Raw genomic sequence first — 115,343 nt, 5'->3', positions numbered from 1 at the left:
CACGATTAGGACAAGCTCCCGCCGTGTTCGCGCAGTTCGGAGAGTGAAACTTTAGCACTAACCCCTTTTGTTTTTATTAATTAAGGAATCCGATGGAAATCCAAATGAAACACGTAACCGCATGCTATATCGATGCCGCAGATGGTCGGCCAGCAACAGAAGCACCTTTGCGCCACGGGCCTAAATTACCCCATGAGCAACTCGTGGTAGATGCCGTGGACCATCGCCAAACGCCACCACTTATCATAGGTCGCATGCCGATTGATGTGCCCATCAACAGTGCGATGAAGCTTATCTCCGACGAGTATCACTTGTCGTTGCTTGATGATTACAACTCATGGCGTGAGCAATTAGCAATAGCGCATCTTGAAGCAGATCAAGTGAGAACGGAGCAAGCCCGCCGCGAAGCCTACCGCGTGCGAGTAGATCCGCTAGTCAATGAATCTATCCTGAAGCGTGCGATGGGCGAAACTCAAGCAGCTGACGACATGCTCACATTGGCGCTAACGGAACGCGAAGCAATCCAGACTGAAAACCCTTGGCCAGCGGGATAACCCTGCGCCATTAAAGAGCTGGCGCTAACCAACCCCGCCAGCTCTTTATTGTGTACCACCCAGCGGTACACGCCCACCCGCTCGCGCCCTGCGCGCCCGCTCGGCAAACTATCCCAGATATTAATCCGTTCGAACTGGAGATAAGCAATGGAGTACCACCACGGCGTCCGCGTCATCGAAATAAACGAGGGCACGCGCACTATTCGCACCGTTGCCACCTCAATCATCGGCATGGTATGCACCGCAGACGATGCCGACCCACTCGCCTTTCCTCTTGATCAAGCTGTGTTACTCACCAACCCACAAAAAGCGATTGGCAAGGCGGGTGTAGCCGGCACATTATCAAAAGCACTTAAAGCCATTTCAGATCAGGTGAATACCATGGTAGTAGTGGTGCGAGTGCAACCGGGAATAGACGATGCAGCCACCACGGCCGCCATCATTGGCACTGTGACTGCCGCAGGTAAATACACCGGTTTACAGGCGTTGCTAGCAGCACAAGCGCAGTTAGGCGTAAAACCTCGAATCTTGGGCGTACCGGGACTCGACTCACTACCTGTTGCAACCGCGCTTGGCGTGCTTGCCAAAAAACTGCGTGCCTTTGCGTACATCTCAGCCTTTGAAGCCCAAACCAAAGAAGAAGTGACCACCTACCGCGAAAACTTTGGCGACCGTGAAATTATGGTTATTTGGCCCGACTTCACTAGCTTCAACGTGGGTACAGCTGCCACCGAAACCACTTGGGCAACCGCCCGCGCCCTTGGTCTTCGCGCCCGCATAGACAAAGAAGTGGGCTGGCACAAAACCCTTTCTAACATTGCTGTTAGCGGCGTTGAAGGTATTACCCAAGACGTATACTGGGACCTACAAGACCCGAGCACCGATGCGGGATACCTAAACGGAAAAGACATCACCACGCTAATCCGATCCAGTGGCTTTCGTTTTTGGGGCTCGCGCACTTGCTCAGCTGATCCCCTGTTTCAGTTTGAAAACTACACCCGCACCGCGCAAGTGTTAGCAGACACCATTGCCGATGCGCACATGTGGGCAGTAGACAAACCCATCACCCCCACCTTAGTCAAAGATATCATTGAAGGCATTAATGCCAAATTCCGTGAGTTAACCTCATTAGGTTACATCGTCGGCGCGAGTGCGTGGTTTGATGCCGAAATCAACGACAAAGACGTACTCAAAGCGGGCAAGCTTTACATTGATTACGACTACACCCCAGTGCCACCACTGGAAGACCTAACCTTCCGTCAGCGCATTACCGACCGTTACCTCGTCGACTTTGCCGCTGCAGTAGCCGACGCATAAAAGGGAACCACCATGGCACTACCAAGAAAACTAAAACACCTAAATGTATTTATCGACGGTGACAACTGGGTCGGCGTTGCCGAGTCTTACACCCCTGCCAAGCTCACTCGCAAGTTTGAAAAATATCGCGGCGCGGGCATGCCAGGCGCAGCCGATATCGACATGGGCCTCGACGATGAAGCCCTCGCAACCTCGTTTGTGTTCGGCGGATATGAAGCCGCATTGCTACGTAAAATGTCAGAAGAAAAAGTAGACGGCGTCATGCTGCGCTTTGCTGGCTCATACCAGCGCGACGACACCGGCGAAGTCATCGCAGTTGAAATTGTCCAGCGCGGCCGCTTTACCGAGCGCGACGCTGGCGAACAAAAAACGGCAGAAAGTACTCAAGTCACCATGAACATGACCAACGTCTACTACAAGGAAACCGTAGACGGCGAAAACCTCGTCGAAGTTGACGTAGTTAACATGGTCGAAATCGTCAACGGTAAAGACATGATGGCCGCCCATCGTCGTGCTATCGGCCTGTAATCCAATTTAACCAAATGCCCCGCAACCGCGGGGTTTAATTAACCCATAAGGTAATCACAATGACTCAAACAACCCCACTGATTAACCCAATATTCACAGCCACCATAACGCTAGACACCCCAGTGATCCGCAAAGGGGGTGACGTAACAACCATCACCCTACGCAAACCCAAAGCGGGTGAGCTTCGTGGCCTAAACCTAACCGACATTTTGCAGATGGACGTTAACGCCCTAGGTAAATTATTACCGCGCATCAGTAACCCAACCCTGACAGAACAAGAAGTACAAAACTTAGACCCTGCGGATCTCGTACAGCTTGGCGGTGAAGTCGCAGGTTTTTTAGTACCCAAGCGCATGAAGGACAGCCAGCCCAACGAGGCCTCCCTGCCTGCGTAGATGACCAAATTGCAGAAATAGCCGCCGTATTTCACTGGCCGCTGTCAGAAATGGCGGCCATGGAATTGGACGAGCTAAGCGACTGGCATGCCCGTGCCATTGACTGCTTTAAACGAATCAACAAAAGAGAATAACAATGGCCAGTCAGCTCAAACTGCAAGTGTTGCTTGCCGCGGTAGACAAAATTACCGCCCCGTTAAAATCCATTCAAAAAGCGGCGGGGCGCGCTGCCACAGATGTTAGCAACACCCAAAAACACATCAAAGAGCTGAATAAATCCGCTGGTAAAATAGACGGTTATCGCAAGGTAACCCGCAGTTTAGGGATTACCTCGAACGAACTAAGCAGCGCACAAACCAAAGCGCAACAACTCGGCCGTGAGCTAGCCCAAACCCAAAACCCCACCAAAGCCATGGTGCGTGAATTTGAGCGCGCCCAAGGCCAAGTGAAAAAGCTCAAGCAGCAACAAGAACAACTCATAATAACCCAGCGCAATCACCGCCACATGCTGCGTGATAGTGGAATAGACACCCGAAATCTAAGCTCGCATCAGCGTGATTTAACGCGACAGCTTGGCGAAGCAAACCGCGCATTAGATCAACAACGGTCTAGGTTAGAGCGCATCAATGCCCAGCAACGGCGAATGGCACAAGCTAGGCAGAGGTTCGATAATACAAGGCTGCTACAAGGGCAAATGGCAGGGCAAGGGGCCACATTTGCCGCCGGTGGTGCCGCTGCAGCCTATGGCGCGGCCCGAGTAATCGCGCCCGGCATTGCCTATGGCGAACAAATGAGCGAGCTACAAGCTGTATCCCGCCTAACCAAAGATGATGATAGATACAAAAAGCTAGCCTCCCAATCCCGAGAGTTAGGGGCAAGCACCTCATTTAGTGCCACCGATGTAGGCGCAGGGCAAACCTTTCTTGCTCGAGCAGGTTTTACGCCAGAAGCGATACACGCATCGATGAAAGACGTGCTAAACATGGCCCTAGCCAACGGCACCGACCTCGCCCAAACTGCCGACATTGCCTCTAATATCGGCGGTGCATTCAAAATTGATCCTGAAGTAGAAGGCAATATGGGCCGCATTGCCGACGTGCTATCTGGCGTATCTGCTCGCGCCAACGTCGATTTGACCATGTTAGGCGAGACCATGAAATACATGGGCTCCGCATCAGGCCTGAATCTGTCACTAGAAGAAGCTGCCGCGATGGCGGGGATGCTCGGCAACATTGGTATTCAAGGGTCGCAAGCCGGTACAACATTAAGAGCTATGATGAACCGATTTGCTTCGCCCGCCAAAGCCGGTTCAAAAGCCATGCAGGCTATTGGCCTGCAAGCCGCCGACGCTCAGGGCAACATGAAAAACATGCCCGATCTCATTAAAGAGGTGGCTGAGGCAACTAAAGGCATGGGTAACGTACAACGCGCCGCCTTGCTAAAGGATATCTTTGGCACCGAGGCTGGCTCAGGCATGGCAGAACTGGTACATCAACAAGGGTTAGACGGGCTCTACAAATTAGCCGACGATTTAAAAAATAATACAAAAGGCGAAGCTGCAGGCATGGCCGCCACCCGTGGTGACAACCTCGGTGGCGACCTAAAAAGTCTGTCATCGGCGTGGGAAGAAGTCGGCATTAGCATGTCGATGGTAAATGATGGCGCGTTGCGCGACCTAATCAGCAGTGTGACTGAAATGATCCGCGGCTTAGGCATTTGGATAAATAACAACCCCGAGCTAGTCGCCACTTTATCAAAAGTATTTGCAGTGATCGCTGGCCTTGCCGTTGCGGGTGGAACACTTGCTATGACCATTGCCGGCTTGCTTGGCCCATTCGCCATGCTGCAATATGCAACCAGCATCCTCGGCATTAGAGCCATGCCTGCACTATTACCTATGCTAAAAGCGGTAGGCGCAGCATTTATCAAGCTAGGTCTGGCCATTCTCACTACCCCCGTCGGCTGGATCCTGTTAGCCATCGCCGCTATCGCTGGCGCCGCTTATCTCATCTATAAAAACTGGGACGTGGTTAAAGGTTGGGTAGCTGACTTTTGGGCGTTCATCCAAAGCGAGTGTTCGGGCGCCTTAGCAATAATAAAGTTCCTATTTGACTGGTCCCCCCTTGGTTTAATCATTAATAACTGGGACACCGTTTCAAGCTGGCTAACAGGATTTTGGGACATACTTAAAAGCCTTTGTGTCGGCGCGTGGGAAGGTATTAAAACCCTATTTAATTGGTCACCCCTTGGTTTAATCATCAACAACTGGGACACGATCGGCGACTACTTTAAAACACTCCCAGCTCAATTTTCTCAGTTTGGCAGTGATATTTTTAGCGGCTTAGTCGGCGGTATCACCGGCAAACTAAAGGACGTGAAAGAAACCATCACCAGTGCAGGTTCATCGGTAGCCAGCTGGTTTAAAGAAACACTCGGCATTCGTTCGCCCTCCAAAGTGTTCACTCAGTTTGGTGATGACACCATGGCCGGACTGGCAATTGGCCTTGCTAAGAACCATGACCCCGAGCAGCAAATAACCAACATGGCCAAGAAGCTAAAAACTGCAGGAGCAGGCTTAACCCTTGGGCTAGCCACATTACCTGTTGCGGCCGAAATACCCGACACATCAGCCGCCGTGGCACAAATTAAAGGCCAAGAGCAAGCACAGCAGGCACAAGGCCTTAGCCAAGCACACACCACATCAAGCACTGGCGTTAGCCAAGATTACAGCATCAGCATAGCCGCTGGCGCCATTGTGATAAACGCTGCGCCGGGCATGGACGAACGCGCTATTGCACAAGCCGTGCAGCGCGCCATAGAAAACCACCAACAGCAGCAGGCCCAACGTAATCGCGGCCGGTTAACCGACTTGGAATAATAACCATGATGATGACCTTAGGCTTTTTTGTATTTAGCCGCCAAACCTTGCCTTACCAAACCGAGCAAGACGACAAGCAATACCGCCACGCAGCTAATAGCCGCATTGGCACCCGTCCGTCTTATCAGTTTTTAGGCGTGGGCGAGCAAACCAAACAGCTCGCAGGCGTACTCTTACCCGAAATAACAGGAGGAGAGCCAAGCTTAAAACAACTAGAAGAAATGGCCGAAACAGGCAAAGCCTATCCGTTGCTAGATGGCCCGGGTCGTCTTCACGGTATGTTTGTAATCAACGGTATTAGCACCACCAAAGCCGAATTATTTAGTGACGGGGCCGCACGTCGCATTGAATTTAGCGTGCAACTTACCCGCATCGATGACCGTGAACGCGCCTTATTAGGCTGGCAAGGTTCAAAAAATCTAATTAATGGCATGCAGTTATGAGCTTCACAACCGTAAACAATAACCGCAAACCAGAGCTCACCGCGCCTGCGTATCGTATTACTATCGACGGTAAAGACATCAGTGCCCGCATTAAGCCAAGATTGATGAGCTTAGACATAGAAGACAATCGCGGCTTTGAAGCCGACACCGTGAGCATCAAACTAGATGATGCCGACGGTCAACTGGCCATGCCACGTAAAGGCGCAACTATGCAGGTATGGCTGGGCTGGCAAGGTGAGCCATTAGTAAACAAAGGCACCTACACCATTGACGAACTAGAACACAGCGGCGCACCCGACGTGCTAAGTATACGCGGTAAAGCCGCCGACCTGCGCGGCAGCCTCAATAAACAACGTGAGCAGAGTTATCACGAGCAAACCCTAAGCGATATTCTCGCCATTTTGGCTGAGCGCAATCAGCTAACGCTGGCCGTAGAACCAAACTGGGGACATGAGCAACTGCCCCACCTTGACCAACAAAACGAAAGTGACGCAGCCTTTTTAAGTCGCCTCGCCAAAGACTATGACGCCATTGCCACCGTTAAGCAGGGAAAACTGCTCTTTATCAAAGCAGGTAAAAGCGAAACCGCCAGCGGTGCCCCCCTGCCCAATTGCACCATAGTGCGCCAAATTGGTGACAGCCATCGCTTTAGCATAGCCGACCGCAACGCATACAGCGGCGTAGTAGCCATGTGGCAAGACCCCAAAAAAGCAAAAAAACAAGCCGCGACCGTGAAACGCAAAAATAAACCCAAAGAGCCCACCCCCAGCGACGTTACCATCGACAGCAACGAGCTACGCATAGGCGATGATGAAAATGTAAAAACCCTGCGCCATGTTTACGCCAGCAAGCGCAACGCCGAACGAGCCGCCCGCGCAGCATGGGACAAATTACAAAGAGGCGTGGCACAATTTAGTATCAATCTGGCCAAAGGCCGCCCCGAACTATTCCCTGAAATACCCGTTACCGTAACAGGTTTTAAACCACAAATAGACCAAGCTCAGTGGGTCCTCACCCGCGTAACCCATAACATCACGGACAGCGGCTACACCAACAGCCTAGAACTAGAAGTGAAAAACGACGAAGTGCCGGAGTAAGGTAAATATAAATAATCTCTATTTGAAAATAATAACAAGAGCGAGATCAAAGCTAGTGCTATGCGTTATTTACAAGGAAAAAAAGAGGTGAGAAAATTATGATGTATTTTAGATTTTAGATTGATCTAACATACAAAAACTTAATCACAATACAAGGAAACACAACATGAAGGCTTTAGCTATTGTTGCATTAGTTTTTGCAGCATTATCAATATTTATACCTATCGGCGGAGTATTTATCGCCATGCTTTGTAGCGTAATGGCAATGATATCATTTCGCTCACAGCCAACCCTTTCTGGCATTACATTCGGCATTAACATCCTAAATACTGCTTTTCTAAGCCCTAGCATCCTGCTAACTGATGCAGCATCTTCAGGCGCGTTAAATCCAGATCAAACAATGGCAAATGCGCCAACTGAAGCGGGAACAATATACTGGTTTTATATTGGTTTTCACGTCACTTTATTCATTATCGCCATCACTTGGCGTCTTGTTCGCGGCGCTCCAAGTCAAAACATTCAACAGCTAGCGCCACAAGTTTAACCAATAAAAATGGAGAACGATGAAAGCATTAGCAATCACTGCCTAGTCGCTTCTACCTCGCCCACTTTGCTCTACAACCCCTGAAATATCAGAGAGATAATAAACATGGAAAAGACATTATTTACGACTGAAAACTTACCAGAAAACTGTGTTGTAAAAGAAACGTTTCGAATGATACAAGTAACAGGCACGGTAGAGGTATCAAGTAAAAACATCATTCGCGGGATATTAGAGCGGAAGAAAAACGAATACCAAGAAGTAATAGACTCGTTTATTGCTTGCGCCCCTAGTGAAACAAACGCAATTCTAGGTGTTCAGATTTCAACAACGGCCCAACAATTTAGTAACGGTACTTTTTTATACATTACCTATATCGGCACTCCTGCAATAATTGAGTACAAATAATTCGAATTTTGTTGCTATCTAGGTCTAATAAAAAGCTCTGTTGATGGGGCTTTTTGCAATATTTAACATACAAATAGGCAATAATTTTTATAGGCAACTAGGCTAACTTGGAATGTTATCGTCAATATTTTTAGTTCTGCCTTCTATTTTTGTACTCATCACATTTGCTGAAAGTTCTTGTAATTTTTTCACGAAGACATCCCAGTTATAACCACTAATACCACCAATAGCTAAGTAACCTAACGTAGATGACATATCGGAAACGCTTGGCTCAGTCACTACGGTTATCGCTTTCGCATTACAGCCAGATACCGAAAGAGCTATAAATACTGTGAACAAAAAACCGAAGCATATTTAATGTTGTCATCTTGTTGCGCTCCATATCTGTCGTTGATTCATAATTATTAAAATAGTAATTATCGTCATGCTCTCGCTTCAGCTTTATCTATTTGTTCCAGTTCGGCGGCAAGGTTGTTAATCATTGTATCGAATTCACTGGTATCCATAATGGTGATACCTCGCGCATTAGCCTCTTCAATTTTTTTGGGACCAGCATTAACCCCGCAGCAAAGATAAGCGACATTTTTAGTCATCGACTTAACGACTTTGAACCCGAATATTTGAGCCATATCCTCATAATATTCACGGTCCTCCCTCCATAGGCCACTAAAGAATATTTCCGGTTTTTTATTTTTCGTAACGGAATCTACACGGCTTTGCTTTGGTCTGGCAAGTTTCGGTTTTGATTCCGGAATCGTAGCACTCACGAAATAAGCCTCATGGTCATCAATCAGCTCCCCAGTTTCCGGTAAAAATAGTGTATTAATTCTGTCTATGCGAAAGGTGCGCGGTGCTCTGCGATCAGTGCAAATCGATTTTAAGTACGTCTGGCCCTTGTTCTTGCTCACGCTTCTAAATTCAACTATTCGGTCGCTCAAATTGCCAGAAGAGTCCTCATAAGAGAAACCAAGCAAAACACCGGGGCTAAGTGGCGGCTGAGAAGTTTTAGCTGGTTGAGACTTTGGAACAACTGATTTAGGTACAAGTATTGGAGCTGAGTGGCTAGTGTTTGGCTTTGGAGCAACAGGTTGTGCTTTAGGCTTGGTGGCAGCATTGACAGATTTTGGTGTTGGCCGATCACATAGCTCGCTAAGCAGCGACTTGATATCAGCCGCTTCGGTTTGGTCCAAATGACCGTCATCCAAACTAAACGTCAGCGCTTGATATAACTCTCGAACAACAGGCCCTAGAGAAACCAGTGACTGGCTTTCCAAATAGGCAAGTAACAGCTCGGCTTCGTTCTGATGAACAACGTCATCAGCTAAAACCTGTTCAGCCATTTCTTTTAAGGTAGATAATATTGAATTTGTATTAACACTTTCAGCGTGGCTATTTTTTTGGTTGTCTAGTGCTTCGGTTTGCACTGTATTAGTTGCAGGATAAATCCATAAGCCCAACCTGAAACTGGCGTAGGCGATCCCGACACATAAAGCAGCGATGATCAGCCCCGTGATGGTTTCAGTTTTTCCGGAAAAAGAAAACCAAATAACAAAGGGGGTCGCCAGTGCAAAAAAAGCTGTATTCATCCAGACAAAAATGGCCAGTATTATGCGTAAAGCGTTCACTACAGATCCTTACCTAAAACAACCTCATTGAGGAAATCACCACACCGACGATGGTGCAGTTGCCGTTAATGGGTTGGATGGGGGTTGGCCAATTGGGGTTGGCGGCTTGTAAAAATTTGTGGCCATCTTCAATAATGAGTTGTTTAAAGGTGGCTTGGTTTTCGTCTTCTAATCGTGCGACTACGTATTTACCGTCAACGGCCTGCACTTCTGGATCGACAAATATTAATTCACCTTCGTTAAAAACAGGGCTCATGCTTCTACCCATCACTTTGAGCAAAAAGGTATTTTTACTGCATTTGACAGGACAGGGATAATGGTCGGCCTCATGGACCGCGGTGAGTGAAATATCTGACCAGTCACCGGCTTGTACCCATGAAATAAGCGGAAATGCTCCATGCAGTAGTTGATGCACTGGCGCAACGTTCTTATCAAAACCCTCGGGCAAAGGAGAGCCTTGGCCATTTAACAGCCAACCAGGATCACATTTTAAGACTTTAGCTAACGAGTGCAGATTCTCGCCTTTAGGGGAGGTTTCGCCTTTCTCCCATTGTCCAATTGAAACCCTACTTACGCCAACAGCGCGTGCAGTTTCAGCTTGTGTAAGCCCTAATTCTTTTCTTCTTTCAGCGAATTTATTTTTATTCATGTAAAGCAATCTTAACACCTTAAAATGAAAGTTTTGTTTACAAATGTAAATTTATAGCGAAAGAATACTTTACATGAGCTTTGCTTTTACCTATGCTCTAATGAAAGTTTTCTTTACATAAAATTATAAGGATAAGAAAATGCAAAAAACAGATGCAATAAAGCATTTCGGTTCAGCTAACAAGTTAGCAAATGCACTAGGCATAACTCGTATGTCAATAACTCAATGGGGAGACGAAATTCCACCACGTCGTGCCTTTGAAATTGAACGCATTACCCACGGCGCACTAAAAGCCGACTTCAACCCACCACAACCTAATCCACATTAAGCACAAACAAAAACAACCACACGCACTATTTTTTGCAAGGAGATGCCCATGACCACAACAAAACTTGAAAAAGTCGACGGGCGCGTAGAGCAGTTGCTGCGCAAGTCGCTCACCAGTAGCCAACGCCACGCCGTTAAAGGCGCCACGGGTTGGGATGATTCAAACATCAGCAGATTTTTGTCCGGCCAGCAAGGCGTGACCATTGACCGAATTGATGAGCTGTTTAATAGCGTAGGTATCACGCTGGTTACCCGTAAGTATTTAGACGCCATGGCGACCATGTGCCAAGTGGGTGCCAACTGCGAATGTGCTCGCAATGGCCAAGGCGAATGCGGGAGCCACGCGTGAAAAAGTCTAGTAAGCGCTTTAACCCACCGAACACATCACGTCGGCGCACTTGCTTGCACTGCGGTGAGTTCGCTCGGATCAGAACCAGTGAAGTGATGTCACCTATGAGCCGAATCACTAAGTTTCAATGCACTAACCCAGACTGCAGCTTTGCATGGGCTGAAGGCAGCGAAGTGTTGTACGCCATTAACACCAGTGGCAAACCTAACCCTAATGTAACGATCCCCAACCGAAGAAAAGGACAAGCCAATGATTAATACCGCCGCATTACTCAAACGCGAGGTTGTTACTCCGCCGCCATCGCTGCGCCCGTTTGCCATTACCTTGCAGCGTCGCCCTGGAGTGATTGAACGCCCTGACGGTAGCTTGATGAATTTGCCCAGCCCCAAAATAACCCAAGCAACACCCGTGCGTCGCAGTGTATGGCACCGGTTAGCCCGCTTAATAAAGAAGTAGAGGGAAATTATGACAACTCAATCTATCACTCGTAGCCAAGGCGCTGAGCAGGCTATTGAACACATTCGCGGCTTGTTAGGTAAAAGCCGAGTGGCGTCAGAGTGGGAGCGGTTAACGATGCAGCAGCGTGCCATGTTGTGCTATGGCGCTAAGTTACGCCCCACCACGTTTGCAGCATTAGCCATAGAAGAAATGAGCCCAGCTGAGCGCGAGCAAATTCGCGTGGCATTAGTTGAGATGAAAAAAGGCATGCAAACGGTGACCACCACCGACCCTACTGAATGGAGTAAAGCGGCGCAGTTTAAAGACCAACCGCGTCAATTTGAGCAGCAAGCTCAGGATCAACTACGTGGCCGGATGAAGATGAACCAACAGGCGCGCCAGTTAGACAGCAGATTAAAAGCGCTAAAAGCAAAAAACCCCGACAGCGCCAACTGACAGGGTTTTTCAATACCACTTATACGTTACCCACGCAAAGGAGCACCACAATTATGCAACACATTACTGTTTTACGCCAGATGACAAACTACCATATTGCGCAATTTAACCGCTACGCCGTTAACGGTATGGCGGCCAGTGTTGAATTTCAAACGGAATGCATACTGGAAGTGTTAGCTGAAATGGCCGACCGCTGCGATTACGCCGATGATTATCGAGCCATTTCTGACCGAATCAACCAACTGCACTTGCATTGCGTTATTGATCCTGTTGCTGAAGGCGATAACCAATGAACGTAACTGAGCACGTTGAACTGGCGCACTATGTAGACGAGATGTTTACTGCGCCAGAGCAAGCTGCCGCCCGACAAGTGGCAGGCACTGACGTTGATGAAAGCTTGTTTGTTGAGTATCACCAACGCGAGAGCCTAAGCTGGGCAGGCAAATTGCTGAGCGAAATTGAAGACCACGCCGCCAGTGCGCTGTTTACCCATTATCAGCGCCGACTGAAAAAAGGTGGCCATACGCGCAGTGCTAATATTTGGCTGCGCAAGTCGGTGGAACAGATCCGCCGACACGCGGTGCGCTTTCCGCTACCGATGCGAGCGATAGCCAATGAATTGGGCCGCGCCAACGTGGCCCGCGAGTGGGCGAACCGTTGCCAGCAAATTGTATTAGATCAAACCCAACATTTAACCCAGTACACCTCTGCTGAACAGCTACTGATACTGGCGATGCACCCAGCCCACCAATGGGGTATTAGCCCAGTATTGCCTAATTTTAACAAATCTGATGGCGATGAGTTAACCGATCAGCAGCTCACTATGACGGTGGCCGCCCTTGCCCGTTTGCAGTGTGCCGACTGGTGGCAGCGCCAAATTACCCGAGCATGGCGTCGTTATGCTGAGCATGTGGCTATTTTGGTGGGACGGGTTCGCCGCGGCGTGAGTGCGTATGTGTCGCAAAGTGCATTAAAGGACTACCGCGCCCGCAAAGCAGCCAACGCGGCATGGCTTAAAGAGATGTTTGCGATTAATACTGAGTTAGCACTGGAAATCCCCCTCGCCGAGGCAGTGGCCGCCAGCGTATCAAACCCCGAAGTACGCCGCACTGAGTTGATGGTGCGCATGCGCGGCTTTGAAAACATCGCAAAAGACCAAGACTGGGTGGGTGAGTTTTATACATGGACCGCGCCGAGCCGCTTTCACAGCTGGACGGTGAACCGCCAAAATAAGTCAATGCAAAATCCGCGCTATCAAGGCGCCACGCCAAGAGAAACTCAAACTTACCTTTGCGGACAATGGGCCAAAGCCCGCGCTAAGTTGGCCCGGTTGAATGTAAAGCTATTTGGTTTTCGGGTGGTAGAGCCACACCACGACGCCACCCCGCACTGGCATTTGTTGCTGTTTGTACATCCTAAGCAGCGCTTTTTGTTGCGTTGGGTATTACGCCGCTACGCTTGCCAGCATGACAAAGCTGAATTGGCCAAATCATACAAACCTCGCTTTGACTGGCAAGTGATTGACCCTACCAAGGGCAGCGCCACTGGCTACATCGCTAAGTACATAGCTAAGAATATTGACGGCCACAAAATTGAGATAGATGACGAGTCTGGCGAATGCGCGATTAACTCTGCTGCAGCGGTGGCGGCATGGTCAAGCTTATGGGGCATTCGTCAGTTTCAGCAAATTGGCGGGCCGTCGGTCAGCGTGTGGCGTGAACTGCGCCGCCTGCGCGAAGTAACCCGAAACCCTATTTTAGAAGGTGCCCGTATTGCTGCCGATCATGGCCGTTGGCATGATTTTATATTGGCGATGGGTGGCATTGATATTCAACGCAAAGACCATCTTATTAAGTTGCAGCACTTGGTTGAAGAAGCTTCCAGCAAATATGGCGAAGACGTTAAAAAGCTTTCTGGCCTGAGTACAGGTGAAATTACCTTGAGTGTTAACGGGGTGGTATCGGGGTTGATGCTGGGGCATAGCGAGATAGTCACACGTCATCAAGGGTGGGAGTTGTCGCGCTTTGGTCTTAGTGAGCACAGCGAGCAGCTCTTGAGCGGCGGCAGCCGCGCTCCTTGGAGCCCTGACAATAAGTGTACGCAGGTACCGATTGGGTCAGAAATTAGCCAAATAGACCACGAAATGGCAATGCTTGGTCTTTGCTCCGTTGACCGTCAGCGGTTAGAAGCCGGATCCATCATTACCGTTGACGGCTTGTATATCCGTATTCGGGATAACCAGTTGATCACCACTACTGAATTCCCGAATAAACAGCATACGGCGGTTGACGATTTTGGCTTTGAAGCTCCGCCATCCAGTCACGAAACGTGGCACACGCGCATTCTGAATGAGTTGCTATCAGGTGCAGTGCCCGTTGATACGTTTTTAGACTCGATACCAAGCCCTGAATTGAGCTCGGTCATTCGCCAGGTTGACGATGCGCTGCAGCAAGAGCGGTTTGATAATCCAAAAACATACCAAGAGAACCCGCTAATGCTGATGTTGCAGCAGTTAATCACGGACACGATTAACGATCATGATTTTAGGGAGGTGTTTCTTGGCTAAGCCTTATTACATTTCAAATCACGCAGTGCGGCGTTACTCAGAACGCCGCTGCAAACCGGCTTTTCATATTAAGGCGGATATTAGACATGCGCGTCCGGTCACAAAGAACCGCATGCGCAAGTTAGGCAAAAAAACAAAATCAGGCCGGCATATGCTGGTCACACCGGACAACTTCGCTTTTGTCGCCTGCGGCCAAGTGATTGTTACGTGTTTTCAACTAGGGGATGAGCATGAGTTTAGCGAGCATTAAATTAAAAACATTACACGAACCCGCAGACATTGGCGATGAGTGGCGCACACCTCACGCCCTTGCGCTGGGCATCGAAGCTATGACAGGGGATTTTTCTTATGACTTATTTACCGATGGCACCATTAATGCGCGGTTTAGAAACTTCATAACCAACGACCAAAACGCATTGGCAGTTGATTGGTGTGCCATGGCCAGTGACGATCGCTTACCCGCCAGTGGTTTTGCCAACCCGCCCTATAGCCGTAGTGAAAAAAACCAACACGGCGAATATTTTAAGGGCTTGAAAGAATGCATGGAAAAAGCCTATGAAGAAATGTTGGCGGGATTTAAGTCTGTCTGGTTGGTGCCCAGCGCAACGGGTGCAGGTTGGTTCCCACGCCATACCGCGACCAGTATTTGGTTTTTGGAAGGACGAGTAACATTTGAAGTGCCTGATTGGTACCGCCAAGATCCGTCTAAGCCAAGACCGACATCAGCGCGCGGCGACAGCATGGTAGTTATTTTTGACCCAGCCCACGACACAAAGCAAACCATCCTCTACCCAAAAACCCGCGACTTAATCAAGTTAGGCAAAGAAATTTTAGCAAGAAGGCAGGCTAGGTATGCATAGCGCATCAATGACCGCTGCCGAACGAAAACAAAAAAGCCGTGAAGTAGCAAAAGCCGCAGGCATATCAAGAGTCGAGGTTAGTCTGGGAAAAAATGAAGTAAGCCGGCTAAATGAGTTGTGCAAAATACGGGGCGGCGTGCGCGGCCCCTACTCTGCGGATGAATACCTGACATTACTTATTCACCGTGACTGGCAAAAGTTGCAAGAGCAACTAACCGAGCTGGGTAAATGCAACCACTGCGGTGACCAGCTGCCCGAAGGTTGCCAAGGCTTATTTAAAGGCGCTCAAGTGTGCTGGCACACGAATGACGCGAAGGGGTTGCAGCTGTGACCGGACACAAAAAGAAAGAGGGAATAATCTGATGAATCAACCAGAACAACAGGGTGATACCCTATTAACACCTGAACAAGTTTGTGAGTTGCTGGGCGGCATTACGTGTAAAACATTGCGAGAATGGAACAACGTGCACCGCCATCGCAAAACGCTAGCGCCAATCCGGTTTACTCATAAACTGGTTCGATATGAACGCCGCAATGTGCAGGCATTCATCGACAAATGCCGCAGCACCTACTAAATTTTTCTACGTTGCAGCGCCACTTGAGCCATAATACTTGACTCATGAGCCCCAAAGGCTTGGCGCTTTAAGGCCATTTCTTCCTGTAATATTTCATCAGAAAAATCATAATGCTCAGCCATTGGGTCTATGCTCCGGTCAGAGTGATGCAAGCATATCTGGCTAATTTCACGAGTGTCAGAACGCGAAAATCCCTGCGCCCGCATTTGCACTATCACATTACTTTTGAAAAATTTGCGGCACATGGTGTTAAACGCGCCAGTTCGACCCTTAACGGTTCCATCATGCCGCGCACCTTTTATCGCCCCTTCTGGACTGTAGTCTTTTACCAACTTATCCAGTGAGCGCTTAGAAAATGCTTCGTTAGGGTTGCGCGGCTGCAAAAACACAAAATCACGGTTACAACCCTTGGCCGCATCCCGCCATTCGGCTTGCTCTTGCAATAGGGTTTTAATAGCGGGCGTGATTGGTACCCTGAATTCTTTTTGGGTTTTCATTGCACCGCGCATTCCCGTGATCCCTGCTGGATAAATAATTTCTAATATCTCTTCGTTTACATATTCCCAGCGCAAATTGTTTATGTTGATTGGGCGAACGCCCGTCAAAATCATAAATCGAACCGCATTTTTTTGCTGTATCGATGTGCATGCCGCCACGTTTATCCATAGCTGCGCGATAGATTCTAGGTCGGTATAGAGACGTGTGGGCGTTGGCCGCTGTACCCGTGACGAAATGTAATCATCCGGCACGCTGGCCGCAATGTTTCTACCGTCGCAATATTGGGGCGCGGCAAACTTCCAGATCCGGCGCAACTCAGCAAATAACTCTAATGCATGGTTGTTTGATTTTGTACTTACCCAAGTGTCAAGCACCGCGATAATCTGCTGATAGCTCACATCACTAAAAACAACTCTATCGCCAAATGCTAGACGCACCTGTTTGGTTCGACACAGGTAAGTTTTATAACTGGCCTCGCTGAGCTTATGGCGCCCAACTTTGGCCGCTAAATCTTGCTCATAGCATTCAATAACGGCGTTAACAGACTCCGCCCGTAGACCGCCAGCCTTCATAGAGAGGGCTTTCTCGCGCGCAATGTGTAACGTTAGCTCTGGCCACTCACCTAATTTTTTACCTTTTAGTTCCATAATTTTGGGAAATTCAGCGTAAAATGTTACTTTGCCAGCTTTACTGAAATCGATGCGCAGAAAATGACTCCGTTCGTACTTTGATCGCCTAGGCTTTTTTGTATGTTCAAGAATGATTTTTGCTGCAGTAACACAGATTCGCATGTGCGAGCTTGTGTAAGGTGGTTTGCAAGCATCCCAACCAGCCAAAGCGGTGATATAATCACCATTTAGAGCAATATTTGCATTTTGTGTTGCAGTGTTATTCATAGAATACCCTTAGCAGTCATAAACTTAACAAGCAGGCTCACACATGAAGCTTTTTTCGACTCTAAAAAAGCTCTGTGTTGCTGTTTTGTGTTACTAGCTAGAGTGTATCATTGTTTTCAACACTGTATATATATACATTAAGTGCGTATTAGTGCGGAACAATAGACACGCACAAGCGCATGAATTTAAATGAAAAATAGGATAAGTAACTGATATGGCGTTACTCATTACTGACCAGTGTATTAATTGTGATATGTGCGACCCAGAGTGCCCCAATACTGCAATTACCTTTGGCGCTGAAATATATGAAATAGATCCAAACCTGTGCACCGAGTGTGAGGGCTTTTATGATAAGCCTACTTGTGTGGCGGTTTGTCCGATTGATTGTATTATTCCCGATCCGGCTCATGTTGAGACTAAAAGCGAGCTATTGGATAAGTTTTTACGCTTACACCCTTAGCGCTCGTTTAGCTGTAAAGAATGTCATCGCCTATTTAGGCGGTGACATTCTTTCCCTCCCCTTTTACACTATTGTTTCAATTCGTAATCACTAATGATGGCGTAACATGCCACAAGCAAAATTCTTAACAGGCTCTATCTTTAAACATATTGTGGTAATGTCTTCGACTAATGCCATCGGTTTAACCGCGCTGTTTTTAGTTGACTTAATTGATCTGTTTTTTATCAGTTTACTCGGTGAAGTAGAGCTAGCAGCAGCCGTTGGCTATGCCGGTACACTATCATTTTTTACCACCTCTATCGCGATTGGTATATCCATCTCAATGACGGCCCTTGTTTCCAGAGCCATCGGTCAAAAAGATCGAGCCAAGGCAAAGCGCTTTGCTATTCATGTGGCCGCTCTGGGCTTTATTGTCACTAGCTTGGTGAGCGGGCTGCTTTGGTGGTTTGTACCTGAAATGCTCACTATGATTGGCGCCAAAGGACAAACCTTGGCTTACGCCACCGATTATTTGCGTATTTTAGTGCCTTCCCTGCCATTTCTATGCCTTGCGATGAATATGGGCGCGGCGCTTCGTGCGGTCGGAGACGCAAAGCAAGCCATGTATTCAACCCTGACTGGTGGCGCGGTTAATGCTGTGTTAGATCCTATTTTTATTTTTGCTTTAGGAATGGGGATTCAAGGGGCGGCTATTGCATCTGTTTTAGCACGCTTTGCTGTATTAGCGGTGGGGTTTTATGGCGCAAACTACAAGCACCAGTTAATTGGCCGCTTCCATTGGCCGCACTTTAAACAAGATATAAAACCCATTGTCGCCATTGCTGGCCCAGGCATATTAACCAATGTTGCCACGCCGTTTGGTAATGCTTATGTGACAGCGGTGATAGCACAGTTTGGCGATGGCTACGTGGCGGGATGGGCGGTTGTAGGGCGAATTCTACCGGTCGCATTTGGCATGATCTTCGCATTATCTGGCGCTATCGGCCCGATTATTGGGCAGAACTTCGGCGCTCACTATTATCCTCGCGTGCGCGCAACATTGAATGAATCACTCAAGTTTGTCACCTTATACATATTAGTGGCGGCCATGTTTCTGTCTTTCAGCCAAGAGTTAATCATTCAAACCTTTGGCGTGGGTCCTGAAGGCGCCAGTATTGTACGCTTGTTTTGCCAAGTGATTGCCGTCAGCTTCATTTTCTCCGGCGGACAATTTGTCGCCAATGCTTCATTCAATAACTTAGGCTTTGCCAGCTATTCAACCATGCTAAACGTCGGTAAATCAACACTGGGAACCTTTCCCTTTGTTTATTTTGGTGCCGCTTGGTTTGGCCCTAGTGGGGTATTGTACGGACAAGCATTAGGCACCATGATTTTTGGTATTATTGCCGTTATTGTGGCTTATCGACTCGTCAATAGAATTGAACAAAAGTGGTTGCATCATCAAAAAATACCCGAGCCAGAGCCACAAGCCGAAGGGCAAATACCACTCACTCCATTCAGTTCAAGTCGAGTATATTTATGTGGCGAAATTTCTGAGGATGAGCTCCCTGCGGCAACTAATGAGCAAACAAAGAAAACAACGAAAGATAGCGTTAATTAACCCGAGTTCTAGATAAACAATACAGTATATTTTTCATGCAAAACACGATAAATAGACCCAAACAAGACCTAAAAAATAAAGCTGCACTTTGCTTCTTGATATTGTTTGGGTATATGTCCCTATACGCTTGGCGTTTTCATCCCTGAAAACGAAATTTTGCAGTAAAATAGGTGCCCGCTCGTAATTGGCTTAAGTAAAACTGAGGTTTATTAGCTATTAAAAAGCCAACACTATGGCTGGTGTTGGCTGCAAAAGGTAAATGTTCTTATCTGGGCATTTACTTAATGAGACATCGCTACCGTTTTCATTGGTATTTGTAGCATGTCGCTCGGACGCATAAAGTGAGAAATAGGGCTATTTCCTTCTACCAAGCAGCTCATCAATTTAAAACCGTAATCAACTCGCTCGGCGCTCAAGCCATCAAGGAAGTAATCTTGATGTTTACACTTAACAACTTCATCTGTGGTGGCGACAACGATGTGGTCAAGCACGTAGCATAGGCGGTTAAATACAAAATTACTTAGCCTTAGCTCTTGCGCAGAAAAGGCACCACGACAAGTACTGGCAATTCTAACGACAACACCCGGTAAGGTGCTTAATTCAGAGCGCTCACATAACGCAAAAAAATTCTTTAACGTCACCTCCTCCCACTCTGGGCTAACAATAACCACTGCGTCAGCAGCAGCTAAAAGCTGGTGGGTGTCAAACCAATCATCCATCCAATGATCTAATTCTTTACATAAGTCTTCATCCCACAAGGGGATGCTTAATTTGGCCAAACTCAAAACCTGACAATCTACTACATCGTCCGAGAGTTTAGCCCTAGTGGCAACCGCTTGAGCGACGCCAAAGGCGGATGAATTTTTACGTTGACTACCACTAATAATTACAATATTCACCGAACAGTCCTTAACTCATTGAATGTGCGGCCCAATATCTAACAAAACAACATGAACTAATTAAGATTATTATTGTGGGCTTAGCTCTTACCCTCACTGACATCGAGGTCAGCGGGATTAATTTAGTATAGCTCCCCTTGAAATGCACTCAATTCGATTGAAATAAATCAAATAAAGATAAAAACACCAATGCAATTTTATTATTCAAAAGGAACCGCTGTGAGAAAGAAAAATAACTACACAATATTTTATTACAGAAATGTTACAAGAAAGCATGAAGCAATATAGTCAAAGGGTAACAACAGCTATCTAGCAGCTTTTAACCGACTAAATGGCGAGATAAAAGCCACTTAATGAGAGTGGCAGGATACCCAATCGACTTGAAGGTGCATGCTTTAGCCCCGCCATGTTTCAATACTCGGCACGCTAGTGCAGGCACCTATTAAATCAGTGCAAACACATGAATTTTTTGAACGATAAGTGGTATTTTCTTAATCGAATATCTGCCGCAAGGATGCGGCAGCTAAGCCATCAACAGCTTTTGAGGGATGATTTCACGGCGTTTCGTATAAGAAAAATTCCACTTTGTTCGTGAGATTGCTTATATTTCGTACACTCTTGCGCTCGCCCTGCCTTTTAAATTAGCATCACAACGATCTTGATTTTAAAGCGCACCCAAAAGGCAAGTTTACAGCTGAGATTTAATTACCCTTCCTAAACGCTTAATGCCTTCCTCTATCGTCGCTGGATCAACACTTGAGAAGTTAAGTCGAAGGGTATTGGTCTCAGTTTTACTGACATAAAAAGGTGCGCCGGGAACAAATGCCACTTTTTCTACAATCGCGACATCAAATAAGGCTCTGGCATCCATACCTTCTGGTAACGTTGCCCACAAGAACATCCCTCCTTCTGGTTCGGTGCATCTGACTTCTGCCGGAAAGTACTTCTTAATCGCCCGCTCCATCGCATTTTTTTGCTCACCGTATACCTTGATAATATTGGCAACATGAGCATCAAGATCGTTCTGTGATAAGAATTCAAATAATACACGCTGCGAAAAATAATTAGTGTGTAAATCAGAGGCCTGTTTAGCTATCACTAACTTTTCCATTAAAGCTTTAGGGGCAACAATCCAACCTAAACGAAATGCCGGTACCACCGTCTTAGAAAACGATCCTAATAATACCGTTTGCTCAGGTATCAGTGCTTTAAATGACGTAGCCTGCTTACCCGAGAAGCGCAAATCACCATATGGATTATCTTCGATGATTAAGGTTGAACTTTTTGCTAATGCCGCCGCAACGGCGTGACGATTTTGCTCAGGGTAAGACACGCCCGATGGATTTTGAAAGTTTGGTACAGCGTAAAACAGTTTTGCTTTTACCTTAGTTAACACCTCTTCAAGTGCTACCACATCTAAACCATCACTGCTGACAGGTACGGGATTAAATTTAGATTTATAGACTGAAAAAGCTTGGATCGCACCAAGATAACCGGGCTCTTCGATAATAACGTCATCACCTTCGTTCAATAAGGTTTTGCCAAGTAAATCTAACCCTTGTTGAGAGCCACTTGTGATCAAGATATCCGCGGGATCGATGTCTAAGCCTTCATGTTTTTTATAACGTGCAGCAATGTATTCGCGCAGTGGTAAATAGCCTTCGGTATTACTGTATTGCAGAATATCTTTACCTGCACTATCAAACACGTCATTAGTCGCTTTTTTTAACGCTGCCACCGGAAAAAGGTCGCGATTAGGCAGCCCGCCCGCAAAAGAGATAATATTGGGGTCAATCGCTACTTTTAGAATCTCACGAATAAAGGATTGAGGAACGTCTGATATACGGTCAGAGAAAAGCTTATTCATAATACACAAACCCAGATGAGCATTTTAAACCACCACCAAAGCAACTTAGATTAGTTATTTACTCTAATAAAACAACAAAAACAGCCTTTGGTAATACATTTATTCTTATTTAGTAACTGGTTTTTTATGCTATTTGTTAATAAATAACAAGGTTTTTTTACTTGTAAATCGCGGTATTAACTCCAGATTTTTCGCTCAGCAATAAAGTAATAACGGATGTTGGTAAAAAATACACAGCAGATAATAAAACCGCCAGTGATAGAAGTAAGGTGGGTATATATATTCGCAAGATAACTGACAATTAAGGGCTCTTTAGTTAGCCAATTAACTAAGATCAGCACACCATAACCAATGAGGAATAACCAACGTGAACAACCCCAAAAAAGTAAAAGACCAATAACGGCCAAAGTAACTAACACAAAGCTCAATATCAGTAAGCCATCAAGCACGAGGGCGCTTAACTCAGAGGAAACAGGCAGATAGGTTGAGATAAGATTTTGGCTAATCAACTCAAGTTTCTGCCAAGGCATCATATTCTCAGTCACAAATGTCATGACGACACAAAAGACAAAAAACAATACCAATAAGCGAAAAATACTGCGAGAAATCATTAGCTATCACCATTGCGCCACTTAGTGCCAGACTACGATTTTCGCAACAGGAATACCAACCTAAAGTCTTAAACTGTGTATTAGGACAAATAACACACAGTTAGTGATAAATTGAGGGAACTTTCTCAAACTTAAGCTTCTAATTTTATTAGCTAACTGTATGCCCTATTCACTTAAAAATGCATGCTCCAAAGCCCTGCTGTGTTTTCAATACAAAGCTGGCAGGGCAAACGCATGAATATTTTTTGAGCGTTTAGCGATGTTTTCTTATGACGAATATCTGCCGCAAGGATGCGGCAGTTAAGCCATCAACAGCTTTTGAGGGATGATTTCACGGCGTTTCGTATAAGAAAATTCCACTTTGTTCGCTTGGTTGATTGTATTTTGTACACTCATGCGCTAGCCCTTACAAGGCAGTTTCATGCAGGCTCCTTTTAAATTAGCGTAACCACTTAGGGTGAAACCATTACCGGCAAGCAATGCCTTGCCTAAACGCATATAAACCTTGGCTGAAATCAGGCATCTCTAGGTTGATTGGGTATAAACCTAGTGGCAGAGCCTTGAGCAATAAATTCAGCTAACTTAGCGATCCCATGCAAGGCTGGTTTGGGCAGTAAGGTCATATCAAAACCATCTAGTAAATTCTTCACCTCAAGGCCTAATTCAGTATCACCTTCAATTTGTAAACGACGTTGAAAAAACAAGGTATCGGCATCTTCTTTGCGTCCAGCAATTAAAATCAAATCATTCAGCACGCCCATAAAACTAACATCAGCTACTTGCTGAGGTGCAGCAACTTGGATTTTTTGCCCCTTTAACGTCATACACCAGCTCAAGTCTAAATCGGTGACAGTTACTTTTAGCCATTTATCAGCTAAAAACGTCAGCTCTTCATCTTCAATACTCGTCGCCAGCAATCGGTTAAGGGCATTTTCCAAGCACACACGCTGTAACGGAAAAGGCATTGTTTGTGCAGGCACACGCAGTAACTGCGGCCCAAGTTTAACAAGCTGCTGTTGCAGTTGATCCAACATAAAATATCCCCACAGAGAAAATCCATTATTATTAATAAGTTTCACACACTTGATCCTGGCATAAATCAAACAAACACAAAAAACATCCGCAACCCTGCCCTACATCAAAAAGCCTATACCCAGCGATACTTACAATGCGTTCATCATTACACCTTAGGCTTTAATTATGGAACTGCTTTGCCCTGCGGGAAACTTACCTGCGCTGAAAACAGCAGTCGATAACGGTGCAGACGCCGTTTACATCGGCTTTAAAGATGATACCAATGCCCGCCATTTTGCCGGCTTAAACTTTACCGATAAAAAGCTGCAGCAAGGGGTCGACTATATCAAGGCCCATCACAAATCCCTGCATGTGGCGATTAATACCTTTGCTCACCCAGGCCAGCAACAGCGCTGGTTTAAAGCGATAGATAAATGCGCTGAAATAGGCGCTGATGCGGTGATCGTCGCAGACATTTCAGCCCTTGATTATGCCAGTAAACGCTACCCAGAATTAGACTTACACCTCTCCGTTCAAGCCTCTGCAACCAATGCCCCTGCGATTACTTTTTATCAAGAAAACTTTAATGTCTCACGCGTGGTTTTACCGCGCGTATTATCAATTCATCAGGTAAAACAACTTGCTCGTGCAACCGATATTGAGCTTGAGGTTTTTGCTTTTGGTAGCTTATGTATCATGGCGGAAGGACGTTGCTACCTGTCCTCTTATGTTACCGGTGAATCACCCAATACCGTAGGCGCTTGTTCGCCAGCTAAGTTTGTGCGCTGGCAGCAAACGCCTTCTGGCCTCGAATCGCGTTTAAGTGATGTGTTAATCGATAAATACCAACAACACGAAAAAACCGGTTACCCCACTTTATGCAAAGGCCGATTCCATGTCGAAGAGAGTCTTTACCACGCCCTTGAGGAGCCCACGAGCTTAAATACACTGTCATTATTACCCGAACTATTTAACGCCAACATCGCAGCCGTGAAGATTGAAGGGCGCCAGCGTAGCCCTGCCTACGTTGAACAAATCACCCGAGTATGGCGACAAGCTATTGACCAGTACCAGTTAAGCCCTGAGCACTACCAAGTTAAACCGGCTTGGGATCAAGCTCTAGACAAGGTATCTGAAGGCAGTACGACTACTCTCGGCGCTTACCATAAAGCTTGGCAGTAAGGACAAACATCATGAAAGTATCTCTCGGGCCAATATTATATTTCTGGCCAAAACAAACTGTCGCTGACTTTTATCAACAAGCACAAGATAGCGACGCCGATATTATTTATTTAGGCGAAACGGTGTGCAGCAAACGCCGCGAGTTAAAGAGCAAAGATTGGCTAACCTTAGCCAAGCAACTGGCAGACAACAGCAACAAACAAATAATATTATCGACCATGGCATTATTGGAAGCACCATCAGAAGTTAGAGTGCTAAAAGATCTATGTCAGAATGACCAATTTATGGTTGAAGCTAATGACCTCGGCGCAGTGCAGATTTTAGCTGAGCACGGTGTGCCTTTTGTTTGTGGGCCAGCAATTAATTGCTATAACGCTAATGTTATCCAATTTTTACTTAGCAAAGGAATGACGCGCTGGGTAATGCCCGTAGAGCTCTCAGGTGACTGGCTACGCACTTTATTACAAGATTGCCAGCTGTTAGGCATTCGCGACCAGTTTGAAGTAGAAGTGTTTGCCTGGGGCCATATGCCACTGGCTTACTCAGCGCGCTGCTTTACCGCCCGTAGCGAAAACAAAGCCAAAGATGATTGTGAACTATGCTGTATTAACTACCCACAAGGACGCGTAATGCGCAGCCAAGAAAACCAAGCTCTCTTTGTGCTAAATGGTATTCAGACCCAATCGGGGCTGAGATATAACCTGTTAAATGAAGTGCCGCAACTGGCCACCTTGGCCGATATTGTCAGAGTTAGCCCTGAAAATATGGCAAGCGTATCGGTCCCAACTCAGTTTAAGCAGCAGCTTAACAATTACCAAGCTTATGTATTAGACAACAAAGAGTGTAATGGCTACTGGCACCAAATTGCCGGCTTGGCACAACACGCTTACTCGTAAGTAGGCATATAAAAAAGGGAGCGTTAACGCTCCCTGATATTGATTTTGTAAATCGCGTTTAGTTGCACACCATTAACGATTCGGATTATGTTTTAGGGCTAATAAATCCAGCTCTAATAACGCATATTTATGCTCGATAAATTCATACACATTGTTAGACAACGACAACTTGTAAAAGCTCGCCGCTAGCACGTCTTTTCCTTGCGCCTGATACCATTTACCTAAGTAAAAATACGCTTCACATAAACGCTCTGCCAATGCCTGATTATTTTCAATGCCTTGGGATAGGGAGCCGATATAAGTAGCCTCGTCTATTTTTCCGGTATAAAAATCAGCAATACGCCAACCCCAGTCTGCCGTTTGGTATTTAGCTTGATTCGCCTTTAACCGTGCCATTGCGGCTTCGGGTGAAACATGTTGCTCTGCCAAATATAGCCAAATATTACGATAGGGCTCTGCTGGATCAAACGAAACAAAAGTTGTTAAATCATCAACGGCCAGTTCGTGCGCACCAGCATAAGAAAGCGCAATACCTCGGTTCATATAGGCATACTGATGATCGGGTTGCAACTCAAGCACAGAGTCGAAAGCTTCAAACGACTCATCGAACTCTTGCATTTGCGTTAAATACACGCCGAGATAATTATAAGCTTCAGCAAAGTCTGGCTTCACTTTTATCGCTTGATTAAAATCGAAACGCGCCAATGAAGTCATGCCCAACTGATCATAAGTTGCGCCGCGTTCATAAAACAGCACTGCTAACTTTTCTGAATCAACATCAGGCGAGTTGATCATTTGACCAAGACGGATCAATTTTAATTCGCTTTGATAAGTCACTTGTAGGGGAATGGCTAAAACCAGTGACTGGGAGCCTCGCTCAGACGCATTGTTACTAACACAACCGGTTAACATCGCGCTAGCTGCTAATAGAGCCAGTAAAACTTTCTTCATGAATTTCCTCCAATCGCACTTGTATCTCAATAAGTATCGCTGTGAGTTAAATGAATGATACAAGCATTTACGTATGCAGAGACTGGCTTATCCGCGGGGTAAAGTAAAGAAATTAAAGTAAAAAAAAGGGAGTCAACAGACTCCCTTCGTATCTCATATAGCGAGTGCTAACTACTCAGCAGCAGGTGCTTCTGCAGCCGGCGCAGCATCTGCTTGCGCTTCTTTAATACTTAGACGTACACGGCCTTGGCGGTCTACTTCTAGTACTTTAACTTTCACTTCATCGCCTTCTTTAAGGTGGTCAGATACGTTCTGAACACGCTCTTGGCAGATTTGTGAAATGTGCACTAAGCCATCTTTACCTGGAAGGATGTTTACGAATGCACCGAAGTCAGCTAGACGCACTACTTTACCTTCGTAGATACGACCCACTTCGATTTCAGCTGTTAGAGCTTCAATACGACGAATCGCGTCTTTTGCTTGCTCACCATCAGTCGCAGCAATTTTAACGGTACCGTTATCATCAATCTCGATAGTTGTGCCCGTTTCTTCAGTAAGCTGACGGATTGTTGCGCCACCTTTACCGATAACGTCACGGATTTTCTCTGGATTGATCTTGATAGTGTGGATACGCGGCGCGAATTCAGAAATTTCAGTGCGCGCACCGGAAATAGCTTGGTCCATCACTTGTAGGATGTGTAGACGTGCACCGCGCGCTTGCGTTAGTGCCACTTCCATAATTTCGCGAGTGATACCTTCGATCTTGATATCCATTTGCAGTGCAGTAATACCTTCACTACTACCCGCTACTTTAAAGTCCATGTCACCTAAGTGATCTTCATCACCTAGAATGTCAGAAAGAACCACGAATTTATCGCCTTCTTTCACTAGACCCATCGCGATACCCGCAACAGATGCTTTAAGTGGTACACCCGCATCCATTAGCGCAAGTGAACTACCACAAACAGACGCCATTGAAGACGAACCATTTGATTCAGTAATTTCAGATACGATACGTACTGTGTATGGGAATTCAGCCAGTGTTGGCATTACCGCTTGTACGCCACGCTTAGCTAAACGACCGTGACCAATTTCACGACGCTTAGGTGAGCCGATCATACCTGTTTCACCTACACAGTATGGAGGGAAGTTGTAGTGCAGCATGAAGTAATCTTTCTTCTCACCCATTAGTGAGTCGATGTTTTGCGCATCACGCTCTGTACCAAGTGTACAAACAACTAACGCTTGGGTTTCACCACGAGTGAATAGCGAGCTACCGTGAGTACGTGGCAATACGCCTGTTTTCACATCTAATGCACGAACGGTATCTGGTTCGCGGCCATCAATACGTGGCGCGCCTTCGATGATGCGCGTACGCACAACAGTCTTTTCAACTTCATGTACAATTTCAGCGGCTTCTTTCGCATCCACTGTTTCGTCTTCAGCCACTAGCTGGGCCACAGTATCAGCAGTGATGTCAGAAATAACATCATAGCGCTTGGCTTTCTCACTGATTTGGTAAGCTTCGATCAACTTAGCTTCAGCTAATGCTTTAACTTTGTCTTTTAATGCTGTGTTTTCAACAGGCGCAACCCATTCCCAAGCAGGAGTCGCAACTTCTGCGGCAAACTCATTGATGGCAGAGATTACTTTTTGTTGCTCGTCGTGGCCATATACAACCGCGCCTAACATTACATCTTCAGGTAGTAGCTCAGCTTCAGATTCAACCATTAATACTGCGTCTTTAGTACCCGCAACAACTAGGTCTAGTTGACTTGTTTCAAGCTCAGTTTTAGTTGGGTTTAATAGGTATTCACCGTCTTTGTAACCCACGCGTGCAACACCAATCGGGCCACCGAAAGGCATACCAGAAATAGCAAGTGCAGCGGATGCACCGATCATAGCAACAAGATCAGGGTGAACTTCAGGGTTAACTGAAACGACAGTACATACAATTTGTACTTCGTTTTTAAACCCTTCAGGGAACAATGGACGGATTGGACGATCGATTAAACGTGCCGTTAGAGTTTCGCCTTCACTTGGACGGCCTTCACGTTTGAAGAAACCACCAGGGATTTTACCCGCTGCGTACGTTTTTTCTTGGTAGTTTACTGTTAGAGGGAAGAAGTCACGGCTTGGATCGGCCGCTTTTTTGCCAACAACAGATACAAAAACAGCAGTATCGTCCATGCTAACCATTACAGCAGCAGTAGCCTGACGAGCGATAGCGCCCGTTTCAAGAGTGACAGTATGTTCGCCATACTGGAAGGTTTTAACAATCGGATTCAGCATGAATCATCCTTTAATTTTGGGTCGTTAATTTCGCGACTAAGTATACTGTATAAGTTTTTGAAATCATATTATTCAAAGTAGGCTTACGACAATTGCAACGCTTTTTTTTGTTGCAGAGCAAAAAACGCGAAATTCGGGGAAGAGATAACAAAAATAAGATCAAAAAAAGGAGCCATATGGCTCCTTTTTCCAGATATGAGTCGAAATTAACGACGCAGACCTAATTTAGCGATAAGTGCAGTGTAACGCTCTGCATTTTTACGCTTTAGGTAATCTAGAAGCTTACGACGTTGGCTAACCATACGTAGTAGACCACGACGGCTGTGGTGATCGTGGATATGCGTCTTGAAGTGACCTTGTAAGTGGTTGATCTGTGTGGTTAACAGTGCAACTTGTACTTCTGGTGAACCAGTGTCGCCTTCTTTAGTCGCGTATTCTGCAACGATTGCTGCTTTAGCTTCTGCACTTAGTGACATAACTACTCCAATAATATTGAGATTTAAGTTAATTGCAGCCAATCACTAATTCAGCTGCAAAATGAGTCGCGGATTTTACCTGCCACCCTAAGTAAAAACAAGGATAAAGATAAAATAAATCCCCGATGATTAACCTTTAATAATTAACCATACGTTTCGGCCCAACGAGACCATCATCGTTAATTTCACCTACGCCGATAAACAAACGCTCAGAGCCAACAGTCATGCGCACTAACCCAGACGTGGGAGCGCCTGACACCTGCACTGGCTGGCCATGTTTGACGTATTCAGCAACCACTTTCGGCATGTTCACTTCTGGTAAATCTTCAACCGCGGTATCTAATGGCAATAATAATGGATCAAGTACATCACTTGGCAACGTGTCGCTGTCACGAGCTTGTTCCAAAATACATTCCAATTGCTCTAGAGTAAGCATACGCTCGTAAGGGTACTTACTCACTTGGGTACGGCGTAACTGGATCACGTGCGCCCCACAACCCAGTAGCTCACCTAGGTCATCAACAATAGTACGGATGTAAGTACCTTTACTACTATGCACTTCCAGCTCTAGCTCATCACCTTCAAAACGTAATAACTTAAGATCATAAACAGTGATAGGACGTGCTTCGCGAGGTACTTCAATGCCTTCACGGGCATACTTATACAAAGGCTGACCTTGGTACTTCAACGCAGAGTACATGGAAGGAATTTGCATAATGTCGCCGCGGAAGGTATCAAGGGCATCAATCAATTGTGCATGGGTAAACGTAATCGGTTTTTCACTGACCACTTCACCATCTGAATCGCTGGTAGTGGTACGTACACCTAATTTAGCCGTAACAACATAACGCTTATCGGAATCAAGTAGGTATTGTGAAAACTTGGTTGCTTCACCTAAACAAATAGGCAGCATGCCCGTTGCAAGGGGATCCAAAGCACCGGTGTGCCCTGCTTTCGCTGCATAATAAATACGTTTTACTTTTTGCAGCGCATCATTAGATGAAATACCGGTAGGCTTATCTAGTAATAAAACGCCATTTACATTGCGGCCCTTTGCCTTGCCTCGTCTGCCCATTACTCTTCCTCGTCGCGACCTGAATCTTTCTGTTTTTGTTTATCTTTATTAACCGCTTCACTCACTAAACCTGATAAGCGCAGACCTTCTACCAGTGAGTTGTCATAAACAAACTTAATTTCAGGCACAATACGTAAACGTAGTGCTTTGCCAAGCAGCATTCGAACGTAGCCAGAGGCCTCGCTCAAACCTTTCATCGACTCTTCAATACTGTCATTTTCTAGATTGAAAAGAGTAACGTACACAGAGGCGTAAGCAAGATCTCGACTCACTTCAACACTGGATACGGTTACCATACCGATACGCGGATCTTTTACATCGCGTTGTAAAATACCTGCAATTTCTTTTTGAATTTGCTGCGCCACTCGCTGTGAGCGACTGAATTCTTTTGCCATTATATTTCTCTCTCTAGGCCGATAAAACTAAACGCCCTATGATAAGAAGGGGGCTTATAGCCCCCTTAGTGTTACCTGTCAATTCAGGCTATGTTATAGGCTACGTTTAACTTCAACAGTTTCAAATACTTCGATTTGGTCACCTACGCGAACATCGTTGTAGTTCTTAACGCCGATACCACATTCCATGCCGTTACGTACTTCTTGTACGTCATCTTTAAAGCGACGTAGTGATTCTAGCTCACCTTCGTAGATAACCACGTTTTCACGTAGAACACGAATTGGCGCGCTGCGTTTCACGATACCTTCAGTCACCATACAACCAGCAATTGCGCCAATCTTAGGTGATTTAAATACATCACGTACCTGAGCAAGACCAATAATCTCTTGCTTGAATTCTGGCGATAGTAAGCCAGACATCGCAGCTTTTACTTCATCGATCAAGTCATAGATAACGCTGTAGTAATGCAAGTCAACACTTTCAGCCTGGATTAAGCGACGCGCTGTTGCATCCGCACGTACGTTAAAGCCAAGAATGATACCGTTTGATGCCGCAGCAAGTGATGCATCAGTCTCAGTAATACCACCCACACCACGGCCGATAATATTCACTTTAACTTCTTCAGTTGAAAGTTTACTCAATGAATCTGAAATAGCTTCCAAAGAGCCTTGTACGTCCGCTTTCAATACTACGTTAAGCTCAGAAATCTCACCTGCTTCCATGTTCGTAAACATGTTTTCAAGTTTCGCTTTCTGTTGACGAGCCAATTTCACGTCACGGAATTTACCTTGACGGTAAAGCGCTACTTCACGTGCTTTCTTCTCATCTTTAACTACAGTCGCTTCGTCGCCGGCACTTGGTACACCAGAAAGACCTAAAATTTCCACTGGAATAGAAGGGCCTGCAACTTCAATTTCAACACCGTTTTCATCACGCATTGCACGAACACGGCCGTATTCTAGACCACAAAGTACGATATCACCGCGTTTTAGTTCGCCTTGTTGTACCAGTACAGAAGCCACTGGACCACGACCTTTATCTAGACGTGATTCAATAACCACACCTGACGCAGGACCAACTGGAGAAGCTTGTAAGTCAAGTACTTCAGCTTGTAGCAAAATAGTTTCTAGTAACTGATCGATACCAGTACCGGCTTTCGCTGATACGTGTACAAACATGTTTTCGCCACCCCATTCTTCTGAGATAACTTCATGTTGTGAAAGTTCAGTTTTAACGCGATCTGGGTCTGCCGCTTCTTTATCCATTTTGTTCACAGCAACAATTAAAGGTACGCCAGCTGCTTTAGCATGCTGAATAGCTTCAATCGTTTGTGGCATTACGCCATCGTCTGCTGCAACAACCAAGATAACAATATCCGTTGCTTTCGCACCACGAGAACGCATCGCAGTAAACGCGGCGTGACCAGGTGTGTCTAAGAAAGTGATCATGCCACCTTCGGTATCCACATGGTATGCACCAATATGCTGAGTAATACCGCCCGCCTCGCCTTCGGCAACTGTGGCACGACGAATGTAATCAAGTAGCGATGTTTTACCGTGGTCAACGTGACCCATGATAGTGACAACCGGCGCACGAGGAGCTAACTCAAGGTTGCCTTGTGCTTCTGCCATTACTTGTTCTTCAAGCTCGTTTTCTTTAGTCAGAATAACTTTATGACCCATTTCTTCAGCCACTAGTGCCGCTGTTTCTTGGTCAATCACTTGGTTGATAGTCGCCATGGCGCCCATCTTCATCATCGCTTTGATAACTTCCACGCCTTTTACGGCCATTTTGTTAGCAAGCTCTGCCACGCTAATGGTTTCACCAATTTTTACATCGCGCTCAACTGGCGCGGCTGGTTTTTGGAAACCATGTTGCATTGATGATGGTGCTTGCGGTTGGCGTTTACCACGCTTACCTTTAGCATTACGATGAGGTACTGGCTCATCTTTACGTGGTTTCTTCTTACGACGACGGCCTTGGCCTTCGGCTTGAGAATCCACTTTATCTTCTGCTGCTCGTGCTGCTAGAGAGGTCGTCACATGGTGATCCGCTTGCTCTTCATCACGTTTGCGTTTTGCTTCTTCTTCTTCCCAACGCTTCGCATTTTCTTCAGCGAGTTTCTTCGCTTCTTGGGCTAACGCTTCAGCTTCTTTTTCTGCTTTCAATAAAGCCGCTTGTTCTGCTTTTTTCAACAGCTCCGCTTCTTCTTTCGCTTTTGCTTGTTGCTCTGGGGTCATAGATTCCGCTTTTGATTTTACTTTTGGCGCTTCGGCTTTCTTCACCGGTGCTTTTTCTGCCGGTTTAGCTTTTGCTTCAGCCTCTGCTTTCGCTTTTGCCTTGGCTTTTGCTTCAGCTTCTGCCTTGGCTTTAGCCTCTGCTTCGGCTTTAGCTGCAGCTTCCGCTTGTGCTTTATCTTCTTCGGCTAAGCGAGCTTCTTCAGCTAAACGCGCCTCTTCATCTGCAGTACTACGCTTAACGTAGGTACGTTTTTTACGTACTTCTACTTGTACCGCTTTTTGCTTACCACCCGTGCTAGGCACGTTTAAAGTAGTTTTAGTTTTACGTTGCAGCGTCATGCGGCTTGGCTCAGCTTTGCCACCATGCTGCTTTGATAAATGATTAAGTAACGTTTGTTTTTCATCTTCTGTTACTTTATCACTGGTTGTTTTTTTGATGCCCGCATCAGCAAACTGTTGAACTAAACGATCAACCGGCGTACTAATTTCTTTGGCAAGGGTTTCAATACTTACTTCTGCCATTGGTATTATTTCCTCCGCTGACCTAATTATGCTTCATCGCTAAACCAACAAATATTGCGGGCTGCCATAATTAGCTCACCTGCTTTTTGCTCATCTAACCCATCTATTTCACTGATATCATCAACGCCTTGTTCAGCTAAGTCTTCAAGTGTCACAACACCCTTACTCGCTAATACATACGCTAAATGTTCATCTAAACCGTCAAGGGCAAGCAGATCAGCTGCTGGCTCGGCACCTTCTAGGTTTTCTTCATCAGCAAGTGCTTTGGTCGTTAATACGCCTTTGGCGCGCTCACGAAGTTGTTCTACGATTTCTTCAGTTAAACCGTCAATCTCCATCAGCTCATTAACGGGTACGTAAGCAATTTCTTCTAACGTACTAAAGCCTTCTTCGGCAAGTAAAGTTGCAAAGTCATCATCAATGTCCAAGCTATTTACAAATAAAGTGATTACTTTATCTGCTTCAGCCTGATGCTTCTCTTGCAAATCTGCTACCGTCATTACGTTTAGTTCCCAACCAGTAAGTTGTGAGGCTAATCGTACATTTTGACCATTACGGCCAATGGCTTGCGCTAAGTTGTCTGCTTCTACAGCAATATCCATGCTGTGAGAGTCTTCATCAACCACGATAGAGGCGACTTCAGCAGGCGCCATCGCGTTAATCACAAACTGGGCAGGGTTATCATCCCAAAGCACGATATCAATTCGCTCGCCGCCTAGCTCACTTGTAACAGCTTGCACGCGTGCGCCACGCATACCAACACAAGCACCGATAGGGTCGATACGTTTGTCATTGGTTTTCACGGCAATTTTAGCGCGTGAACCAGGATCACGAGCAGCACCTTTAATTTCGATCATCTCTTCGCCAATTTCTGGCACTTCCAAACGGAAAAGTTCGATCAACATTTCAGGACGACTACGGCTGACAAATAATTGTGCTCCGCGCGCTTCAGGGCGAACTGAGAACAATAAACCACGCACACGATCGCCAGGGCGGAAGTTTTCACGCGGTAACATTTCGTCACGTAAAATAACCGCTTCGGCATTGTTACCTAAGTCCATCACTAAGGTTTCGCGGCTGATTTTCTTCACCACTCCTGTGATTAACTCACCTTCTTGCTCTTGATACTGCTCCACTACCATCGAACGCTCAGCTTCACGTACTTTTTGTACGATCACTTGTTTCGCAGTTTGAGTGGTAATACGGTCAAATTTTACCGATTCAATTTGGTCTTCAACATAATCACCCACTTGTATGTCTGGGTTTTCATATTCTGCCGCTTCAAAGGTTATTTCGCTATATGGATGCTCAACACCTACGTCAGGCGCAACCACTAACCAACGACGGAAAGTTTCAAACTCACCCGTTTTACGGTCAATTTCTACACGAACTTCAATTTCGCCTTCGTACTTCTTCTTGGTTGCAGTTGCCAGCGCACTTTCTAACGCCTGAAAAATCTTCTCACGAGGAACAGCTTTTTCATTGGATACGGCATCTACGACTAGTAAGATTTCTTTATTCATTCCTGATCGCCCCGTTAGTCAAATTTAGGAACTATATTAGCTTTTTGAATGTTACTTATCGCAAAGCTCTCTTCACGCCCTTCTACTTCAAGAGTAATGAGGTCGTTTTCAGCTGCTTTGATAACACCTTTCCATTTTCTACGATTCGTAATCGGCATGCGCAGTTGCAGTTTTACTTCTTCACCAATAAATTGCTGATAGTGTTCCACTTTAAATAGTGGCCTTTCCATACCAGCAGAGGAAACCTCTAAGGTATATTCAGATGAGATAGGATCTTCCACATCTAAAATCGCACTTACTTGGTGACTAACTTGTGCGCAGTTTTCCACGTAAATGCCATCTTCATGGTCAATATAAACTCGTAATACCGAGTTTTTACCTGCATTGTGGAACTCAATGCCGAGCAACTCGAAACCTAGGTCAGTCACGCTTGGCTCTAACATTTCAGTCAATTTTTGTTCAAGACCAGCCAATTACGCCTCCTTCAGAAACAAAAAAAGGGCTTTATAGCCCATGTATTTAGTCGTTTTAAACGACCAGATAATAAAAAACCCCGTAAACGGGGCTTTAAAACTTTCCACTGATTTAAGCTTGGCTTAAAACTATTGCTTTAAGTAACAAACTGCTACTTAAAACAACCTCTCGAAGAGAGATTTGAAAGTTGGTTGCGGGGGCCGGATTTGAACCGACGACCTTCGGGTTATGAGCCCGACGAGCTACCAGACTGCTCCACCCCGCGCCCGAAACTGGCGAGATTATAGCGCTGTAAATCACACTATGCAATCAATTGTCTGAAAATTGATTGTTTAAAAACTTGGTGCCGAGGGAGGGACTTGAACCCTCACGTCCTAACGGACACCAGCCCCTCAAGCTGGCGTGTCTACCAATTCCACCACCACGGCATATTTGTTACTGAGGTACGTCGCTGTTAGATTCACTGTTTGCAGCGGGTACATCTGAAGCAGGGTTAACTACTTCTTCTGTGACTGGAGCAGATAAATCACTCCATTCATCAGCTTTATTTGTATGGCTTGTCGACAAGTTGCCTAATGCAAGACTTAACACGAAAAATGCCGTTGCTAAGATTGCAGTAGTGCGCGTTAAAAAGTTGCCTGAGCCAGAGGCACCGAAAACTGTTTGAGACGAACCTGAGCCGAAAGACGCGCCCATATCTGCACCTTTGCCATGTTGAATTAGCACTAATCCAACCAAAGCCAAAGACACTAAAAGATATATAACCAGTAATATCTCAAACATTTTCCATACCTATTAATTTGCTTTTCATATAGTCATGAGGGACAACCCTCATCAGAAGCGGCGCTGATAGTAACTAACCTAGTAAAAAATGACAAGGACTAAATGCGAGATTTCGAGACAAAAATGGCGACTGCTCGAATAAGCAGCGCCATAATAGAACATTTATACTTTAATGGCTAAATAACCAACTAAGTCTCTGTGCAAGCTAACTTAACTTGCTCTACGATAGATTGAGCAAAATTTGTTACCGTCTCAAGATGCTCGCCCTCCACCATCACTCGAATCAATGGCTCAGTGCCTGATTTACGTAACAGCACACGACCACGCTCGCCTAACTCAGCTTCTATTCGAGCGACTTCAGCTTGCACACCTTGCGCTAACAATGGATTATTTTCACCTGAGAAGCGCACATTTAAAAGCACTTGTGGGAACATTTGTAAGCCACGTCGCGTATCATGCAAACTTAAATCATGGCTGCGCATTGCCGCTAATACCTGCAAAGAAGCAACAATGCCATCACCCGTTGAAACATGATCAGAAAAAATAATGTGTCCCGAGTTCTCACCGCCTAAGCGCCAGCCTTTTTGTTTCATTTTTTCCATCACGTAACGATCGCCAACATCAGCGCGAACAAATGGAATACCTAAAGTTTGAAAAGCTATCTCAAGACCAACATTAGACATTTTAGTGCCAACTACACCGCCCTTGAGGCGTCCACGGCGAAGCTCATCACGGGCAACAATATATAGAATCTCATCACCATCAACGACGTAACCAGTGTGGTCAACCATCATTACACGATCACCATCCCCATCATAAGCAATGCCAACGTCGGCGGCTTCATTTAATACACGTTGTGCTAATGCACGGGTATCTGTCGCACCAACTTGCTCATTGATGTTGAGGCCATCGGGTTGGCAACCCATTTCAATCACCTCGGCCCCCAACTCTCGCAATACATTTGGCGCAATGTGATAGGTCGCGCCATGGGCGCAATCAACAACAACCTTTAAGCCACGTAGGTTGTATTTAGTTGGAAAAGTGCTTTTACAAAATTCAATATAACGCCCCGCAGCATCCGCTATACGCTTAGCTTTGCCTAACATAGCTGAGTCTACACAGCTGATTGGCTTTTCGAGCTCTTCTTCAATAGCCAACTCAATCTCATCAGCTAATTTAGTACCATCAGCCGAAAAAAACTTAATACCATTATCGTAATAAGGGTTGTGAGATGCGCTGATCACTATCCCAGCTTCAGCGCGAAATGTACGCGTTAAATAAGCCACCGCAGGCGTTGGCATCGGGCCTAATAATGAAGCACTTAACCCTGCTGCCGATAGCCCTGCTTCCAGTGCTGATTCCAACATATATCCCGAAATACGGGTATCTTTGCCAATAAGTACCGTCCTGGTACCTTGTTTAGCCAGCACCTTTCCTGCTGCCCAACCAAGTTTCAATGCAAAATCAGGTGTAATTGGATATTCACCTACTTTGCCTCGAATTCCGTCAGTGCCAAAATATTTTCTTGTCATTATTGTCTGACCTTAGCTTAGATTTAAACCTGTTAAATAAATTAACTTTCAATGGTTTTTTTTAATACCTTCAGAACATCTGAAGTTTCTTGAACGTCATGTACCCGAACAATATTTGCACCTTGCTGGGCACACAACAACACGCCGGCTAAACTGGCGGCTAAACGTTGATCAACCGTTCTACCAAGCCAATCACCAAACATAGATTTACGCGATAAACCGGTTAGCAGCGGATAACCTAACTCAGAAAACTGCTTTAATCGCTGTAATAATTGATAATTATGGTCCAAAGTCTTACCAAAACCAAAACCTGGATCCAATATAATTTGGGACTTGTCGATCCCTGCTTCGCAACAAGCTGAAATACGCTGCATAAAAAAGTGAGTGATGTCTTTGGCCACATTCTCATAACTTGGTGCAACCTGCATTGAACGTGGCGCGCCTTGCATGTGCATCAAACAAACCGGCACATTACACAGCGCTGCAACCTCAAGTGCACCTTCTTCCTGCAAGGCGCAGACATCATTAATTAAATGGGCGCCAGCTGCAACAGCCTCTTTCATTACCTGAGCTTTGCTGGTGTCGATAGAAATCCACACATCAATATCGTTGGCAATCTTTTCAATCACAGGAATAGTGCGAGACAGCTCTTCATCAAGGGAGACCGACTCTGCGCCAGGGCGTGTCGACTCGCCGCCAATGTCGATAATAGCTGCGCCCTGCTGTACCATCTGGCTAGCTTGATTAATTGCCTGCTCGAAGAATTGGAACTGTCCACCATCAGAAAAAGAGTCAGGGGTAACATTGAGTATCCCCATAACTTGCGGCGTCGATAAGTCTAACGTTCTATTACCACTGATGAGCTGCATATACCTTACCTTTTACCTAACATAGCGTCGTTAAACGCCAGAAAACAAAAAACCCGAGCTAACTCGGGTTTTTATCTTTAATTAACGAGGCTCTTACAACAATGATGATTTATCGTTGTCGTCTTTTTTGCCCAGCTGAACACTATCAGACTTAGCTGAATCAGAGTCAACCTCTTCCGATTTTTCCTCATCAGCACTTTCTTTAGGCTTAGGCTCTTCGCCTTTCGCACTTGGCTCGGCTGCGGGCTTTGCATGACCTTCTTCGGTCCACTCGGCTGGAGCGCGAACTTCACGACGCTCCATTAAGTCATCAATCTGTTTTGCGTCTATGGTTTCATATTTCATTAGCGCATCTTTCATCGCATGTAATATGTCCATATTGTCTTCCAAGATTTGACGAGCGCGATCGTAGTTACGATCAATTAACATCCGAATTTCTTGGTCAATCAAACGCGCGGTATCATCTGACATATGCTTCACTTTCGCAGCACTGCGGCCTAAGAACACCTCGCCTTCTTCTTCAGCGTATAACAATGGCCCCATCTTTTCAGACAGACCCCATTGTGTGACCATTTTACGGGCCAAGTCGGTAGCGCGTTCAATGTCGTTTGACGCACCTGTCGATACCTTATCAACACCATAGATAATCTCTTCCGCTAAGCGGCCGCCGTATAGGCTCGAGATCATACTTTCAAGATGTTGTTTGTTGTAACTAACGCGGTCTTGCTCGGGTAAGTACATGGTCACACCTAAGGCTCGGCCTCGTGGAATGATACTCACTTTGTAAACAGGATCGTGCTCAGGTACCAAGCGACCAACAATAGCATGACCAGCTTCATGGTATGCTGTTGATTCTTTATCTTGCTCAGTCATTACCATTGATTTGCGCTCTGCGCCCATCATGATTTTATCTTTAGCTTTTTCAAACTCTTCCATGGTGACGGTGCGACGGTTACCACGAGCAGCAAACAATGCCGCTTCATTAACTAAGTTAGCCAGATCGGCACCAGAAAAGCCAGGTGTACCACGTGCAATTACCGCGGCATTAACATCCCCTTCAAGCGGCACTTTACGCATGTGCACTTTAAGAATTTGTTCACGACCACGTACATCAGGTAAACCAACGACCACTTGGCGGTCAAAACGACCAGGACGTAACAAAGCAGGGTCTAACACATCTGGACGGTTAGTCGCAGCGATAACAATTATGCCTTCATTACCTTCAAAACCATCCATTTCAACTAGCATTTGGTTCAAGGTTTGTTCACGCTCGTCGTGACCACCACCTAAACCAGCACCACGTTGACGACCGACAGCATCAATCTCATCGATAAAGATGATACACGGCGCAGACTTTTTAGCTTGGTCAAACATGTCTCGCACACGAGATGCACCAACACCAACAAACATTTCAACAAAGTCAGAGCCTGAAATAGTAAAGAAAGGCACTTTAGCTTCACCAGCGATGGCTTTAGCCAATAGCGTTTTACCCGTACCTGGAGGACCCACTAGCAAAATACCCGTTGGAATTTTACCACCCAGTTTTTGGAAGCGACTGGGATCTTTAAGGTAGTCGACTAATTCAGCAACATCTTCCTTAGCTTCATCACAACCTGCTACATCAGCAAATGTGGTTTTAATTTGATCTTCGCCCATTAAGCGCGCTTTGCTCTTACCAAACGACATGGCACCTTTACCGCCACCACCTTGCATTTGGCGCATAAAGAACACCCATACGCCAATTAACAGCAGCATTGGGAACCATGAAATAAAAATAGAGGTTAACAAGCTTGGCTCTTCTGGCGGCTCACCCAATACTTTTACATTGTTATTGATTAGATCATTTAATAAATCAGGATCACGCGTCGGCATGTACGTGACAAAACGCTCTCTGTTTGACTTTGTACCATTAATTTCTTGACCATTGATCCGGACTTCTTGAATCTGTCCCTGACTCACTTCTTTTACGAAGGTGGTGTAGTCCATCTGTTTACCACCGGCTTCGCCGGGGCTAAAACTTTGGAACACCGACATCAATACAACGGCGATCACTAACCACAAGATTAGGTTTTTAGCCATATCGCTCAAGGTGCTACCTCTTCTTTAACAATTAAATACATACCAAGATTACTACAGTTTGAAACCAGTAGCCACAATATAGACTTCTCTTGAGCGCGCTCGCGAAGAGTCTGGTTTTCTCGTTTTAACAACATTAAATGCTGTTCGGACAGATTTGATAAAGTCATCATATCCTTCGCCCATAAATACCTTTACGACGAAACTGCCGTTTTTGGCCAAAACTTGATGACACATATCCAGTGCTAATTCCACCAAATACATGGCTCTAGGCTGATCAACTTGACTGGTACCACTCATGTTGGGTGCCATATCAGACAACACAACATTCACTTTTTTATCACCAATTCGTTCAAGCAACGCATTTAGCACCACTTCTTCACGAAAGTCGCCTTGTAAAAAATCAACTCCCGCAATGGCGTCCATCGGTAGAATGTCACAAGCAATCACTTGCCCGGCATCTCCGACAATTTCAGCACAACGATGCGACCAACTGCCAGGGGCTGCCCCTAAGTCGACCACACTCATGCCAGTTTTAATAATTTTATCTTTATTGTTTATTTCATCTAGCTTGAATACCGCTCGAGAGCGTAAGCCTAAGCGATTTGCTTCTTGCACATAATGATCATTAACGTGCTCATCTAACCACCTTTTTGAACTGGCAGACTTAGTACTTTTTGCCATTGTTCATCCCTCTTTGAGCAGTTATTAGTATTAGCACAAAGATGGAGGTACAATAAGCGCAATTCAACCCTTATTTAAAAGAAATCTCCATGAATTTAACAAAAAAGCAAAAACAATTCTTAAAAGGCCTAGCCCATTCGTTAAAACCTGTTGTATTACTCGGCCAAAACGGTTTGACTGAGGGTGTGATTGCTGAAATTGACAACAGCCTTAATATTCATGAACTAATCAAGGTTAAAGTGGCCACCGATGACCGCGATACAAAACGCCTAATCATTGATGCTATCGTCAGAGAAACAAACGCGGCAGAAGTGACAACTATCGGCCATACATTAGTTCTTTATCGTCCGACCGAAGACAAAAAAATCACCTTACCAAAGAAATAAATCAGCTATAAAAAAAGGAGCACTCGCTCCTTTTTACTCTTTTTACAACCCGGCTTTTTTATACGTACTGCACTTCAAGAATTTCAAATTCAACTTCACCGCCAGGTGTTTTAATTACGGCAACATCATCGACAGACTTAGCAATTAGGCCGCGCGCAATCGGTGAGTTAACAGAAATCTGGTTTTTCTTAATATCAGCTTCATCATCCCCGACAATGCGATACGTCACTTCAGCATCGGTTTCAGTATTAAGAATGGTCACCGTTGAGCCAAAAATCACTTTGCCATGGTTTGGAATTTTAGTCACATCGATGATCTGAGCATTAGACAACTTGCCTTCAATTTCTTGAATTCGACCTTCACAAAAACCTTGCTCTTCACGAGCGGCATGATATTCAGCATTCTCTTTTAAATCACCGTGTTCACGCGCTTCAGCAATCGCCTCAATAATAGCAGGACGTTTCACCGTTTTTAACTGCTCCAATTCTTCACGAAGTAGTGCTGCACCGTGAGCAGTCATAGGGAATTGGTTCATACTTAACAACCTATTTAGTAATTAGAAATGACACTGCAAGCCGAACAAGTCAAGCTGAGTATTAATCGGCGCATTGTAATATGAATTAAACAAACTTGCACCTGCAGCTAATAAAAAAGGCCGCCTAAGCGACCTTTTTAACAATAAGTTTCAATAAACTTATCGAGTTAACACACGCTGATGTAGCTCTTGCAGCGACATCACTTTATCTCTGTTATCAGCAGAATGGCCGTGACAAGTTGCAAACGCACCATTAATAGTCGTGGTGTAGTTCACTTTCTCACGCAGTGCCGCGCGGCGTAGCTGCTTCGAGTCTTCAATCGCTTGACGACCTTCAGTGGTGTTGACAATATAAGTGTATTCACCATTTTTAATGCGGTCCAAAATATGCGGACGGCCTTCTGATACCTTGTTAACTAAACGAGGGTTAATACCCGCTTCGCCTAATACCACAGCAGTACCATGAGTCGCATCAATTTCATAACCCAGTTCAATCAGCTCAGCAGCTAGCTTAGCCACTTTCTTCTTGTCAGAGTCACGTACCGACAGTAGAGCGCGGCCAGACTTAGGCACATCTTTAATCGCACCTAATTCAGCTTTTGCATACGCTTCGGCAAATGTATCACCCACGCCCATAACTTCACCCGTTGAGCGCATTTCTGGGCCTAAGATAGGATCCACACCTGGGAACTTGTTGAACGGTAATACGACTTCTTTAACTGAGAAGTAAGGTGGAATCACCTCTTCAGTGAAACCTTGCTCAACTAGGCTTTGACCCGCCATAACGCGAGCAGCAACTTTTGCTAACGGCACACCCGTTGCTTTAGACACAAACGGTACCGTACGAGCGGCACGTGGGTTGACTTCGATTAAGTAAACTTCGTTATCTTTCACGGCAAACTGAATATTCATTAAGCCAACTACGCCTAACTCAAATGCAAGCTTACGCGCTTGATCGCGCATCACGTCCTGAATTTCAGCGCTTAAAGAATATGGCGGTAATGAACATGCCGAGTCACCAGAGTGAACGCCCGCTTGCTCGATGTGCTCCATAATGCCGCCGATAACAAAGTTTTCGCCATCACAAATCGCATCCACATCCACTTCAATCGCATCGTCTAAGAAGCGATCAAGTAATACAGGTGATTCGTTGGAAACAGACACGGCTTCATTAAAGTAGCGACGTAAGTCTTGCTCATCGTAAACGATTTCCATCGCTCGACCACCAAGCACATAAGATGGACGCACCACTAATGGGTAAGTAATTTTCTCTGCACAAGCCACTGCCGATTCAACTGTCGTCACGGTCGCGTTTTCTGGTTGTTTCAAACCTAAACGCTCAACCGCTTGTTGGAAGCGCTCACGGTCTTCTGCGCGGTCAATCGCATCAGGAGAAGTACCAATAATAGGTACGCCAGCTGCTTCAAGGGCACGTGCTAGTTTAAGTGGCGTTTGACCGCCGTATTGCACGATAACACCTTTTGGCTTCTCTAAACGGACAATTTCTAATACGTCTTCAAGGGTAATAGATTCAAAGTATAAGCGATCTGATGTGTCGTAATCCGTTGAAACTGTCTCAGGGTTACAGTTAACCATAATGGTTTCATAACCATCTTCACGAGCGGCAAGCGCAGCATGAACACAACAGTAATCAAATTCAATACCTTGGCCAATACGGTTAGGACCGCCGCCAATCACCATGATCTTGTCATTGTCTGTTGGCTGGGCTTCACACTCTTCATCGTAAGTTGAGTACATATAAGCCGTGCTAGTAGAAAATTCAGCAGCACAGGTATCAACACGCTTGTAAACAGGGTGAATATCAAACTTGTCACGCAGCTTACGCACTTCGGCTTCAGACACACCTAAAATTTTAGCTAAGCGTGCATCTGCAAAACCTTTACGCTTAAGCGCGTATAAACGCTCAGCATCAAGGGCCGCAAAGCCATCTTCCGCTAAACGTTGCTCTTCTTTAATTAGGTCTTCAATTTGTACCAAGAACCAAAGGTCAATTTTGGTTAAATCGAATACATCTTGAGAGGTTAAGCCTAAGCGGAAGGCATCACCGATATACCAAATACGCTCAGCACCAGCATCTTGTAGCTCATGTTTCACTTTAGCCAGCGCGTTAGGGTCTTGTAGGTCAACGACCGAATCAAAGCCGGTTGCCCCTACTTCAAGGCCGCGTAGTGCTTTTTGCATGGACTCTTGTTGGTTGCGGCCAATGGCCATTACTTCACCAACCGATTTCATTTGCGTGGTCAGACGATCGTTTGAGCCAGCGAATTTTTCAAAGTTAAAGCGAGGGATCTTAGTAACAACATAATCGATAGCAGGCTCAAATGACGCTGGCGTTGCGCCACCCGTAATATCATTTTGTAGTTCATCAAGGGTAAAGCCAACCGCTAGCTTAGCCGCGATTTTCGCAATTGGGAAACCCGTTGCTTTTGATGCTAATGCTGAAGAACGTGATACCCGTGGGTTCATCTCGATGATAACCATGCGGCCATCTTCAGGGTTGATACCAAACTGTACGTTTGAACCGCCTGTTTCAACACCAATTTCACGCAGTACCGCCACTGACGCATTACGCATCAATTGGTATTCTTTGTCGGTTAACGTTTGCGCCGGAGCAACGGTGATAGAGTCACCGGTGTGGATCCCCATAGGATCGAAGTTTTCGATAGAACAAACAATGATACAGTTGTCGTTCTTGTCGCGAACCACTTCCATTTCATATTCTTTCCAACCAATCAAAGATTCGTCGATAAGCAGTTCGTTAGTTGGTGATAAATCTAAGCCGCCGCTACAGATATCATCAAATTCTTCTTTGTTGTAAGCAATACCGCCACCTGAGCCACCCATGGTGAAAGATGGACGAATAATACAAGGAAAGCCAACCTCAGCCAGTACGCCGTAAGCTTCTTCCATTGAGTGAGCAATACCAGCACGTGGACATTCTAGGCCAATGCTTTTCATTGCTTTGTCGAAACGACTACGGTCTTCTGCTTTATCAATCGCGTCAGCTGTTGCGCCAATCATCTCAACATTGAACTTTTTAAGTACGCCTTTACTTTCAAGTTCAAGGGCACAGTTCAACGCCGTTTGACCACCCATAGTCGGTAAGATGGCATCAGGGCGTTCTTTTTCGATGATGTTCGCAACCACTTCCCAGTGGATAGGCTCGATGTAAGTTGCATCAGCCATTTCTGGGTCGGTCATAATTGTTGCAGGGTTAGAGTTAACTAAGATTACACGGTAACCTTCTTCTCTTAACGCCTTACACGCTTGCGCACCTGAATAGTCGAATTCACAAGCCTGGCCGATCACAATTGGACCAGCACCTATTATAAGTATACTTTTTATATCAGTACGTTTTGGCATCTGACTCTTTACCCTTTCAGTTACGCTTTATATTTTTCGATAAGTTCAATGAAATGATCAAACAATGGTGCCGCATCATGTGGGCCTGGGCTTGCTTCAGGGTGACCTTGGAAGCTAAACGCAGGCTTATCTGTACGGTGAATACCTTGTAAAGAACCATCAAACAATGAGTTGTGAGTTGCACGCAAGTTATCTGGTAATGCGGCCTCTTCCACAGCAAAACCGTGGTTTTGACTGGTGATCATCACAACATTACGATCTTGGTCTTTAACTGGGTGGTTAGCACCGTGATGGCCAAATTTCATTTTTATTGTTTTTGCGCCACTGGCTAGAGCCAATAATTGGTGACCTAAACAGATACCAAATACCGGAATCTCAGTGGTTAAAATTTCTTTAATTGCTTCAATGGCGTAAGTACATGGCTCAGGGTCACCAGGGCCATTTGATAAGAACACGCCATCAGGGTTCATTGCTAATACATCTTTGGCTGGCGTTTGCGCAGGCACAACAGTAAGACGACAACCGCGGTCAACAAGCATACGCAAAATGTTGCGTTTGGCGCCAAAGTCATATGCAACCACATGGAAACGGCTATCAGTCGCATCAGCTGGTAAACCACCGGTTAGCGTCCAGCTACCTTGTTTCCACTCATGTACCGAGTCACAAGTTACTTCTTTTGCTAAATCCATGCCTTTCAGACCAGGGAAAGCTTTCGCTTCAGCCAGTGCTTTCGCCTCATCAAGGCTTTCGCCTGCCATGATACAACCCGCTTGCGCGCCTTTCTCTCGTAAAATACGTGTTAGCTTACGAGTGTCGATATCAGCAATACCAACCACACCACGCTTGCTTAAGTATTCACTTAAAGAAGCTTGGTTGCGAAAGTTGCTTGCTAATAAAGGTAAGTCGCGAATGACTAGGCCACATGCGTGTATTTGTGAGGATTCTTCATCTTCATCATTAGTACCAGTGTTACCAATGTGAGGGTAAGTCAAAGTGACGATTTGACGGGCATAAGAAGGATCGGTAAGGATCTCTTGATAACCTGTCATCGAAGTATTAAAAACAACTTCACCCACTGAGCTACCTTCGGCGCCGATAGACACGCCCTTAAATACTGTCCCATCTTCTAGGACCAGTATGGCGGAATTACTCAAGATGACCTCCATAAAAGCAAAAATAACAATAAAAAACAAAAACTTACTCAAAGACAACCATGTAAAAACACGGATTTACTTGTCAGTGATAAAATTTGGCAAATTGCGCGCATTTTACAGATTAATGGCCTTCATGGCTAATGAAATTTAAGCTTATTTATAGAAATTCAAATAGCCATCAAAGAATAGATGATTGCTCTAAAAAACCAGCATATATCAACACAATAATAGGAACCCCCCCCTTTAGTCACGTGCTAGAACGATAAAAAGGATATAATAAAACCCAGCAAGAGATGCATTTTTATGCATAAAAGCAAGGCATAAAAACAGACAAAAGTTTAAATTATTAAGCTTAGAAGCGTTTTTCTATACAAAAGCGTTATTTTTAACAATAAAGCTAGAGCAATTAAGCCCTTTTAACGCTAATTAATGTGAATTTCGGACACAAAAAAAGGCGCCTAAGCGCCTTAAAATTCGATCCTCGCTAACTGTCACAACGGGATATTAAGAAAACATATTAATTAGAGTTAAAGACATAGGAAGAGTTGGGATTCCTAATGCTAAGATAAAACCTAAAAAATGCTTAATATTGTATACTTCTTTAAAATTTCCGTTGCTCACAGTGTGCTCTCCGTTTTTGATCTAAATCAATTTTTGCGCAGTTTACCTAAAAATTGCGCACAGCAAAATAGATCGACTATAAAAACACCGCTATTTTTTTGTTTGCATTGCGATAGATTTCGACCTATCGCGCAAAAAACACACATAATTGAAACAAAATGTTTACAGACATACCATAAAAACCGAAAATATCTATTCGGTTTATTTAGCCAATAAGCCGAGGCTAAGGTTAGCCACCCTGGCCTGATGGTATTTATAAATAACCTTTCTCAATTTACCGTAACTAAAGGATATAGTTATGAAATTTAACAAAGGGATGCTAAGTGCATCTATTATTGCTGCCCTTGGCGCAATACTTACCCCTTCAACTGTGCTTGCCCACGGCAGCATGGAAAAGCCCTTAAGCCGCGTTTACAACTGTGCTCAAGGTGACATTGAAAATCTACAAGACGAAGCCTGTTTAGCCGCATCTAAAGTCAGTGGTAAATCGACTTTTTACGATTGGAGCGGTGTCGCTCAAGGCGGTGCTAACAGCGACCATCTAGCAGTAGTTCCAGATGGCAAACTATGTAGTGGCGGTAACAGCTATTATGATGGCCTAGATCTCGTTCGTAATGACTGGTCAGCAACGCCTATACATGCTGATGAAAATGGCAATTACGAATTTATTTTTAACGGAGAGCCAGCCCCTCATCGCACCAAAGACTGGATTTTTTACGTCACTAAGCCAGGTTACAATCCATTAGAGCCTTTAAAATGGAGCGATCTTGAAGAGTTTTGTCGCCTAGGCGGTGAAGTTCCACTTGAGCCAAACAAACGCTACAAGATGACTTGTCCTCTACCTGATCGCGAAGGCAAACACGTTATCTATAATGTTTGGCAACGTGCCGACAGCCCAGAAGCATTCTACACCTGTATTGATGTTGACTTTGTTCAGCCTATTTTAGGTTGGCAAAATGCAGGACACCTTATTGCAAATACTGAACTAGTTGCTGGTGATTATGTTGTTTTCCGTCTGTTTGATGAAAACTTTAGCGATGCAGAAACGATTCGTCTCGACATTACTGCAGCCAATACTGCGCCAGAACAATGGGCTTATGATTTAGCCGTTGCAATTAATGCGCAATCTCAACTCGCTAAAGTTGGCGTAGCTGACGCTAACGGTAACATTGCTCCAGTGAAAGACGCGACAACAAACAGCGTTTACACTATTGAAGGCCGTACCCTATCTTTCAAAATTGATAAGAAAAAAGGTGGCGAGCCGACAGCTAAAGCATGGGAGTCAGGCTTAAGCTATGAAAAAGGTGCAATTGTTGGCCATAATGGCAAAAACTGGAGATCTAAGTGGTGGAACCAAGGCCAAGAGCCAGGTACAGCACAGTGGGGACCTTGGGAAGAAGTAGTAACAACTGAGCCAACGCCAGTACCAACTGCTGAGCCAACGCCAGTGCCAACTGCTGAGCCAACGCCAGTGCCAACCGCTGAGCCAACGCCAGTGCCAACTGCTGAGCCAACGCCAGTACCGACTGCTGAGCCAACGCCAGTGCCAACCGCTGAGCCAACGCCAGTGCCAACTGCTGAGCCAACGCCTGTACCAACTGCTGAGCCAACGCCAGTGCCTGGTATTCCAGCTTGGGATGCAAGTAAAGTGTACACAGGAAAAATGCAAGTAAGCCACAATGGCGCAACATATGAAGCTAAGTGGTGGACTCAAGGTGATGAGCCTGGTAAAGGTGGAGAATGGGGTGTTTGGAAAAAGCTATAATTAGCCCAAACTAACCAAACCTTATCAAGCCCTGCATTGCAGGGCTTTTTATTGATAAACGCTAAGCATAAAAAAACCTAGCCGAAGCCAGGTTTTGTTTAGTAACTACTTACCGTAACAATTAAGCAACGATTTCTAGTAGCTCTACTTCAAATACAAGTGCAGAGAAAGGTGCAATAGCATTACCCGCACCGCGCTCGCCGTAAGCTAAGCCGTGTGGAATGTATAGCTTGTATTTTGCACCAACAGGCATAAGTTGTAATGCCTCAGTCCAGCCAGCAATAACACCGCCTACTGGGAATTCAGCTGGTTCACCACGTTGTACTGAGCTATCAAATACCGTGCCGTCAACAAGTTGACCGTGGTAATGAGTACGAACAGTAGAATCAGCTGTTGGTTTTTCGCCTTCACCAGCATTGATGATTTCGTACTGTAAGCCAGATGCCGTTACAACTACACCTTCACGTTTAGCATTTTCAGCTAAAAATGCTTCGCCAGCCGCTGCTAGCTCTTTACCTTGCTCAGCTTGCTTAGCTTGAATTTCAGCAGCAATGATCTGGAATGCTTCGTGTAATGCAGACTCTTCAACTTGGCTTTCAAGACCAGAGAATGCATCTGCTAAGCCTTCTTGTACAGCTGTCACAACTAAACCATCGAATGGGTTTGCAGCAAGTTGCTCACCTAGTTGACGACCAATACCGTAGCTTACTTTTGCTTCTGTTGAAGCGAATTTGTTTTCAGACATTATCTATTCCAGATTGTTTAAAAAGGAGCAGTCTAACAAATCTCATCTCACTTTTCGACCTTAGCTCACCTATCTTAAGACTGCAGATAGCTAACTAATTTCAAGGTGCCTATTTCGCAAGAATTTATTTCACCTTTCTCCTGAAACTGAAGGTAATTAAAGGTTCAAAATTCGGCATGCTGAAGTTGTTAGGTATAAATGATTATTGCGCCGCAGGTACATTCAATATTTGGCAGACGGACTTGATATTGTCCTCACCAGTGATGCCTAGGTTGAAGTCATCCATTGCGCCCATTTTTGCCACTGAACTTGGCAAATTCATATAACTAGGTCGCGATGCTTTGCCCGAAAGATGCACTTCACTAACCCCTGTTAAGGCCACAATTTCAGCCACATTATCAGCATTGATACCTGCACCCGGCATCACAGATAAGCGAGTGCCGACTTGCCGTACCATTTTTTGAATAACACTCACCCCATTAAGTGCATTATTCGCTTGGCCTGAAGTAAGAATGCGCTCACATCCGGCCTCAATAATGGTGTCTAAAGCGGCTTCATAATTACCCGCTAAGTCTATGGCACGGTGAAAGGTAACCCCCATTTGCCCCGCTTGTTCCATTAACGCTTTTAGCACTTGGCGATCAACATTAGCTTGTTTGTCTAACACACCAAACACCACACCTTGAGCGCCGGCAATTCTCGCGTTGTAAATATCCTTGAGCATGATTTCTAACTCATCCTCACTGTAATAAAAATCGCCCGCACGTGGGCGGATCATCACATAAATAGGGATCTGTGCAAACTTAACTGCTTGCTGAATAAAGCCCATATTCGGCGTGATCCCGCCTAAAGCTAACGCACTACACAACTCTATACGACTGGCGCCAGCTCGCTGCGCTATTTGCAACGACTCAAAATTATCAATACAGACTTCTACCTTCATTATTCAACCTTAACGCTTCAAAATTAAGTTTAAAAAAAAGGGCCGCAACGGCCCTTTGTTTGATTTCGACTATCCATATCGCCGTTAACAGCATACTAAAGTTATGCAAAAAAACGTGTGCGCAACGCCATAAAATGTCATTTATGAAAGATGTTTAACTTTTATTTACGATAATTAAGTAACGCAGCACCGCGCACGCCCCCAGCACCGCCAAATTTAGCTTGGCAAAGCTTTGGCAGGCGTACATTTGGGATCAACTTAGCGGGTAAACGCTTTTCTAATTCGGGGGATATTTCTTCAAAAGCAGCTAAGCCACCGCCAAATACGATAGCTTCAGGATCAAGTACCATGATTGATGTTGATAAACCCGCGGCAAGTACCTCAAGGTAAATATCCACCGCTTTCACCGCAACCGCATCACCGCTGCGGTACAGTTCCAGAATCTCAGGGCCCTTAGCAGGCTGGTCAGCAAAATGGTTATAGATGTTACCTAAGCCAGTACCTGATGCATAAGTTTCAAACGAACCGGCATGACCTAATCCACTAATAAATAGCGGTAGGTCGGGGTACTTCTCTGTCATCGTTGCAGGAATACAGTAATGACCAATTTCACCAGCAAAGAAGTTTAACCCATTCACCACGTCGCCATTTACAAACAGTGCGCCGCCAACACCAGTTCCCAGTGTGACACCTAATACATTTTGACAGCCATCAGCAGAGCCACCGTAACACTCTGAAATCAAAAAACAGTTAGCATCGTTTTGCAGCGCAACGCGGCGATCAATGAGTTTTTCTAAATCATGACGCAGCGGCTTACCATTCATACCCGGTAAGTTGGCACAAATTAGCGTATCATTAGCGGTATTAATAGCACCAGGAAAACCAATTCCAACCATACCGCGACAACCAAATTCTTTATCAGCTTGCTTTACCATACCAGCAAAAATGTTCAAAAAAGCTTCGTAATCATTCGCAGGCGTAGCGACACGTTGATTAGAAAGTAAATTCAATTGCTGATCGTAGACCGAGAACTCTATCTTGGTTCCACCTAGGTCAAATCCATATAACATATATCACTCCTGATTCAATTCGATCGTCTTGTGGCCATCGGGGAAAAACGATGCGATGCTACTGCAATATTGGCCAGACTAAAATATTGCCATTGTATTAATCTGTAAAAAAAAAAAAGTGACTTGCGCCAATTTAAGGGCTAAAAAATCACATTTGTTGTCTTATTACACAAATAAACACCCCTTAAAGCCCAATATTGGTTTTTTATGTAAAAAATTAACAACTTTTTACCTAGTTAACAGCCTAGATAAATCGAAATTCAGACAAAAAAAATGCCACAGCTAAGTGGCATTTTCTCGATAAAATGAAAGACTACTTGGTCAAATCATCAAAAAACTTTTTCACGCCCGCAAAAAAGCCTTCTTCTTTCGGCTTGTGTTTGTTGCCCTTTGAGCCTTTCAGTGTCTCGTTAAACTGCATTAACAAGTCTTTTTGCTCATCAGATAATTTGATTGGCGTTTCGACATAAGCCTTACACAATAAATCACCCACTACACCACCGCGTACCGATTTAACCCCTTTACCACGCATACGGAACATTTTGCCAGTTTGCGTTTCAGCAGGTATCTTCAACTTCACTCGACCATCAAGGGTAGGTACTTCAATTTCACCACCCAATGCAGCCTCAACAAAGCCGATTGGCACCTCACAATATAAGTTGCTGCCATCACGGACAAATATTTCATGTTCTTTAACATGCACTTGTACGTATAAGTCACCAGCTGGTGCGCCACTTTCACCCGCTTCACCTTCGCCAGATAGGCGAATACGATCGCCAGTATCAACACCCGCAGGAATTTTAACGGATAAGGTTTTGGTGCGCTCGTAACGACCTTCACCATGACATTTGCTACATGGATCTTTAATGATTTTGCCTTTGCCGCGACAAGTAGGACAAGCCTGTTGCACTGCAAAAAAGCCTTGGCGCATTTGCACTTGGCCTTGACCATGACAAGTACCACAAGTACTTGCTTGGGTGCCTGCTTTGGCACCAGAGCCATTACATTGCTCACAATGCACTAAACTTGGAATTTTGATTTCTTTGGAAATACCTCTTACCGCTTCTTCTAGGGTAAGTTCCATATTGTAGCGCAAGTCAGAACCACGTTGTGGGCGTTGCTGACCACCACGACGGCCACCACCACCGAAGATATCACCAAAAACATCACCGAAAATATCGCCGAAATCTTGATGACCACCGCCACCACCGCGATTTGGATCCACACCTGCGTGGCCAAATTGGTCGTAGGCCGCTTTTTTCTGAGGATCGCTTAGCACTTCGTAGGCTTCTTTAACCTCTTTAAACTTATCTTCCGAATCTTTGTCACCCTTAGTTCTATCAGGGTGAAACTTCATCGCCAGACGTTTGTAGGCTTTTTTTACGTCCTTCTCGTTGGCATCTCTGCCAAGGCCGAGTACTTCATAATAATCGCGTTTAGACATGATTCACTATTACTTCTTTGATACGTCGCTGGAAACACACACGGGTGTTGGTTACCCAACACCCGCAATAACTAACTCATTATAAAGTTAATTACTTCTTGTCGTCTTTTACTTCTTCAAATTCAGCATCAACAACATCGTCATCTTGCTTAGCCTGACCACCTTGTTCAGCTTGCTCGCCACCTTGGCCTTGCTCTGCTTGCGCTTTTTGCTGAGCAATTTCCATTAGCTTTTGTGAAGCTTCCATTAACGCTTGAGTTTTTGCTTCAATGGCTTCTTTGTCTTCACCACGTGCAGCTTCTTCAAGTTCAGTCACAGCGGCTTCGATTTTCTCTTTATCTTCCGCACCGAGTGCATCGCCCGCTTCTTCAACTTGCTTGCGTGTTGCGTGAACCATGCCATCTGCTTGGTTACGCGTTTGTACTAACTCTTCAAATTTCTTATCAGATTCTGCGTTCGCTTCTGCTTCAGCAACCATCTTGTTGATTTCATCATCAGACAAACCTGAGCTTGCTTGGATAGTAATCTTCTGCTCTTTACCTGTATCTTTGTCTTTCGCCGATACGTGTAAGATACCATCAGCATCTAGGTCGAAGGTTACTTCGATTTGTGGCACACCACGTTGCGCAGGACGAATACCTTCTAGGTTAAATTGACCTAGAGATTTGTTGTCACCGGCACGCTTACGCTCACCTTGAAGTACGTGAACAGTTACCGCACTTTGGTTGTCATCAGCGGTTGAGAACACTTGTGAACCCTTAGTTGGGATCGTGGTGTTTTTATCAACAACCTTAGTCATTACGCCACCCATTGTCTCAATACCTAGAGAAAGTGGTGTAACGTCTAGTAGTAATACGTCAGTTTTGTCACCTGATAGTACGCCGCCTTGAATCGCTGCGCCCATCGCTACTGCTTCATCAGGGTTAACGTCTTTACGCGCTTCTTTACCGAAGAACTCAGACACTTTCTTCTGTACCAGTGGCATACGTGTTTGACCACCCACTAGAATCACGTCGTTGATGTCGCTTACTGATAAGTCAGCATCTTGTAGCGCAATACGTAGCGGCTCAAGGGTTGCTTCAACCATGTCTTCAACTAGCGACTCTAACTTAGAGCGAGTTAGCTTGATGTTAAGGTGTTTAGGACCTGATGCATCAGCTGTGATGTATGGCAAGTTAACATCTGTTTGTTGCGCAGAAGAAAGCTCGATTTTCGCTTTTTCAGCACCTTCTTTTAGACGTTGCATTGCAAGTGGATCAGTTGTTAAGTCAAAGCCTTGATCTTTCTTAAACTCAGATACTAAGTAGTTAATTACGCGGTTATCGAAATCTTCACCACCTAAGTGCGTGTCACCGTTAGTTGCAAGTACTTCGAATGTTTTCTCACCATCTACTTCATCAATTTCAATGATAGAGATATCGAATGTACCACCACCTAAATCGTAAACTGCAACAACGCTGTCGCCTTTCGCTGTGTTAACACCGTATGCAAACGCTGCCGCTGTTGGCTCGTTGATAATACGTTTAACGTCTAGACCTGCGATACGGCCTGCATCTTTAGTTGCTTGGCGTTGTGAGTCATTGAAGTAAGCTGGTACGGTAATTACCGCTTCAGTTACCTTCTCACCTAAGTAGTCTTCTGCCGTTTTCTTCATCTTTTTCAAGATTTCAGCAGACACTTGTGGTGGCGCCATGTTTTTACCACGAGCAGATACCCATGCATCACCGTTGTCAGCTTTGATGATTTTGTAAGGCATGATTTTAATGTCACGCTGAACTTCTTCATCTTCAAAACGACGACCAATTAGACGCTTGATTGCGAATAAGGTGTTCTCTGGGTTGGTTACAGATTGACGTTTTGCAGGTTGACCTACTAATGTTTCGCCGTCTTCTGCGTAAGCAATGATTGACGGAGTAGTACGATGACCTTCAGCGTTCTCAATAATTTTAGCCGTGTCACCGTCTAGGATCGCAACACAAGAGTTTGTTGTACCTAAGTCAATACCAATAATTTTACCCATTAGGCAATCTCCAATAATAATTTATGTTCACTGTGGAAGGTAGCAAGAGCAATTTTGCTTCGTGCTGTTCCGTCTATGCACTCTATATGGGGTTGTGAAAAAGCGCTTCAAGGGGGAAATGAAAAAAAATTGAAAATATTTCCGATATAGAGTGAGAAAAAACCGTTTTGACACCTTTTTTTAGCTAACTTGCCCGCAAACTAGCCGCAATGACCTTGCAAATGATAACGGCTTGCATTAGGGATAGCGTAAACAAAAAAATGCCAGTAACCCAAAGGAATTACTGGCATCGATTTATAGAAACGGTTTCAGCTTAGATTTAACAATTAAGCTTGGGTATCAACAGAGCTTGGCGCGGCAGCGCCTTTTGATACCATTACCATTGCCGGACGAATCACACGGCCGTTTAACTCATACCCTTTTTGCATCACTGCAATCACAGTATTAGCAGGCACGCCCGGGATTTCTTGCATACTCATGGCTTGATGCTTTTCTGGATCAAACGGGGCGTCTTTAGGATCTATCGCAACAACACCGAATTTCTCAACAGAACTCAGCATCGCCTTAAGGGTTAATTCAACCCCTTCAATCATTGGCTTAAGATCGTCGTTTTCATGGTCAGCATGACTCAATGCCAGTTCCATGTTATCGATAACAGGTAATAGTTCAGCAGCAAATTTATCCAACGCAAACTTATGTGCTTTTTCTACATCTTTAGCGGTACGGCTACGGATGTTTTGCACTTCAGCGGCAGCACGGACCACTGAATCTTTTTGTTCGGCAATTTTTTCTTCAGCTGCGGCTAGCTTTTTCTCTAACTCAGCGATACGCGCATCTTCACCTGTTTCAAACTCACCTTCCACAGCGTCTGCAGCATCGGCTGCCAGAACTTCACCTTCTTGGGCGACTTGTTCAACGTCCACGGCTTGCTCTTCTGGTGATAGGTTTTTATCTTCGCTGCTCATGTTTACTCCATTGAGATATTAACTAAAACACATTGCCCCTTATTATGGGGATCACTCTAGCAGTTTCAACCTTGCTGAAAAGAAAACCCTTGCTAGATTAAGCAAGCCCTTTCATTATTGTTTAATTAGCACCACTAAACGTGCCCAACCCAATAGAAAGTTGACTAGATGACGGTAAAATTTAACTCCATCGGCTTAATTGGTAAACCTAATCATTTAGGTGCAAATCAAACCTTAAAAGCCCTGCACCATTATTTGAAGCAAAGAGGCTATCGGGTCATTATTGAAACCTTGGTAGCGGCTGAACTTGATATTGTAGATAGCGAAGCGATGGATGTTGACACCTTGGGGCTTCATGTCGATTTGGCGATAGTGGTTGGTGGCGACGGCAACATGCTTGGCGCGGCGCGAATTTTGTCACAACACGACGTGGCGGTGATCGGCGTTAACCGTGGCAACCTCGGTTTTTTAACGGATTTAGACCCTGATGAATTTGAAGAGCCACTCAATCAAGTATTACAGGGCAACTACCAAACCGAATACCGCTTTTTATTAGAAGCAGAAGTATTTCGCAAAGGAGTACCACAAAGCCGGCAAACAGCGGTGAATGAAGCCGTGTTGCACCCAGACAAAATCGCCCACATGATTGAATTTGAAGTGTACGTCAATGGCAGCTTTATGCTGCACCAACGTGCCGATGGCATGATAGTGTCAACGCCAACAGGCTCAACGGCCTATTCACTCTCAGGTGGCGGCCCAATTTTAACGCCAAATCTTGACGCCATCACCCTAGTGCCGATGTTTCCACACACCTTAAGCAGTCGCCCTATTGTGCTTGATGCAAACTCACATGTACGTTTAGTCGTCTCACCTCATAACCAAGCAGCCATGCAAGTTAGCTGCGATGGCCATGTTACGCTGCCTGTCGAGCCAGGTGATGAAGTGGTGATCAAAAAACATTCCCATAAATTAAAGCTGGTTCACCCCAGTAACTACAGCTACTTCAGTGTATTGCAACAAAAGCTGGGCTGGGAAAAGAAACCCTTTTAAGCAACAAGCGCCATGTGACCAATATTACAAATATGGTCACCCTGTTTATTTTTAGAGAATAAAATTCACTCAGACACTTTACTGTATAAAAAAACAGTTTATACTGCTTTTTTATACAGTATTTGTATTGAATGGATTTTGTATATGTTAACTCAGCTAACCGTAACCAACTTTGCGATTGTAAAGTTTTTAGAATTAGAGCTTTCTGGTGGCATGACCAGCATTACTGGCGAAACAGGTGCCGGTAAATCCATCGCCATTGATGCCTTAGGCCTTTGCTTAGGCGACCGCGCCGATGCCCATATGGTGCGCCCCGGCGCAAAAAAAGCTGAGATCATTGCACGATTTTCCTTACAGCACATCCCAGCCGCACAACGTTGGCTACAAGACAACGAGCTAGAAAACGAAAACGACTGTATTTTACGCCGCACAGTGACCCATGAGGGCCGATCGCGTGGCTATATCAATGGCATTCCCGTTCCGCTTTCCCAGCTTAAAAACCTAGGCCAATTGTTAGTACACATTCACGGCCAACATGCACATCAAACCTTGCTTCGTCCAGATGTGCAAATGCAATTACTGGACGGTTATGCCGGCCATAAGGCTCTATTACGCAAAGTTAAAGACAACTATCAAGGTTGGCAGTTTCTGAATAAAGAGCTGCGCCATCTACAGCAACAACAAGCTGAAAACGAAGCCCGTAAACAACTATTAGAGTATCAAGTACAAGAGCTTGACGAGTTTGCACTGCAACCTAATGAATTTGAAGAAATTGAGCAAGAACACAAAAAGTTAGCAAATAGCGGAACCCTAATGGAACAATGCCAAGCAGGGCTAGACATCCTTTATGAAAACGATGAAGTGAACGCACTCAGCTTACTGCAAATGTCGGCAAACCGCGTAGAAAGCCAAGCAGATAATGATCCTGCTTTATCTGAAATCACCAGCATACTACAAGAAGCCATCATTCAAGTTGAAGAAGCCAGCTCGCAACTCAGAAATTATTGTGAAAGCTTAGAAATGGATCCTGAGCAATTTAACTACCTAGACAACCGCTTAAGCCAGGCTATGCAGCTTGCCCGCAAGCATCAAGTACCACCAGAAGAGCTATGTAAAAAGCATCAAGAGTTAGCAAAAGAACTCGACGGTATCTCAAACTCAGAAGAGCGAGCGGCCCAGCTAGAAAAAGAACTGGCGAATGTACGTGCCAGCTACCTAGAAGAGGCCAAAAAGCTGAGCCAAAGTCGCCAACGCTATGCCGAAGAACTTAGCCAAAAAATCAGTGAAAGCATGCACCAATTAAGCATGCCGTCAGGGCAATTTTTAATTGATGTGCTCGCCGATGAAAATGCAGAAATAACATCAATGGGCATAGATACCGTAAACTACAGCGTCACCACAAACCCCGGCCAACCCTTGCAGAGCATAGGTAAAGTTGCCTCGGGAGGCGAATTGTCACGCATCAGCTTAGCGCTACAAGTGATCACTTCGCAAAAAGCCTCAACTCCAACCATGATTTTTGATGAAGTTGACGTCGGCATCAGTGGCGCAACCGCCTCAGTGGTTGGCAAGCTATTGCGAAAACTAGGTGAAACCACTCAGGTATTTTGTGTCACTCATCTACCGCAAGTCGCAGGCCACGGCCATCAACAAATGTTTGTCAGCAAAGAAACCGATGGCACCAGCACACAAACATCAATGCATGCACTCAAACCTGAGCAAAGACTAGAAGAGCTAGCAAGGCTATTAGGTGGCGACGCCATTACCGAAAAAACCCTAGCCAACGCACAAGAGTTATTAATTCAGTAGCCCACATATAAGCCTAAACCAAGAAATAAGCGCGATAAATTCAATAAATTTGCGCTAGATAATGAAAATAATCACGGCAAGTTTTTACTTCCAGCACCAGACTGGGTATGATTTGCCGCTGATATTCACCTTAATGAAACGGATCTATGCGACTAAAAAGCCTTATCGCTGCTGCAGCATTCTCACTTTCTCTTAGCGGCTGCTCTGCTATCTATGACAAGATCGTATTCCAAATTGACGTTGCTCAAGGCAATTTCGTTGAGGCGGAGCAAATCGATAAACTCAGTCTAGGCATGACTAAAGAGCAAGTTAGCTATGTTATGGGCTCTCCGATGCTGATCGACACATTTGATAGTAATAAATGGTACTACCTATATTATTTCAAGCCCGGCGGTGAAAAATTAGAACAATCGCAAATGGAGCTAGTGTTTGGCAATGAAAAGCTTATTCGTGTTTCAGGCGACCCAGCAATCACTGAAAAATTTAGCGACCAAAGCTTAACAAATTAAAAAACCTAGTTAAGTACACAGCTGAGTAACATTCAGTATTAAAAAAGCGAGCCTAGCTCGCTTTTTTAATAAGTAAAATGACTAAACTTATTTTTCTGTATTACCACGCGGAGTCACTCGTCCACCAGTGGTTTTATCAGCCCGGCCTTCTTCCTTCGCGCGCTGCGCGCGTAACTTACGCATTTCTTTAGGATCAGCAATTAAAGGACGGTATATCTCAATTCGATCAAGGTTTTGAACTTCATCCGTGAGCTTAGCCGGACGACTAAAAATCCCTACCTTGGCCTTATCAACATCGATCTCAGGGAAGACATGGTGGATATGAGAGCGCAAAATACACTCTTTAATGGTTAGCCCTTTTTCAACATTCAAAGCAATAATTTTTTGTTTTTCGGGCGTTGCATAAGCGACTTCAACCTTAATTGTCAGTTCAGACACGATATACCTCTTTGGCTCGCTCAGTGAAGGCTTTAATCATAGCGTGGCATAAATCGTGGAATACTCGGCCAAATGCCACTTCAACCAATTTACTACTGAATTCAAATTCTAAATCCAGCGCCACTTTACAAGCCTTATCGTCAAGGGGAGTAAAGGTCCAACCACCGCGAAGATGCTTAAATGGGCCATCAACCAACTGCATAATAATGCGCTCGCTAGGCACCAAAATATTCTCGGTAGTGAATGTTTTTTTAATGCCAGCCTTAGCAACATTAACTGATGCGCGCATCAAATTATCGGAGTGTGCCAACACAGCACTGCCTGAACAGCCCGGAAGAAACTCGGGATACGCATTAACATCATTAACTAAATCAAACATTTCAGTGGCACTAAACATCACCAGTGCCGATTTTGAAATCTGTGCCATTTCCACTGCTCTCAACACAAAAAAACTATTTTACCCGACAATAAAACAAAATCGGCGATTTTTTCCATCAAATACAAAATAGCATTCAACAAAAACGCAAAATAATGCTCTTTACTATCTTAACATCAAATAAATACCCCAATATGACACCATAACACTCCTTTATTTCACCTTTTTCATTTATGCTACTGCTTTCTCATACCAGCCGAATAGAATATAATACGCAGCTATGGCTAAAAAGAACTCAAAAACAAAATCCGGCTCAAATACCATCGCCCTTAACAAAAAGGCGCGTCATGAATTTCATTTAGAAAGTAAAATGGAAGCCGGTCTTGAACTGCAAGGTTGGGAAGTAAAATCTCTACGCGCAGGTAAAGCAAACATCGCTGATAGCTACGTCTTCTTAAAAAATGGCGAAGCTTTTTTGTTAGCAGCGACCATCGTTCCTCTTGATAAAGCTTCTACTCATGTGGTTTGTGAACCCATGCGCAGCCGTCGTTTATTACTTAAGCGCAAAGAGCTAGAAACCCTCATTGGTAAAGTTGAAAGACAAGGTTACACCCTTGTTGCAACCGCAATGTACTGGAAGCAAAACTGGGTCAAGCTTGAAATATCCTTGGCTAAAGGTAAAAAAGACCACGACAAGCGTGCCGACATTAAAGATCGCGAGTGGCAAGTACAAAAAGAACGCACAATGAAACATAAAGTAAGATAGTGCTTTCTAGATGTGACAGTTTCTTGTAAACTGCCTGTAACAACTTGGGGCTGATTTAGGATTCGACGAGATTCACGAAACCCAAGGTGCATGCCGAGGTGCGGCTGGCCTCGTAAAAAAGCCGCAAAAGTTATAGTTGCAAACGACGATAACTACGCTCTAGCAGCTTAGGCTAGCTAGCCTTCCTCCCAGGTCTCTTCTATGGGCAGGGTTCAGGAAGGTCATCTACATAGAATAGCGAGGGAAGCTTGTCTGAGGCTGAACCGCGAAATAGTATCAGGCTCGCCATTTCAAATCCTGTTAGTCGGAGTTGCGGTGGTTAACTAAAAGACTAACTAAGCATGTAGTACCGAGGATGTAGGTTTTTCGGACGCGGGTTCAACTCCCGCCAGCTCCACCACTTACACGATTAAAGACGCTTTCGAGCGTCTTTTTTTGTGCCTAAAAACCCTTAAAAATCAGCATTCTGATGAGTTTTTCATTCCCACTAGGTTTAAAGAGAGTTTTTAAAATTCATCTTTTTATGTACCATAAGAAGTACCACAAGGCCTATTTCGTTCAAATTGGTGGTACAACATGCCAAAGATAGTCACACCGCTTACCGATACACAAATCAAACAAGCCAAGACCAAAGACAAAGAGTACACCCTACCCGATGGTGATGGGTTAGAGCTTAGAGTCAGGTCGTCAGATTCAAAGCGTTGGGTTTTTCGCTATCAAAAGCCATTCACCAAACAACGAACTAATTTAGGCTTAGGCTCATATCCCGAAGTTAGCCTTGCTGATGCGCGAAAAAAGCGTAATGACTTCCGAAAATTATTAAAGCAAGACATTGACCCCAAAGAGCACAAAGAAGAACAAGCGCGCCAGCACAGTGAAGCCGCCTTGAATACCTTTGCTCATATCGCGGCCAACTGGTTTGAAATTAAGCAAACCCAAATCAGTGAAGATCACGCCAAAGACATATGGCGTTCAATTGAGCTTCATCTGATACCCTCACTTGGCAAGCTCCCCATTAGCAAAGTCAGCGCGCCTTTAACCATTGATGTACTCAAACCCATCGCGGCTAAAGGTAGCCTTGAAACCGTTAAACGGCTTGGGCAACGGTTAAACGAGATAATGACCTTTGCGGTTAATACAGGCTTGTTACGCGCTAACCCCTTATCAGGTATTCGCTCCGCATTTCAAAAGCCCAGTAAGCAAAACATGGCAACGATCTCCCCTGATGATTTGCCCGAACTGGTCAAAGACATTAGCTATGCCAGCATTAAAATCGTGACCCGTTGCCTAATTGAATGGCAATTACATACGATGGTGCGCCCCAGTGAAGCCGCTGGCACAAAGTGGAGTGAAATAGATTTAGATAATCGAGTATGGGCAATTCCAGCCGAGCGCATGAAGAAAAAGCGTGAGCACCTAGTGCCACTAACCGATCAAACCATCGCCATACTGGAAATGCTCAAGCCCATAAGCGGCCACCGAGAGCATGTATTCCCCGCAGACCGCGACCCGAAAAAACACATAAATGAACAAACCGCCAACATGGCACTAAAGCGCATGGGTTATGAAAAGCGCCTAGTCGCACATGGCCTACGCGCCCTTGCCAGTACCACGCTAAACCAACACGGCTTTGATGCTGATGTGGTTGAAGCCGCCCTTGCCCATGTAGATAAAAACGAGGTTAGAAGGGCTTACAATCGTTCTGATTACTTTGAGCGTAGGCGGGTGATGATGGATTGGTGGAGTAAAACTATAGCCGCTTCACCTCAGCAAAGTGGCATAGATTTAAACCTTTCTAATGTGGTGTCCTTATGAAAAACAACGGCTTTCGATTTAGAACTAAAGCGGAATTAGTAAGTTGGCTTGACTCATTACTCATAAGTGTTGCCCAGCTTTTTGAAAAGCAATATAACCTTGAGTTGAAATTGTTTGAGCAAAGTGATTATTGGTGCGAGCACGGCACGGAAGCAAACCTATTCAAACTCATATTAATGGTTGTGAACAAGATTGAATTTTGGCATACAAATAAAGGCCTACTAACAGCAACAAATCAATCTCAAGACATTTGGAAAGCTGATGCTTTCATATTTTTAGCTAGAGAGATTATAAAGGTTTCAGAATATGTAAAGCCAACTAAAGACTCTAAACGGCCTGACAGCAAGAAACACATAGAAAGCAAAAACCGCCTTTTAACTTGTGATGATTCTTGCTGGAAGGACTCGAACTCAGACTTTAAAGCAATGTTTAATTGGGTAATTAAAGAGACAGAACTACCTATATCAATAAAGAAAACGAGTCCAAAACTCGAAAATGACCAAAAGAAATGGTGGATTATTGTCAATGTTCTAATGCTTAATGGGACAGGAAAAACAAAAGCTCAAGCCGAAGTGGGCAAACATTTCTGTAAAGAAGATATCAGAAAGGAATTCAATAAAGTGGAGAATTCTAATTGGGCTAAAGGCGCAGGTTTGCTTACCTTTGAAAACATCTTTCATACATTAAAAAAACAACACCAAGAAATAACTATTTCCCAAATCAATCAACACTTGGAATAGGAGGGAACAACGAGTCTTAAACCCTTAGCTATACCTTCTAGATTCATAATAATACCTATGAGGCATTGATGCTCAATTGAGGAAATATTATGAAGCAACCAAAAGTTTACAAAATCATCCGCAGACCCGAAGTATTAGCCAAAACAGGCTTTTCTAAAAGTACCCTATACAACCGTATCAAGGCAGGGTTATTCCCTTTGCCAATTAGCTTAGGCGCTCGTGCTGTCGGCTTTGTTGAGTGCGAATGTGACAAGGTTATACAAGCCATGATCGCGGGTTATTCTGAGCCGCAATTAAAAGGCTTAGTTACCGAGATTGTCACTAATCGCAGCATCAAAGGTTAAGGGGGAACGAGCTATGATCAACAAAGATAAATGCTTAGAGCTTGGCCTACCTGAGCCTAAGAGCTACCAAAGTGAATTGAGCTATTGCCTTTCTGTCATGTTAAGCGGGGTAAAGCTAAATACATGGCAAACCCGCTATATAGGCATTGGCCATTTACACAATCACACATCAGTATTAAAAAAGAAGGGCTATCAATTTGAAGATCCCAAAGCTCCATCATACTGTCCTGAAGCGAAAAAAATACTGCCTCGTCCAGTTATTAATGCGTTTATGATGCCAGATCAAATAGCTCTTTACTGGCAAGAAAAAGCCGCTAGGAAAGGTTAATTTCAAAGCGACTTAGTATGCTAGCTGGTGGTTGTAGTTTGGCGACCGCGCCACCAGCTGTTAAATCATAACCTCAATTACCGAGCCATACAATTTTGTATTTTGCATTTAGTTAGTAGTCACTATCAGCAAGACCTTAGCGTTAATCTTAAAAAGGCATTAACAATCGCCATTTACAGGTTTTTGACCCCGTTTAATTTCAACCATCAAGAACCAGCCTTAGAGATAGCAAAGCATAATAGTGATAGTAGTTACTAACAGACGGCTAGGTAATTAATAATATCCCTTAGATAGTCTTATGTCTTACATTATGAAAACCCGATATCTTGAAGTAAACAACAAGGTATTTTGGGTTAACGGTAAATACAGTGGCATGTATTCACACATGGCTAAAAGCATGATTAACCAAGTTGATACTATGCTAAACCATCACAGTAAAGTTCACCTGATTCGCTTTGATCTGCGCTTGTATGAATACACCAGCACCAACGCAATAGTAAGCAGGTTTAACCGAATCTTGTTTAAATGGCTAAAGCGTCAATATGCCCTCAAGCGTATTGGTTTTATCTGGTGTCGTGAGATGGAAACGGCTAAACAGCAGCATTACCACTACGCCCTGATACTAGACGGCCACAAGGTACGCCACCCGCACGAGATACTGATCAAAGTAAAAGGCGTATGGGAAAACCACCTACAAGGCTCCGAATACACCCCTAAGAACTGCTATTACAATTTAAAGCGTGATTGTGAGGCATCAATACAGCGTGCTGTATGGCGTATTTCATACCTTGCCAAAGTAAGAAGCAAAGGAAACCGCCCACCCCAAACTAAAGACTATGGCACAAGCCGAATCAAACCTAAGAAAACCTAATATTCACCCTGTTTTTCGTATTAAGCGCAACGGGGTATAATGGTGACGGGTTTATCAATGGTGCGCACTAATGCCAACAGGTTTTCATTTCGGACGATCACAATTCAGACGCTACACCAGTGAATACAGAAAGCTATACGCCCACACCTTTAAAGGCTTAACCGAAAAGCCCCTTGGGCAATACCAATTCACCATCACCACTGAGCAAGGCGCAGAGCGCACACCGTTTGAACTGTGTGAGACATCAACAGGCGTTAGGTATATGCGAATCAACAAAGGCGAAGGTAAAAAGCCCCTAGAAATCGCCTTGTTAACGTGTAGCAGCAGCGCCAGCAACAAACTATACATAAGCTGCCCATATTGTCAGGAAAGGCGACAACACCTTTACCGCTTTAAAAACGGTTATGCCTGTAGGGCTTGCTTAAAGCTTCACTATGCGAGCCAAAGCGAAACCAAGCAAAGTAGACTAGCAAGGCGTATAAGAAAACTTAGGTTAGCCCTGTGGGGCTATCAGCCTGACATTTACAACTTGATTGAGTCGTCATACTATTTTGCCAAGCCCAAATACATGAGATGGAAAAAATTTATAGAAAGACGTGAAGCAATTTCAGCACTAGAATCTGAATATTGGCGGCTCAGTGAGCAGCAATTAAGACGGTGTTTCGGGGGGTTATTTTTAAGGTGACTTTGAGCCTAAGTACCACCCTAAGTACCACCAGTGAAAGTCAAAATAGCCACAAACAAATAAAAACAACCACTTAGCACTCCGTTTCAGGTGTCGCCAGCCCACCAATCTATAGAAAAGGCGATAACTCATTGAGTTAACGCCTTTTTTTTATCTGTAATTTTGTGTGTAAGCTGTTGGTACTAAAAGTAGGTACTAAACATGCGTGACTTAACCCTCGCAAAATCAGGTAGTTGACAGTTCAGATATCAAGTGCCTACAGACCGATCTCTTTGAATATCTCACCCAAATTTTTTACTAATGCATTAGCGGCTGATTGCACTTTTCGCTCAGAGATACCCGTGGCAGCGTCAATGGCTTGAGTGTTTGGAGATTCAAATCGCGTCATTGCGGCTAGAACTAATAATTCATATTGCTTGGTTTCCTCGCACATTTATGCGGATTTAGGTTTGTTTTACTACTCGATGGGAAATATGACCACCTTGCAAGACAGGAGACATGAAGACTATTAACACCGCGCCCTCTACATAGACTGCTTATTCGATCAGCCTGAGAGATCAAAAGCTCTGTAATATATTGAGTAGGCGATTTTCCTTGGCGCAACAAAGACTACTCGTATGAGGCTAGGTACCAGAGCCACAATTACTGCAAGTCGATTTGGGAAGCCGCCATTGTGCAGGGTTTATCGCTTTGTAAATTATGGGCGAATGGCATGCCTTACACCTTAAAGTCACGACATACAGGCCAAAATAAGCTCCATATACGATGGCTATCCAATAGCTTGGAGAGATTTCTTGAAGCCCATCACTAAAGTTTGCGCCACTATCGGCAGCAATATGAACTATCACTACTACAAGCAATATTGCTAATCGAACATAAAACCCTAGCTCTGTTTTAGTCATCATTTCCCCCTAAAGCTAATAAAGTAAAAAGCCGCTGACGAGCACGGCAATTAGCTAGCGACCCTTACTACCTTTGTACCCGCGATATAGTCATGCAAACAGCGTGAAGGCTTGCCGAATATCCAGCACAAATTAATAAGATTAAGCTGCACCCAACCTAGAAAACCTTGAGGCTTGCTCTGCCATAGCGACTTCCATTACCTCTTCCATGCTTTCTCCTTGTTCGGGCTAGGCCCGTTGAATACGGATGCACTTAATATTAATGATGCTCACTAATTTAAGGCCAAATTTTATTTTCTTCTTTCAGTTAACGCCTTTAACAACAATCGTTTAATAACGCAGCTGGTAAAAGCGAATTCTAATCAGCCTGCACACTCAATGACCTGCGCAAGTACGGCTAATACTTCCAGTCGTTTGCATTGGTCTCAGGAGCCCGGCACATGGAAGCCCCCATTTCAGATCTCACACCCGAAAAACACTCAAAAATATCCTGATTCATCGCCCACTTCTCTTTGCATTGCGCGACAAAATTATCTTCTAGGGTGCCGTCCTTGTAATCCTTATACATGGCAATAACCGAAGGATTCTTTTCAGGAGTTGAATAGTCCAATACCGAAGTATTCCAATCATCAATCACCTTATTCAATCTAGCGCCAGCTTCCGCACATGTTTCATCAACATTGGCATTCGCTAAGCTTGAAACCAGCAGCCCCAAAGATAAAACTAACGTTTTTTTAAACATTTTATTTCCTATTTTGAATGTAACATTTGGTTATGCCGCATTACGCGCCTTACTAACGAGTGACTAAAAGCAACTCAAAAACATTGCTAGTGTTGCTACTTGGCCCATCACACTCGGATAGACTATTTAGCCCCGCAAACAAAGCCATCATCGCGTTTATATTACGCAACCACCGCAGGAACAATGGTTTTAGGCGGTGTAGCTGCCAATTTGCTTACCATTATTGATTTGCTTTTGCATGACGATACAGACGAATAATCACAGGATCTTGTGCATCCATAAACATCAAAGCTCTGCCGTATAAAGCTTGCATGCCAAAGTCATCGAAAATGTTATTCCCCAATGGCGTGATTAAAACTTCATCCGTCACGAGCCCATTCAGGTGTAACTGTCGAATTTCATCCATGTGCTTTGCTGTGAAACCTGTCAACACAACATTGACCGCGGGATGATTATATTGCACGACAATATTCCCATCTTTCATCGCAATCGGCTTCATATCAGGATGATAATTGTAAATATCCGACAACACCTTTAATGCATAATCATAAGCAGCTGTATCAGATAACCTATCAGGCAGCAGCACCAGCGTACCATTGCTAAATTGCACCATATCCTTTTGATCATTGGTATAAAACACCAGTTGCTCTAATATCATTGCAGCCTCAGCAGTAAAATTTGGTCTCCAGTCTGGTACAGGCGGGAAAACTTTATTTGAAGCATGCAATGGAAACACTCCTATAAAAAGGGCAAAAAATACAATGAAGCGATCAAACATATATTCGTAACCTAATGTTTACGTCGCCGAAGCAACTGACGAAGTGCGATATGCAATCCGGCCACAAGCCAGAGCCAATCGCCACACAAAAATCAAACTAGTAGCGTGAAGCTCTCCTTCAAATAGCCATCAGAAACGAGCCTCAAAGTGGCCAAACATGAAGAAGTATTTACCGCACTATACATCAAACTTTTGTAAAAAAAGAGTAAGCAAAGTTACACTTTTAAAAATTGAGCAACGGCTAAAAATGGGAGGATTATCTTGCCAGAGGCCATTGCAGCACTAACCAGCCAACAGGCCATCACCGAAGCTAAAAGCGAGTTTGTGTTTGAAGAGCCCAAGCAAGGCAAGCCACTAACGGGCGCAGATCAAATCAGAAAGAACATTTGGGTAACCGTGCTAGAGCGTTCAAACGTGCGCTACCGCCACCCCTACCAAACAAGGCACACCTTCGCCACCATGTTGATCAGCCGTGGCGCTAACCTATGGTGGGTTGCTGACCAAATGGGCCACAACGGACCTGAAATGCTGTTCCGTCATTATGGTAACTACATCAAAGAACATGACAAAAAGAGCGGACGGGGGTTTAATTCCCAAATAGATTTCAAGACTTAAACTAATACCACAAAACATGAATTTAAGTGGGCGAGCCTGAAGGAAACCTGTATACACTCAATTCGAGGGGCTAATTTAGCTTCCGGCTGTTCCAACTCACTTTTGCCCCGAAATGAGTTACGTCTAGTATCACTAGCTAGGCAATCAGAGAAATTTTCAATACATAAATTAATGGGAGAGGCAAAAGACAAGACCTGATCCCTATTGCTCAAATAGACGGCAAAACGCCCTTCACTTTAGTTGTGCAGGGCGTTTTTAGATGCAGGAATCAAGATTATTTCTCTCGCACGTAAGAGGTTTGAACCAAGGTTTCTAGTACTACTTCACTCTTGGTCACTTTGAAGTTCAATGGTTGTTTTAGTTCACCAAACAAAGGTGCGCCGCTGCCAAGTAGGATAGGAAAGCGAGTGATCACCATTTCATCGATCAGATCTTCATTGAGGAAGTTTTGAATAGTCACGCCACCGTCGATGTATAGGTCATAAAATCCCTTAGCATTCAGCTCCGCGATAATGTCTTTTAATTCACCTTTGACTAAGAATACTTTGCCTTCATAACCTTGTGGCACTTTCGTCATGGTGTTGCTCAACACGAACACTGGTTTTGTGTAAGGCCAATCGCAATCAAAACTCAGAACCACATCGAGGGTATTGCGTCCCATCACCAAGCCGTCAATTCGCTCCATCAATGCAAAGAAACCAGTATCAATATTGTCTGGATTTGGTACCGAATGTAGCCAGTCGAGTTTGCCTTGTTTATCTGCGATGAAACCGTCCAGACTAGTTGCAATAAATACGATGTTTGCCATAAGTACCCCATCAAATTGGCCGTGGTTGAGCGGAGCCCAAATATAGTTTAAAATTAATTCTACAATGTAGAATATTGTTGAGTTTATCGGGAAGAGCAAATGGCTGTCAATGAAAAGAAACGTGGACGACCAGTAGGGAAGCAATCACAGTTAAGTGCTGAGAGCATCCTAGAAACGGCTAAGTGTTTGATGAAAAGGGATGGAAAAGTCCCAAGTGTCCGTTCATTAGCAACGCAATTAAACGTGGATCCTATGGCGATCTATTACTACTTCAAAAACAAGAATGCTTTGTTGGAAGCGCTCACCACATCGCTTGTGGCGGAGATCTACCAGCCTCAGGAAAGTTCGAACTGGCAAGGCGAGTTAAAACGTTTATGTGTCAGTTATATCGAGCTGTTACGCGAGTACAACGGGCTACTACAAACCATGCTGAGCATGAAATCACACGGACCTGCCCAAGTGTTTACTGTGCGTTATCAAACTATTATTGCTCCTTTAGCTTTACACAAAAATGTGGAAAATGACGGCCTAGATTTGCTGGCTGATTACTTACATGGTTTCGCGTTCTCTACCAGTTGTTGTCATGATGCGAGTTTGATCAAAACCGAAATGATGGATGGGCCATTGGCGCTAATTTGTAGTTCATTGGAATCATCTCGAACCTAGCTCACATTAAAGGATCTTCTCAATGCCACTGAGAGCAAGACAAGGGTTTATCGATTCTGGCTGGTCAAATGTATATAGGTTCAGGTCTTACCTTTGGCTAGGTTGAGTTAGGCCATACGTCACCTGATACGTACTTCGTTAAATGAGCAAATCCACTAACTCGTTTTTGTCCAAAAGTGAGTCATGTCGAGAGTAAATTGTAAGATTGAAGCACACTAGATAAACTGAATGATCAGATCACTTGTGAATTGCTACATCTGCACTTGGCAACGCAATAGAGCCAAGCTCAAACCAAATAGCACGTTAGTAGCACGAACTTTTAGAACAATGTGAATACCACTTTAAAAACAAACAGTTAAAACTTTACTGATGCAGTTCAACTCCCGCCCTTCCACCAATCTATGAAAAAGGCAACATAAGCAGATATATCAAGGGCCTGAGGTGCCACCTTGATGAGTGTTTAGTATTGCTTCAACTCCAACTGTAAAGGCTTTATAAACTCTGGTGTTAGCATTACTAGTCATCCACGCGCAATTTTTCACTTACTTCATAGCATGCACAGGAGCCTGATGATTAAAAAAGAGCACCAAGTTTTGCGCGGTGGTTACTTTGCCTATGTAGGGATTTTTTTCGAAAAGCTCAAGACTTCTACCTGTTCGTTGCGCAATTTCTTCAACTAAGGATAAATCAATGTCATCCATATCAAGCAACAAGGTATCAAGTAAAGAATCAGAAGCTTTGATAGGAACTTTATGCTCAGTTGGCAACGCTGCTTGAAGTTGTTCGTACACTGCACGGATAACCCATGTATCTACAACGTTTGTATCAAACGACTTAGCAAATTCACAAATAGACAAGCCATCACGCTCTTGGCACAGTTTTAGAAAATGTTGCTCTACTTTGGGTTGATCGATAACCCACACAATTTTCGCAAATATAGCTAAACCAACAAAAACCACCAGCGACCAAGGCTGGTAAACTACCACGACCACCATGACTAAAATAATGGTCAAAGCAACAGTTACATAGCCGATCAAAGCCCCACGGCTTGTCTTTTCAGGTTCATATTGGGGCATAAACCTTGATGCTTGTTTCATACTTTATTTCACTGTTTAAGCGATTAAATGAACGCTGTTTAGCGTAATTTTTTATTTGACCAGCATCTTTGCACTGTGCACCGCTCTAACTGCACCAAGCACATTCAGTCCCTTCAATTTCATCGGCGCACAAAACATCAACAACTTGTAAATTATGCATAGCAAAAATAAAAAAGCCAACATCCGTAATTGTCCGATTGATGAAGCCAATGATACTAGGCGATAAGCCTTCAAGTTATAACCTATACCATTGCCGCGCCCGAAAGCTTTCTACTGGTTATTGTTAACAACTGCATCATCACTTAATATATAGTTCACTTTAATTTGATAGATAAATCAACGACTCAGGCCTTTCCTGCGCGTTGGCTCATATCCATCCCTAGGGTGGATGATAAAAAAGGGATGATTTAACCATGTTACAAACAGGGATCAGCGTGATTATACCCACTTATAATCGCGCAAAATTACTAGAGGGAACGTTAGCTTCCCTTGAACAACAAATAAATGCAATTTGCCCTTTTGAAGTTATCGTTGTTGATGATGGCTCATCAGATAATACCGAAGCCGTGGTTAACTCGTTTCGTCACGTGTTAAACATTCAATATCAATACCAGCCTGACATGGGCTTTAGAGCAGGCATGGCCCGTAATAAAGGTATTTATGCCGCTAACTATGAGATTTGTTTGTTTCTTGACGCTGGCATAGTGGTACCCAATAACTTACTACACAGCCATTACCAAGCGTATCAATCAAAACCCCAAGATGTGCTGATAGGCATGTGCTATGGCTTTGAAGAGTTTGAACTAAAAAACGAAGCAAGCTTACTCGCCCTATATCAACAACAGCCCCTTAATAAAGTGTTTAAGACCTTACAAGCAAGCACTGAATATTTAGATTGCCGCTACGCTATTCTTAATAACTTGCCTAATGGCCTTAACCAAAGCCGCTACCCTTGGTTTGTTGCATGGACTTGCCACTTAAGCGCCAAAACCACGTTGCTACGCAAAGTAGAAGGCTTTGACGAACACTTTAATACTTGGGGTGGTGAAGACTTCGAATTAGGGATCCGTTTGGCCAAGCAGGGCGCCAAGTTTGATTTACTTAAATCGCCATTAGTATTGCACCTGCCTCATGATAAATCAGCCCAAGGTTCGCAACAGTCAGGGCAAGAGAATTTAAAATACATCATCAAAAAACATCCAGACATCGCCGAAGATGTTTTACTGCTGAATTGGACCCAAGGTATTCAACTTTGAAACCGTAGTAAGGAATAGTTATGCCCGCTTATAAAAGTTTATTTATCAGTTTACCCGACGATCCTGAGTTTCAAAGCGAATCGTCCCCAGCCCCTTTTACCACCGATCCCAAACATGTCGCTCAGTTATTAACTGCGCGCGGCGTGAGCATTGCACAAGACGCCGTCATATCGAGTGTGCCGCGCATTTGCTTTACCCAAGTAACTGATGAGAAAGGTTATTCGGTTTATCGTGAGCTCAATCAGGCAGAAACCCTTGCCTTCCATGGTGCCATCACCATAGGGCCGGGATGCTTTTTAGAATCAAACCCTGTTACTCCTCCCTTTCATAGTAGCTGCATCAAGCTAACCTCGGTAAAAGCCAATGATAAACCCGCCGGAAAAATCACCCTTGGCACTGGGGTGCAGATGCTGGGTGTGGCCATTGTGGCCTACGAGCATGTTGAAATAGGTGATTATGTCGGAATTGGCCCTGGCGTAACCATTATGGATTGTGATGGACACACCACCGAAGGCCGTGGCACCGACACTGAAATAGCTCGGCTTGAATCAGCGCCCGTTAAAATTGGCGCTAACTCTTGGATAGGGGCTGGCGCCTGGATAATGAAAGGCGTACAAATAGGCGAAAATTGCGTGATTGGAGCCAACAGCGTCGTGATCAAATCCATTCCCGATAACACCGTCGTAATGGGAAACCCTGCACGCGTGGTCAAAAAAGTTTCTTAATTCAGCCTCAGATTGCAATCAAGCAGGTAGCATTTACGCTAGTTAACCTGCTTGATTGCACCGCTACTTATACCATCGCCAACGACATATCAGCACGGCATGTTGCTAGCTGTTCATCGAGTGCGGCAATCATCGAACTCATCCAAAGGGTTTTATAAATCTGTTCAGGCTGGTTAAAAATGGCAAAGCGCTGCTCACATTCACGCTGGGCCAGTTGATAGCAAGCCAAAATAGTAAAGTGTTGACTTCCATTAATCAGCTGCTCTGTTACCGCAAAGCAATCATCTAAACTGTTATCGTAAAAATGCAGCTTAATATTATCACTATGAACCGCCTGAGCACGACCGCGATCCTTTTCACGCTCTCGTGTATAAATATTTATCTTTAAGGGGCTAAAAGTGCTCTGCAGTCTATGTACATCCTCTGCTACCAAGTAATCGTGAATAACTAAATTAACCTCTTGGCTTTGTTTAAGCTGATGAAATAGCTTTGTTGCATCCGATAACGACTCAAATTGTTGGTATGAAGGCAATTGTGGGGTACTGGTTAATAGCCAGCGCCGTTCAATAAACTCCGCATTAGCAGCATGATCTTTGGCCGCCGCAATAATCGAAGGCAACATAAAGCTCGGCTTAAACTGTGAACTAAAAATACTTACCAATCGCTGTTTTTTCGCCATTACCGAATCGATGTTTTCAATCACCTGTATTGGCCTAGTGGTTTGGCATACTTGCGCGAGCAAAAAGTCTCGCATTGCGGGGCCAAAGTCATACACATAAGGCTGATCTTCGTAAATAGATACTCGGCAATTTGCAAAGTCGTCGGCATAAAGTTGCAGCATCAGGATAGCGGCATTACGTGTGTTATGGTGGTCAGAATGAGAGCCCGACGCAAGCGGGATCCAAAGCTCTGTTGGCTCAAGAGCCAATATTTTCTGTGCCATCACCTGAGCCAACTCACGCAATTGCTGCGGGTGCAATAAATCTTGGCCATTACCTTTAGTCCAACGTAATGGCTTATCCAACTGATCTAAATGTTCATGCCTGCCACCCAATATCGCGGCCGCTAGAGCACCTTCTGCGGCACGACGCTGGGTGACAAATTCAGTATCATCAGTGGTTTTTTCATGATAGCAGGTATAGTTGGAATGAAAGGCGTTGGTCAAAATAGTGATTTTTTTAGCGTGCTGCAGCTTTAACAAGCTGCCCCCTACCGATAAGGCCGCATCATCAACATGGGGCTCTAAAACAACTATATGCTCCTGTTGCTCTGCAGGAATAGGAAGATAAAAAAACACCAACTCCCGCTGCCACCATTGGCAAAGTAAATCTGTAGCTTGGGGAAATTCTAGTAACAGCGAAGCCAGGCAGGGTTGAGCAGCAAGCCGTTGAAACAAGCTGACTTCACTGGCATTTAAAGTCAATGTGGGCGTGCTGGAACGATGCGCACCGCCTAAGTTGAAAAACACGTCATTGCCATACAAGGCAAAACTGGGATTTAAAGCAACTTGAGAGTGTGGATGATAACAAGGAATATCTTCAAGCCTAGCCATGATTCATTAAACTCCTAAATGAGGCAGTGTTGGCTCTCTGCAGCAACAAACTAAAGGACCCATCCATAAAAATGAGCCAGCAGCCACTTTATCCCTTATCTAAATCAACAACTAATGTAAGGGCGATCCAACAAGTTAACAGACCAAACAGCACTACTGAACACTAAAGCCGAGAACGCTAACGCCATTAAAAATGATTCCAAAACATACATTAAATTGATCTATTCATCCATAACATATTGAAAAAATTACACATCAATATAACAAAAAATAATTGGGCATATCATATTCAAAGAGTCAATGTGCAACCTTAGGCAGTAAGCTAACAAACAGCAACCTTCATCAAGTTGTCAAATTAAGTACTTATTCTGACTTGTATTTCGCCAGCTAAAACGGCAACCTCAATATCAGATTTACAATCTCACTTTATAGCGCGTTGCCACGTTGTGTTCACTCGGTGTTCGCGCGATAACTAGCAAGGTTACTACCATAAAAGGTTTTTAAATAATGCGTATTATCAAACCATTAGCTTTAACAATGGCCCTATCAATCAGTGCAGCGGCGCAGGCGGATGTTACTTTAACCGTCGCTCAAGATGTTAACTTATTAGTAGCCAATGGCGAGAAGGTGAAGCTGTCGAGCGGCCTCTTTTCAAGTAACAACACGCTAGTGTTACCCAATGGCGAAAGCCAAATTGTGTTTCGTTATGAGCCCTCTTTCACTAAAGCAGGGGAAGAAATTAGCACGACAAGTGACACCATTATTGCCAAGTTTACGGCGAGTGATAGCCAAGTGTCATTTGTAATGCCTGATTATAAAAGCTATCGCAGCGCCGAGGAGCACATTAGTAACCTTGAATGGCAGCTAGTTGATCAAGCTGGTAACCCTATCACCAAGGTTGAAGATAAGCTGACCAAAGAAGGGATGCAGCTGGGTCGCGACTATGTTGATGAGGCCAAAGACTACAACCAAACAGGCGCTAAAGCGGCTATCGTTTTGGCGGGTGCAGCTGGTGCCAGTACGGCTATCGCGCTACAGAAGACCGCAACAACGAACCCTCAGTCAAATGCTGGCGCGAATACAACCAAGCAAGTTGATAGCGGCACAGCTGAAGAGATGCTGCATTTTTGGTACAACCGAGCTGACAAAGCCACGCAGCAACGCTTTAAAGACTTTATAAACCAGTAAATCCCCTGCTCCAACTATCACACCGGTTAGCAAGCGCTGCGCTTTGCTAACCGACTTCCTGCCCTTGTCCTTAAACTGTTAACACACTCTTGTTAATCCCTTAAATAACCCTACCAAGGATGATCTGCAAAGTATTGCTCAAGGTGGTCAATTAAGGCTCGTATTGCTGGCGACAGATGTTTACGTGATGAGTACAGGGCGTAGATTTTCATTTCATTGGGTTGCCATTGCGGCAGTACGTGGCAAAGCTCACCGGATTTTAGGTATTTGTTGACTAAATAGGTGGGCTGTAACGACACACCCGCACCGCTCAAGCAGGCATAAAGTAAAGTAGTGGCTTCGTTCGCCGTTAGATGACAAGACACTTCAACGGCCTCAAATTGCTTGTCTTTAGCTAAATGCCACACGCTCCAAGCAAAGTTTTTATAGCCTAAGCAGCGGTGTGCTGTTAGGTCTTGCGGCTCTACTATCGCTCCAGCTTGGGCGAGATAATCAGGAGAGGCAACTAACGCCGACTCACACACCCCTATAGGTTTGCCAATTAATGTATCTGATGGGGAAGCGGTAATACGAATGGCAAGATCAATTTGTTGCTCGGTCATGTCTTTTACCGAGTCTTGGACATCCAGATCAATAAATATCTGCCGGTGTTGGTCTTGAAACGCTTTTATAGCGGGTGCCAGTAAAGCGCCCCCTAACGACACACTGGTGGCCACTTTCACTCGTCCAGTTAACGCTTGCGGATCGGCGCCATATCGCGCGAGTTTATCCCCTTGCTCTAGCCAAGCTTCTATTTCTTTAAGGCAGGTTTCACCGGCGCTGGTTAAGGTGACTTTGCGGGTGGTGCGGTGCAATAAACGCGTTTGTAGCCAATTTTCCATTTTGTCTACATAGCGAGTGACCATACTACGCGACATATTCAGTCGGTCAGCTGCGGCGCTAAAACTGCCACATTGCACTACATTGATAAACACTTTTGCTGCCGTTAGCCTATCCATCACTTGCTCACTATACGAAACAATGATGTTCAGTATTGTCTATTTTTCTGAGCGGATCAAATCTCTACTATACACCTCGAAGGCAACACATCACTCGAATATAACGAGTGCAACAGACATTTAGGAGAGATATGAAAAAGTTAGTTTTATTAACCGCCGCAGCCCTACTTAGCCACTCAGTATTTGCAGAGGTTGCTAAACCATTAACACTAAAAGTGTATAACGCAGATGAAAGCAGTTTTAATGTGAATTCAACACTGGTTTACGGCGAAAACGAAGCATTAGTTGTTGATACTGGGTTTTCAAAAGCCGACGCGCTGCGCATTGCCGCCAATGTTTTAGATTCAGGCAAAACCTTAACAACGATTTTTATTAGCCAAGCCGATCCAGATTATTACTTTGGCGCTGAAGTACTGCATAAGATGTTTCCTGACGCAGCGATCATCACCACGCCAGCGGTACGCACGGTAATTGAGAAAAAACTCAAAGGTAAAATCGCTTTTTGGGCTCCTCAAATGGGCGCCAATGCGCCGGAAAAACCAATCATTCCAACCGCCTACTCTGCCAGTACGATTAGCATTGATGGAGTGGAGATTGAGATAAAAGGCACGCAAGGGCAATTAGCTCACCGCCCTTATTTATGGATCCCAGCGAATAAGGCCATTTTGGGAAATGTGGCAGTGTCTGGCAACTTACACCTGTGGATGGCTGATACGCAATCAGATGAAGAGCTGCAAGCGTGGTCAGCGCAATTAAAAGAAATGAAGTCACTTAAGCCTGAAGTAGTGATCCCCGGCCACATGACACCAGACTCAGCTTTGGATCTATCAAGTGTGCAGTTTTCTTTGTCTTATTTAACAACTTTTATCAGCGAAAAAAGCAAAGCGAACAACAGCGCTGAGCTAATTAACGCCATGGACCAAGCCTATCCACAAGCAGCCAGTCCATCATCCCTTGAACTTAGCGCAAAGGTTCATACTGGTGAAATGACTTGGTAGTCAACGCAGCGGCATGTTGATGCTAAATTCAACTTGGTTAAGTTTAGGTTCAACCGCATTAGGTAAACTCTTTGCTAGATAACCAAGCTAACTGAAGAGGAAAAGATGAAGAATGCTCAGGTTATGCACCAACAAAGCCTAGCGGATTACCTTACTAGCTGGCGCTCGGGTATTATTGAACGCTATCCAGAGCCCAAGCTAGGACAAGTTATTTATTATATGCACGGCTACTATCATTGCGTATTTGCCAATGGCCGTGACTCTAGGTGGTGCCCAGTTGTTGTGCAACAGAACATAACAGATGAAACAGTGACTCACTAGCAAGCAACGCTACAAATAAAACAGGCCGCTGAGCGGCCTGTTTAAAACAACTTACTATTTAGCTGCAGCGCTATTACATAGCTGCTTTTTTCGCTTCTGCAATCCAGCCGTCAAAGGTGGCTTTGTTTGCTGCTATCCAGCCGTTAGCATGTGCCTCAATGTCTGCAGAGCTATTTTTACCTTGGCTCATCATCATGTTTTGCGCGCTGACCGCATTAATATCTAGCTTCATAATTTCAAATAGCTTAGCCGCGGCTGGGTTTTTCTCAGTAAACTCTTTGTTGGCAACAATGCGCATTGAGTTCATTTCAAAGCCGTAGTTTTTACCATTAGACAGCGTAGTATCAATGTCTTTGCGCTCACCCGGCAGTGCTGAGAATGGCACTTCTAACCAAACAACATCTTTACCCGGTACTAATACACCACTTACCCAGTAAGGCGTCCACGTGTAATACAAAATCGGGTCACCTTTTTTGTAACGTGAAATGGTGTCGGCAATAATCGCGGCATAGTTACCTTGGTTATGGGTCACTGTGTCACGCAATTTATAAGCCGTTAAATGCTCTTCAACCACTAATTCACAGCCCCAGCCTGGGTTACATCCGGTTAAATCAGCCTTGCCATCACCATTGGCATCAAATAGCTTGGCAATTTTTGGATCCGTTAGTTGGCTAATATTAGTAATGCCATATTTTTCAGCAGTTTTTTTATCGATTAAGTAACCTTGCGCGGCACCACTGATGTATTCACCAGTGCGAGAGAAGCTTTTATCGCCACCTGACATGGTGTATTTGTCGGCGTGTAGTGGGAACCAACCTACCGCAAGAAAAGTTGCATCACCTTTGGCTATTGAGGTGTAGCCAACGTTGTAGTCCACTTCTTTTGTGTCTTTAACGTCGTAACCCAATGCTTCTAGTGCTTTGTTCACGATCAGCGTTTGAAAGGTTTCTTCAGCCACGGTTGATTGCACGGGTTGCACTGTCACCCCTTCACCGGGTAAAGATTCAGCCAATGCTGCGCCGCTTAATGTGGCACCGGTTAGTAGGCTTACAGCCATGGTTTTAGCCCATGAATAACTCATTTTGACTCTCCTGTTTGATTAACTGATTTTTTCGGTTTAGAAACAACATTTAATACCAGTGCCACAGGTCCACTGTGAAACCAACGCGCTTTGTTATCGCGCGATTTAGCACCTATTTCTTGGGTAATGCGGTCAAGTAGAATTGCTAAGATAACAATACCTAAGCCACCTACTGCCGCTAAGCCCATATCAAGACGACCAATACCACGTAGTACCATTTGGCCAAGGCCACCTACCGCAATCATTGAGGCAATCACCACCATAGATAAAGACAGCATTAAGGTTTGGTTAACGCCCGCCATAATGGTTGGCATCGCCAGTGGTAATTGAATGCGATAGAGCATTTGTTTTGAATTTGCGCCAAATGAATGGCCCGCTTCTATTAGCTCTTCTGGCACTTGATGTATGCCTAAAATGGTTAATCGCACTACCGGCGGCAGCGCAAAGATAATAGTCACGACCACACCTGGCACGTTACCAATACCAAATAGCATGACAATGGGCACCAAGTAGACGAAGGCCGGTGTGGTTTGCATGGCATCTAACACTGGCCTGACAAATTGGGCGGCGGTTTTACTGCGCGCCAACCAAATACCAAGGGGTAAGCCAATCACCAAACAAAAGAATACGGATGTCATGACCAACGATAAGGTGGTCATGGCCTCAGGCCAAGCGCCAATCAAGCCAATAATGAGCAATGAAAACAATGCCGCCACGCCTAACCGAATGCCAGCAAACTGCCATGCAAATAGAAACAAAATCAGCAACATAAAAGGCGCGGGAGTGGAAACCAAAGCGGTTTCAAAGGTAGTTAAAATAAAATCAATCGGTATCCGAATGGCTTGAAATAATGGCCGGCCATGTTCAACTAGCCAGTTCAGTCCGGTTTCAATCCAGCTATCAAAAGGAATAATCGCATCTTGAAATGGATGGAGCCAATCAAACTGGACAGATTCTGTCGGCGCACTGTTTAGCCAATCATTAGCCCCTGATGTGGTATCAGTAGCCCAAGGGTTAGTGCTAGTCGCATCCGATGCGCTGCCCCCCCAAGGATCAGCACTAGGCGCCTCTGTTTGGCTGCTGGCCCATGGGTCATTACTTTTCTCTGCTTCAGCCATGACTATTCCCTATCCAAAGTTTGTAATAAACGGGACTTGGTGATGACCCCTAAATAATTTTTATTTTCGTCAACCACAGGCACCGCATAAGCAACGCTGGCCACAGGGCCAATCAGTTCACCCACTGGCACCTCTGGGTCAAGACATAAGGTGTCTTCTAAAATCGCACTCACCAACGAACGATGCTCTTTATAAGCTTGCTTCAGAGAATCAAGTGACACTATGCCTAGATATTTATTACTTTTATCAACCACCACACCGTAATCACGATCATGGTCAATCAAATGCTGAATGGCCGATGCTGGGCCGTCATATTCTGATTTGTTAAACACCGCTGCAGGTTTTTTACGCATAATGTCTTTTGCTGAAAATACCGTCGCGACATTCACACCTCTAAAGAAGGAGCTCACATACTCGTTGGCGGGGTTATGTAAAATGTCGTCAGGGGTGCCTACTTGCACCACCGCGCCATTTTGCATAATGGCGATGCGGTCACCAATGCGCATGGCTTCATCCAGATCGTGCGAGATAAACACTATGGTGCGTCTATCGTCATTTTGCAGGCGGATAAGTTCATCTTGCATTTCAGTACGAATTAACGGGTCTAATGCCGAGAAAGCTTCGTCCATTAGCAAGATGTCAGGGTCACACGCCAATGCGCGGGCAAGGCCTACTCGCTGCTTCATCCCGCCGGATAATTCATCTGGAAACGAGTCGCAATAGCTATCTAGCCCTACTCGCTCTAACGCCGACATCGCTTGCTGATGCCGGGTCGGCAGATCAATTCCGGCCAACTCTAAGCCAAATGCGGTGTTTTCGATCACTGTCATGTGTGGCATTAATGCAAAACTTTGGAACACCATAGAAATGTTATTACGGCGCACTTCTATTAGCTCTTCGGTCGAGATATGGGCAATATCTTTACCATTGAGTAATACACTGCCACGAGAGGGTTCGATGAGACGATTAAGTAAGCGTACTAAGGTGGATTTACCGGAGCCTGAGAGCCCCATAATGACGAAAATTTCGCCTTGGTTAATGGATAGAGATACATCATGCACCCCTACCGTTAACCCTGTTTGTGCAAATATTTGGTCTTTATCTAAACCTTTATCGATCAGCGGAAACGCTTGCTCGGGTTTATCGCCAAATACCTTGTACAGATTTTGCACTTCCAATATGGTCGACATTCACTATTCCTTGAACAATTTGCTTAGGTAACTAAATAAATTATTTTTAAGATCATTTCGTTACCTAACTATTATAGTTGTTCTGTTTTATTGGATAAAAAGTAGACTAAAGACAAAAATAAAACCATAACTAGCCAATTTAACGATAAAAATTACAGTTTATTGACTCAATCGCCAAACAATCCCTATCTTATCAATTTTAATTCTCATCCAATAAAGCATAGTTAACAAAATAGAAAAATAGAATTATTCATTAGTCCTCTATTAATACTTTAAAGTCCATTAATGATTTCTTGCATGTCCTGTTTTTCTAACAAAGGTGTTAGGGCTGGGTCGTCATTTAACCCTTCTCGGTAACTTTCTTGGCGACTAATGGCCTGAGACAAGTACTTGATAGCCTCATCAAATTGCTGCATTGCGGTATAAGCACAAGCCAATTGGTAAAAGGCATGGCTATTTTCTTCGTCAATTTTTAGCGCCTGATGACATAAGTTAGCAGCCCATTGCGGCTCATCGAGCTCAAGCACAGCATCCGCTTTATAAGTCAGCGCTTCACAATCGTTTGGTCGCAGTTTAAGCAATTCGTCATAAATGCGAATTTTGTTCGCTGATGAAGATTCTTGCTGTGCTCGCAACCAGAGTGATTGGCTTTCTTGGGTTAGCTCTATCTCTTCGCGGTTTTCTTCAATGTGCTGGGTTTTTTGTTGCAGTTGCGCTTCTATCGCTTCGAGGCGTTTTTCATATTCATTGATCAGCTTAGAAATTTCTTCGTCTGCTAAGGTATGCACCCGCTCTTTGATTTCTCGTATCGACGACCAACCGACAATAACCAATACCGAGGTGGCTGCCGCGATCAAATAGAAAAAATAAGTCACAGTGTCGGTGGCATAAGCCACCGCACGGTCAACAGACTTATGCTCACGATCCACTATTTGCTGGATCAGCTCATGTTTCGTGGCTGCTTGTTCAACCCTCAGCTGCTTAAGTTCGTCAAGCACGTAACGTTCAACAAACGGGTTATAGAGAGGCGCATCAAGCGCCTCGACTACTTGCTGTGCCTGCGCTGCTTTTTGGTCTGGCGCTTGCTGTTCGGCTGGCGTGGCGGCAAAGGTAGGCCACGCAATAACGAGCATTAAGCAAGCAATTAAGATGCGAGGCATATAGCTTGTCCGTGATTATGTACTTCAACTAAGGCCGCGTGTAAGCTTTTCACCGCTTCATCATAGTCAGCCTCATTCACCACAAACTTCATGTCCACTTCACGCTTAGACTGATGCATGGCTAATACGCTGATATTGCTGTTAGCAATGGCCTGTACCGTTTTAGCTAGGATGCCTGGAATTTGTAAATCACTGCCAATGGCCGAAACGATGGCCACACGCTGTTGATTAACATCCGCATCAGGGAACAGTTTTTCAATGGCGTTACGGATCCGCTTAACGGTTTTCAAGTTAGTCGATAAGTAGTGAGTAATGGTGTTGGCATTCATATCTTTCGACACAACGTGACCTTTAAAGCGCTTGATAATTTCCATCACATCACGCTCATACTCAAACAGGTTGCCGGCCATGTCTTGATCAAATAACTCAAGGGCGTAAATGCTTTTACAGCCAGCAATAATTTCAACGCAAGGAGACTCACTAATGTAGTCACCTGTGATCAAGGTGCCGGCATGCTCTGGCTCAAAGGTATTTTTAACACGCAATGGAATATTATTTTGACGCAACCCTTTGGCGGCTTTAGGGTGAATCGCTTCCATCCCTAAATTGGCCAGCTGGTCTGCTACGTCGTAGTTAGTGCGGCCAATTGGCACGGCATTTTCTTCGCCAACTAAACGTGGGTCGGCGCTGCTTAAGTGAAACTCTTTATGGATCACTGCTTCTTTGGCTTGGGTTAGCACGGCAATACGACTAAAAGTCATTTCACTGTAACCACGATCAAAGGTCGACATTAAACCGGTTTCGCTGTGCGCATAACCCGTTACAATAGGCAGCTCGTTAGTTAAATCAATTTTGCTAAACGCTTGTTGGATACGCATGTCCAGTGATACATGCTCTTTCGCGCGCCAGCCGGTTAAATCAACAAAACGAGCATTAACACCATCACGTTGCAGTAAGGTGGCCATGTTCCAAGCACTGTGTGCTTCGCCAATACTGGCCAGCATTTCGCGAACGGTGGTGAGGTGTGAAGCCAGTTCAAAATGACCATGCTGACATAGGCTTTGTAAATCAAGTAAGCACTGCTTGGCATCGGTTAGTTTTCCGATAATAAAGCTGTTGGCTTTTTCGAGTAACTCACCTTCACCAAATAATTGCTGATTTATCCTGAGTAATTCTTGCTCTAGCTGGGCAAGCTTTTCACCCCAGCTCAGATCTTCCATGCTGTTAGCAAACAGCGCAAAAACACCCGGTTGGCCGGTTTTTTTGTATTCTAATAGCTGATCGGTGATCCCACCGTAAGCCGATACCACAAATACACGCTTATATAAGGTGGCGTTAACAGGTTTTAAAATAATATTATTGCGCACCGACTCATAGTCGCTCATCGATGTGCCGCCAATTTTTTCTACGGTATGCATCTTGTATCCTATTTATTTAATGGCTAAAGCTTCCATTACAATGGCGAAGGTGAATGGCTCACCTCACTAAGCTTTCACAACAAACTAAGATTGCGACCTTAGTTTGTTGATTTGATGTAATGGAAGGAATGCGAGAGGGGAAGGTTGGGGAATTAGACGACTTCTTCAGCCTCTAACTCATACGCACCCTCTGCGTTGTGCACTTCTTTACCATTTAAAGGAGGATTAAACACACAAGCTAATTGCATTTCTTCGCTGCAACGTAAAATATGCTTGTCGTGCTTATCTAAGATGTACAGTGTTCCTGGCGCGATAGCGTGTTTTTTACCGTCTTCCAAACTTTCAATTTCACCCGTTCCAGAAATACAGTAAACCGATTCTAGATGGTTTTGATAATGCATCTGAAAATCAGCACCTTTGTAAATAGTGGTGATGTGGAAAGAAAAGCCCATGTTGTCTTGCTTAAGCAACATGCGCGTGCTTTCCCAGTTGCCATCAGGTGAAACAATACGGCGATTAGATTGGTTAGCTTCTGCTAGGTTACGAAGGATCATGATTAGTTCTCTTTAATTTTCTATTAGCATCACGGCCATAGGATCCCTTGCGGTTAAAGTGGCAATATCACGGGCTGATATTGCGATGCTATCGCCCGCTCTCACTTTCAGTCGTGTCGAGCACGACATCACGCGAAGAAATCCATGACCACGAATACAAGTTAATTGGTATGAGCCAGACAATCGGTGATCAATTGGCAATAACTTCCTTTCACCTGGCTCAACTTGTATCGAATAAGGTTGTGGCATTTTCAATCGGCCTTAAGAGGCTTCAAAATAAACCACTGATTCCGGAATATCGTCAGTCTTGGCACATACTTCTTTGATCGCCGACTCAACAATATCAATCCCTTTTCTCAGGTTGTCATCACTGATAGTCAATGGGCAGAAGAACTTAACAATATGGTCGTCTGCGCCACTGGTTTCAATAATCACACCTTTAGCAAACGCAGCCTTAGTGATCTTGCCAGCTATCTCACCGTTAACACAGTTGATGCCTTGGAATAAACCACGACCTTTAATATTGAAGTTACCGGTGCCGTATTTCTCAACAATCTCGGTTAGGCGCTCGGTGATGTAACGGCCTTTACGCTTAATGTCGTTTGAGAATTTATTGTCTGACCAGTAGTGATCAATCGCTGATTTAGCAGCAACAAAAGCAAGGTTATTACCACGGAAAGTACCGTTGTGCTCACCTGGTTTCCATTGGTCTAGCTCTGGCTTCATTAACACCACAGCAAGAGGCAAGCCGTAACCACCTAATGATTTCGACAAGGTAATGATGTCTGGCTCAATACCCGCTTCTTCAAAGCTAAAGAAGTCGCCGGTACGACCACAGCCCGCTTGAATATCGTCAACAATTAACAGAATGCCATGTTTACGACACACAGTTTGTAAGTTACGTAACCACTCAATGCTGGCCGTGTTAATCCCACCCTCACCTTGTACCGTTTCAACAATCACAGCAGCTGGCGAGTTAATACCACTACTTGAATCACTAAGTACCTTGTCTAAGTATTCAGTGGTGTCGATGTTGTCACCTAAGTAACCATCAAATGGCATTCTGTGTATACCACTTAGGCTCACACCTGCTGCGTTACGATGGTGCGAGTTACCTGTTGCGGCCAATGCACCAAGGCTTACACCGTGGAAACCATTGGTAAAGGTAACAATGTTTTGCTGACCTGTTACGTTACGTGCAATTTTCATTGCCGCTTCAACTGCGTTAGTACCCGTTGGGCCTGTAAACTGCATCACATATTCCATGCCACGCGGTTTTAAAATTTTATCATTGAAGGTATGTAAAAATTCACCTTTCGCCTTAGTGTGCATATCTAGGCCGTGAGTAATACCATCATCTTTAATGTAGTCGAGTAGGGTTTGCTTAAACAGATCATTGTTATGACCGTAATTTAACGTACCTGCACCAGCAAGAAAGTCTAAGTAGCGGTTACCAAACTCATCCCACATAAACTCGCCTTTGGCGCGGTTAAATATGCGTGGAAATGAGCGCGCGTAACTTTGCACTTCTGATTCCATATCAGCGAAAATCTGCATCGCTTCACCGCTATGATTAACGGGCTGATTGTTGAATGGACCAATGCGAACTAACGACTCTGAAGGATGTTCACCTTCAAAATGTTGTTCTTTTTTCAGCCATACTGACGATGTCATCTCAGCTGACAGTTTATTTGAAAACGCTTCAAATAATGCCCAAGACGCAAGGTTGTCTTGAGTAATAGTTGTTTCAATATAGTGCACCCCTTTACAGTCGGTGCGATCAAGAATGTGCTGTAGCATGTCTGATGCTAAGCCTTGACCACGTACTGAAGTAGACACAGCAACTTGCCAGATAAACAACGTATCGGGACGCTCTGGTACTAAGTAACCAGAAATAAAGCCCACTAATTCATCATCAAGTTTTGCGGCTACTGAAGTACTTAAAAAGTGACCACATTGAAGAAAATTACAGTATCCAGAGTTTGTATCTAAAGGCGGACAAGATGCAACTAGTCGAGAAACGGCCATGCCATCTTCTAAATCTGGCTGGGTTAACACTATATTTTGCATAGTAGACAAAACAACTCCTTATAAGTATTTCAATCAAGTGAAGTTAAATAATCTTTATAGAAGTAAATAAATTTAGCTACGTAAGCCTCGGATAAATCCAAAAATCCAACTTAAATCTATAAAAATAACTTAGAACACGAAACATAGTACACTATGCATCTATTTTTCTCTAGCCCCCCACCGGGCCTCAACCCGAGATTACCTTTGTGATCGCCCCCACAAACAATCCGTTTTTTTCACTATTTTGGTGCAAGCAAAGCCAAGCCAGACTTGAGATAGAGACCGATTTGGAAAAAGTTTAAATATGCAAGGAAATAAAGCGAAAAAAAATTTTATTAATTTTTCATTACGCACTTTTTTAGCCTTGCTTGAAGCGCATCTGATAATTAATTTATTTAGACATATAAACAATTGGCGATATAATCGGGAAAATTTTTAACCGAGAACGTAATTTGAATAGTATTGATGAAGTGTTGGTCGCATTGCGCCGTGTAATACGCGCGACAGATCTCCATTCTAAGCATCTTGCCAAAACCACGGGGTTAACGGCGCCGCAAATTTTGTTGCTACAAACCATTCGTGATAAAGGCCAAGTCACCATAGGTGAAATAGCCAATGAGATGAGCTTAAGCCAAGCGACCGTGACCACGATCATAGATAGATTAGAAAAGCGTAACTTGGTATATCGCCAACGCTCACAAACCGATAAACGTAAGGTTCATGCGTTATTAACCGATGAAGCCGTAGACGTGCTCAAAGGCGCTCCGATCCCATTGCAAGATCACTTCGCACGCCAATTTAATGGCTTAGAAGAATGGGAGCAAACCATGATTATTTCGTCATTGCAGCGTGTGGCTCGAATGATGAACGCACAAAACATTGATGCGTCCCCCATGCTAGATCTTGGCATGCTTGATCGTAGCAGCACCCCTTTTGAGAAGTTAGATACGACTTCTGCTGTGTCAAAAACTAATACAGATAGTACCAGTAAATAATAACAAGCCGAGGCTGAAGCATCTCGGCTTAGTATTAAGTAACGATATTTGTTTCAAAAGTTTACAATTTAGACCACGCATCATTCCATGCGCGCCCCTTACCAGGCTCATAAGCTGAACCACTGCACCATAAACCAAATGGCCAACCTTTACATTGGTAAGCTACACCGTCGTTTAGTACTTTATCGCCCGGACCGAATGAGCTGCCCGCAACATAATTAGGTAAGTGAGATGGTGGTTGAGTTGGTGTTATTGTTGGCACAATTGTTGGCGTGACCGTCGGGACAGGCGTTGGCTCTGAAGTAGGCGCTACGGTTGGATCTGGCGTTGGCGTGCTGTCACAGTTTGCCGAACCTATTTCTAGCCAAACACCCCAAGGCCCAGACTCCGCGGGGTAATCACCTTGTGTCCACCACTTAGCCTGCCATTGTTTACCGGCCCAAACAACTGTTTCCTTTGCGTAGTAAACACTGCCAGATTTCCACTCTTCACTACAGTTGCCTGTGGGTGGGGGTGTCGGCGTAACTTCTTCTCTTACTACTGCAGTTACAGTAGCTTGATAGGCCGTACTGTTTTTATCAATACCAAAGTTTAGGTTAACTTCTGCGCTGCCTGGCTTTTGGCCACCAAACTCTACTGCAATGGTACAGTCAGTGTTAGGTTGTAAGGTATGAGCAGTACAATTATCTTGTGTAATAACAGGAGTTGTCGCTACGCCTGATTCAGATACATTTAAGCTATCAATGGTAAATTCAACATTACCAGTGTTGCTCAGTTTAAAGTCGTGACGCTTAGTTTCACCTAAGTTAAAAGCACTTAACGATTGGTTTAGTACATAACCCACCGCAACAAGATCGGTTTGGCCATCGTCAATGATAGAATCGACCCAAGGACGTAATGCTGCAATATCACTATAAACGCCATACTGGCCGGGACGAGCGCAACCAATCCCCCAGCTTACAATACCTAACTGAGTAACAACGCCACCTTGATTGATTACAATAGGACCCCCACTGTCACCTTGGCAGGAGTCTTTACCACCTTGTGGGAAGCCAGCACAAAATGCTACATCACCCACGTTTTGATAACTGCCGCCCGCTTGTTGGCATAAGGCATCTGACACTAAAGGCACATCCACTTCTTGTAACACAGTGGGTGATAAACCACCTTCTTGAACTCGGCCTAACCCTGCCACCGTTAATAAATCACCTTCACGTACATACTGGCTTAATGTACCTTGGGCTATTTGCACGTTTTGTGCTTCAGGTAGTTGGCGATCTAACTTTAAAATTGCAATGTCGTTGGCTAACGTTGCGGTATTGTATTGTGGGTGAATAAAAATTTGGCTAACGTTAGCGCGCTGTCCATCAGCGGCTGCATAATTGTAACCACCAACTTTAACCGCTACTTGGCTTGGAGAGTCGCCAACGACACAATGCGCCGCCGTTAATACATAGGCATTACCTAAATAACTTGCGCCGCAGTATGAGCGATTGCCTTGCCGACTCACCAATTGCGTGTAAAAACCCCAGTCCTCTTGGTTGGCATTATCACCACCAACAATTCTTGGCGTGACTACCTGATCATCAAGCTCGGCAGCCATTACTTGAACTGGCGCTAACAAAGCTGCAACTACTGTTGCTAATGCAGTTCTTTTAAACATCCGTGTGCTATTCAATTTATATTCCTTATAAATAATTGATTTATTCAAAGCAAACGAATGATAGTTAGCTAATGCAAAGACAACAAGTTGGAAAAGTATGAGTTTTAACCGTTAAAACGACTAGCTCATCACAAAACTAAAAATGCAAGACAGTGATCCTGAGATGATTGTCGAGTGATTAAGTTTAGGCTCTTCACTTAGTAACCAATTTCATATAACGACCAGAGTAAATGGGTTTTAGGTAATAAAAGTATGTATCTGCTCAGATGGCATCTAGGGTCTGTTGATCTTTTGTGCTGGTTTTTGCAGCGGTTTGTTGGGGATTTATACAAAACGTTCGTTGTGGCCAGCACTTTTGTGGCATAGTGAACTACGCGAAAAGGCGCTAACGCAGTAGAAATGACCAACAAACGCTGTCCTACGGATTCGGCTAAAAGCGTTTTGCCCATCGTTGAGCAGTATTTACTTAGAATGCTAAGCGACACACTGCTCACCTTGCTCAAAACGCTTTTAGACAAGGTGTACCCTCTCGAACAAAAATCAACCATCAAAGATCAACAGACCCTAGATAATACATTGCTTGAGTTGGGTTAGTAATTCGCGCTCCATTATTGGAGCATCAGAAATCAATTCTATACGGCTATCAGTCGCATTATCAGCCTCTGACACGGTTATCTCCTGATTAACTTGATTGATAACCTTGATGCCTTGATTAGTCAAAATAACACCTTTCAGCCTCATTACATTTAGTGAGGCTAATAGGCTTAACAGCTTTTCTTTATCAAAGCACTGCTGCTTGGTAAATACCCAACCACAACTAAAAAATTCATTTTGTTGTGCAGTAAAATAACTCACATCCTCAGCCAAAGGTAACGCAATGGCAGAGTTAATATTTGCTTCATTGTTCTGCGGTTTAAACAACTTAAAAATGGGGGCTTTAGGCGTCAAGTTTGCAAATTCTGTTAGCCATAAAAAGGGCAATTCTGCTTGGCTTAACACGCGAATGGCTCGTGATTTTTTGGGTAGCTGTTCAGCAACATAAGCTGCCAAGTCGGCCAGCTCTTCGCCTTGGTATAAGTCAGCTTTATTCGCAATAATCAAATCAGCTACTGACAATTGTTGTTTAAAAATATCATGCTCACTATAACGCGCTTGCTGTATCTGCCTTGCATCAACGAGCGTGATCACGCCCTGCATACTTAGCACACCTTTATATTGTGGCCCAGTTAAAGCTTTTAACACTTGCTGCGGATGGCCTAACCCAGTAGGTTCGACCAGTAATCGATCTGGTTGCGCGGCTTTCAACAGCTTATTTAGCGCCACAGCCATCGGCACGCCAGCAGCACAACACATGCAACCGCCAGGAACTTCTTGAATAACCACTTGCTTACTCTGTTTCGCGGTTGCGTTTAGCAAGGCTTGATCGATACCGACCTCACCAAATTCATTGACTAAAATCGCCCATCTTTCATGCTTGGGTTGCTGTGTTAATAAATGCCGAATAGCGCTACTTTTTCCAGCACCAAGAAAACCACTGATAATATGTGTTTTGACTTCTTTAATCATAAAAATCACTAGCTGAGAGTTTTCCTTACAGTAACAACTTCGTCAGTGATCACCAAACCCATAATAAGTCCGATATTTGATTGACATAATGACAGGGTATTTAATAATCAACACTCAGCAACATCGGCAGCCAATAACATTAACAAGGATGGTTTATGCAGCGAATTTTCGGTGCCGCTATTGCCCTAGCGATAGTTGACGCATTATTACTCGCAGGTGCCTTTTACTTACAAGGCGCTAGTCTAGCTCAAGAGCTTAACCTACAGTTCAACCAAAACATGGAATCCTCTCTGACTGCACTGGGTTTAATCCTACAGAACACCCTGCTTGGTGGAGATGAAGTTATGGCTGAAACCATTATTAACGCGATGTTTGATGGCAGCTTATTACAAAGTGTAACGTTAAAGGATCTCGATGGCCTAGTAGCCTTTGAGCGAGTGTTTGCTGAGCCAACGGCAAACTATCCAGACTGGCTAGTCCAGCTATTCCCAGCGGGTGAACTAAGTCGTCACATGGAAATGACCGATGGCTGGAATATTTTAGGCGACTTATATGTTTCCAGTCACCATCATCACCTATATCAAGCTATGTGGAATGTTTTGAGTGCGCGTTTACCTATGCAAATTTTACTGACCTCTTCATTGTGGTTAGTTCAAATTGCTATTCTTTTTTGGGCTTGTCATAGGAAAAACGCATAATGAAACAACTTCTAGCTCCCCTATTATTTATTCTTAACGCTAGTTTTGCTAGCGCTGTTCAGGCTGAGCCAGCACGTAAACTTGTCACCATTGCATCTGGCTCAGATCAGGGTATTTATTTTCAAGTTGCATCCGAGATTTGTCGTTTAACCAGTGCTAAAAAAGCTCAGCATGGCTATCGTTGCGGCGTAATTCCAACTGATGGCTCAGAAGAAAACTTAAAGCTGTTATTAGCCGGTGAAGTTGACTTTGCCATCATACAATCTGACACCTTATATTTCGCGGCAAAACAACATCCTGAGCAATTTATTGGGGTATTGGCCACTCATGCCGAGCCTTTAACCATAGTAACGACGCCGGATAGCGAAATTCATAAAGCGATGGACTTAAATGGCAAAACTCTCAACATAGGTAGTGAAGGCTCGGGCACCAACACGTCATTAAAGCGCCTTGCTGCCAACGTAGACTGGGAGCAAAAGCCAGAGCTGAGAGAGGAAAATAGTTGGGAAGCATTTGAAACATTATGTTTGGGGGAAATTGATGCCTTTGCCGCAATTATTGGTCACCCGAACCGCTTAGTAAACCGCACTAGCAAACGCTGTGATATTCAGTTTGTTAGCGTAAATAGTGCCGCGTTAGTTGATCAAAATGGCAAGCTCCCGCCCTATTTAATGCCGGGTGTTATTCCGGGTCGCTTGTACCGTGGCAATAAGGAAAAAACACCTACGGTGTCTTTCTCAGCTAACTTAGTAACCCGCAAGGATGTCGATCCTGCTTATGTTCAAGCCGTTGCTGAAGCGGTCTTTAGCCAACAAAAAACCTTCGGTAAAAACATTACCGCTTATGCTAATATTTTCCGTTCATTTGAAACAATGACCGGCAGTGCCGTGGTGATCCCACTGCACCCTGTGATTGCGAAAATGAAGTAGTAATTGAATATTAAACCTACTTTGCACTGCAAAGTAGGTTCATTGAAAGAGGTTAAAGAACGGTACGAGGTGACTTTAAAGTCGCACCAGAAAAACGAGACTTAACGCTTTTCCACTCCGACAGCTTATCTGAACTTCCTACCGGCTCACCTTTTTTCGCTTTTCCCATCACCCATAAATGCTTGGCATTAAAACTATAAACGGGCAATAAATCTTTGCGGCGTGATGCTGGGATAATGTCGTATTCAAGATTATCCAAAATAAGTGGATTAGCACGGCGGCTCGGGTAGTAAGCCAATACCATATGAAACTGGTTATATTTAACGGCTTTAACATAGACAAGGCGTAACTGCTCTTCAGCAATCCCCAGCTCCATTAAGCTGTAATACTTGGCGATCGAGTAATCTTCACAATCACCGCCTTTTGCACCAACAAATTCCAGCGGGGATGCCCAATAATCGTTTTTACCCCAAAGTTTTTGGTCTTGAGCGTAAACCAACATATTAAAGAAGTTATTCACTTCTTCTAATTTTTGCTTCTGACTCATTACACTGGCATTTTGTAAAGTAGTAATAAGAGCATCAATACGTTTAATCGCTTTATCGCCATAAGTGTCAGCGATACGACTACGGATTGATTGCTGGCTTAAAAATACTTCAAGCTCAGAGGCGAGCAAATGAGGAGAAAAAAACGAGCCCACACTGACTAACATGCAGGCTATAAGGCCGAAATAACGTTTATGCATGGCTATCCCTGTTCAAGCAAAGCGCGCTACTTCATGTTTACGCGGTTAATTATCTAAAATCATAGCCAAGGAAGCATGAGTTTAGAATGAAAAAAAGGAATAACAGTCACGAAAAAGTATTAAAGATCAGCATACACAAAAAAAGCGCTATAAAGCGCTTTAGTTAAGAGATGTTTTTATGTGTTAGATGAGTGAATCTAACGTCATAATAATCATGTCGTTAAACGTAGTTTGACGCTCATCTGACGTAGTCTGCTCACCGGTACGAATATGATCCGATACAGTTACCACACATAAAGCATTAGCGCCAAATTCAGCCGCAACGCCGTACAAACCAGCCGCTTCCATCTCTACGCCAAGAATGCCCATTTTTTCCATGTAGTCGAACATCTCCGGATCAGGGGTGTAGAACAAATCGGCCGAGAACACATTACCCACTTGTACCGGGATCTCTGCTTGCTCAGCTGCCGTGACAACCTTGCGCAACAAATCGAAACTCGCAATTGCGGCAAAGTCATGATCTTTAAAACGCATGCGATTCACTTTCGAGTCAGTACACGCGCCCATCGCGACAATCACATCGCGTACTTTTACTTTCTCGCTCACCGCGCCGCAGCTGCCAACACGGATCAGGTTTTTCACGCCGTATTCAGTGATCAATTCTTTGGCGTAAATTGAGCAAGAAGGGATGCCCATGCCTGAGCCCATTACTGACACTCGCTTACCTTTATACGTACCGGTAAAACCGAGCATGTTACGCACATCGGTTACTTGCACTGGGTTATCTAAAAATGTTTCTGCTATGTATTTAGCGCGCAGTGGATCGCCTGGAAATAATACGGTTTCAGCGAAATCGCCCGCTTGCGCATTAATATGTGGAGTTGCCATCTTGTGTACCTTAAATGAGTGATGTCATGCAGGCTCAACGCCTGCCAGATAAAATTGAGCCTAGTAACCAGCACCGCTAACATCGTGCTGCACGTCGAGCGTGGTTAATAGATCGGCGAGTAAGCTCGATGCGCCAAAGCGGAAATGCGCCGCGCTGATCCAATCTTCACCTAAGATATCGCTCACTAGCTGTAAATACTGCGCCGCTTGCGCCGCAGTTTTTACGCCACCCGCAGGTTTAAAACCAATATGAGTATTGGTATCGCGGATCACTTCTAGCATGATTTTGGCTGATTCTAAGGTGGCATTTTCGGCCACTTTACCGGTGCTGGTCTTGATAAAGTCAGCTCCTGCAGCAATAGCAATTTCACTGGCTTGCTTAATGAGCGCAGCGTCTTTAATTTCGCCTGTTTCTAAAATCACTTTTAATAGCACCGAGTCGCCACAGGCTTGCTTACAAGCTTTAACTAACTCAAAGCCAATCTCTGTATCGCCAGCAATAAAAGCGCGATAAGGAAACACCACATCCACTTCATCGGCGCCATAGGCCACTGCCGCTTTGGTTTCTGCCACGGCAATGTCAATGTCGTTGTTGCCATGAGGGAAGTTAGTCACGGTGGCGATTTTTACTTGGCCAGCGCCAAGTTCATTTAAGGTTTTACGCGCGATAGGAATGAACCTTGGGTAGATACAAATAGCCGCCGTGGTGCCCACCGGGCTGTTGGCTTGATGGCAAAGTTTGATCACATCCGCGTCGGTATCATTATCGTTAAGGGTGGTAAGATCCATTAGTCCGAGCGCGGTGCGCGCGACTGCTTTAAGATCTGTCATGTCTCTTCTCCATTCATAAAATTTGCATATCGTATGCAGAAACTGACGGACTTGGTTCCTTGAAGACAGTTATCATCATCAAACTGTAAACGTAGCGATGCTGGTATAAAGCATGTTGTTGAATACGTTGTTAAATCCATTTAACCGATCATGATGCTTTAAATTATTTTGCGGCCATCTTGGCCTGCTAATTTAAACTTGTGTCAAAAGTATCAACTTAGTAATGATTATTTCAAAGTATAAATAACTCATCTGTCGCCGATATCAAACACAAGATGCTTACAATAACGCCAGTGGAGCAAGGCTACAAGCCCCTTATCAAGGCGATAATATAAGTTTTTTATAAAGGGTGCGCTTGGTCAAAAAGCTAGATTTTTCCCCTGCCAAACACGGCTTGGCTGTTTTGCCACAAGCCCTTTGCCAACTGCGCTGGTGGCTCATCTCGTAACTCGGCTAAGGCATTAAAAATGAAAGGTAAATTAAGCGGAGAATTGACATTGGCAGTTTGATTGGCGATAGGCATATCTGGGCCATCGGTTTCGAGCACCAAAGCTTCAAGGGGAAAACGTGCAACACTGGCGCGGGTTTTCGCCGCTCTTGGATAGGTGATGACGCCGCCGATACCCAATTTAAAGCCCTTATCAATAAACGCCATGCCTTGCTCATAACTGCCCGAAAAAGCATGCAGCACACCGCCATAAGGGAAATGCTTTAACTCAGATAATAATGACGAAGCGGTTTTACGTTGATGCAAAATTAATGGCAATTTAGCCGCTTTTGCTAATTCAATTTGCAGGCGTAATACGTTTAATTGCAGCACCATCGGCACATCCACCATGGCATCCAGCCCCACCTCGCCAATCGCCAGTGGTTGATAATGTTCAACTAACTGCTGTAATAATGTCATGTGCTCAGCTTGGTAATCGGCGAGAAAATACGGGTGTAAGCCTAAGGCAAAATCAAGCGCGGGATGAGACTGACACAAGGCAATTAAATCTTGCCAAGTGGCCGCTTTAACACCGGGTACTAAGATGCGCTTAACGGTTAATTGAACGGCATCCATTAACAGTTGCTCGCGCACGCCATCAAACTCGGCGAAATCAAGGTGGCAGTGAGTGTCCATCATCGGGCTATTGAGGCTCACTATTTTTCCATGCTTCAATGACACAACCCCTCCATTTCAGTCTCGTTTACCGATACAAAAACAGCGCCAATCGGCGCTGTTTTTAATGAATTCAGTCAGCGCAGCTAAATCACTGCGACTGGGCGGCGATTAATGCTCGCGGGTCTTTCTAAAGCTCACATCAGGGTAGCGCTCAATCGCCAAGTTTAAGTTAACCATGGTCGGCGCAATATAAGTCAGGTTATCACCACCATCTAAGGCTAAGTTATCGTAGGCTTTTTTCTCAAACTCAATCATTTTACTGGTGTTATCACTTTCTACCCAGCGCGCCGTGGCAACGCTAATGCTTTCGTAGATGGCTTCCACCTTGTATTCCGATTTTAAGCGCGCCGTCACTACCTCAAACTGTAGTACACCGACCGCGCCTACGATCAAGTCGTTGTTGCGCAGTGGTCGAAATACTTGTACCGCGCCTTCTTCAGAAAGCTGTACTAGGCCTTTTAACAGTTGTTTTTGTTTCAGCGGATCTTTCAAACGAATGCGGCGGAACATTTCTGGCGCAAAGTTTGGAATACCGCTGAACTTCATGTCTTCACCTTGGGTAAAGGTGTCACCAATTTGGATAGTGCCGTGGTTGTGTAAACCAATGATGTCACCGGCATAGGCTTCTTCAGCGGCGCTGCGATCGCCCGCCATAAAGGTAACCGCATCAGAAATGGTGACATCTTTACCTAAACGCACATGGCGCATCTTCATGCTCTTTTCGTATTTACCCGATACCACACGCATGAAAGCAATACGATCGCGGTGTTTGGGATCCATGTTGGCTTGAATTTTAAACACAAAGCCAGAGAATTTCTCTTCCGTAGCGATCACATCACGGTCTTGCGTGGCACGCGGCATTGGCGCTGGCGCCCATTCCGTTAAGCCTTCAAGAATATGGTCAACACCAAAGTTACCTAGCGCGGTACCAAAATAAACCGGCGTTAATTCACCGGCTAAGAATAGCTCTTTATCAAATTCATGGGCCGCGCCCAATACCAGTTCAATTTCTTCACGCACACTTTCAGCCAAAACAGCACCAATCGCTTGCGTCACTTCATCGTTGTCTATGCCTTTAATAATACGCACTTCTTGGATGGTATGGCCTTGACCTGATTGGTATAAAATCACTTCATCGCGATGAATGTGGTACACACCTTTAAACTCTTTACCACAGCCAATCGGCCAAGTGACAGGTGCACACGCCATTTTGAGCTCTTCTTCAACTTCGTCAAGTAGCTCCATGGGATCGCGCGTATCACGGTCCATTTTGTTCATAAAGGTAACGATAGGCGTATCACGTAAACGCGTTACTTCCATTAATTTACGGGTTCGGTCTTCGACACCTTTCGCCGCATCAATCACCATTAAACATGAATCCACCGCCGTTAACGTACGGTAAGTATCTTCCGAGAAGTCTTCGTGTCCTGGGGTGTCTAACAGATTAACCAAACAGTTATTAAACGGAAATTGCATCACCGAGGTCGTAACGGAGATACCACGCTCTTTTTCCATTTCCATCCAGTCAGACTTTGCATGTTGCGAGCTGCCCTTGCCTTTTACGCTACCGGCGGTTTGAATAGCACGCCCGTGTAATAACACCTTCTCAGTGATTGTTGTTTTACCCGCATCAGGGTGAGAGATAATAGCGAACGTTCTTCGCTTTTTGATTTCATTGAGAAACTTCTGGTCAGCCATTAAATAATTCTTTTCTTTGATAACAGAAATGACAGGGTTAAACGCGCAATTGAAGCGTGATTGCTATCAAATCTATCTGGTTAATTGGTAATTGCTCGGTATTTTCGCTGATCTGGGCGTTATAAACAATCAATGGTTATTAATCAGCCGCCAATCAAAAGCTTTTAGTAAGAAGCCGCGCGCGATAGCCTATCGTTAATCGCCCGCCAATCATCACTTTGCGGTGGTAGCTCAACCAAAATGTTCGCCACGTCCAATTGGTCAACTTGGTATAAGGTGACATATAACTGCTGGCCATATAATGCTGCTTCCCTTGGCATTTCGCGCCATTGCGAGGCAGTTAACCCAGTGGCTTTCGCCTGCGCAATGGCTTGTTCTGACCACAATAACAGGCAAACATTTTGCCCTTGTAACTCAGCCATATCAGCCACCAGCTGCTCAGTGGTCACTAATCGAGCCGGGGTAATAGGCTGATAATGGGCCTTAACATTACCCGGCACCACTTCAACATGCTGCTTTGGCATCTCAACATCACAGCCTAGGGCAACATCCAGCTGCTGTTTCGTGATGGGGCCGGCGCGTAAAATGCGCGGCCGCTCGCTGACTAAATCTAAAATAGTAGATTCTAATCCGTGCGCACATGGCCCGCCATCAAGCACCGCGGCAATGCGTCCTTTTAAGCCTTTACTAACTTGCTCTGCAATAGTTGGGCTAAGTTGTTTATAACGATTAGCTGACGGCGCAGCCAGTCCGCTATCTAGCTGCGCTAATACCGACAAAAACAAAGGATGAGCTGGCACTCTTAAGGCGATAGTATCCAGGCCGCCGGTCACCACGTCATCAACATGAGGCGCTTTTTTCAATAATAAGGTTAATGGCCCTGGCCAAAATTGCTCGGCCAATGCATAGGCTGTCGCTGGAATATCTGCGGCCCACTTTTCAAGGTGTGATACATCGGGAATATGAACAATTAAAGGGTGATTTTTTGGCCGACCTTTGGCGGCGAAAATTTTGTCTACCGCTGGTGCATTGGCGGCATTTGCCGCGAGGCCGTAAACGGTTTCCGTGGGCAAGGCCACACACTCACCTTGTTGTAATAGCTGCACAGCTTGGCTCACTGCTTCATCACCATTTAGCAATAAGGTTTCATAGTTTTGGCTCATGCTTTTTTATTCTCACGGATTACAAAATTGACAATACTTAGGGTCGGCTCTGGACACGGGCTGCGGCTCTGACGAGCGGTAAGCACATCCATCACAAATACGAACCGACAATTTTACCTGATGTGTCGGTAAACTGCACATAGCACAAGGCAGTCCCGGCTGTTTTTCTTTACTCACGAAATTAACTTGTTGGCATTGAGGGCATTTTTCACTAAGTCGGCGCGCTAAATCTTGCCCATCGACTTGGATCTCATTATTTGTCACTCGGGGCTGTATATGACGCGCAAGCCAAACCCTATTAATATCTTATTAGGGTTTAACTCACGTGGTTGCCAAAACTTAACCATTCCATCGGTCTACAACCCGTAATCTATCTGCTCTGGACGGTGCGTGATCCAATGCCACCTTGGGCATTAAGAAGTAGCTTTTTTCTTTTCCATCGAACAGGCTACCCTGACTTTCACTGGTAATGACTCCCTTATTGTGGCAACCATTGGCCCTGATAAAACCGCTCGATCACGCCGCTTTCATCCCAGCGCAACAGATATAGCCATTCGTTATCAATAAGGTGGCGTACGTTGTCGTGTTTAGCACTGATTTGCTCAATCGGCTCACGGGACGCAGCGACATACACGGCTAGGCGTTGTGGCTGATGCATCCATGTTTCTCCGTTGTGTAATGATTGCATGGACAGACCAATGCGTAAGTCGCCACCATTACCTTCAAATACACCGATGTGCCCGCCTACCGCGTTATGTAACACTTTGTTGCCACTGCCGTATTTACTATTGTCGGTAACAGAGGCATTGTATTGGCTATTGATCCAGTTAGTGACCACCATCGGCGCCGTTAAGATCAGTTCAAGCACAGCAAAGTCGGGGTCTTGCTGGTGTTGGTAATCATGTAAAAATGCCCGGCCATGTAAGTTTACTTGGCGAGTCCAACTACGTGGCGCGACAATAAAAGCAGCATTGTTTGCTAGCCCCCACTCAGGGCGCACTTGCGACCAGTCTCGACTGCGCTTAATAAAGGCTTTATCAAGTTGCTCATCGGTTGCATTTACCAAGCTGGTATCTAATAACGCCACGCGCTCTCTTTGCGCAGCCGTTGTCGCCCGTTTTAACCAGTTGCTGACCGACTCACCTAACTCTGACGTAAAGCAGTCAATATGATCTGTGGTGGTGTTATGTAGCGCCGCGACAAAGCGTGTGCCCTCTGGGATCACCACCCCTTGACTAACAAGGCTTTGGCGCACTTCTTGATCATTTAATAACTGCGCCAATACGCGCACGTTCACTTCACCGGTTTGGCCACCGCAAGCGCCGCAATCAAGGCCCGCGGCATGTAGGTTGTTCGCCGTATGACTACCGTGACCCACTAACAGCACCGTTGGCGCAAAACTTATCAGCCCGATGCCATGTAGTACACCTTTTGCTAGGCGCGCTTTATCGGCAATGGACAAGGCCTCACCCTGCGCGCTCATCTCCCAGCTCGCTTGGTGTGAAAGTCGATTGACGGGGTTATCTTCGCCTTTGGCAAAAAATGATTGTTTAAGCATCTTTAAGCTATAGAGCCAGCCGGTAGATTCCACCATGGAAAAAGCAGAAGGCGCCGCTTTTGACCAGCTTTGCCAACGCGCCCGTAAATTTAACTTTGCTTTCTCGCCTTTGTTGTCGCTAATCTCCGTGACACGTATAACTGGCTTTAATAAGCCGGGCAATTGCGGTCGCGTCAGCTCACTTTGGCTAGGTTGATACTCCAGCGGCAAGCCAAAAAAACCGGCAAAGCCAAAGGTTTGAATATTTTGATGTTGTGACTCTAATGCTCTGCGCATCACTTCTGAGCGTACATCAATACAAAACACCGCTTGCAATTCAGGGGCTACAACTGGCTGAGGGATGACATTTTTCAGCTGTTGGTTAAGCTGATGTTGATAGCTCAATTCAGCAGCTTTAACCCATACCCAAATGGGCTGTTGCATTTGCTGATACTCTTTTACCATTGCCGATAGCTGCGCCTTTTCTCGCTGCCACAGTTCATCTAGTTGCGCAAAATGGAGTGGTAACTGTGCTTTCAGATAACGCCAGATCACTAGATCCCACGCCATGCGAATAGCTAACAACTGCAGCATTTCGTCATTAGGCAGTTGGTTAAGGTCGCCTTGCCAACGTAAATAAGCCACCCAAGATGCCCAACCGTTTACATCTAACAATAATGCGTGGCTATAAGCAGCCAAGGTATCATCATCAAGCTCAAATGTAACAATAGCTTCTGCTAACAAGGCCTCGTGTGTATCAGGCAATTGCGCAAAAAATTGATGAAAACCCGGCTCATCCATGACAATGCTAAGCCCTTTATTACAACGCGTTACATCTAACCAATGACCATATAAATCGATCTGCTTACTGGTATCACCGCGGCGTAATAACGGCTCTAACTCCTGGTAATGCGCGGCGCAAAATTGGCTGATTTGATGAATAATCTCGTCGCGCCACGCCATTTTATGCGGATCGCGCTGACTGTCTAACAAATCGGCAATATTATGCCAATGCACACTTTCATCTTGCTGTTTTAAAAACGCGGCTAACTGTTGCGCGGATAAATCACTCGCTAACTCAGTAGCGGCTTGCTGCAATGCTACTTGGCTTATTGCGCCTGATTGATATAAGTTAAGGTAATATTCCTTAGGCATTTGTAAGTGCACGCTGCCTAATACCCCTAAATTCGCGGCTACTTGTTCGATGCGTTGCTCACGCATTTGCCAATAAGGGTTAACCGCGATCATTTGATCTAAAGGCCAACTTGGCGCAATTTTTTGCGTTGCGGCAAGTAATATCGCTTCGTGCTGCTCAGACAATGACTTATTGGTAACTGATGCGCTTGCATTACTCATTGATACAACTCCTTTAGATTATTCTCTTGATCTGCTTCTAGTACTTTAATGTTTGCTCTATGTGGTAAACGTACTGGCCAAAGCTTAAGGGTAAGGCGAGTCAGCCATTCATCAAGATACAACCCCGCATACAAGGCGATGGAAATGCGTTGCATGACGGCTTTATGCCCCTGGTAGCGCAGCAAACTGCTCATCACAAACAAGCTAATAAACAAGGCTGCCACCCAAATATCCGCCGCACTAAGCGCTGCAACACTCAGCCCAGATGAAAGTGGGATAAGTTGTGCTATCAGCGTTTTCATTAAGCTGTAGCTGATAACAACCAGTGCAGCTAAGCCTAAAATGGTTAATAAATTGGTTTTATTGTTGATGCCGCTGCGCTGAGCAATGAGTAAGGTTAATGCTGCTATCAAGAGTACCCAGATACTCCATACACCTTGATAACCCAGAGCGGTGATAGCGATGAATACGAAAGCCATGGCAAATATGCCAGCTAATAACCAATCCAGACGCGATGGATTTTTTGAAGGCGCTAGGCGACGCTGCATATCTTCATTCACCGCATTGCCCGAATTTAAAAAGGCATAAGCTTTATAGGCTGAATGGGCAATTAAGTGCAGTAATGCCAACTCGAACAAGCCAAGGGCACATTGCAGTAACATGAGTCCCATTTGTGCACTCGTCGACCACGCCAACCGCACTTTAACACTGATCCGCGTTGCCATAATGAGTGCGCATATCACGGTAGTTAAACCCGCGACCACCAGCACTAACCATTGCGCCAGCGGTACTTGCGCAAACAGAGGGGCAAATAAGATAAGTAACACGCCACCGAGGTTTATCACGCCGGCATGTAACAAGGCGCTGATTGGCGTAGGCGCTTCGACCACCTGCATTAACCAACCATGTACCGGCAGCTGTGCACATTTGATCAGCGCAGCCAGGGCAATCAGCACGCCAGCCATGTGATCGAGAGCGGTGAGCGCAATAGCACTGTCTGATTTCACTTGATAAAAGTGCGCTAACAACGCATCAATAAACAGAGTGCCATGTTGCTGGTAAAGTAAAACAAACGCACCGAGGAGAAATAATTCCGCCAAACGCGCCAGTAGAAATTTCTTATGCGCGGCTAACGCAGCCCGCGGTCTATCGGGATAAAAAGTTAGCAACTTATGTAATGACAAACTTATAGCGACCCAACCCAACCAAAACAACACCAGATGATTACTAATCAGCACTAAGGTGACTGCCGCCAGCGTATTGAGGAGCCAGCGCCAATAAAAACCAACGCGCGCCTCTCCCGCCATATAATTGTGGGAAAACTTGATGAGAATAAGTGCCATAAATAACACTAGCCCTAACATGATAACGCTAAGATTAGAAAAGCTAATGTAGTGCTCAAATGGCATGTTGATTGAGACAGTCGGTCGCAGAGCAACGGCGGCAAGATATACGGCGCTCAGAGCAAGGCTCAATCGGAATAATCGTGTTCCGACCTTTTCCTTTGATGCTTGCTGAGACCACCATCCTGCTACGGCAAGGCTCAGTGGAATGCTGATAAATAAGAGTGACGATGCCAACATAATCATTTTTTGCTCCCTGTTTTAGACGGGGCAAGTATGTCAGAGCTGAAAACATTAAAAAAATAGATATAATGCTATAAATCGTTCTATATAAGTTAACTAAAATGAGCCGTCTAAACTATCATCATTTGTTTTATTTTTGGCGTGTGGCTGTCGTTGGCAACTTAACTCAAGTGGCTCGCGAGCTACATATTTCACAATCAGCCCTCTCAGTGCAGATTAAACAGCTTGAGCATAATATGGATGTCGCCTTATTTGAGCGCAGTGGCCGTAGCCTGAAGTTGACCGACATCGGCACGCGAGTTTTAGCCTACGCCAATGATATATTCAGCAAAGGGGAAGAATTAGAGTCGTTTCTGATTAAGGGTGTTGAAGCCGAGGTACAGCATATCTCAATTGGTGTGCTGACGACGCTATCCAGAAACTTTGTCGAGCATTTTATTAATCCGCTACTCGCTAATCCGAAAGTGAGCTTCTCACTAACCGCTAGACGAATGAATAATTTATTAAGCGGGCTGGCTAATCACGAGTTAGATCTGGTGTTAACCAACCGCCCTGTTGCATTAGATAATCATGATGCCTTGTGGCAAACCCAGTTGGTGTCGAGGCAACCGCTGTCAATTGTCGGCCCTAAAGCGAGTAAGATTCACACCCCATTTCCTCAAGGTTATGATGATGCGCGCTGGATTTTACCCGGTAAAACCACAGAAATCCGCAGCGCATTCAACTCCCTTTGTGCCAATTCACAATACCAACCAGACGTAAAAGCAGAAGCCGATGATATGGCGATGTTGCGCCTACTTGCTCGTGATAGCGGAGCCCTAGCCGTATTACCGACAGTGGTGGTAAAAGATGAAATAGAACAAGGCATACTAGAAGAATACCAACCCTTGCCTAACGCCTTCGAGCATTTTTACGCCATTACAGCACAGCGAAAATTTGTGCCCGAGGTGCTACTGGCACTACTACAGCTACACCAGAAGCAGAAATAATTAGCGCAATTTTAATCTATAATTGATTTCACTCCGTATTGATAAAATTAATCGGACTAAACCGTATCGCTAATGCTCATACTTGGGGTTGTTGATCTTTTTGATTAAGCTTTTAGCCGACCCCTTCGAGCAGCGGTTGATTTTTGTTCGAGATAAAAGATCAACAGACCCTAGGGATAAAAATGAAAATATCATTGTTAATGTGCTGCTTGTTGATTTCAGGCGCATTCCTTACTGGCTGCGCTAGCACAGGGGAACAGCCGACTAAAGAAGAAAAAATGATGGGGGGGAGGTTATTAAGAGCATGAATACCCACTTACCTTAAGATGCTTGTTCCGCAAGAATTGGTAGGCTGTTAGGCGCGGCGCTGATTTGAGACATAGTTATTCTACTTTAAAACCAGCTACAAAGTATCAAGCCTACAAAACTCGCCCCGTGCTAGCGGCTCTGAATCCTGCATATTGAGGTGCCTTGAGTATATAACAGAGCTCTAAACCTAAACTCAGGGCTACTCGCTAGGTGCAGCCCCTCAACATCAGCCTTAAAGGCTAGCAGCTAAAGTTAACTTAGCTTATTCCACTAAGTAGTCTTCAATATCAAAGGCATGAGTTAACAGCACATTTAGTTCTTTTCTGTCTGCGTCAAATCGATCGTGGCGCATAATTGTCATGTAATTTGGTAACGAATCTGGCGCAGGAACTGTATCGTCCTCGTCATCATAAAAAATATCTGCTTTTAACGTATCAATACGATCGGGAACCCAGTAATAAGCCGTTTCCACTGTTTCATTAAAGCCATCAGCTAACGTGCGCAGCCCTTCTGAAAGGTCGCTTACCAACTCCCCTTCAACGTCTTTATTTTCGGCATAGTCATCAAGAAAGTCAGCGGCTAAACAGGTCATTTTAGTCGCGCCAAACTCCAGCATTTTGATAAACTCCGTCGCTGCAATAACTAATAAATTATATTCTCGCTTGGCCGCTAAGCTATCAGGCATGCCAATGTTGCGTGTCACATCATTTAACACCCGCGTGCGAATTTGCAATAACAGTGTATTTAAAGGCGATACTTGAGCATTGTTGCCTCGCAAACTGGCTAAATGCTGCGATAAGGTAAGCGTTCGCTCATCTATGCGCTTATTCAAATTTGCCACTTTCGCTTCTAAAATTTTGATTTGCTCGTCTTTAGCCTGTAATTGCGCTAGCAAACCTTGTTTTTCCGGCAAAGATGCATGTTCCATGTTTATCACTACCTTTATCGCAACCTAGAGTTAATGTTCATCATACTGTTAATCATACCAACGCTTCATTCTAAAAGTTCACCGCGCTAGCTACCAGAAAATTAAGCGTCTCGAACGATTTAAGATTGCATATACGCTACGCAGGCCCCTTTTTATTATATGAAAACGTAAAGCAGGATAAGTATGAACTTTGGCAAAGATTCTGCCTTTTGGGTAGACTTAACTTTATGTTTTTATGACCTCGTCATAACAAATAACGCTAAACTAGGGGACAATCCTTGCCCAAACCATGTTGACCGCGCTTCATTAAGCTTAGGTTTAGCCTTTAGGCGGTATAGTGCCTACAAAAATAAAGATGAGGTTTTAATGAAAATTCTGTTAGTTGAAGATGCGCCAATTTTACGCCACCACTTAAAAACCCAATTAGAAGCGATTGGCAATCATGTTTACGACGCAGAAAATGCAGAAATGGGCGACTACTATGCCAACCAATATCCGATTGATGTAGCGATTGTTGATTTAGGTTTACCTGACATGGATGGCCTTGATCTAGTAAAAAAGTTTCGCGAGCAAGGGTTAAGCTTTCCTATTTTAATTTTAACCGCGCGCGGCAATTGGCAAGAGAAAGTCATCGGACTGGAATCTGGCGCTGATGATTATGTGGTAAAGCCTTTTCAGCAAGACGAACTATGGGCTCGTTTAAATGCCTTAGTTCGCCGCAGTGCAGGCTTTATCAAACCACAAATTGAAGCCGGCCCTTATCGATTAGATCTGGCAAAAAAAAGTTTAACTGTCGCCGAGCAAGAGGTAGAGCTCACCGCATTTGAATACCAAATTTTGGAGTATTTGATGCGTAACCATGGTCAAGTGGTGTCAAAACAGCAACTTTTAGATCAACTTTACAGTGACAGCGAAGGCGACCCAAATGTGGTTGAAGTGATGGTAAGCCGCTTGCGTAAAAAAATGGATAAAGATAACACCATCAAACCCATTAACACTATTCGCGGTCAAGGATACCTATTTTCAATCTCATGCAAATAATTCGTTCACTTAAGTTTAAGCTACTGTCCACCAGCCTATGTGTTTTAATACTGGGGCTTTATACCTTCAGTCATTACCAGATCAGTAACCATCGAGAACAATTGCTGCAGCAACAGCAAAATTTGCTGCAAAACATTGTAACGGGGTTATTTTCTGAAAGCAGAATGCGCAAAGATAGCATCACCATGCCAGAAGAGGTGTCCTATGGCGAACTCAATAAACCCGGTGCAAGCTTGGTGGCAATAGTCTGTAATCAGGACTCTAAAAAAATGCTTTGGCGTTCACGTTCAGCTGCGCACATTGACACCAATGGCACTGCCTGTACTCGCTTGGTTAATGTGATGGGCGAAGAAGTTTCACAGCTGGTGCCGCTTAATATTGACGGTATTGAAAGCCGCTATGGCGAGTTAGAAATTAACGAAGAGCCAGTGATTATTCAGTTAGTTCAATTACAACATAGCAGCAATGAGTACACCACCCGCTATGTCATCGCCGTAGCTAAGGACGCCCAAGATTTAGAACAAGCCATGACGCTGTTCAAGCAAAAAGTACTACGTCGTAACTTAGTACTGTTTTTCTTTTTTACTACCCTATTCTATCTCACCATTCATTGGAGTTTATTAAGTTTAACGCGCTTAACGCGCGAACTTAAAAGTATTAAAGAAGGAAAAAGAGAGGCTTTATCAAAACAATATGAGCCGGAACTGCAAGGATTAACATCCGCACTAAATCAACTATTACATAGTGAAAGAGAACAAAAAACACGCTATCAGCATTCGATGAACGATTTGGCACACAGCTTGAAAACGCGTTTAGCATTACTAAAAGCCGTGAATGAAGAGCCAAGCTCAACAAATAAAGGGGTTAACTTTGCCCTCAATGAGCAAATCAGCCAAATGGATCAAATTGTGCATTATCAACTTCGCCGCGCAGTCTCAGGTAGACAGAATATTACGGGAAAACCCATTGCCATTGCTCCGGAGATTACTAAACTGATTAATACCTTAGATAAGGTTTATCGACACAAAAAAATTCACTTTTCGTTTCAAGATCCTAATAATGCCATCTTCTTTGGCCAACAAGATGATTTAATGGAGCTGATGGGTAACTTGCTCGATAATGCTTGTAAGTTTACGTTAAGTTTAATATCAATCACCGCTCAATTTAGCAAAACGGAAGGTTTAACTATTATTGTTGAAGATGATGGTTTAGGTGTTGATAAAGCCATTCGCGATAAAATTTTGCAGCGAGGGGTAAGAGCAGATAGCTCAGGAGGCCAAGGAATTGGATTGGCTGTAAGTAATGAAATTATCCACTCATATGCCGGAAAGATTGAAATATTTGACAGCGAGTTGGGTGGAGCGGGATTTTTACTTCATTTTCCGATCGACTAAATAATACAAAAGGGCGTTATGAACAAAACCTTACTTATTAGACTTGCAGTTGTGGTCGCATTTAGTTTAGCTGCTCTGGCTTATTTGCTTTTTTTCCATGTTAAGCAGCAACATCATGTGTCGGCAAAAGACGGTTGGCTATTTGGGATTGAGCAATTACCTCATGCGAAAAAACTCGCCACGCAACAACAGCGCCCTTTATTGATTTATTTAAAACGCTCACCTTGTAAATATTGTGATGATTTTGAAGAAAACTATCTCACCTTGCCAAGTATCAGTGAGCAAATCCAACCTATGGTTAAAATTAGTATTACGGTCAAATCTGATGATACTCAAGCCCAAAGCTTGCTTAAGCGCTATCAAGTCCTGCGTTTTCCGGCCGTGGTGATTAAACACAATCCGCACAGTGAAGCAATACGCTTACATGTGCTAATGGACTTACAACAAGTTTGGTTACCTATCCCAGATTATAAGCGCGGTAACTACACGCCACTATCGGAAACCACTCTTAATTTAGCTCTAAGTGAGACCCTAAAAGTGGCACAAGATTTAGCTGAGCAACAAACAACGCCACCAAAGCGGTAAGTTCAGCAAATAGAAGATGATCAGAAAAGAGTAAATAAAGGTGGCTGTAGCTAAGAGTGATAACAATTAACTTGGCATTAATTTACCAACACAGTGCTTCGGCAGTTTTTGCCAGAATAAATTAAAGTGGCTAACCCTACACATTAAATCAACTAAAGGTGAGTTTGGATAGCTTTTATCACTTTCTAATCGATGACTGAGAGGCTGTGTTTAATGCGACTTCGTTAACCTGCACCACCGCATTATCAACGCCGCTGATATCTGGTGTTGGCTGCGCTTGAGTCATAAAGGTATAGAGTAAAAACAGGCTGACAAAAATTAGTCCACCAACGTTTTTCAGAAAATGCAGTAACGAAACCATATAACCCCCCTTGATGTTTTTGCTATAAATTTAGTGTAAACAAAAAAACATCAAGTGAGGTTTCATTGGTCGCTTAATGCTGCCATTCGTCGGGTTTCACATGATAATATTGCGCAAGCACGTCATATAACTCAGGATGCCGCTGCTTTAGCTGCTTAGGTTTCTCGAAAAATGTTTCCGTCACCACGGCAAAAAATTCAGCAGGATTCGTTGCGCCATAGTCATCCATCACGCTGCGTATGTGATGCTGCTGGTTTTGTTGCAGTACAGCAAATTCCTTACTCATCACTTTTGCCCAGCTTTTGTAAGCATTGGCAGAGCTTAAAACAGGCGCGCCATTCGTTGAGCCATCGGCCGAATCCAGCTGATGAGCAAACTCATGTAATACCACATTGTGGCCATCGCCTATATCCATCGCCCCTTTTTGCACATCGTCCCACGAGAGTACAATTTTCCCCGTCCCCCAAGATTCACCCGCTAAGCCTTTTTGCTCAATGCTGACTAAGCCATTTTCATCAACACTGGTGTGCGCGGCAATAAAAGCAGCTGGATAGACTAACACCGATTTTAACTTGGCGAACTCATCGGTTTTGCGGTTTAGTAGCAAGATACAAGCTTGGCCCGCAATAGTAACTCGAATTTCATCGGTCATGACTAAGTCTTGGCAAGGGTAGAATTTTTTACGATGTAAAAAACTATTGATCAACAAGTGCAGTTGTAACTTTAACGGCTCAGGCAACACGTTATACATAGGGACATTTTTACTTAAAATATCTCGCCATTGCTGCGGAAAGTCAGCAAACCTTGCCTTTTTGTCTTTATATACTGGAAGAAATAAAAACAACCCAGTGATTAATATAGCAAAGACCAAAAACACAATATTCATTATATAAACCTTGTAGTTAAGGGGATTAATCTCATATTAAAACTTGTCCAAAGCGGCAGAAAAGTCATCGAGTAAATCTTGGGTGTCCTCAATGCCAATTGAACAACGGATCATGTTCTCGCTGATCCCCATCGCTTGGCGCGCCGCTAGCCCCATTTCGAAATAAATAGTCGGAGCCACCGGTAGAGCCAAAGTACGATTGTCACCTAAATGAGTAGCATTAATAACCCATTGCAGCTCATTTAGAAATGCACAACAATCAATGTTGTCCACGAGGTCAAAGCTCAGTAGAGCGCCAAAATCACGAAATAGTTCAGCGGCTCTTTGGTGTTGTGGATGAGCAGCTAAGCCAGGGTAATACACTTGGGCAACCTTGGGGTGGGCATCCAATAATTTAGCTAAGCTCATCGCGTTATGACATTGACGCTGCATTCTTAACGCTAGCGTGTCTGAACCAACTGACAGTAAATGTGCTGCTTCCGAGCTTAAACTTCCGCCCATGTCACGTAAGCCTTTTTTCTTTATTTGGCTAATACCCCATAACTTAGGATCACCCTTCTTATAGCCGTCAAAAATATTCTCATATTCAGACCAATCAAATAAACCTGTGTCTGTCACACTACCACCTAGAGCATTACCGTGGCCGCCAAAATATTTAGATAAAGAGCTAATAATTAAGCTTGCTTGTACTGTGCTAGGTTGAAATAAATAAGCCGAGGTCATGGTGTTATCTACCGCGTACAGCAGTTTTTCTTGGCGGCAAAATTCACCTATTTCGGCCAATGCTGAAATTTGAGTGACAGGGTTAGCGATGGTTTCAACAAATACCATTTTAGTATTCGTTTGCTTAGCGCTTTTCACTTGCTCAATAGAGGTGGCATCTACCAGAGTGACCTCAATACCGTAACCCCGCAATGTTCCCATAACACTTGAGGTGTTTCCAAAAACAAAGCGACTACAAATAAGGTGGTCGCCCTGCTTTAACAAAGTTAGAAAAGTCGCACAAATGGCCGCCATACCCGTACCAAAGACCAAAGTGGCTACACCTTTCTCGAGCTGACAAATTTTATGACCTAATGCATCCATGGTTGGCGTTGACTGCCTCGCATAGGCGTGCCCCGCTTTTTTACCTTGAAACACGTCCACTAAATCATTTACGTCTTGATAACCATAGGGCACAGAAGGATGAACCGGGGCATGGATTGCACCATGCTCTAAGCCTAAAAGGCGATCACTATGAATTAATTGTGTAGTAAATCCTCTACTTGACATATTTTTTATCCTTGGCCGTGAGTTCATGTGGAGAGAATGATAAACTGGCGCCCAGCCTAAACATTATTCTTGAGCAACAATTTACAGTAATCACAGAGCGTTATGAAAAAAAATCAGCAAATAACCGATAAATTCTCATGATTATGTCCAGGCTCACTCCCAAGCCAAGGAGATCACTTTGAAGTACCAGATCATTGCTTGTTTAATTTTGTGCCTCGGCGCAACCCTTTCTATTGGCTCATGGCATCATTTAAAACAACATGAAACGAGAGTTATTCAAAACGAAGTCGCCAACCAAAGTGCCAATATCACTAAGGTGATCCGAGTTCAGTTAACTGAGCAAGTACAGTCTCTCAAGCGCATGGCTAAACGCTGGGAATACAGCAACGGAACCCCTTTTGATCAATGGCACTTTGACGCCCTCAACTTTATGACTTATGAGCAGGCTTACCATAGCCTTGCTTGGGTCGACAAATACAATTCTATTCAATGGGTAGCACCGATTAAGCAGAAAAGTGAAAACCAACACTTGCTCAACGAGATCAGCCAATATCATAACAATGCCTTGAAACAAGCCCGCACAACGCGGACGGTGGCTATTTCTCAAAGTGTTAAACTGACTCACGGTGGGAAAGGCTTTTTAGTATTTTTACCGCTGTATCCAAAAGGCGAATTTGATGGCTATATCGTGGGGGTATTTAGTTTTAATAAATTACTAAGTTTAATTCTTGAAAATGGCCACTTTGATACCCCAGTGACCATAATGGAAGCTGGACAAATTGTTTACCAACAAGTGCCTGAAAATACCCGTATCGACCAAAATATGCTGCAAACTAAAATGACGGTTTATGGTCGACATTGGGAAATTTACAACTGGCCATCGCAATCATTACTGAATAAAAGTACCAGTATGTTACCGAGTATGGTACTGACATTTGGCTTATGTATTTCTTTGCTGTTGTCTTTTTCATTTTATTTTGCCCGCCAAGTTGAGCGTAAAAAAGTGGAGTTGGAAGCGAAAAATGATGAGCTAAGGCAGAAGAATAAAGAGATAGCAAACACCCAATCCCAGCTCGTCCATTCCACGAAACTTGCCTCCTTAGGTGAGATGGCCACAGGGATCGCGCATGAACTAAATCAACCATTGCAAGTCATTAGTATGAATACCGAAATGGGGCCTGAATACTTGGCGCAAAGTAAGCACAATCGCGTGGTAAAAGCGTTTACCGATATTATGCAACAAGTCGATCGTGCGCAAAGCATCATTAAACAACTACGTTGTTTTGGTCGAGACTCGGCCCATGATGAACATCAAACCATTAGTTCGAATGAGTTGATAAATAGCAGCTTAATGTTCTTAAAGCGTCAATTTGTGAGTAAAAATATTGAGATGCGCGAAAACATTGCTCCTGCCTTACCGCACATAAAATGCAACAAGATACAAATTGAGCAGGTATTACTGAATTTGTTGGTTAATGCCCGTGATGCAGTAGAAGACTGTGATGAAAAAATCGTCGGCATTAAAGCGTTTCAAAAAGATCGACGCTTGTTTATTGAAGTCTATGACTCTGGCATTGGCATTCCGCTAGAAGCCATGGATAAAATTTTTGATCCCTTTTTTACGACTAAAGAAGTGGGTAAAGGAACGGGCTTAGGCCTGTCCATCAGCCATGCCATTATTGAACAACATGGTGGCGAAATAAAAGTAGAAAGCGAACTGGATAAAGGCACGAAATTTATGTTGCAACTGCCTTTACCCTAAACCATCTTCTGACTGAATCGAGGAAACTATGTTGCTATACGTCGGCGGTTACAATCCATCAGGAACGCCCAGCATCCAAGGGCTGAAATTAATTCAATCGGCTAACCAAACTGAATTCAAACCGATCGCCACTGACAATCAACTCGACAATGCTAGTTATTTACTTTATGTCGCCAGCATAAAACAATTATTTGCTGTCAGTGAGATAAATAATGCTGATGGCGCCAACAGTGGCTGGGTCGCGCAATATGATTTAACACAACCACAACAACCTAAACTAGTAGCACGACAGTTAAGTCAAGGCGGCGATCCTTGTCATCTAGCTTGGCTTAACCAGCACTTAATCTGTTCAAACTACAGTGGCGGAAACTTTGCCGATTTTAATACCAAGCACTCGGTTGAATTACTGCCAGCGCAAACTTGCATTCAACACTCAGGCTCAAGTGTGATCAGTGATCGTCAAAGCCAAGCCCATGTGCACAGTGCAACGGCTTCACCTGATAACGCTTTTTTTGTTGTCGCCGATTTAGGCGCAGACAAGCTCGTGAGCTATCGCTTTAGTCAAACTGGCGCGATCGAGCAAGTATTCAGTCTGACCATGCCTGCAGGCAGCGGCCCTCGTCACTGTGCCTTTCACCCCAATGGTAAAAGCTTATACGTTGCCAATGAGCTAAATAACACCATTAGTCAGGTGCAAGTTAACCCTACAACAGGCGAGCTAGCCTTGTGTGCCACCCTGCCCGCTCTGGCACCTAATAATAGCAATCACAGCTATCCTGCCGAAGTGCTAGTGGACCAACAAGGAAAATTTGTCTACTTAAGTAATCGTGGTGATGACAGTATCAGTTGCTTTACCATTGCGCCTGATAGTCAAGCCTTAAGCTTTCGCTCAAGCTGTTCAACAGGTGGTCAATTCCCGCGTCATTTTGCACTGTCGCCAAACCAAGACCTTATTGTGGTTGCCAATCAGCAAAGTGACAATATTCGCCTGTTAAACCGCGATCGTCACAGCGGCGCGCTCACCTTAACTGAGACGCTGTTTGCCGTTAATGCTCCTTCCTGCGTATGCTTTATCACGAACGAGTCAAGCTTGCCTTAATAAACCACCCGACCAATAACAACAAAAAAAAGCCCAACGCAAGGTTGGGCAAAGGGCATTATTTGAGTATAAGCA

The 115,343-nt window shown here is 44.6% G+C and carries 116 protein-coding genes, 2 tRNA genes and 1 other RNA gene (1 of these 119 running past the window's edge); 56 read left to right on the top strand and 63 right to left on the bottom strand.

The window, feature by feature from the left end; all coding sequences use genetic code 11:
• The 11 genes from Q4519_RS07030 to Q4519_RS06980 form a co-directional block, all read left to right on the top strand.
• Positions 1-55, top strand: partial view of a DUF1566 domain-containing protein gene (locus tag Q4519_RS07030; protein WP_303511119.1) — the end only. 1,985 nt of this gene lie to the left of the window's left edge; only the last 55 of its 2,040 coding nucleotides appear in the window; the start codon falls outside the window, past its left edge; the stop codon is at positions 53-55.
• A gap of 49 nt (positions 56-104) precedes the next feature.
• On the top strand, positions 105-554 hold the full coding sequence (locus Q4519_RS07025) for a hypothetical protein (RefSeq protein ID WP_303511116.1): 450 nt from the start codon (positions 105-107) through the stop codon (positions 552-554).
• A gap of 147 nt (positions 555-701) precedes the next feature.
• The gene (locus Q4519_RS07020; RefSeq protein ID WP_303511113.1) at positions 702-1,871 is read left to right on the top strand and encodes a phage tail sheath protein; all 1,170 of its coding nucleotides are present in this window, start codon (positions 702-704) and stop codon (positions 1,869-1,871) included.
• Between the two features lie 12 nt (positions 1,872-1,883).
• Positions 1,884-2,399 carry a phage major tail tube protein gene (locus Q4519_RS07015; RefSeq protein ID WP_303511110.1) on the top strand — a complete coding sequence of 172 codons (516 nt, stop codon included), beginning with the start codon at positions 1,884-1,886 and terminating at the stop codon, positions 2,397-2,399.
• A gap of 59 nt (positions 2,400-2,458) precedes the next feature.
• Entirely contained in the window at positions 2,459-2,794 is a 336-nt protein-coding gene (locus tag Q4519_RS07010; protein WP_303511107.1) for a phage tail assembly protein, read from the top strand.
• Between the two features lie 8 nt (positions 2,795-2,802).
• Positions 2,803-2,928, top strand: coding sequence for a GpE family phage tail protein (locus tag Q4519_RS07005; protein WP_336623440.1), 126 nt, complete (start codon positions 2,803-2,805; stop codon positions 2,926-2,928).
• Positions 2,929-2,930: 2 nt separating this feature from the next.
• Positions 2,931-5,672: a phage tail tape measure protein gene (locus Q4519_RS07000; RefSeq protein WP_303511105.1), complete on the top strand. Its 2,742-nt coding sequence runs from the start codon at positions 2,931-2,933 to the stop codon at positions 5,670-5,672.
• Between the two features lie 5 nt (positions 5,673-5,677).
• Positions 5,678-6,115: a phage tail protein gene (locus Q4519_RS06995; protein ID WP_303511102.1), complete on the top strand. Its 438-nt coding sequence runs from the start codon at positions 5,678-5,680 to the stop codon at positions 6,113-6,115.
• Positions 6,112-7,212: a phage late control D family protein gene (locus Q4519_RS06990; protein ID WP_303511099.1), complete on the top strand. Its 1,101-nt coding sequence runs from the start codon at positions 6,112-6,114 to the stop codon at positions 7,210-7,212. The genes Q4519_RS06995 and Q4519_RS06990 overlap by 4 nt, the downstream gene beginning before the upstream one ends.
• Before the next feature lie 166 nt (positions 7,213-7,378).
• Complete coding sequence (locus tag Q4519_RS06985) at positions 7,379-7,756, top strand: hypothetical protein (RefSeq protein ID WP_303511097.1); 378 nt, start codon at positions 7,379-7,381, stop codon at positions 7,754-7,756.
• A gap of 105 nt (positions 7,757-7,861) precedes the next feature.
• Positions 7,862-8,161, top strand: a complete 300-nt coding sequence (locus tag Q4519_RS06980) for a hypothetical protein (protein WP_303511094.1) — start codon at positions 7,862-7,864, stop codon at positions 8,159-8,161.
• Between the two features lie 102 nt (positions 8,162-8,263).
• Here Q4519_RS06980 and Q4519_RS06975 read toward each other — a convergent pair whose 3' ends face one another.
• The 3 genes from Q4519_RS06975 to Q4519_RS06965 all read right to left on the bottom strand — a co-directional run bounded on the left by Q4519_RS06975 (position 8,264) and on the right by Q4519_RS06965 (position 10,435).
• A complete protein-coding gene (locus Q4519_RS06975; RefSeq protein ID WP_303511091.1) occupies positions 8,264-8,416 on the bottom strand; it encodes a hypothetical protein in 153 nt (50 codons plus the stop codon).
• A gap of 167 nt (positions 8,417-8,583) precedes the next feature.
• Positions 8,584-9,786 (bottom strand): BRCT domain-containing protein, encoded by a 1,203-nt coding sequence (locus tag Q4519_RS06970; RefSeq protein ID WP_303511088.1) that lies wholly within the window; start codon positions 9,784-9,786, stop codon positions 8,584-8,586.
• A 13-nt stretch (positions 9,787-9,799) separates the two neighbouring features.
• Positions 9,800-10,435 carry a LexA family transcriptional regulator gene (locus tag Q4519_RS06965; protein WP_303511085.1) on the bottom strand — a complete coding sequence of 212 codons (636 nt, stop codon included), beginning with the start codon at positions 10,433-10,435 and terminating at the stop codon, positions 9,800-9,802.
• Positions 10,436-10,574: 139 nt separating this feature from the next.
• Here Q4519_RS06965 and Q4519_RS06960 point away from each other — a divergent pair, with 139 nt between their 5' ends.
• From Q4519_RS06960 to Q4519_RS06910, 11 genes are read left to right on the top strand one after another with little or no spacing between them, the layout of a single operon-like run.
• Positions 10,575-10,763 carry a Cro/CI family transcriptional regulator gene (locus tag Q4519_RS06960; RefSeq protein ID WP_303511082.1) on the top strand — a complete coding sequence of 63 codons (189 nt, stop codon included), beginning with the start codon at positions 10,575-10,577 and terminating at the stop codon, positions 10,761-10,763.
• A 48-nt stretch (positions 10,764-10,811) separates the two neighbouring features.
• Positions 10,812-11,111 (top strand): hypothetical protein, encoded by a 300-nt coding sequence (locus Q4519_RS06955; protein WP_303511079.1) that lies wholly within the window; start codon positions 10,812-10,814, stop codon positions 11,109-11,111.
• The gene (locus tag Q4519_RS06950) at positions 11,108-11,368 is read left to right on the top strand and encodes an ogr/Delta-like zinc finger family protein (RefSeq protein WP_303511076.1); all 261 of its coding nucleotides are present in this window, start codon (positions 11,108-11,110) and stop codon (positions 11,366-11,368) included. The genes Q4519_RS06955 and Q4519_RS06950 overlap by 4 nt, the downstream gene beginning before the upstream one ends.
• On the top strand, positions 11,361-11,567 hold the full coding sequence (locus tag Q4519_RS06945; protein WP_303511073.1) for a hypothetical protein: 207 nt from the start codon (positions 11,361-11,363) through the stop codon (positions 11,565-11,567). Before Q4519_RS06950 ends, Q4519_RS06945 begins: the two co-directional genes overlap by 8 nt.
• Before the next feature lie 9 nt (positions 11,568-11,576).
• The gene (locus tag Q4519_RS06940) at positions 11,577-12,005 is read left to right on the top strand and encodes a hypothetical protein (RefSeq protein WP_303511070.1); all 429 of its coding nucleotides are present in this window, start codon (positions 11,577-11,579) and stop codon (positions 12,003-12,005) included.
• A 53-nt stretch (positions 12,006-12,058) separates the two neighbouring features.
• Positions 12,059-12,298 carry a hypothetical protein gene (locus Q4519_RS06935; protein WP_303511067.1) on the top strand — a complete coding sequence of 80 codons (240 nt, stop codon included), beginning with the start codon at positions 12,059-12,061 and terminating at the stop codon, positions 12,296-12,298.
• The gene (locus Q4519_RS06930; protein WP_303511064.1) at positions 12,295-14,571 is read left to right on the top strand and encodes a replication endonuclease; all 2,277 of its coding nucleotides are present in this window, start codon (positions 12,295-12,297) and stop codon (positions 14,569-14,571) included. Before Q4519_RS06935 ends, Q4519_RS06930 begins: the two co-directional genes overlap by 4 nt.
• Complete coding sequence (locus Q4519_RS06925) at positions 14,564-14,821, top strand: hypothetical protein (RefSeq protein ID WP_303511061.1); 258 nt, start codon at positions 14,564-14,566, stop codon at positions 14,819-14,821. Before Q4519_RS06930 ends, Q4519_RS06925 begins: the two co-directional genes overlap by 8 nt.
• A complete protein-coding gene (locus tag Q4519_RS06920) occupies positions 14,802-15,431 on the top strand; it encodes a DNA N-6-adenine-methyltransferase (RefSeq protein WP_303511058.1) in 630 nt (209 codons plus the stop codon). The genes Q4519_RS06925 and Q4519_RS06920 overlap by 20 nt, the downstream gene beginning before the upstream one ends.
• Positions 15,424-15,762 carry a hypothetical protein gene (locus Q4519_RS06915; protein WP_303511055.1) on the top strand — a complete coding sequence of 113 codons (339 nt, stop codon included), beginning with the start codon at positions 15,424-15,426 and terminating at the stop codon, positions 15,760-15,762. The genes Q4519_RS06920 and Q4519_RS06915 overlap by 8 nt, the downstream gene beginning before the upstream one ends.
• 31 nt (positions 15,763-15,793) lie before the next feature.
• Complete coding sequence (locus tag Q4519_RS06910) at positions 15,794-16,006, top strand: AlpA family transcriptional regulator (protein WP_303511052.1); 213 nt, start codon at positions 15,794-15,796, stop codon at positions 16,004-16,006.
• Here Q4519_RS06910 and Q4519_RS06905 read toward each other — a convergent pair.
• Positions 16,003-17,400, bottom strand: a complete 1,398-nt coding sequence (locus Q4519_RS06905; protein WP_303511049.1) for a tyrosine-type recombinase/integrase — start codon at positions 17,398-17,400, stop codon at positions 16,003-16,005. The two genes, Q4519_RS06910 and Q4519_RS06905, sit on opposite strands and share 4 nt — an antisense overlap.
• 214 nt (positions 17,401-17,614) lie before the next feature.
• On the opposite strand from Q4519_RS06905, the gene Q4519_RS06900 reads away from it, so the two are divergent.
• On the top strand, positions 17,615-17,860 hold the full coding sequence (locus tag Q4519_RS06900; protein ID WP_232803552.1) for a YfhL family 4Fe-4S dicluster ferredoxin: 246 nt from the start codon (positions 17,615-17,617) through the stop codon (positions 17,858-17,860).
• Between the two features lie 106 nt (positions 17,861-17,966).
• Positions 17,967-19,460 carry an MATE family efflux transporter gene (locus Q4519_RS06895; RefSeq protein ID WP_303511046.1) on the top strand — a complete coding sequence of 498 codons (1,494 nt, stop codon included), beginning with the start codon at positions 17,967-17,969 and terminating at the stop codon, positions 19,458-19,460.
• 281 nt (positions 19,461-19,741) lie between these two features.
• Here the strand turns inward: Q4519_RS06895 and Q4519_RS06890 are convergent, their stop codons facing one another.
• The 4 genes from Q4519_RS06890 to Q4519_RS06875 all read right to left on the bottom strand — a co-directional run bounded on the left by Q4519_RS06890 (position 19,742) and on the right by Q4519_RS06875 (position 23,916).
• Positions 19,742-20,359 (bottom strand): NADPH-dependent FMN reductase, encoded by a 618-nt coding sequence (locus tag Q4519_RS06890; RefSeq protein WP_232803550.1) that lies wholly within the window; start codon positions 20,357-20,359, stop codon positions 19,742-19,744.
• Positions 20,360-21,047: 688 nt separating this feature from the next.
• Complete coding sequence (locus Q4519_RS06885) at positions 21,048-22,226, bottom strand: PLP-dependent aminotransferase family protein (protein ID WP_303511041.1); 1,179 nt, start codon at positions 22,224-22,226, stop codon at positions 21,048-21,050.
• A 176-nt stretch (positions 22,227-22,402) separates the two neighbouring features.
• Positions 22,403-22,837 (bottom strand): hypothetical protein, encoded by a 435-nt coding sequence (locus Q4519_RS06880; RefSeq protein WP_232803548.1) that lies wholly within the window; start codon positions 22,835-22,837, stop codon positions 22,403-22,405.
• 515 nt (positions 22,838-23,352) lie between these two features.
• Positions 23,353-23,916 (bottom strand): SCP2 domain-containing protein, encoded by a 564-nt coding sequence (locus Q4519_RS06875; protein ID WP_303511036.1) that lies wholly within the window; start codon positions 23,914-23,916, stop codon positions 23,353-23,355.
• A 121-nt stretch (positions 23,917-24,037) separates the two neighbouring features.
• Between Q4519_RS06875 and Q4519_RS06870 the strand changes: the two genes are divergently transcribed.
• Both Q4519_RS06870 and Q4519_RS06865 read left to right on the top strand, forming a co-directional pair.
• The gene (locus Q4519_RS06870; RefSeq protein ID WP_303511033.1) at positions 24,038-25,033 is read left to right on the top strand and encodes a peptidase U32 family protein; all 996 of its coding nucleotides are present in this window, start codon (positions 24,038-24,040) and stop codon (positions 25,031-25,033) included.
• An 11-nt stretch (positions 25,034-25,044) separates the two neighbouring features.
• Entirely contained in the window at positions 25,045-25,929 is an 885-nt protein-coding gene (locus tag Q4519_RS06865; protein ID WP_303511030.1) for a U32 family peptidase, read from the top strand.
• A 72-nt stretch (positions 25,930-26,001) separates the two neighbouring features.
• Here Q4519_RS06865 and nlpI read toward each other — a convergent pair whose 3' ends face one another.
• From nlpI to rlmE, 15 genes are all read right to left on the bottom strand, one after another.
• Positions 26,002-26,880 carry a lipoprotein NlpI gene (gene nlpI / locus Q4519_RS06860; RefSeq protein WP_303511027.1) on the bottom strand — a complete coding sequence of 293 codons (879 nt, stop codon included), beginning with the start codon at positions 26,878-26,880 and terminating at the stop codon, positions 26,002-26,004.
• A 171-nt stretch (positions 26,881-27,051) separates the two neighbouring features.
• On the bottom strand, positions 27,052-29,169 hold the full coding sequence (pnp, locus tag Q4519_RS06855) for a polyribonucleotide nucleotidyltransferase (protein ID WP_232803557.1): 2,118 nt from the start codon (positions 29,167-29,169) through the stop codon (positions 27,052-27,054).
• A 209-nt stretch (positions 29,170-29,378) separates the two neighbouring features.
• Positions 29,379-29,648 (bottom strand): 30S ribosomal protein S15, encoded by a 270-nt coding sequence (gene rpsO, locus Q4519_RS06850; protein ID WP_232803542.1) that lies wholly within the window; start codon positions 29,646-29,648, stop codon positions 29,379-29,381.
• 136 nt (positions 29,649-29,784) lie between these two features.
• Entirely contained in the window at positions 29,785-30,723 is a 939-nt protein-coding gene (gene truB, locus Q4519_RS06845; protein ID WP_303511024.1) for a tRNA pseudouridine(55) synthase TruB, read from the bottom strand.
• Positions 30,723-31,118, bottom strand: coding sequence for a 30S ribosome-binding factor RbfA (gene rbfA, locus Q4519_RS06840; RefSeq protein ID WP_232803540.1), 396 nt, complete (start codon positions 31,116-31,118; stop codon positions 30,723-30,725). The genes truB and rbfA overlap by 1 nt, the downstream gene beginning before the upstream one ends.
• Before the next feature lie 93 nt (positions 31,119-31,211).
• On the bottom strand, positions 31,212-33,881 hold the full coding sequence (infB, locus tag Q4519_RS06835; RefSeq protein WP_303511020.1) for a translation initiation factor IF-2: 2,670 nt from the start codon (positions 33,879-33,881) through the stop codon (positions 31,212-31,214).
• 26 nt (positions 33,882-33,907) lie between these two features.
• A complete protein-coding gene (gene nusA, locus Q4519_RS06830; protein WP_232803538.1) occupies positions 33,908-35,404 on the bottom strand; it encodes a transcription termination factor NusA in 1,497 nt (498 codons plus the stop codon).
• A 14-nt stretch (positions 35,405-35,418) separates the two neighbouring features.
• The gene (gene rimP / locus Q4519_RS06825) at positions 35,419-35,877 is read right to left on the bottom strand and encodes a ribosome maturation factor RimP (protein ID WP_232803537.1); all 459 of its coding nucleotides are present in this window, start codon (positions 35,875-35,877) and stop codon (positions 35,419-35,421) included.
• Between the two features lie 189 nt (positions 35,878-36,066).
• Positions 36,067-36,143 (bottom strand) — tRNA-Met (locus Q4519_RS06820).
• A 76-nt stretch (positions 36,144-36,219) separates the two neighbouring features.
• Positions 36,220-36,306, bottom strand: a tRNA-Leu gene (locus Q4519_RS06815).
• Between the two features lie 7 nt (positions 36,307-36,313).
• The gene (gene secG / locus Q4519_RS06810; protein ID WP_232803536.1) at positions 36,314-36,661 is read right to left on the bottom strand and encodes a preprotein translocase subunit SecG; all 348 of its coding nucleotides are present in this window, start codon (positions 36,659-36,661) and stop codon (positions 36,314-36,316) included.
• A gap of 188 nt (positions 36,662-36,849) precedes the next feature.
• Positions 36,850-38,196, bottom strand: a complete 1,347-nt coding sequence (gene glmM, locus Q4519_RS06805; protein ID WP_303511200.1) for a phosphoglucosamine mutase — start codon at positions 38,194-38,196, stop codon at positions 36,850-36,852.
• 38 nt (positions 38,197-38,234) lie between these two features.
• Complete coding sequence (gene folP, locus Q4519_RS06800; protein ID WP_303511015.1) at positions 38,235-39,062, bottom strand: dihydropteroate synthase; 828 nt, start codon at positions 39,060-39,062, stop codon at positions 38,235-38,237.
• Between the two features lie 93 nt (positions 39,063-39,155).
• Positions 39,156-41,150 carry an ATP-dependent zinc metalloprotease FtsH gene (gene ftsH / locus Q4519_RS06795; RefSeq protein WP_303511012.1) on the bottom strand — a complete coding sequence of 665 codons (1,995 nt, stop codon included), beginning with the start codon at positions 41,148-41,150 and terminating at the stop codon, positions 39,156-39,158.
• 42 nt (positions 41,151-41,192) lie between these two features.
• On the bottom strand, positions 41,193-41,822 hold the full coding sequence (rlmE, locus tag Q4519_RS06790; RefSeq protein ID WP_232803533.1) for a 23S rRNA (uridine(2552)-2'-O)-methyltransferase RlmE: 630 nt from the start codon (positions 41,820-41,822) through the stop codon (positions 41,193-41,195).
• A gap of 89 nt (positions 41,823-41,911) precedes the next feature.
• Between rlmE and yhbY the strand changes: the two genes are divergently transcribed.
• Entirely contained in the window at positions 41,912-42,208 is a 297-nt protein-coding gene (gene yhbY, locus Q4519_RS06785) for a ribosome assembly RNA-binding protein YhbY (RefSeq protein ID WP_232803532.1), read from the top strand.
• Positions 42,209-42,266: 58 nt separating this feature from the next.
• On the opposite strand, the gene greA is transcribed toward yhbY, so the two are convergent.
• From greA to carA, 3 genes are all read right to left on the bottom strand, one after another.
• Positions 42,267-42,743 (bottom strand): transcription elongation factor GreA, encoded by a 477-nt coding sequence (gene greA, locus Q4519_RS06780; RefSeq protein ID WP_232803531.1) that lies wholly within the window; start codon positions 42,741-42,743, stop codon positions 42,267-42,269.
• 159 nt (positions 42,744-42,902) lie between these two features.
• Positions 42,903-46,127 (bottom strand): carbamoyl-phosphate synthase large subunit, encoded by a 3,225-nt coding sequence (gene carB, locus Q4519_RS06775; protein ID WP_232803530.1) that lies wholly within the window; start codon positions 46,125-46,127, stop codon positions 42,903-42,905.
• A gap of 20 nt (positions 46,128-46,147) precedes the next feature.
• The gene (gene carA / locus Q4519_RS06770; protein ID WP_232803555.1) at positions 46,148-47,293 is read right to left on the bottom strand and encodes a glutamine-hydrolyzing carbamoyl-phosphate synthase small subunit; all 1,146 of its coding nucleotides are present in this window, start codon (positions 47,291-47,293) and stop codon (positions 46,148-46,150) included.
• A gap of 907 nt (positions 47,294-48,200) precedes the next feature.
• On the opposite strand from carA, the gene Q4519_RS06765 reads away from it, so the two are divergent.
• Positions 48,201-49,667: a lytic polysaccharide monooxygenase gene (locus tag Q4519_RS06765; protein ID WP_303511006.1), complete on the top strand. Its 1,467-nt coding sequence runs from the start codon at positions 48,201-48,203 to the stop codon at positions 49,665-49,667.
• A 121-nt stretch (positions 49,668-49,788) separates the two neighbouring features.
• Here Q4519_RS06765 and Q4519_RS06760 read toward each other — a convergent pair whose 3' ends face one another.
• The 6 genes from Q4519_RS06760 to grpE form a co-directional block, all read right to left on the bottom strand.
• Positions 49,789-50,412, bottom strand: a complete 624-nt coding sequence (locus Q4519_RS06760; protein WP_232803529.1) for an FKBP-type peptidyl-prolyl cis-trans isomerase — start codon at positions 50,410-50,412, stop codon at positions 49,789-49,791.
• A gap of 202 nt (positions 50,413-50,614) precedes the next feature.
• Positions 50,615-51,355, bottom strand: a complete 741-nt coding sequence (locus Q4519_RS06755; RefSeq protein WP_303511002.1) for a copper homeostasis protein CutC — start codon at positions 51,353-51,355, stop codon at positions 50,615-50,617.
• 161 nt (positions 51,356-51,516) lie between these two features.
• Entirely contained in the window at positions 51,517-52,425 is a 909-nt protein-coding gene (locus tag Q4519_RS06750; RefSeq protein ID WP_303510999.1) for an ROK family protein, read from the bottom strand.
• Between the two features lie 313 nt (positions 52,426-52,738).
• The gene (gene dnaJ, locus Q4519_RS06745; RefSeq protein WP_232803526.1) at positions 52,739-53,869 is read right to left on the bottom strand and encodes a molecular chaperone DnaJ; all 1,131 of its coding nucleotides are present in this window, start codon (positions 53,867-53,869) and stop codon (positions 52,739-52,741) included.
• A gap of 91 nt (positions 53,870-53,960) precedes the next feature.
• Complete coding sequence (dnaK, locus tag Q4519_RS06740; protein WP_303510995.1) at positions 53,961-55,889, bottom strand: molecular chaperone DnaK; 1,929 nt, start codon at positions 55,887-55,889, stop codon at positions 53,961-53,963.
• A gap of 326 nt (positions 55,890-56,215) precedes the next feature.
• On the bottom strand, positions 56,216-56,854 hold the full coding sequence (gene grpE / locus Q4519_RS06735; protein WP_232803524.1) for a nucleotide exchange factor GrpE: 639 nt from the start codon (positions 56,852-56,854) through the stop codon (positions 56,216-56,218).
• Positions 56,855-57,022: 168 nt separating this feature from the next.
• Between grpE and nadK the strand changes: the two genes are divergently transcribed.
• The 3 genes from nadK to Q4519_RS06720 all read left to right on the top strand — a co-directional run bounded on the left by nadK (position 57,023) and on the right by Q4519_RS06720 (position 60,222).
• Positions 57,023-57,904 (top strand): NAD(+) kinase, encoded by an 882-nt coding sequence (nadK, locus tag Q4519_RS06730; protein ID WP_232803523.1) that lies wholly within the window; start codon positions 57,023-57,025, stop codon positions 57,902-57,904.
• 144 nt (positions 57,905-58,048) lie between these two features.
• On the top strand, positions 58,049-59,713 hold the full coding sequence (recN, locus tag Q4519_RS06725; RefSeq protein ID WP_232803522.1) for a DNA repair protein RecN: 1,665 nt from the start codon (positions 58,049-58,051) through the stop codon (positions 59,711-59,713).
• A 146-nt stretch (positions 59,714-59,859) separates the two neighbouring features.
• Entirely contained in the window at positions 59,860-60,222 is a 363-nt protein-coding gene (locus Q4519_RS06720) for an outer membrane protein assembly factor BamE (protein ID WP_232803521.1), read from the top strand.
• Between the two features lie 87 nt (positions 60,223-60,309).
• Here Q4519_RS06720 and Q4519_RS06715 read toward each other — a convergent pair whose 3' ends face one another.
• Together Q4519_RS06715 and Q4519_RS06710 are read right to left on the bottom strand one after the other, a co-directional pair.
• Positions 60,310-60,660 carry an RnfH family protein gene (locus Q4519_RS06715; RefSeq protein ID WP_232803520.1) on the bottom strand — a complete coding sequence of 117 codons (351 nt, stop codon included), beginning with the start codon at positions 60,658-60,660 and terminating at the stop codon, positions 60,310-60,312.
• A complete protein-coding gene (locus Q4519_RS06710; protein WP_232803519.1) occupies positions 60,653-61,087 on the bottom strand; it encodes an SRPBCC family protein in 435 nt (144 codons plus the stop codon). Before Q4519_RS06710 ends, Q4519_RS06715 begins: the two co-directional genes overlap by 8 nt.
• A gap of 229 nt (positions 61,088-61,316) precedes the next feature.
• Here Q4519_RS06710 and smpB point away from each other — a divergent pair, with 229 nt between their 5' ends.
• From smpB to Q4519_RS06670, 8 genes are all read left to right on the top strand, one after another.
• Positions 61,317-61,802 carry an SsrA-binding protein SmpB gene (smpB, locus tag Q4519_RS06705; protein ID WP_232803518.1) on the top strand — a complete coding sequence of 162 codons (486 nt, stop codon included), beginning with the start codon at positions 61,317-61,319 and terminating at the stop codon, positions 61,800-61,802.
• Between the two features lie 46 nt (positions 61,803-61,848).
• Positions 61,849-62,202: a transfer-messenger RNA gene (gene ssrA / locus Q4519_RS06700) on the top strand.
• A 176-nt stretch (positions 62,203-62,378) separates the two neighbouring features.
• Positions 62,379-63,617, top strand: a complete 1,239-nt coding sequence (locus tag Q4519_RS06695) for an integrase domain-containing protein (protein ID WP_303510987.1) — start codon at positions 62,379-62,381, stop codon at positions 63,615-63,617.
• Positions 63,614-64,357, top strand: a complete 744-nt coding sequence (locus Q4519_RS06690; RefSeq protein ID WP_303510985.1) for a hypothetical protein — start codon at positions 63,614-63,616, stop codon at positions 64,355-64,357. The genes Q4519_RS06695 and Q4519_RS06690 overlap by 4 nt, the downstream gene beginning before the upstream one ends.
• 89 nt (positions 64,358-64,446) lie before the next feature.
• A complete protein-coding gene (locus Q4519_RS06685; protein ID WP_303510983.1) occupies positions 64,447-64,701 on the top strand; it encodes an AlpA family transcriptional regulator in 255 nt (84 codons plus the stop codon).
• A 13-nt stretch (positions 64,702-64,714) separates the two neighbouring features.
• Positions 64,715-65,029, top strand: a complete 315-nt coding sequence (locus tag Q4519_RS06680) for a hypothetical protein (RefSeq protein ID WP_303510980.1) — start codon at positions 64,715-64,717, stop codon at positions 65,027-65,029.
• A gap of 298 nt (positions 65,030-65,327) precedes the next feature.
• Positions 65,328-65,900: an inovirus-type Gp2 protein gene (locus tag Q4519_RS06675; protein ID WP_303510978.1), complete on the top strand. Its 573-nt coding sequence runs from the start codon at positions 65,328-65,330 to the stop codon at positions 65,898-65,900.
• 70 nt (positions 65,901-65,970) lie between these two features.
• Complete coding sequence (locus Q4519_RS06670) at positions 65,971-66,585, top strand: hypothetical protein (protein ID WP_303510975.1); 615 nt, start codon at positions 65,971-65,973, stop codon at positions 66,583-66,585.
• 1,299 nt (positions 66,586-67,884) lie between these two features.
• Here Q4519_RS06670 and Q4519_RS06665 read toward each other — a convergent pair.
• A complete protein-coding gene (locus Q4519_RS06665) occupies positions 67,885-68,229 on the bottom strand; it encodes a hypothetical protein (RefSeq protein WP_303510973.1) in 345 nt (114 codons plus the stop codon).
• Positions 68,230-68,449: 220 nt separating this feature from the next.
• The gene (locus Q4519_RS06660; protein WP_303510971.1) at positions 68,450-69,007 is read right to left on the bottom strand and encodes a hypothetical protein; all 558 of its coding nucleotides are present in this window, start codon (positions 69,005-69,007) and stop codon (positions 68,450-68,452) included.
• A gap of 261 nt (positions 69,008-69,268) precedes the next feature.
• Between Q4519_RS06660 and Q4519_RS06655 the strand changes: the two genes are divergently transcribed.
• Entirely contained in the window at positions 69,269-69,622 is a 354-nt protein-coding gene (locus Q4519_RS06655) for a tyrosine-type recombinase/integrase (RefSeq protein WP_303510969.1), read from the top strand.
• Positions 69,623-69,896: 274 nt separating this feature from the next.
• Here the strand turns inward: Q4519_RS06655 and Q4519_RS06650 are convergent, their stop codons facing one another.
• Positions 69,897-70,430 carry a dihydrofolate reductase family protein gene (locus Q4519_RS06650; protein WP_303510967.1) on the bottom strand — a complete coding sequence of 178 codons (534 nt, stop codon included), beginning with the start codon at positions 70,428-70,430 and terminating at the stop codon, positions 69,897-69,899.
• A gap of 99 nt (positions 70,431-70,529) precedes the next feature.
• Here Q4519_RS06650 and Q4519_RS06645 point away from each other — a divergent pair, with 99 nt between their 5' ends.
• Entirely contained in the window at positions 70,530-71,096 is a 567-nt protein-coding gene (locus Q4519_RS06645) for a TetR/AcrR family transcriptional regulator (protein ID WP_303510964.1), read from the top strand.
• 542 nt (positions 71,097-71,638) lie between these two features.
• Here Q4519_RS06645 and Q4519_RS06640 read toward each other — a convergent pair.
• Positions 71,639-72,193, bottom strand: coding sequence for a hypothetical protein (locus tag Q4519_RS06640; RefSeq protein ID WP_303510961.1), 555 nt, complete (start codon positions 72,191-72,193; stop codon positions 71,639-71,641).
• A gap of 413 nt (positions 72,194-72,606) precedes the next feature.
• On the opposite strand from Q4519_RS06640, the gene Q4519_RS06635 reads away from it, so the two are divergent.
• Both Q4519_RS06635 and Q4519_RS06630 read left to right on the top strand, forming a co-directional pair.
• A complete protein-coding gene (locus tag Q4519_RS06635; RefSeq protein WP_303510959.1) occupies positions 72,607-73,449 on the top strand; it encodes a glycosyltransferase in 843 nt (280 codons plus the stop codon).
• 20 nt (positions 73,450-73,469) lie between these two features.
• Positions 73,470-74,174, top strand: coding sequence for a DapH/DapD/GlmU-related protein (locus tag Q4519_RS06630; protein WP_303510956.1), 705 nt, complete (start codon positions 73,470-73,472; stop codon positions 74,172-74,174).
• 67 nt (positions 74,175-74,241) lie between these two features.
• Here Q4519_RS06630 and Q4519_RS06625 read toward each other — a convergent pair whose 3' ends face one another.
• Positions 74,242-75,726, bottom strand: coding sequence for a PIG-L deacetylase family protein (locus Q4519_RS06625; RefSeq protein WP_303510954.1), 1,485 nt, complete (start codon positions 75,724-75,726; stop codon positions 74,242-74,244).
• Positions 75,727-76,233: 507 nt separating this feature from the next.
• Here Q4519_RS06625 and Q4519_RS06620 point away from each other — a divergent pair.
• Entirely contained in the window at positions 76,234-76,914 is a 681-nt protein-coding gene (locus Q4519_RS06620) for a DUF2057 family protein (protein WP_232803930.1), read from the top strand.
• Positions 76,915-77,024: 110 nt separating this feature from the next.
• Here the strand turns inward: Q4519_RS06620 and Q4519_RS06615 are convergent, their stop codons facing one another.
• Positions 77,025-77,912, bottom strand: coding sequence for a LysR family transcriptional regulator (locus Q4519_RS06615; protein ID WP_303510950.1), 888 nt, complete (start codon positions 77,910-77,912; stop codon positions 77,025-77,027).
• Between the two features lie 131 nt (positions 77,913-78,043).
• On the opposite strand from Q4519_RS06615, the gene Q4519_RS06610 reads away from it, so the two are divergent.
• Entirely contained in the window at positions 78,044-78,910 is an 867-nt protein-coding gene (locus Q4519_RS06610) for an MBL fold metallo-hydrolase (RefSeq protein ID WP_232803932.1), read from the top strand.
• A 105-nt stretch (positions 78,911-79,015) separates the two neighbouring features.
• Entirely contained in the window at positions 79,016-79,231 is a 216-nt protein-coding gene (locus tag Q4519_RS06605) for a hypothetical protein (RefSeq protein ID WP_232803933.1), read from the top strand.
• Between the two features lie 73 nt (positions 79,232-79,304).
• Here the strand turns inward: Q4519_RS06605 and proX are convergent, their stop codons facing one another.
• From proX to ectB, 8 genes are all read right to left on the bottom strand, one after another.
• Positions 79,305-80,312: a glycine betaine/L-proline ABC transporter substrate-binding protein ProX gene (proX, locus tag Q4519_RS06600; RefSeq protein ID WP_238481486.1), complete on the bottom strand. Its 1,008-nt coding sequence runs from the start codon at positions 80,310-80,312 to the stop codon at positions 79,305-79,307.
• The gene (gene proW, locus Q4519_RS06595; RefSeq protein ID WP_232803934.1) at positions 80,309-81,430 is read right to left on the bottom strand and encodes a glycine betaine/L-proline ABC transporter permease ProW; all 1,122 of its coding nucleotides are present in this window, start codon (positions 81,428-81,430) and stop codon (positions 80,309-80,311) included. Before proW ends, proX begins: the two co-directional genes overlap by 4 nt.
• A 2-nt stretch (positions 81,431-81,432) precedes the next feature.
• Entirely contained in the window at positions 81,433-82,620 is a 1,188-nt protein-coding gene (gene proV, locus Q4519_RS06590; protein WP_232803935.1) for a glycine betaine/L-proline ABC transporter ATP-binding protein ProV, read from the bottom strand.
• Positions 82,621-82,892: 272 nt separating this feature from the next.
• A complete protein-coding gene (locus Q4519_RS06585) occupies positions 82,893-83,780 on the bottom strand; it encodes a tetratricopeptide repeat protein (protein ID WP_232803936.1) in 888 nt (295 codons plus the stop codon).
• Complete coding sequence (locus Q4519_RS06580) at positions 83,765-85,198, bottom strand: aspartate kinase (RefSeq protein ID WP_303510935.1); 1,434 nt, start codon at positions 85,196-85,198, stop codon at positions 83,765-83,767. Before Q4519_RS06580 ends, Q4519_RS06585 begins: the two co-directional genes overlap by 16 nt.
• Before the next feature lie 152 nt (positions 85,199-85,350).
• Entirely contained in the window at positions 85,351-85,752 is a 402-nt protein-coding gene (locus Q4519_RS06575) for an ectoine synthase (protein ID WP_232803938.1), read from the bottom strand.
• Between the two features lie 12 nt (positions 85,753-85,764).
• Positions 85,765-86,001, bottom strand: a complete 237-nt coding sequence (locus Q4519_RS06570; protein ID WP_232803939.1) for a hypothetical protein — start codon at positions 85,999-86,001, stop codon at positions 85,765-85,767.
• A 12-nt stretch (positions 86,002-86,013) separates the two neighbouring features.
• Positions 86,014-87,822 carry a diaminobutyrate--2-oxoglutarate transaminase gene (ectB, locus tag Q4519_RS06565; RefSeq protein WP_232803954.1) on the bottom strand — a complete coding sequence of 603 codons (1,809 nt, stop codon included), beginning with the start codon at positions 87,820-87,822 and terminating at the stop codon, positions 86,014-86,016.
• A gap of 452 nt (positions 87,823-88,274) precedes the next feature.
• Between ectB and Q4519_RS06560 the strand changes: the two genes are divergently transcribed.
• On the top strand, positions 88,275-88,817 hold the full coding sequence (locus Q4519_RS06560; RefSeq protein WP_303510933.1) for a MarR family winged helix-turn-helix transcriptional regulator: 543 nt from the start codon (positions 88,275-88,277) through the stop codon (positions 88,815-88,817).
• 61 nt (positions 88,818-88,878) lie between these two features.
• Here the strand turns inward: Q4519_RS06560 and Q4519_RS06555 are convergent, their stop codons facing one another.
• On the bottom strand, positions 88,879-90,480 hold the full coding sequence (locus Q4519_RS06555; protein ID WP_303510931.1) for a trypsin-like serine protease: 1,602 nt from the start codon (positions 90,478-90,480) through the stop codon (positions 88,879-88,881).
• 564 nt (positions 90,481-91,044) lie between these two features.
• Positions 91,045-92,046, bottom strand: a complete 1,002-nt coding sequence (locus tag Q4519_RS06545; RefSeq protein WP_303510929.1) for a GTP-binding protein — start codon at positions 92,044-92,046, stop codon at positions 91,045-91,047.
• A gap of 155 nt (positions 92,047-92,201) precedes the next feature.
• Between Q4519_RS06545 and Q4519_RS06540 the strand changes: the two genes are divergently transcribed.
• Complete coding sequence (locus Q4519_RS06540; RefSeq protein WP_232803943.1) at positions 92,202-92,744, top strand: LapD/MoxY N-terminal periplasmic domain-containing protein; 543 nt, start codon at positions 92,202-92,204, stop codon at positions 92,742-92,744.
• Positions 92,744-93,673, top strand: coding sequence for a TAXI family TRAP transporter solute-binding subunit (locus Q4519_RS06535; protein ID WP_303510927.1), 930 nt, complete (start codon positions 92,744-92,746; stop codon positions 93,671-93,673). The genes Q4519_RS06540 and Q4519_RS06535 overlap by 1 nt, the downstream gene beginning before the upstream one ends.
• 52 nt (positions 93,674-93,725) lie before the next feature.
• Here Q4519_RS06535 and Q4519_RS06530 read toward each other — a convergent pair whose 3' ends face one another.
• The 9 genes from Q4519_RS06530 to Q4519_RS06495 form a co-directional block, all read right to left on the bottom strand.
• The gene (locus tag Q4519_RS06530; protein ID WP_232803945.1) at positions 93,726-94,418 is read right to left on the bottom strand and encodes a transglutaminase-like cysteine peptidase; all 693 of its coding nucleotides are present in this window, start codon (positions 94,416-94,418) and stop codon (positions 93,726-93,728) included.
• Positions 94,419-94,601: 183 nt separating this feature from the next.
• Positions 94,602-95,306 carry a purine-nucleoside phosphorylase gene (gene deoD / locus Q4519_RS06525; RefSeq protein ID WP_303510924.1) on the bottom strand — a complete coding sequence of 235 codons (705 nt, stop codon included), beginning with the start codon at positions 95,304-95,306 and terminating at the stop codon, positions 94,602-94,604.
• Positions 95,307-95,366: 60 nt separating this feature from the next.
• Positions 95,367-96,137, bottom strand: a complete 771-nt coding sequence (gene deoC / locus Q4519_RS06520; protein WP_232803947.1) for a deoxyribose-phosphate aldolase — start codon at positions 96,135-96,137, stop codon at positions 95,367-95,369.
• A 367-nt stretch (positions 96,138-96,504) separates the two neighbouring features.
• Positions 96,505-97,305: a TatD family hydrolase gene (locus tag Q4519_RS06515; RefSeq protein WP_303510922.1), complete on the bottom strand. Its 801-nt coding sequence runs from the start codon at positions 97,303-97,305 to the stop codon at positions 96,505-96,507.
• Between the two features lie 105 nt (positions 97,306-97,410).
• A complete protein-coding gene (prfC, locus tag Q4519_RS06510; protein WP_232803949.1) occupies positions 97,411-99,000 on the bottom strand; it encodes a peptide chain release factor 3 in 1,590 nt (529 codons plus the stop codon).
• A 164-nt stretch (positions 99,001-99,164) separates the two neighbouring features.
• On the bottom strand, positions 99,165-100,163 hold the full coding sequence (locus Q4519_RS06505; RefSeq protein WP_303510918.1) for an L-threonylcarbamoyladenylate synthase: 999 nt from the start codon (positions 100,161-100,163) through the stop codon (positions 99,165-99,167).
• Between the two features lie 12 nt (positions 100,164-100,175).
• Positions 100,176-100,427, bottom strand: a complete 252-nt coding sequence (locus Q4519_RS22410; protein WP_369293053.1) for a DUF6671 family protein — start codon at positions 100,425-100,427, stop codon at positions 100,176-100,178.
• Positions 100,428-100,641: 214 nt separating this feature from the next.
• Positions 100,642-103,056 (bottom strand): YbcC family protein, encoded by a 2,415-nt coding sequence (locus tag Q4519_RS06500; RefSeq protein ID WP_303510916.1) that lies wholly within the window; start codon positions 103,054-103,056, stop codon positions 100,642-100,644.
• The gene (locus Q4519_RS06495; protein ID WP_303510914.1) at positions 103,053-104,645 is read right to left on the bottom strand and encodes an NADH-quinone oxidoreductase subunit L; all 1,593 of its coding nucleotides are present in this window, start codon (positions 104,643-104,645) and stop codon (positions 103,053-103,055) included. The genes Q4519_RS06500 and Q4519_RS06495 overlap by 4 nt, the downstream gene beginning before the upstream one ends.
• A 98-nt stretch (positions 104,646-104,743) precedes the next feature.
• Here Q4519_RS06495 and Q4519_RS06490 point away from each other — a divergent pair, with 98 nt between their 5' ends.
• On the top strand, positions 104,744-105,631 hold the full coding sequence (locus Q4519_RS06490) for a LysR family transcriptional regulator (protein WP_303510912.1): 888 nt from the start codon (positions 104,744-104,746) through the stop codon (positions 105,629-105,631).
• 182 nt (positions 105,632-105,813) lie between these two features.
• Entirely contained in the window at positions 105,814-105,939 is a 126-nt protein-coding gene (locus Q4519_RS06485; RefSeq protein WP_303510910.1) for a hypothetical protein, read from the top strand.
• Between the two features lie 263 nt (positions 105,940-106,202).
• Here the strand turns inward: Q4519_RS06485 and Q4519_RS06480 are convergent, their stop codons facing one another.
• The gene (locus Q4519_RS06480; protein ID WP_303510908.1) at positions 106,203-106,868 is read right to left on the bottom strand and encodes a hypothetical protein; all 666 of its coding nucleotides are present in this window, start codon (positions 106,866-106,868) and stop codon (positions 106,203-106,205) included.
• A gap of 366 nt (positions 106,869-107,234) precedes the next feature.
• On the opposite strand from Q4519_RS06480, the gene Q4519_RS06475 reads away from it, so the two are divergent.
• From Q4519_RS06475 to Q4519_RS06465, 3 genes are read left to right on the top strand one after another with little or no spacing between them, the layout of a single operon-like run.
• A complete protein-coding gene (locus Q4519_RS06475) occupies positions 107,235-107,909 on the top strand; it encodes a response regulator (RefSeq protein ID WP_232802860.1) in 675 nt (224 codons plus the stop codon).
• Positions 107,900-109,303 (top strand): ATP-binding protein, encoded by a 1,404-nt coding sequence (locus Q4519_RS06470; protein ID WP_303510906.1) that lies wholly within the window; start codon positions 107,900-107,902, stop codon positions 109,301-109,303. Before Q4519_RS06475 ends, Q4519_RS06470 begins: the two co-directional genes overlap by 10 nt.
• An 18-nt stretch (positions 109,304-109,321) precedes the next feature.
• Positions 109,322-109,888, top strand: coding sequence for a hypothetical protein (locus Q4519_RS06465; RefSeq protein ID WP_303510904.1), 567 nt, complete (start codon positions 109,322-109,324; stop codon positions 109,886-109,888).
• 178 nt (positions 109,889-110,066) lie between these two features.
• Here Q4519_RS06465 and Q4519_RS06460 read toward each other — a convergent pair whose 3' ends face one another.
• The 3 genes from Q4519_RS06460 to Q4519_RS06450 all read right to left on the bottom strand — a co-directional run bounded on the left by Q4519_RS06460 (position 110,067) and on the right by Q4519_RS06450 (position 112,407).
• Positions 110,067-110,249, bottom strand: a complete 183-nt coding sequence (locus Q4519_RS06460) for a hypothetical protein (RefSeq protein WP_303510902.1) — start codon at positions 110,247-110,249, stop codon at positions 110,067-110,069.
• Positions 110,250-110,322: 73 nt separating this feature from the next.
• Entirely contained in the window at positions 110,323-111,135 is an 813-nt protein-coding gene (locus tag Q4519_RS06455) for a zinc-dependent peptidase (RefSeq protein ID WP_303510900.1), read from the bottom strand.
• Between the two features lie 36 nt (positions 111,136-111,171).
• On the bottom strand, positions 111,172-112,407 hold the full coding sequence (locus Q4519_RS06450) for a cystathionine gamma-synthase family protein (RefSeq protein WP_303510899.1): 1,236 nt from the start codon (positions 112,405-112,407) through the stop codon (positions 111,172-111,174).
• 178 nt (positions 112,408-112,585) lie between these two features.
• Between Q4519_RS06450 and Q4519_RS06445 the strand changes: the two genes are divergently transcribed.
• Both Q4519_RS06445 and Q4519_RS06440 read left to right on the top strand, forming a co-directional pair.
• Positions 112,586-114,169 carry an ATP-binding protein gene (locus tag Q4519_RS06445; RefSeq protein WP_303510898.1) on the top strand — a complete coding sequence of 528 codons (1,584 nt, stop codon included), beginning with the start codon at positions 112,586-112,588 and terminating at the stop codon, positions 114,167-114,169.
• Positions 114,170-114,197: 28 nt separating this feature from the next.
• Positions 114,198-115,268: a lactonase family protein gene (locus Q4519_RS06440; RefSeq protein WP_303510897.1), complete on the top strand. Its 1,071-nt coding sequence runs from the start codon at positions 114,198-114,200 to the stop codon at positions 115,266-115,268.
• The last annotated feature ends 75 nt before the right edge of the window (positions 115,269-115,343 follow it).

The sequence above is a fragment of the Motilimonas sp. 1_MG-2023 genome, from assembly GCF_030547455.1.
In the GTDB taxonomy this organism is placed as follows: domain Bacteria; phylum Pseudomonadota; class Gammaproteobacteria; order Enterobacterales; family CBDFNC01; genus Motilimonas.
The sequence above is the reverse complement of the archived record's forward strand: the minus strand, read 5'-3'. Positions and strand labels throughout refer to the sequence as shown.

Coding starts and splice junctions, on each gene's coding strand:
- folP (WP_303511015.1), bottom strand. CDS start 39,062: ATGCAGCTCATCAGTGGTAATAGAACGTTAGACTTATCGACGCCGCAA.
- Q4519_RS06880 (WP_232803548.1), bottom strand. CDS start 22,837: ATGATTTCTCGCAGTATTTTTCGCTTATTGGTATTGTTTTTTGTCTTT.
- Q4519_RS06710 (WP_232803519.1), bottom strand. CDS start 61,087: ATGGCACAGATTTCAAAATCGGCACTGGTGATGTTTAGTGCCACTGAA.
- nadK (WP_232803523.1), top strand. CDS start 57,023: ATGACGGTAAAATTTAACTCCATCGGCTTAATTGGTAAACCTAATCAT.
- rlmE (WP_232803533.1), bottom strand. CDS start 41,822: ATGGCAAAAAGTACTAAGTCTGCCAGTTCAAAAAGGTGGTTAGATGAG.
- Q4519_RS06530 (WP_232803945.1), bottom strand. CDS start 94,418: ATGCATAAACGTTATTTCGGCCTTATAGCCTGCATGTTAGTCAGTGTG.
- Q4519_RS06650 (WP_303510967.1), bottom strand. CDS start 70,430: ATGGCAAACATCGTATTTATTGCAACTAGTCTGGACGGTTTCATCGCA.
- nlpI (WP_303511027.1), bottom strand. CDS start 26,880: ATGAAGAAAGTTTTACTGGCTCTATTAGCAGCTAGCGCGATGTTAACC.
- dnaK (WP_303510995.1), bottom strand. CDS start 55,889: ATGGGTAAAATTATTGGTATTGACTTAGGTACAACAAACTCTTGTGTT.
- recN (WP_232803522.1), top strand. CDS start 58,049: ATGTTAACTCAGCTAACCGTAACCAACTTTGCGATTGTAAAGTTTTTA.
- Q4519_RS06965 (WP_303511085.1), bottom strand. CDS start 10,435: ATGAATAAAAATAAATTCGCTGAAAGAAGAAAAGAATTAGGGCTTACA.
- prfC (WP_232803949.1), bottom strand. CDS start 99,000: ATGGCTGACCAGAAGTTTCTCAATGAAATCAAAAAGCGAAGAACGTTC.
- Q4519_RS06895 (WP_303511046.1), top strand. CDS start 17,967: ATGCCACAAGCAAAATTCTTAACAGGCTCTATCTTTAAACATATTGTG.
- Q4519_RS06765 (WP_303511006.1), top strand. CDS start 48,201: ATGAAATTTAACAAAGGGATGCTAAGTGCATCTATTATTGCTGCCCTT.
- Q4519_RS06585 (WP_232803936.1), bottom strand. CDS start 83,780: ATGCCTCGCATCTTAATTGCTTGCTTAATGCTCGTTATTGCGTGGCCT.
- Q4519_RS06680 (WP_303510980.1), top strand. CDS start 64,715: ATGATCAACAAAGATAAATGCTTAGAGCTTGGCCTACCTGAGCCTAAG.
- Q4519_RS06660 (WP_303510971.1), bottom strand. CDS start 69,007: ATGTTTGATCGCTTCATTGTATTTTTTGCCCTTTTTATAGGAGTGTTT.
- Q4519_RS07025 (WP_303511116.1), top strand. CDS start 105: ATGAAACACGTAACCGCATGCTATATCGATGCCGCAGATGGTCGGCCA.
- Q4519_RS06540 (WP_232803943.1), top strand. CDS start 92,202: ATGCAGCGAATTTTCGGTGCCGCTATTGCCCTAGCGATAGTTGACGCA.
- Q4519_RS06955 (WP_303511079.1), top strand. CDS start 10,812: ATGACCACAACAAAACTTGAAAAAGTCGACGGGCGCGTAGAGCAGTTG.
- Q4519_RS07020 (WP_303511113.1), top strand. CDS start 702: ATGGAGTACCACCACGGCGTCCGCGTCATCGAAATAAACGAGGGCACG.
- Q4519_RS06685 (WP_303510983.1), top strand. CDS start 64,447: ATGAAGCAACCAAAAGTTTACAAAATCATCCGCAGACCCGAAGTATTA.
- Q4519_RS06640 (WP_303510961.1), bottom strand. CDS start 72,193: ATGAAACAAGCATCAAGGTTTATGCCCCAATATGAACCTGAAAAGACA.
- ectB (WP_232803954.1), bottom strand. CDS start 87,822: ATGCAAAATATAGTGTTAACCCAGCCAGATTTAGAAGATGGCATGGCC.
- Q4519_RS06695 (WP_303510987.1), top strand. CDS start 62,379: ATGCCAAAGATAGTCACACCGCTTACCGATACACAAATCAAACAAGCC.
- Q4519_RS06485 (WP_303510910.1), top strand. CDS start 105,814: ATGAAAATATCATTGTTAATGTGCTGCTTGTTGATTTCAGGCGCATTC.
- Q4519_RS06985 (WP_303511097.1), top strand. CDS start 7,379: ATGAAGGCTTTAGCTATTGTTGCATTAGTTTTTGCAGCATTATCAATA.
- Q4519_RS07015 (WP_303511110.1), top strand. CDS start 1,884: ATGGCACTACCAAGAAAACTAAAACACCTAAATGTATTTATCGACGGT.
- Q4519_RS06555 (WP_303510931.1), bottom strand. CDS start 90,480: ATGTTTAAAAGAACTGCATTAGCAACAGTAGTTGCAGCTTTGTTAGCG.
- Q4519_RS06990 (WP_303511099.1), top strand. CDS start 6,112: ATGAGCTTCACAACCGTAAACAATAACCGCAAACCAGAGCTCACCGCG.
- Q4519_RS06665 (WP_303510973.1), bottom strand. CDS start 68,229: ATGTTTAAAAAAACGTTAGTTTTATCTTTGGGGCTGCTGGTTTCAAGC.
- smpB (WP_232803518.1), top strand. CDS start 61,317: ATGGCTAAAAAGAACTCAAAAACAAAATCCGGCTCAAATACCATCGCC.
- Q4519_RS06465 (WP_303510904.1), top strand. CDS start 109,322: ATGAACAAAACCTTACTTATTAGACTTGCAGTTGTGGTCGCATTTAGT.
- yhbY (WP_232803532.1), top strand. CDS start 41,912: ATGAATTTAACAAAAAAGCAAAAACAATTCTTAAAAGGCCTAGCCCAT.
- rbfA (WP_232803540.1), bottom strand. CDS start 31,118: ATGGCAAAAGAATTCAGTCGCTCACAGCGAGTGGCGCAGCAAATTCAA.
- nusA (WP_232803538.1), bottom strand. CDS start 35,404: ATGAATAAAGAAATCTTACTAGTCGTAGATGCCGTATCCAATGAAAAA.
- Q4519_RS06885 (WP_303511041.1), bottom strand. CDS start 22,226: ATGAATAAGCTTTTCTCTGACCGTATATCAGACGTTCCTCAATCCTTT.
- deoC (WP_232803947.1), bottom strand. CDS start 96,137: ATGACAGATCTTAAAGCAGTCGCGCGCACCGCGCTCGGACTAATGGAT.
- Q4519_RS06575 (WP_232803938.1), bottom strand. CDS start 85,752: ATGATCCTTCGTAACCTAGCAGAAGCTAACCAATCTAATCGCCGTATT.
- rpsO (WP_232803542.1), bottom strand. CDS start 29,648: ATGTCACTAAGTGCAGAAGCTAAAGCAGCAATCGTTGCAGAATACGCG.
- Q4519_RS06675 (WP_303510978.1), top strand. CDS start 65,328: ATGTCTTACATTATGAAAACCCGATATCTTGAAGTAAACAACAAGGTA.
- Q4519_RS06480 (WP_303510908.1), bottom strand. CDS start 106,868: ATGGAACATGCATCTTTGCCGGAAAAACAAGGTTTGCTAGCGCAATTA.
- Q4519_RS06500 (WP_303510916.1), bottom strand. CDS start 103,056: ATGAGTAATGCAAGCGCATCAGTTACCAATAAGTCATTGTCTGAGCAG.
- Q4519_RS06945 (WP_303511073.1), top strand. CDS start 11,361: ATGATTAATACCGCCGCATTACTCAAACGCGAGGTTGTTACTCCGCCG.
- carB (WP_232803530.1), bottom strand. CDS start 46,127: ATGCCAAAACGTACTGATATAAAAAGTATACTTATAATAGGTGCTGGT.
- Q4519_RS06455 (WP_303510900.1), bottom strand. CDS start 111,135: ATGAATATTGTGTTTTTGGTCTTTGCTATATTAATCACTGGGTTGTTT.
- Q4519_RS06905 (WP_303511049.1), bottom strand. CDS start 17,400: ATGAATAACACTGCAACACAAAATGCAAATATTGCTCTAAATGGTGAT.
- secG (WP_232803536.1), bottom strand. CDS start 36,661: ATGTTTGAGATATTACTGGTTATATATCTTTTAGTGTCTTTGGCTTTG.
- proV (WP_232803935.1), bottom strand. CDS start 82,620: ATGTCGACCATATTGGAAGTGCAAAATCTGTACAAGGTATTTGGCGAT.
- carA (WP_232803555.1), bottom strand. CDS start 47,293: ATGGAGGTCATCTTGAGTAATTCCGCCATACTGGTCCTAGAAGATGGG.
- Q4519_RS06505 (WP_303510918.1), bottom strand. CDS start 100,163: ATGAGCCAAAACTATGAAACCTTATTGCTAAATGGTGATGAAGCAGTG.
- Q4519_RS06750 (WP_303510999.1), bottom strand. CDS start 52,425: ATGTTATATGGATTTGACCTAGGTGGAACCAAGATAGAGTTCTCGGTC.
- proX (WP_238481486.1), bottom strand. CDS start 80,312: ATGAGTTATTCATGGGCTAAAACCATGGCTGTAAGCCTACTAACCGGT.
- Q4519_RS06475 (WP_232802860.1), top strand. CDS start 107,235: ATGAAAATTCTGTTAGTTGAAGATGCGCCAATTTTACGCCACCACTTA.
- Q4519_RS06470 (WP_303510906.1), top strand. CDS start 107,900: ATGCAAATAATTCGTTCACTTAAGTTTAAGCTACTGTCCACCAGCCTA.
- Q4519_RS06975 (WP_303511091.1), bottom strand. CDS start 8,416: ATGTCATCTACGTTAGGTTACTTAGCTATTGGTGGTATTAGTGGTTAT.
- Q4519_RS06930 (WP_303511064.1), top strand. CDS start 12,295: ATGAACGTAACTGAGCACGTTGAACTGGCGCACTATGTAGACGAGATG.
- Q4519_RS06630 (WP_303510956.1), top strand. CDS start 73,470: ATGCCCGCTTATAAAAGTTTATTTATCAGTTTACCCGACGATCCTGAG.
- Q4519_RS06870 (WP_303511033.1), top strand. CDS start 24,038: ATGGAACTGCTTTGCCCTGCGGGAAACTTACCTGCGCTGAAAACAGCA.
- Q4519_RS06720 (WP_232803521.1), top strand. CDS start 59,860: ATGCGACTAAAAAGCCTTATCGCTGCTGCAGCATTCTCACTTTCTCTT.
- Q4519_RS06865 (WP_303511030.1), top strand. CDS start 25,045: ATGAAAGTATCTCTCGGGCCAATATTATATTTCTGGCCAAAACAAACT.
- truB (WP_303511024.1), bottom strand. CDS start 30,723: ATGGGCAGACGAGGCAAGGCAAAGGGCCGCAATGTAAATGGCGTTTTA.
- Q4519_RS06645 (WP_303510964.1), top strand. CDS start 70,530: ATGGCTGTCAATGAAAAGAAACGTGGACGACCAGTAGGGAAGCAATCA.
- Q4519_RS06755 (WP_303511002.1), bottom strand. CDS start 51,355: ATGAAGGTAGAAGTCTGTATTGATAATTTTGAGTCGTTGCAAATAGCG.
- Q4519_RS06920 (WP_303511058.1), top strand. CDS start 14,802: ATGAGTTTAGCGAGCATTAAATTAAAAACATTACACGAACCCGCAGAC.
- Q4519_RS06440 (WP_303510897.1), top strand. CDS start 114,198: ATGTTGCTATACGTCGGCGGTTACAATCCATCAGGAACGCCCAGCATC.
- Q4519_RS06570 (WP_232803939.1), bottom strand. CDS start 86,001: ATGCCACAACCTTATTCGATACAAGTTGAGCCAGGTGAAAGGAAGTTA.
- infB (WP_303511020.1), bottom strand. CDS start 33,881: ATGGCAGAAGTAAGTATTGAAACCCTTGCCAAAGAAATTAGTACGCCG.
- proW (WP_232803934.1), bottom strand. CDS start 81,430: ATGGCTGAAGCAGAGAAAAGTAATGACCCATGGGCCAGCAGCCAAACA.
- Q4519_RS06490 (WP_303510912.1), top strand. CDS start 104,744: ATGAGCCGTCTAAACTATCATCATTTGTTTTATTTTTGGCGTGTGGCT.
- Q4519_RS06915 (WP_303511055.1), top strand. CDS start 15,424: ATGCATAGCGCATCAATGACCGCTGCCGAACGAAAACAAAAAAGCCGT.
- greA (WP_232803531.1), bottom strand. CDS start 42,743: ATGAACCAATTCCCTATGACTGCTCACGGTGCAGCACTACTTCGTGAA.
- Q4519_RS06610 (WP_232803932.1), top strand. CDS start 78,044: ATGAAAAAGTTAGTTTTATTAACCGCCGCAGCCCTACTTAGCCACTCA.
- deoD (WP_303510924.1), bottom strand. CDS start 95,306: ATGGCAACTCCACATATTAATGCGCAAGCGGGCGATTTCGCTGAAACC.
- Q4519_RS06670 (WP_303510975.1), top strand. CDS start 65,971: ATGCCAACAGGTTTTCATTTCGGACGATCACAATTCAGACGCTACACC.
- Q4519_RS06625 (WP_303510954.1), bottom strand. CDS start 75,726: ATGGCTAGGCTTGAAGATATTCCTTGTTATCATCCACACTCTCAAGTT.
- dnaJ (WP_232803526.1), bottom strand. CDS start 53,869: ATGTCTAAACGCGATTATTATGAAGTACTCGGCCTTGGCAGAGATGCC.
- Q4519_RS06450 (WP_303510899.1), bottom strand. CDS start 112,407: ATGTCAAGTAGAGGATTTACTACACAATTAATTCATAGTGATCGCCTT.
- Q4519_RS06935 (WP_303511067.1), top strand. CDS start 12,059: ATGCAACACATTACTGTTTTACGCCAGATGACAAACTACCATATTGCG.
- Q4519_RS06760 (WP_232803529.1), bottom strand. CDS start 50,412: ATGTCTGAAAACAAATTCGCTTCAACAGAAGCAAAAGTAAGCTACGGT.
- Q4519_RS07000 (WP_303511105.1), top strand. CDS start 2,931: ATGGCCAGTCAGCTCAAACTGCAAGTGTTGCTTGCCGCGGTAGACAAA.
- Q4519_RS06545 (WP_303510929.1), bottom strand. CDS start 92,046: ATGATTAAAGAAGTCAAAACACATATTATCAGTGGTTTTCTTGGTGCT.
- Q4519_RS06900 (WP_232803552.1), top strand. CDS start 17,615: ATGGCGTTACTCATTACTGACCAGTGTATTAATTGTGATATGTGCGAC.
- Q4519_RS06620 (WP_232803930.1), top strand. CDS start 76,234: ATGCGTATTATCAAACCATTAGCTTTAACAATGGCCCTATCAATCAGT.
- grpE (WP_232803524.1), bottom strand. CDS start 56,854: ATGAGCAGCGAAGATAAAAACCTATCACCAGAAGAGCAAGCCGTGGAC.
- Q4519_RS06635 (WP_303510959.1), top strand. CDS start 72,607: ATGTTACAAACAGGGATCAGCGTGATTATACCCACTTATAATCGCGCA.
- Q4519_RS07010 (WP_303511107.1), top strand. CDS start 2,459: ATGACTCAAACAACCCCACTGATTAACCCAATATTCACAGCCACCATA.
- Q4519_RS06605 (WP_232803933.1), top strand. CDS start 79,016: ATGAAGAATGCTCAGGTTATGCACCAACAAAGCCTAGCGGATTACCTT.
- Q4519_RS06995 (WP_303511102.1), top strand. CDS start 5,678: ATGATGATGACCTTAGGCTTTTTTGTATTTAGCCGCCAAACCTTGCCT.
- Q4519_RS06460 (WP_303510902.1), bottom strand. CDS start 110,249: ATGGTTTCGTTACTGCATTTTCTGAAAAACGTTGGTGGACTAATTTTT.
- Q4519_RS06940 (WP_303511070.1), top strand. CDS start 11,577: ATGACAACTCAATCTATCACTCGTAGCCAAGGCGCTGAGCAGGCTATT.
- Q4519_RS06980 (WP_303511094.1), top strand. CDS start 7,862: ATGGAAAAGACATTATTTACGACTGAAAACTTACCAGAAAACTGTGTT.
- Q4519_RS06960 (WP_303511082.1), top strand. CDS start 10,575: ATGCAAAAAACAGATGCAATAAAGCATTTCGGTTCAGCTAACAAGTTA.
- Q4519_RS06615 (WP_303510950.1), bottom strand. CDS start 77,912: ATGGATAGGCTAACGGCAGCAAAAGTGTTTATCAATGTAGTGCAATGT.
- Q4519_RS06535 (WP_303510927.1), top strand. CDS start 92,744: ATGAAACAACTTCTAGCTCCCCTATTATTTATTCTTAACGCTAGTTTT.
- Q4519_RS06690 (WP_303510985.1), top strand. CDS start 63,614: ATGAAAAACAACGGCTTTCGATTTAGAACTAAAGCGGAATTAGTAAGT.
- Q4519_RS06910 (WP_303511052.1), top strand. CDS start 15,794: ATGAATCAACCAGAACAACAGGGTGATACCCTATTAACACCTGAACAA.
- Q4519_RS06580 (WP_303510935.1), bottom strand. CDS start 85,198: ATGCATACCGTAGAAAAAATTGGCGGCACATCGATGAGCGACTATGAG.
- Q4519_RS06495 (WP_303510914.1), bottom strand. CDS start 104,645: ATGATTATGTTGGCATCGTCACTCTTATTTATCAGCATTCCACTGAGC.